The organism is Paenibacillus athensensis, assembly GCF_004514475.2.
GTDB classification, from domain to species: Bacteria; Bacillota; Bacilli; order Paenibacillales; family NBRC-103111; genus Paenibacillus_AL; species Paenibacillus_AL athensensis.
In genome coordinates, this window is record NZ_MYFO02000002.1 from 288,358 (window position 1) to 403,700 (window position 115,343).

A 115,343-nucleotide genomic window follows, 5' to 3' on the forward strand; every position below is an offset into this window, starting at 1 on the left:
CCGAACGGACTCAGTCAAAAAAAGCAAAGCGATAACTTTGGTCAATTGACGGCGGTAGGCCATTACAATAACAGCCCTACGGCAAATTGGAGCGAAGGCTTCGGTTACGACAAATTCGGCAATATTTTGTCCATAAACCGCAATGGCTCAGCCAACAGCTTTACTTATGACGCCTTGAATCGGGTATCATCGGAAACCACGCAAGGAGGTTCCAAATCGTATAGTTATGATTCACTAGGCAATCTGCAGTCTGTGGGCATTGCAGGAACGTCCTATGTGAACACTTACGATAATGCGAACCGGATCTCCGGTTACACGCAACCGGGCAATGTAAGCACGTATTCGTATGATAACCGCGGCAACCGGTTGACCAAGCTGCAATCGGGATTGACGTCAAGCTACAGCTATAATGCCGTCAATGAGCTGAAGACATTCGCTGACAATTCAGGAACGACGGCCAGCTACAGTTATTACGCCGATGGCTCCCGGGCTACCAAAACCGTGAACGGTAACGTAACGCGATTTGTATATTACAACGGACATCCGATTGAAGAGTTGAGCGCAAGCGGAACCACCAAATCGCGCAATATTTGGGGCAACGAGCTGATATACCGCGATAATGCCGGTACGGATGGAAAAACGGGTTACTACTGGTACAATGGTCACGGCGATGTCGTCAAGGTTACCGACGCAAGCGGCAGCACGCTCAATAGCTATGACTACGATATTTGGGGCAACAGCATTGGCAAAAGTGAAACGATGCTCAATCCGTTCCGATATGCCGGACAAATGCAGGACGATGAAACCGGATTGATTTACTTGACGGCACGTTATTACGATCCGGCCAATCAGCGCTTTTTAACCGAGGATGCTTATGCCGGTGATTTAAAAACGCCGCTCAGCTTAAATCAGTTTACGTATGCGTTCAACAACCCGCTAACCAATGGAGACCCGACCGGGCATTATTGCGAAGCCACGGTTAATGGCGTTCATTATTCGCATCCGGGAGCATGCAATGACGGCAAGGACGGAACAGCTCGTGAAAGCGGTCCGGGGTATACGCCTGATTATTTGTATTACACCACGCACCCGGGAAGCTTTAATGCGCCGGTGAAAGTAGAAACGCCTCCGGTTGTTGCAGGCAACCGCAGCTTTACGGTAGACAATGCAACAGGGCTTCAGAAGGACTCGGTGAAGGTCGACCAGACCGCCAAAGTCACCATTACCGTAGCGGGAACAGCCGGAACGAACGTCACGGTCAAAGCAGATGGTAAAGTATCGGTCGAAACGCCGGGCGGCGGCAAGGTTGACGTATCTGTACAAGGAGGCATCGTACAAGCTGCGAAAAGCGGAAGCGTTGTTTACAAACAGGATATTTCACAAGCAGTCGAAGTCAGCAATATCAAAATGGAAAATAAGGTTCATGTCATCAAGCCTACTGCGCGCGCCGACGGTTATGTGACACTGATTACGACCGATACGATCTTCACGATGAATATGAGCAATATCATTGGCGTCGATGCAGCGGAGGTAAAGTTGAAGTTTACGATTACTTCGGAAATTTCGTATAGTAAAGAAGATGCGGACGTAATTGGAGCTTTGTTGCTGTCCAGTGTGGGTGTGGGGATTTTGAAATATGTGCCCAAAATTCCGCTATGGGGGCAGCCGTCGGTTATTTAGCGTACAGCAAACCCATGCATCGGGAAGGATAGGGGAAACGTATGTCGGGTGATATCGGGACTATAGTGTTGTTCGCGCTGCTGGTGTTTGTCAGTCTTTCCTTTTTGCTCTGGGGAGCCAGCGGCGTAATCGCGTACGTCTTTCCTTCATTGACGGTGAGGGCGTATCGCAAGGTGTTTATGCATTATGCGTATGTAACAGCGGCGTTTTATGGCGGTTTTATCGGCTATATGCTGGTTAATGCGTACATGCTGCAAGCTACGTTGTTGGCTGCCGGAGCGCTGCTGCTGTTTCTGTTATCGTTTTATGTTCCGGCTTTTCGGCGGAAATCGCTGTTGACACCGCTGCTATGGGGCGTCTTGTGCATCGTATGGACGTTGATCGAACCGATCCCGGTCAAGTTTCCGTTCCTTTAGCTTGTGCGTGCGCTCGGCTGTGCGGGAGCGAGTGCTGGCGTGCGTGTGAGTCGCGGATGGGGCCGGTCAAGGCGCAAGCCTGTTCCTGATCGGGTGGGCCGATAAATAAGGCATGCAGAGCAAATAACCTTTCTCGGGAAATGCGGCGAATGGCCGAACTTCCGGGAGAGGTTATTTGACGTTGGCGTCTGCAGGTCAAGTTGGCACGCCGCGGCGCTGCTCTTTTTCCATATGGACGGAAAATACCTTTTTCGTTACAGGATTATAGCGGATGGTGACGATCAGCGGAAATTCCTGTTTGTGGCGGCGCACCCAAAAGCGAAACTGCCGCTGGTCAACGCCCGGCGCCACCGGAGCCCGGCCGAGGTACTGGTAGTCAAGCAGCGTGTACAGCTTGCGCGCTTCTTTGAACGCCATGCGGCTCCACATGGCGTAGTCCGGGTCGGGGTCAGCCGCAGGCGCCTTGAAGGCGCCACTGTCATTGTCCCCGCCCGCGGCCCCCCCGCCCGCGCCAGCCGGCGCGGGCCAGCCCCCTGCTGCTGCCTCAGCCGCAGCAGCACAGCACGGCGCAGCCCCGACGCGCTCAGCGAGCGTCTGGGCTGCGCCCACGGCCGCCTCGCTTTGCGTCGGGGCGGCCGCCACTGCCGGCCCCGCGCGTAGCGGGCCGGCCAGCTCCGGCTCCCGCGCTCCCGCAACGGGGGCCGGGAGCCCCCAAGCCGCCGCCAGCAGCACGGCGGCCGCCAATCTCCGATTGAGCCTTGCGTTCAATCGCATACGCTCACCTCCGCCGTTAGCGTGTGCGGAGGACCGGCCCTTTATCCGGCCGTTACAGCCGGAAAATCTTATACATATACGCCAGCGCCGCTTCGCTGCAGACGGCGCTCAGACGCCGGCGGAGCTCGGCCTTCGCTTCAGGCGTCGGCAGATGGCAGGCGTCCAGCCCATGCTTCTCCATCCAATGCCCGGCGGTCAAATAGCAGGCGCTGTTCCAGCCGCTTTTGACGCCGTCGGCGGTCAAGCGGTCGGATATGCCGCCAATGACCAAATCGGCCTTGCTCTGCAGCTCGTTCAGCGCGCGGTCGAAGGCCGCTTTCGAATCCTTGGTCGCCAGTCCCGTCACGGCTCGCAAGCGCCGCGTATCGATGCCTTCTTCGGCTTCCACAGCCCGGTAAATATCGACGGCCGCCTTGGGAAGCTCCCCGTCCTCGTAGCGTTCCTCGACCGAATACGGCTCCTCCAACAAGTTTCGGACCAGCGGAAACCATTCGGCAGCAATCAGCACCGGCTTTTTGGCCAGAAACCGCCCGTAAGCGGCCAAGCCTTCGCCGGCGAGCCGGTCGCGCCACAGCCACGGATCGTCGGAGAGGCCCGTATGCCACTGACCGGGCAGGGTGATCGAATCCATTGACGGGTGGCCGGGAATAAACGAAGAGAACGGCAAGATCCCGATATCCCGGATAAAAGCTGCGGCTTGCTCGTAGGTCGCCGCATGAAAAGCTTCCTGCTTGTGCATGTCCTCACTCTCCTGATCAAAAAAGCGTCGGCGATCACCGCCTGACGCTTGCGCTTTATGGATGTACCTTGTCGATAATACCGCCGCCCAGGCAAACCTCGCCGTCGTAAAATACGACCGATTGTCCAGGGGTCACGGCTTTCTGCGGCTGGTCGAACACGACCTCGCAGCTGCCGTCATCGGCCAGCGTCAGCCGCACGCCCTGATCCGGCTGGCGGTAGCGGAACTTGGCCGTGCAAGCGAACGTGCCGCTTGGCCGCGCCGGCGAAATCCAGTTGACGCCGGTTGCCGTCAAGCCTTGCGAATACATGGCCGGATGCGCGTCGCCCTGAACGACGAGCAGCTCGTTGTTGTCCAGATCCTTGCCGACAACAAACCACGGCTCGCCGCTGCCGGAGCCGCCAATCCCAAGGCCCTGACGCTGGCCTAGCGTATAATACATCAAGCCGTCATGCCGACCCTTGATATCGCCTGTCCGCAAATCGCGCATCACGCCCGGCTGGGCCGGCAAATATTGGCTCAGGAAGGTTTTGAAGTCGCGTTCGCCGATAAAGCAGATGCCAGTGCTATCTTTTTTGCGCGCGGTGGCCAGTCCCGCAGCAGCGGCGATTTCCCGCACTTGAGACTTGGGCAGGTGTCCGATCGGAAACATGGCACGCGAAAGCTGCTCCTGATTGAGCGCGTTCAGGAAATATGTCTGGTCCTTGCCCGGATCGTTGCCGCGCAGCAGCGTGAAGGCATCGCCGCGCCGTTCCACGCGGGCATAATGTCCGGTGGCGAGATAGTCGCCGCCCAAATCGATCACCTTTTGCAGCAGCTCGCCGAATTTGATTTCCCGGTTGCACATCACGTCTGGATTGGGCGTGCGTCCGCTGCGGTATTCGTCGAGAAAATAAGCGAATACCTTGTCGTAATATTGTTTTTCAAAATTCACCGTATAAAAAGGGATGTCCAGCTGATCGCACACCCGGCGCACGTCTTCGGCGTCGTCTTCGGCGGTGCAGTGGCCGAATTCGTCAGTGTCGTCCCAGTTTTTCATGAAAATCCCGATAACCTCGTAGCCCGACTGCTTCAACAGGAGCGCTGCGACCGAAGAGTCGACGCCCCCGGACATGCCCAGCACAACCCGCGTTTTTTTACTCATGCTCTACACGTTTTCCTTTCTCCGGGCCGACAGCCCTAATCTGTCTATCCCCTCATTATACATCCTGCGGCGAGAAAATTAAAATTTATTCATCATAATGACATTGTTTTTCTCCCATAAAACTTGGAGTTGTGATAACATGTATTATGATACACGGATGTTTAGGAATGTTTTGCCCGAAAATGGAAACGCTGTGTACCAGCGCGCAGGACAAGTTCTGCGGCGCAAATGGATCGAACGATGAGGTGTTATTTTGAAAATATCGACAAAAGGCCGTTATGGCTTAACGATTATGATGGAGCTCGCGAACCGGTTCGGCGAAGGGCCGACCTCGCTGAAAAGCATAGCGGAGAAGCATCAGCTCTCCGAGCATTATCTGGAGCAGTTGGTTGCACCCCTGCGCAACGCCGGTTTGGTCAAAAGCATTCGCGGCGCCTATGGCGGTTATATTTTATCGAAATCCCCTGAGCAGATCACTGCAGGGGAAGTCATTCGTGTGCTGGAAGGTCCGATTAGCCCGGTGGATTTTACCGAAGAAGACGACCCGGCCAAACGCGACCTGTGGATTCGCATCCGCGACAGCATTGCCGAGGTGCTGGATTCCACGACGCTTGCTTATCTGATCGCGTTTAAGGATGAAGGCAAGCAGGACAACTATATGTTCTATATTTAACGACAGGTGGCTTATGGACTTCATTTATCTCGATCACGCGGCCACAACTCCGGTGCATCCCGGCGTGTTGGAAGCGATGCTTCCTTACTATACAGAGCTGTTCGGCAATCCGTCGAGCACGCACAGCTTCGGCAGAGCGACGCGCACGGCGCTTAACCGCTTTCGCGATTCGATGGCGGCTTCACTGGGCTGCTCCCCGGCTCAGCTGATTTACACGAGCGGGGGCACGGAAAGCAACAATTTGGCGATTTTCGGCGCGCTGCCGCAGCTTTCCGCACAGCGCCGCCATCTCATAACGACACAAATCGAGCACCATGCCGTGCTGCATCCGTTCGAACGTTTGCAGAGGATGGGCTGGGACGTCACCTACCTGTCAGTAGGTCCGACTGGTCTTATTCAAGCGGCCGAGGTGGAAGCAGCGATACGGCCTGAAACCGCGCTGATCAGCATGATGTATGTCAACAACGAGGTCGGCGGCATCCAGCCGATTGAAGCGGTGGGCGAGCTGGCGCGAAGCCGGGGCATTCTTTTTCATGTCGACGGGGTGCAAGCGCTCGGCAAGCTGCCGCTGTGTCTGGACTCACTGCCGGTCGATTTCATGAGCTTTTCTGCGCACAAGCTATATGGCCCCAAGGGCGTCGGTGCGCTGTATGCCGCGCCCAAGACACGCCTGGTCCCGACGGTGCTCGGCGGCTCGCAAGAGCGCAAGCGCCGGCCCGGAACAGAGAACGTCGCTGCTATCGCCGGCTTTGCCAAAGCGGTTGAAATCGTGCTGCCCGAGGCGCTTGACCGGCTACCGCGTTTCAAGGAGCTGCGCGACCGCTTTCTCGCCGAGCTGAACCGGCTGCTTGGCTCGTCCGGTTTTGTCGTCAACGGCGAGCTGGAAGCTTCCGTTCCGCACATTGTCAATCTGAGCTTTCCCGGCGTCAGTACCGAGACGCTGCTGATGAATCTCGATCTCGCAGGCGTTGCTGCGGCCAGCGGCTCGGCCTGCACCTCCGGTTCGCTGGAGGTCTCGCACGTCCTCAAAGCGATGCAGCTTCCAGAAAATGTGACAGCCTCCGCTGTGCGGTTCAGCTTCGGATTGGGGAACGATAAGGAGCAAATCGACACAGCCGCTCAAAAAATTGCAACCATTGTGTTGCGTCTACGTAGTAGATAGGACCGGGCGGTTCTAGGAGGGTTCCCGTTTTGCGCAAAGCGCGAGAGCTGATTGGTCTGAACGTTTTGACCGTCGAGGACGGCCGGCAAGTAGGCCAAGTGAAGGATGTTTTGCTGGACTCAACCTGGAATTTACAAGGCGTCGTGCTGGAGGCCAAGATGTGGTTTTCCGCCATCCGCTATATTCGCTGGAGCGATATCGTGGCCGCTGGAGACGATGCCGTTACGATAACGAACGATAGCGTCATTCGGGAGTTTGAGGAAGACGCGCAACTGCACGCCTTGCTCGAAGGATCCCGCTGCATCAAGGGGCTGCCGGTCGTTACGGCCGGAGGCTGCAAATTAGGTGTAGTCGAGGACGTTTATTTTGACCCGAACTGGGGTACACAAGTAGTAGGTTATGAACTTTCCGAAGGCTTTCTGTCCGATTTGAAGGACGGGCGCAAATGGCTGCCGATGCCGGCGACGGCAACGAAGGGAGCGGACGCGATTATCGTGCCTGTGCATTGCATTGAGGCCGTGGAGGAGCTCTTCGTATCCAAAGAAGAATAGGGTGAGAAAGATGATGCGTTGTCCAAACTGCAATTCCAAAGACATCGGAAAGATTGGCTCCCACCAGTTTTATTGCTGGGGTTGCTTTATCGAGCTGAGCGTAAACGGCGACAAAATGTCGGTGTATCAAGTGGAAGAAGACGGGACGTTGAGCTCGCTCGACGATTTGTTCTTCGAAGAGGAAATGCCGCATGTCCACATTCACGCAACCTGAGCTGCTGCGGTGCTGACTGGATGAATGGATGCTAATACGGTCGGGACGTGCCGGCCTTCATACGAAGAGACTTGACCCTGCCGCGGAAGGCATCGGGTTTGGTCTCTTTTTGTCATGATCGAGGTTGTGTCGAGGTGGAGAGGCGCGGCATGTACTGCCCGATAGGCGGGCGGCTTGGCGCAATGGCGGATTAATTTGCCCGGGTTGTACATATACTGTTAGAGCGCACAAAGATCGTGGAACCGGGGGGATCGATATTGGACCGATTTTGGAAAAATAAAAGCTTCGCCGCTCTGCTGTATGTGCTGCTGGGACTGCTGGCGATTTATTTGCTGCTGCAAATCAAGCCGCTGCTTGTCGGCGTTTTTCAGTTTTTGAAAGCAGTGCTGACGCCTTTCTTTATCGCAATGATTATTTCTTATATATTGAATCCGGTTGTCAACGTGCTGAATCACCGCAAAGTGCCGCGCACAGTCGCCGTACTGCTGATTTACAGCGTGTTTATTACGTCTGTGGTCGTCGTCATTATGAACGTGACGCCGATGTTCATCCGTCAGCTGGCCGAACTGAACGAGCATATGCCGCAGCTCGCCATGCGCGCCCAGTCGCTGATGGACGGCTTTAACCAGAACCGCTTGCTGCCCGACAGCGTGCGCCTCGGCTTTAACCATTCGCTGGCCAAGCTGGAAAGCGGAGTCGCGATGGCGATTTCCAACTACTTGAATCAGATCGGTTCGACGATCAATACGCTGTTCATTGTGTTTATCGTGCCGTTTCTGGCCTTTTACATGCTCAAGGATTTTCAGCTGATGGAAAAAACCGCGATTGCGATCGTCCCTAAAAACCACCGCCGCAAAACGATCAATCTGCTGCTCGATATCGATTTGGCGCTTGGCAACTATATCCGCGGACAACTGCTCGTCTGCCTGATCGTCGGCGTGCTGGCTTACATCGGGTATTGGCTGATCGGCATGGAGTATCCGCTGCTGCTGGCTGCGGTTGTCGCGGTGTTTAACATTATTCCTTATCTGGGTCCCTTTTTTGGAGCGGCTCCGGCGCTGCTGATGGCTTCGACGATTTCGTTTAAAATGGTGCTGCTCGTGCTGGGCGTCAACTTCGCCGTGCAAATTCTGGAGGGCAACGTCATTTCGCCGCAGGTGGTGGGCCGCTCGTTGCATATGCATCCGCTGTTTATCATTTTTGCGCTGCTGGTCGGTGGCGAGGTGGCGGGGGTGCTCGGCCTGATTCTCGCCGTGCCGTTTTTCGCTGTGATGAAGGTGATTGTCCAGCATATTTTCCTGCATTATGTGCATCGGCCGACGCCGACCTGATGCGCGTCTGCAGATGCCAAAACCCCCTTGCGCCGCGTGGGCGCAAGGGGGTTTTGGCGAGGTTTTTTGAGGATATATCGAGTAAAGCTTGCAAGACTAGAAGCCATTGTAAATGTCCATTTAGCGGGGGGCGCTAAGTGATGACCTTACATGTGTCATTATACAGAGAATGAGAATCATTGTCAATGTGATTTTTGAGAAAAAAGGATCGACTTGCACTGCTCTTGCTCAAAGACTGATCATGCCACCGTGAGAATGATCGGCGCTTTTTTGGTAATGATCAGGGTATGCTCATGCTGTGCGGCAAAGCTGTTGTCAGGTACGCGCATAGTCCAGCCGTCGGGCTGCTCGACGACGTATTGCGCCCCGGTCGACAAAAAGGGCTCAATCGTAATGACCAGACCTTCGGTCAGCACACGCTGATCGTGTTTGTTATAGACAGGCCAAATCTCTTGCGGCGCTTCATGCAGCGATTTGCCGATACCGTGGCTGCACAGGTTCCGGATCACCTGATAACCGCCTTTGGCTGCTTCGCGTTCGATGATTCTTCCGATTTCATTCAATTTGACGCCATGCTTCAGTGAAGCGATGACTGCCATCATCGTGTGACGGGTGTGCTGGCACAAGCGCAATAAAGCCGGATTCACCGGAGGGACAACAAACGAATGTCCCGCATCTGCGAAGTAGCCGTCCAGCTCGGCCGAAACATCGATATTGATCAAATCGCCGGGCCGGATGACGCGATCTCCCGGTATGCCGTGCGCTACGTCATGGTTGATGCTGATACAGGTATGGCCGGGAAACTGGTAGATGGCTTTGGGCGCGGATACAGCGCCGTGTTTTTTCAAGAACCTGCCGCCGATTTCGTCCAGCTCCCGGGTGGTCATTCCGATCCGCGTGCAGCGTTTCATTTCGCGAATCGTTCTGGCCACGATGCTGCCGATTTTTTTCAGCGCTTCGATATCGCTTTGCGATTCTATCGTCATACGAGCTCTCCTTTGGTGGTGATGAGTTGCAATTTGGCTTGTTGCCTGTTTTTTTCTTATTCGATGAAGTCGGGGCTTATTCCTGCGACGGCGGAGAACGGTTGACCGATTCCGCTTGGCTTAGGGCTGCTCGCGGTTGACAGCGGCGCGGCGTATCGCTATAATTTGCCTTAATCAAGATCTGTAAAGCGCCGATGAAACTTTAGTAAGCCTTGCAATCCACCGTCAGAGAGAAAGCTTGTTAGCTGCGCTGCCTGCGCGCTTTCGCTGCGAGAGCTTTCCGGTATCGGGATGGCCGAACGCTGGTTTCGGAGCGCGGGAGAACCCCGCCGGTTGAACCCGTTACTGTTCAGACAAGGAGATTGCTGCTGTATGGAGCAATAACCAGGGTGGTACCGCGATGATTCGTCCCTGTTTCGACAGGGGCGTTTTTTGTTTTTATATCCAATAGCTGATGCTGAAGATGACGATGGAGGTCTGATGTTCAATGAAAGCAAGTGAAATCCGTTCCAAATGGTTGGCGTTTTTCGCCGAAAAGGGCCACAAAATCGAGCCGAGCTCTTCGCTCGTGCCGCATAACGATCCTTCGCTGCTCTGGATCAACGCCGGGATGGCTCCGTTAAAGGCGTATTTCGACGGCCGCATCGTGCCGGACAATCCGCGCATCGCCAACGCGCAGAAATGCATCCGCACCAACGATATCGAGAATGTCGGCAAAACCCGCCGTCATCATACGTTTTTCGAAATGCTCGGCAACTTCTCGATTGGCGACTACTTTAAGGAAGAAGTCATCACCTGGGCGTGGGAGTTTCTGACCGACCCGAAATGGATCGGCTTCGACCCGGAGCGCCTGTCCGTCACGGTGTACCCGGAGGATACGGAAGCGTTTGATTATTGGAATAAAAAAATCGGTCTGCCGGAAGAGCGCATCTACAAGCTGCAGGATAACTTCTGGGACATCGGCGAAGGCCCGTGCGGTCCTTGTACGGAAATTTTTTACGACCGCGGCGACGCTTACGGCGATTTGAACGATCCCGAGTGCTGGCCGGGCGGCGAAAACGAGCGCTTCCTGGAAGTATGGAACCTCGTCTTCTCGCAGTTCAACCATAATAAAGATGGTAGCTATACGCCGCTTCCGAACAAAAATATCGACACTGGCGCCGGTCTGGAGCGCTTTGCGTCGATTCTGCAGAACGTCGATTCCAACTTCGACACCGATCTGTTTATGCCGATTATTGAAAAAACGTGCGAGCTGGCCGGCGTCCAGTATCACGTTCATATGGAAACCGACGTGGCGCTCAAGGTCATTGCCGACCACATCCGCACGGTGGCGTTCTCGGTGGGCGACGGGGTGCTGCCGAGCAATGAAGGCCGCGGCTACGTCATTCGACGCCTGCTGCGCCGCGCGGTTCGCTACGGCAAGGTCATCGGTATGGACAAGCCGTTCCTCTATTTGCTGGTGCCAATTGTCGGCGAGATAATGGGCGTCTACTACCCGGAGGTGGTGGACAAGCGCGAGTTTATCGAGAAGGTGATCCGCACCGAAGAGGAACGTTTCCACGAAACGCTGAGCGACGGTCTGGCGATTCTTGCCGACATGGTCGGCCGGACGATTGGCGCCGGAAGCAGCCAGATCAGCGGACCGGATGCGTTCAAGCTGTATGACACGTATGGCTTCCCGTTCGATTTGACCGAGGACTTTGCCGCAGAGAAGGGCTTGACCGTCGACCGCGCCGGCTTTGACGCCGCGATGCAGGAGCAGCGCGACCGCGCCCGCGAAGCGCGCAAGGATGAAGGAAGCATGAAGGTGCAGGGCGGCCCGCTGGCTGATTTTACGGTTAAAAGCGAATTTGTTGGTTATAATGATTTGGTAGCGAATGCTAATGTGATTGCCATTGTGCATGAAAATCAGTTTGCCGATATTGTTGGCTCAGGCGAGACGTGCCAGGTCGTGCTCGACCGCACGCCGTTCTATGCGGAAAGCGGCGGTCAGGTGAGCGACCACGGCTTCTTGCGCAGCGACAACGTCACCCTGCGAGTGGAGAACGTTGGTAAAGCGCCGCACGGCCAGCATGTGCACAGCGTCGTCGTGGAATCGGGCGTGCTGCGCAAGGGCGATTCGCTGACCGCGATCGTCACGCAGGAGAAGCGCAGCGATACGATCAAAAACCATACGGCAACCCATCTGCTGCACAAAGCGCTCAAAGAGGTGCTCGGCGAGCACGTCAATCAGGCCGGCTCGCTGGTGGAGCCGGAGCGTCTGCGCTTTGACTTCTCGCATTTCGGCGGCATCAGCGCCGAGGAGCTGCAAGACATCGAGCAGCGCGTCAACGCCCAGGTGTGGGCCGACACGGCTGTCGACATCAGCCTCAAGCCGATTGCCGAAGCGAAGTCGCTTGGCGCAATGGCGCTATTCGGCGAGAAATACGGCGATATCGTACGCGTTGTGCGCGTCGGCGACTACAGCCTGGAGCTGTGCGGCGGCTGCCACGTCACGAATACGGGACAAATCGGCCTGTTTAAAATTTTGAGCGAATCCGGCATCGGCTCCGGCATCCGGCGGATTGAAGCGGTCACCGGCCGCCACGCCTACGCGTATCTCGACAGCCAGCTTCAACTGCTGCGCGAAGCGGCCAGCCTGCTCAAGTCGAGCTTGCCCGACGTGCCCAAGCGTCTTGAAGGCACGCTGCAGCAGCTCAAGGAGCTGTCGCGCGAGAACGAGTCGCTGCGCGGCAAGCTGAGCCGCATCGAAGCCGGATCGCTCACCGATCAGGTCAAGGATGTCGGCGGCGTCGCGGTTCTGGCGGCGCAGGTCAACGCAGCCGATATGGATTCGCTGCGCCAGGTGGCCGACGAGATGAAGCTCAAGCTCGGCTCGGCCGTCATCGTGCTGGGCGCGGCCGCCGACGACAAGGTCAACCTTGTGGCAGCCGTCAGCCCGGAGCTGGTCAAGCAAGGCTATCACGCCGGCAAGCTGATCAAGGAAGTGGCGGCGGAATGCGGCGGCAGCGGCGGGGGACGCCCGGATATGGCGCAAGCCGGCGGCAAGGAAATTTCCAAGCTGCCTGCGGCGCTGGCCAAGGTGGAATCGCTGGTCGCGCTGCAAAAAGCATAAATATTTTTGTCCGGGACAGGAATTTCTGCGCAAACAGAGAATATATCACAATATACAACAAATATTTACCTATTTTTTACAGCGGTAGTGGAAAGCGGGGTGCCCGGATATGAGTTCCATGGATAAAACAATGAAATTCAACGTCAAAGCCGAAGAAATCGAAACGTCGCCTAAGGAAGTGCTGCTGGCCGTCTATGACGCGCTTCAGGAGAAAGGCTACAACCCGATTAACCAGATCGTCGGATATCTGCTTTCCGGCGACCCGGCCTATATTCCGCGCCATAACAACGCACGCAGCCTGATTCGCAAACGGGAACGCGACGAGCTGATTGAAGAGCTGGTCCGCTCCTATCTGGGGCAGCACAAGTAAGGGAGAGCAGCAGCCGAAGATGAGATGGATGGGCCTGGATTACGGGGACAAGACGATCGGCGTGGCGCTTAGCGACGAGCTGGGCTTTACGGCGCAAGGGCTGGAGGTCATTCAGCGCGGCAAGCCCGGACGGGACTGGCAGCGGCTGGAGGAGCTTGTCGGGCAATACGGCGTGAGCCTGATCGTTGTAGGCTTGCCGAAAAATATGAACAACACGATTGGTCCTCGCGGAGAGCTGTGCATCGCTTTTGCCGAGGAAGTGAAGCAAAAATTAAACGTGCCTGTACACATGTGGGATGAGCGTCTGACGACGGCGGCGGCGACGCGAACGCTGCTCGAAGCGGACATGAGCCGCAAGAAGCGCAAGGCGGTTGTCGACAAGATGGCCGCTGCGCTCATTCTGCAAGGGTACATGGATGCGAATATGAAGAGGTGAGGATACATGTCCAAAGACGAATTGCGCGAAGAAGAACCGGAAATCATTTATATCCCTGACGATGAAGGAAATGAAGAAGAGTTCGAAGTCATCATGAAATTCGAAGTGGACGGTTCCGACAAGAAGTATATGATGGTCGTGCCGCTGGAAAGCAGCGATGACGAGGACAGCGAAGAGGTGTATGCGTTCCGCTACGAAGAGGACGAGAACGGCGACGATTTGAAGCTGTTCACAATCGAAGACGAGGAAGAGTGGAATATCGTCGAAGAAACGTTCAACACGTTGATGGCTGAATTTGCCGAGGACGAAGAAGCATGAGCGAGACGCAAAACGGCGTATTGCGGAATGCTTTTGGGGATGATATCATTCTGTTTGATGAGCAGAACGAATCTACGGTGTATCGCCTGTTAACCGAATTCGTCCACGGCGGGATCTCTTATGCGGTATTGCAGTCAGAGGCGCTGAAGAAAGAGGACGAAGTAGCCATCTTTCGCATTGTGACCGACCCGGAGGGGCAGCACGAGCTGGAGACGATCGAAGACGACGATGAGTGGGAAACCGTGTCGGAAATCTACGATGAAATGATGTTTCCGGTGAAGGATGACTTGTAGGACTATTCACCCGAGCGGAGCGCATCCGCTCTTTTTTTTGTGTTCACAGGAGGGGAGAATCAGGAACGTGATCGATGACAACGAGCGGGAGACGGATTTTTCGGAAGATGAATACGAGGAGACGGACAAGCCGAAACGCGGACGGCGGATTGCGCTGATCGTCGTTGCCTTGCTGCTGCTGTTGGTAGTCGGCGGCGCGGGCGGCGTGGCGCTGTTTGTCGCCCAGGCGCTACAGCCGGTGGAGCCATCGGCGCAAGAGGTGCGGATTACGATTCCGCAGGGAGCCAGCTCGCTGCAAATCGCCAAGCTGCTGGAGGAGCAGGGGCTGATCCGCAGCGCGACGATTTTTCGGTATTATTTGAAGCTGGAAGGGCAGGGCTCGCGCTTTCAGGCGGGCGAATACAGCATGACGCCGGGCATGACGCTCGATCAGATGATCGGCAAGCTGAACGACGGCGACATCGTCAAGGAAGAAGTCATTCGCGTGACGATTCCCGAGGGCTTTACGGTGCAGCAGATCGCGGACAAGCTGGGCGAGGATACGCCTTGGCGGGCAGAGACGTTTTTACAGGAGGTCGATACGCCGTCGCGGTTTCAAGCAAGCGCGCTCACGGGATTTCCCGAAAGCCAGGACCTCAGGCATAAGCTGGAGGGTTATCTGTTCCCCGAGACGTACGAGTTCAAGAAGGGCGCAAGCGAGCAGGAGTTTATCGAACGCACGCTGCAGGAGCTGGACAAAAAGCTGGGGACGCTCCCCGCGGATTGGCCGGACAAGCTCAAGCAGCGCGGGCTGACGCTGCATCAGCTGCTCACGGTCGCTTCGCTGATCGAACGCGAGGTGGTTGTCGACGAGGAGCGGCCGCTTGTAGCCGGCGTTATTTACAATCGCTTGGCGCAGAAAATGCCCCTGCAGATTGACGCGACGGTGCAGTATTTGTTCGACAAGCCCAAGGAGCGATTGCTGGAGAAGGATTTGCAGATTTCAAGCCCTTATAATACGTATTTGAATCCTGGCCTCCCCCCGGGGCCGATTGCCAGTCCCAGCCTCGCTTCGATTCAAGCGGCGCTGTATCCGGCGGAAACGAAATATTTGTTTTACGTGACCAAAAAAGACGGCTCGCAAGCGCATTTGTTTGCCGAGACGTACGAGCAGCACAAAAAAAATATCGCCGCCAGCAAAAAGATGACGCCGTAAAGCCCGCGGCGGCTCCTACGCTTGGTGGAAATCGATATCCTAAGCAGGGAAGGAACGATTCAGTCATGAGAAAACCGGAATTGCTCATTAATGCGGGCTCCGTTTCCGATATACAAAGATATATAGCTGCTGGAGCCGACGCCGTGCTGGTTGGCGAGCAGCGCTACGGTTTGCGGCTGCCCGGGGACTTGACGCCGGAGGAGCTTGCGCCGGCTGTAGCGTGGGCGCACGGCCGGGGAGCCAAGGTGTATGCGGCGGTGAACCGCATCTTCGACAACGCCTCGCTGCCCGGGCTGGCCGCTTATATCGAACGGCTTGCCGCTATCGGCGTCGACGCGCTCGTATTCGGCGATCCGGCTGTGCTGACCGCGGTACGTCAGCTTGAATCGGCACGCAGACCCAAGCTGCATTGGAATGCGGAAATGACATCAACGAATTATGCGACGGCCAACTATTGGGCCGGACAGGGTGCGGCGCGCGCCGTGCTGGCCCGCGAGCTCAACATGGAGCAAGTGCTGGAATTCAAGCGGAAGGCTAGCGTGGAAGCGGAGGTGCAGGTGCACGGTATAACGAATATTTATCATTCCAGACGCGAGCTGGTGAAAAGCTATCTGGAGCATCAGGGACGCCGTGCAGACGGCGAAGACCGTTCGGCGGATCGCGGACTGTTCCTGATCGAGAAGGAGCGTCAGGACCAGCGGTATCCGATCTTTGAAGACAGCGCCGGCACGCACATAATGAGCTCCGAGGATATTTGCATGCTCGACGCGCTGCCCGAGCTGATCGACGGCGGTGTGGACAGCTTCAAAATCGACGGGCTGCTCAAGTCTGCGCTATACAATGAAACCGCGATACGCAGCTACCGCGCGGCGATTGACGCCTACGCAGCCGATCCGGCGGGTTATGCGTTTGACCCCGAATGGCTGGCGGCGATCGAGCGGCTGCAGGACCCGGAGCGTGAGCTTACCTACGGCTTTTTTTATAAGGAACAGGTCTATTGATTTCTCAATAAAAGGTGTGAAACGGACATGACAACGGCAGTGGAAGCCAAAGCCCGCGGCCGGCGGGTGCGTCTTGACAAGCCGGAGCTGCTCGCGCCTGCGGGCAGTCTGGAGAAGCTCAAGTTCGCGGTGCATTACGGGGCGGATGCGGTTTATATCGGCGGGCAGAAATACGGCCTTCGCTCGAATGCCGATAACTTTACGTTTGAAGAGATGCGCGAAGGCGTCGCCTTTGCGGCGATGTATGGCGCCAAGGTGTTTGTGGCCACGAACATTTACGCGCATAACGAAGACATCGACGGCTTGGAGGCGTATCTGCGCGAGCTGCAGGAAGTCGGCATCGCTGCGATTATTGCTGCCGATCCGGTCATTATGCAAACGGCTCGCCGGGTGGCGCCCAAGCTGGAGGTGCATCTGAGCACGCAGCAGTCGACGATGAACTGGCAGGCGGTGCAATTCTGGAAGGAGCAGGGCATCGAGCGCGTCGTGCTGGCGCGTGAAGCGAGTATGGCGGAGATCGACGAGATCAAGCGGCACGTTGACGTCGAAATCGAAGCGTTCATTCACGGCGCGATGTGCAGCTCCTATTCAGGCCGCTGCGTATTGTCGAATCATTTTACCGACCGGGATTCGAATCGCGGCGGCTGCTCGCAGTCGTGCCGCTGGAAGTACGATTTGTTTGCCAGAGAAGAAACGGCGGTCGGGCCGCTCGCAACCAATCTGCCGCTGTTTGCGGATGAAGACGACCCGTTTACGATGGGCTCGAAAGATTTGAGCATGATCGAATCGATTGCCGACATGATCGAATCGGGCGTTGACAGCTTCAAGATCGAAGGGCGGATGAAGAGCATCCATTACGTCGCGACGGTGGTGAGCGCTTACCGGCAGGCGATCGACGCGTATTTTGCCGACCCGGAAGGCTTTAAGGTGAAGCAGGCGTGGATTGACGATATTCACAAGGCAGCGAATCGGCCGTTGAACAGCGGGTTTTTCTATGATGTTCCCGGACACGAGGATCATATCTACGAGCCGGAGGATAAAGCGGTCGGCTACGATTTTGTCGGACTGGTCGTCGGCTATGAGCCGGATACGGGGTTGGCGCTCATTCAGCAGCGCAATCACTTCAAGCCGGGACAGGAAGTCGAGTTCTTCGGGCCGCAAGGCGCGTCCTTCCGGCAGCTGGTTGAACGTCTGTGGGATGAGACGGGCCAGGAGCTGGACGCAGCGCGCCATCCGCTGCAAATCGTCAAGCTGCGCGTCGACCAGCCGGTAGCGATCTGGGACATGATGCGCAAAAATACGGGAAAAGGCCGGTAATCAGGCAGGATGGGGCCATCGTCCCTGTGTCGGTGCGGGGTGGTGCGAGCCGATCCTCCCCGCCCGTACGGGGCTGCCGAAAATTACCAGCGAAAAAGGTTTTCTTTTTTTCGTAAATTGATTTTAATAAAAAGGAAATATTCGAGTCTATGTCGAATTGAAATGTCAGACGTCCTTGTTGAAAACCTTTACATTTTGTTCCTGTATGTTTTTATGAAGCAACATAGTCTCTAATGGTGGTGAACAGTATGAGAAATGGACTGCAAAAGGTATGGTCATCTGTGTCCAAGCTCGGCAAGTCCTCTTTCAACGCAATTCGCAATATTCGCTGGGGCAAGGCCCTGCAAACGGTCGGCAAGGGAAAGCTCGGAGATCGGATGAAATCGATGCATCTGGGCGAGAAAACGAAGTCGGTCGGTTCGGCTGCTTTCAAGGAGATAAAAAACCTGCACGTACAAAATCCGATCAAGTCCGTCGGGATGAAGCTGTTTATTATCTTTTTTGTCAGTATCCTGTTTTTCGTTTTGACGGTTGGCATGATTTCCTACAATCTTTCGAAAAACGTTATTAAAAACGAGGTTTCCGCGAGCAGCGTTCAGACGATTACCCAAGCGGGGCAAAAGCTGGACTTCCTGTTTGGTACGTATACGGACCTGTCGCTCCAGATGGTGCTGGATAAAGACTTGCAGCAATGGCTGGTCGATTTGGGCAACATCCAGGAAAACACGTACGAATACATCAGCACCGTGCGGCTGATCAACGATAAGCTGACGCGTACGCTGTTCGCTATCAAGGAAGTCAAAGGCGTTCATTTGTACAAAATGGACGGCAATGCCATTCTCGTTACGGGCAATGGCAGCAAGCCGACGAGCAGCATCCTTAACGAAGACTGGTTCCAAAAAATTCTTAAAGCCAGCGGCTTGCCGGAATGGCTGCCGGCCAAACCCAAGGGCTATTCGAACCAAAACAGCACGTTTGCGATCGGGCGCGTCATTAAAGATGCATCCTCAGGCAACGACGAAGGCGTGCTGCTGATTGAAATCAGCGAGGAGTCGCTGATGGATGAGCTGAAGAAAATCGATATCGGCGACGACAGCGACCTGTCGCTGATTACTGCCGATAACCGCACTGTGGCCGCTAGCAAAATCGAAGACGTCGACCAGTCGGCGCACGTGATGCTGAGCCAGGAAGAAATGGATGCGGATAGCGGCTCGTTCATCAATTCGCTTGACCAGCTCGTCGTCCATTACAAGTCTGAGGTAACCGACTGGTATCTCGTGGGAGCGATTCCGGTGAGCACCTTGGTGAAGGAAGCAGCCAGCATCTTCAAGCTGACGCTGATTGTCGCGTTGATTGCCGCTTTAGCGGCCGTCGTGATCGGCTGGCTGGTCGCCCGCATGATCGGACGCCCACTTGTCAATCTGCGCAACCTGATGAGTCAGGGCGCCCAAGGCAAGCTGACGGTTCGCGCCAACTACAAATCGAAGGACGAAATCGGCCAGCTTGGCAACAGCTTTGACACGATGATGGCCAACATTACGGCGCTTGTGCAGCAAACGAGCGAATCGGCGAAGCTCGTGCTCGACACCGCCGAGGAGCTTACGCATTCGTCGAAGATGACGGCAACGGCCGCTCGGGAAATTGCTATCGCAACCGACGAGATTTCTCGCGGCGCTTCGGGACTTGCCACCGAATCGGAGCGCGGCAACGAGCTGACGCAGCATATCGGCTATCAGATGAAAAATGTGATTGCGGCCAACCTCGATATGGGTAACTCGGCTTCCGATGTCCAAAGCTCCAGTGAGCGCGGTACGACCTACATGACCGAGCTGACAGGCAAAACGAACGTGACTGAAGAAATGATCCGCTCGATGGTGGAGAAGGTCGACAAGCTGAAAGACAGCACGCGTTCGATCCGCAAAATTCTCGAAGTGCTCAACAACATGACGAAGCAGACGAATATTTTGTCGCTGAACGCAACGATTGAAGCGGCGCGCGCCGGAGCGGCGGGCAAAGGCTTCATGGTCGTCGCCGACGAGATTCGCAAGCTGGCCGACCAGTCGCGGCAATCGATCGATATCGTGGGACAAATTACCGAGACGATTCAAGTGGAAATCGACGAAACGGTCAAGGTGCTGTCCAATGCGACGCCGATTTTCCAAGAGCAAATTTTGTCGGTGAAGGAAGCGAATACGATTTTCCATCAGGTGACTTCGCATATGACCGGCTTTATTGAGCAGTTGAGCGCGGTCAGCGATTCCATCAGCACGCTGGAGCAATCGCAAATGGTGCTTTCCGACGCCATGACCAACGTCAGCGCCGTAGCCGAGGAGTCGCTGGCGACTTCTGAAGAGGTCGCATCACTCAGCTCCGAGCAGCTCGGCATCAGCGACGCACTGGTGAAGCTGTCCGACAAGCTGTCGCAGCTGTCCACTTCCTTGAAGGAATCGCTGTCGAAATTCGAAGTGGAATAATAACGTAACTATAACGGATGTTCAGTTGAACCAAGGGCTGTCTCCCGCTGCAGAATGCGGCTGCGGGAGGCGGCTTTTTTGCGTCTGGCAGCCGTCTTACGTCCCGGCGCAGCGATCTGAAAGCTGCTCAGGGCGGTTATTGCGGCGTCCGGGCTGGCCCCTTTCAGCCGATAAACGGCATTAGGCGCCTGTTGGCGCTCAGGGTGGTACGGTTGGGTTGGTTTGCCGGTTCAGCCAGTTGCCTATACTGGAGAAAGAAGCGAATCGGCCGTCCGGGCGAACCGGAGGAGCAAGGGGGCGATTGCATGGAGGGAAGCGGGATGAGCGCCAAGCATAAGCAGCGGGTATTCTGGCTGCTGCTGCTGCTGGTGTTAGTTTTGGCCTATTTATCCGGCAAGCTGTTTTGGATTCAGGTAATCAGTGCGGAGCATTACTCCGCTTACAACGTCGATTTGGTCAAAAATTCGGTCGCCCAGCGCCAACAGGCGCTTGTGCTGTCCAGCGGACGCGGCGATATTTACGACAGATCACTGCAGCCGTTCACCGGCCGGACGATTCAGGCGCTGGCGGCGTTTCCGGTACGCGATGGCTACAGCGGCGACAGCGCGCAGCTCGCCGGATTGACTCGCGTCCTGCACACGACGACTGCGCAGTGGCAGACATTTGCTTCCGGCTTGAACGTTGCCAAGCTGTGGGGAGCGGACGGCGGGGAGCCGACAGCGCTCAGCAAGGAGCAGGCGCAGCAGATTGAAGCGCTTGGCTTGCCGAACGCCCGTGTCGTCAGCTACCAGATCCGCTACCCGGCAGATATGGCGGCCCGGCAGGTGATCGGGTTTATCGGGCAAAATCCCGAGCGGGTGCAAGGGTTGTTTGCGTCCGAGCTGGCTGGCGGCAAGCTGACGCTGACGAGCCGGATCGGTGCGGCGGGTCTGGAAAAAACGTTCGAGCCGTGGCTGCGCGGTCAAGGCGCGACTTCCATCTCCTATTTCACCGATGCCGGTAAAAGGCCGCTAGGCGGCCTGGACGCGCGAATCATTCAGCCCGACAATCCGTATTATCCGCTGAAGCTGGTCACCACGCTGGACGCCGATATTCAGCAGCGCATCGAACAGCTGATGGACCGGATGCACATTCGCGAAGGCTCGGCGGTAGTGCTGGACGCGCAGCAGGCCGATGTAATTGCGATGGCCAGCCGGCCGAATTTCAATCCGGCGCAAATCGATCCGTCCGGCGGTGCGTGGGGCAACGAAGCGGTCAAGGCGACGACGCCGGGGTCGATTTTCAAGACAATTGTAGCGGCGGCGGCGCTGGAGGAGGGCGTTGTCGAACCGGACGAAACGTTCGATTGCGAGGGAGCGCTTGGCAAGTACGGCTTTACGTGCTGGAAAAAAGGCGGGCACGGGCCGTTGACGCTGGAACAGGGCTTTGCCGAGTCGTGCAACATCGTTTTTGCCCGCGTGGCGCAACGATTGAGTGCGGAGCAAATCGAAACGTACGCCCGCAAGCTCGGCCTGCTCGCTCCGGTCGGCTGGACAGGCGCAATTGGCGAGCAAGCCGGGCTTAGCATGTGGGACGGCGAAGAGGCCGGACAGCTGTTTGCGGCGAAGACGCCGCGCAGCGACGAGGGCGTGCTCATGCAAACGGCGATCGGGCAACGCGACGTGCTGGTGACGCCGCTGCAGGCCGCGAATATGATCGTCACGCTGCTGCATGGCGGCGAGGCGCTGGAGCCGCGGATCGTGCAGGAGCTGCGCTACCGGACGGATCGCGTCATGCAGCGCTTTCCGACGCAGAAGCTGGTCGCAGGTGCGGGCGCGATATCGGAGGAGACGAGCCGGACGCTGCTGAAATGGATGCAGGAGGTTGTCGAGGACGGGACAGGTCAATCGCTCAAAGGGGCCAAGTGGAAGCTTGCCGGTAAGTCCGGCACGGCGCAAGTAGGCGCGGAAGCGAACCAAACGGTTAATCAATGGTTTATCGGCTATGGCCCCGTTGATGCGCCGCGTTATGCCGTCTCGGTTGTGGTAGCGCATACCGATCCGCAAGCGGCCAATCAGGCGCTGCCGTTATTCAAGGGCATCATGGACATTCTCGCCGGGCAGTAGCGGCAGGATAATCCGGCAGTTTGTTCCCTTGCCGGGCTCGCTGTCCATCTCGATGTCGCCGCCCAGCGCGCGGATAATCCGGTAGGAAACCATCATGCCAAGCCCGGTGCCTTTATGCTTCGTGGAATAAAACGGCGTGCCGAGCTGCTGCAGCTGATCGTACGTCATGCCGACGCCGTTGTCGGCGATTTCCAGCACGACTTTGCTGCCGCGCGTATAGCCAAGCACGCGGAGTACGCCGCCGTCGGGCATCGCTTCGATGCCGTTTTTGGTCAGATTGACGAGGCATTGCAGCATTTTTTCGGCATTGGCTTCGACCCATAGCTCGTTTTCGATGAGGATAGCCAGTTCAACGCCGCACATCGCCGCATAGGGCGAGATCAGGTTGGTGAGCTTTTGCGTCAGCCTGGACACATCGAGCTGCTGCAGCTTCTCGGCTTGCGGCTTGGCAAACGACAAGTAATCGCAAATGATCTGCTGCGCGCGGTCGATTTCTTCCATCACCATGCCGGTATACATGCGCAGCTTCTCTTCCGGCACGCGGCTTTGGCTGATGATCTGCATAAAGCCGCGCGCCACCGTCATCGGATTGCGGATTTCGTGCGCTACCGAGGCGGCGAGCTCGCCGATGACGTGCAGCTTTTCCGAACGGACCAGCTCTTGGCGCATGGCTGCATTATCCCGGATTCGCTCGATCATGCAGGTAATCAACCCCATCGTCATCATGTTCAGCAGGCAATACATGGCTCCATAGGCCCAGAAGGAAGGAGACACGGACAAGCCGCCGACTGTACGATAGATCAGCAGGATGCAGCAGGCAGCCACGGCGCTGACGAGCGCGAGCAGCGTGGGGAACATGATTTTGGGCGCTTTGCGCTTCCAGTTGCTGAGCCAGATAAAGGCCAGAATGAAAGGGACAAGCACGGCTGCAATGCTGACGATCCAGATCGAGTTCGAACCTCCGAGCCAAACGAGATAAAAGACGATGGCACCAGTGACGATCAGGCCGGAGACGAAGCCCCCGTATAAAAAAGCGAGCAAAAGCGGGATGAACCGCAGGTCGAACCCGCTGCAAGCGCCGCCGGCAAAAAACGGATGTGTGATGCAGAACAGTGCCGAGGCGGCGTTGATCGCACCGATCCAGAGCGGCCTCCATCGTCCGCGCTGCGGAGCTGGCGACAGCTCGGAGCGGTCGAGCCAAAAAATATAAGAAATCAAAAACGGTATCGTCAAAACGAGCACGTTGAAGAGGATATTGTCGACGGATTTCAAGGGGTCACTCCCGCTTTTCCAGTTAATCAGCTGCTTTTCTTCCAGTATTCGACAAAAGTATGGGAAAATCCTACTTGTCTTTTCCAATATTTTGTTGAATTAGTCGTTTTTTTGTCGGGAATTGACGGATGAGTTGCAGCAGCCGATCAGCCGCGTTACAATGCTAGGGAAAAGAAGCGGTTGACGAGCGGGAGGAATAGGAACAATGGACCATCGGGCGGAAGAAAACGCGGCGGAACACAAGGGGCTATGGCCGGGCCTGGTGGTGTTCAACCGGATGGACGTCGGCGAGGAAGATGATGTGTTGTACCCGTTTGCACTGGACGAGCTGCTATGCCGCAGGATCGGTTTGGGCGCGCCGCCGATGCTGCATGTGTGGCGGCATCCGCGAGCGTTTGTGATGGGGCTGCGCGACAGCCGATTGCCCAAGGCGCGCGAAGCGGCACGGGAGCTGGAGGAACAGGGCTGGCGGACAGCGGTGCGCAATTCCGGGGGGGCGGCGGTGCCGCTGGACCTTGACGTGATCAACCTGTCGCTGCTGCTGCCCAAATCTGCCGGCGATATGGAGCACCGCAAGGATTTTGAGCAGATGGTAACGCTGCTGCGCGAGACGCTGCGGGCGCTGACTGATCGGGTTGATCAAGGCGAGGTGGCGGGCTCGTTCTGCCCGGGCGAGTTTGATTTAAGCATCGGCGGCCGCAAGTTTTGCGGAATCGCGCAGCGCCGACAGCAGCTGGCCTTATCGGTGCAAGCGTTCGTCATCGTCAACGGCTCGGGCCGCGAGCGGGGCGAGCGCGCCCGCGCATTCTACGAACGCGCGGCGGTTGGCGCTTCGGCAAATTCGTATCCGTTGGTCGAGCCGGCGCGAATGGCCAGCTTGGCCGAATGCCTCGGCGCGGAGCTGACGCCGCACCGCTTCGCAGCTGCGCTGCTGGAGCGCTTGGCCGGGAGCGCGTCGGGGGAAGCCCAAGCGGCGGCTTTGGCCGCGGTTCCGGACGAAGCGGAAATAAGGGCGATGGCGGAGCAGCTGCGCAGCCGTTACGGCTTCAAGGAATAACGCGGCTGCTTCACGCCGCAAGCTTGGCAAGCCAAGCTTAGCGTTGGACAAGCGCTCCTGCGGTCAGCTGCTGCCGCCGGCATGCCGCTTAGACATCGCCGCGGTATGACCGCCGCCCTGTGCGGCTTTTTTACGCCAAAAAATAACGCAGCGCATCCGGCAGCTCCTGCTGCCAAAAGCCCCACAAATGCTTGCCGGGCTTCTCCAGATAGAGAAGCGCGGTTTTTTTGCGTTCGAGCAGCTCGCGGGTCAGTCGGTTTTCCGTAACGAAATCAAAGGTGCCGCGCTCGGTGGTCACGGCGGTTTCATCGAGGCCCACAAGCTGGTACAGCTCCAGCCAGCCCAGATGCTCCTCGCGCTCCAACTGTTCGCGGGTGGCCGGGAACAACGCCCCGGATAAGGATATTACCCGGCAAAATAGGTGACGATAAGCTAAAGCCAGATGCAAGCTTACCGTGCCGCCAAGCGAGTCGCCGGCGACGATGCGTTCCGTCCGTTCGGCCCGTACGGGAAACCGCTCCTCGATATAAGGCACAAGCTCCTCGGCGAAAAAGCGGCAATACGCGGTATGACGGCTGCCCTCCGGCGCATATTCCGCTGTGCGCGTTGCGTTGATGACATCGACGCCGACAACAATAGCCGGCTCCATGTCCTCTTCCAGAATACATCGTGTCAGCGTGGTGGCAATCCGCCCGAAATTGAAAAACTGCTCGCCGTCCTGGCAATAGATGACGGGATAAGACAGCAACTCGTTATAGCCCGGTGGCAAATAGATGCGCAGCGAGCGGGTTTCGCCGAGAAAGCCGGACGCCAGCTCCTCCTTGAGCACGGTCCGTTGATACAAGCGCGAATCGGTCATAAGTTTCAAGCCTCCCGAAAAACGTGTAAATTAAGGCAGGTGTATTATAGCAGTTGTGGAGTGTTTTGCTTAACTGTATTATATATTTTTTGAAACTGTATCATTCGTGTGTGTTGCAAAATATCTTATACAGCAAGGAAAGTCTTGAACATTTCACGAAAACAGGTTTATAATAATACTATAACAGAAATCCGTAGTAGATGGCAGTAAAAACATATATGAGGTGATGCGGGAATGAGTAAGCCACTTGTCAGCCAAGCGAATTATGAAGTGACCACGCAAAAGGTCGAGCCGTTGCAGGTTCTTGCCCCGGACGGGACGATTGTTAATGAAGAAAAAATGCCTAAGCTGAGCGACGACCAGCTCAAGGAATTGATGCGCAGAATGGTGTTCACCCGCGTATGGGATGAGCGGGCCGTCAACCTTGGCCGCCAGGGCCGCCTCGGCTTCTATGCGCCGGTTTCCGGCCAGGAAGCGTCGATGATCGGCAGTGAATTTGCTTTGAATAAAGACGACTTTATTTGCCCGGGCTATCGGGATATGCCGCAAATCGTCTGGCACGGTCTGCCGATGTACCAAGCGTTCCTGTACTCCCGAGGCCACCAGCACGGCGGTCAAATTCCTCCGGACGTGCATGTACTGATGCCGCAAATTATTATCGGCGCGCAGATTTTGCACGCGACCGGCGTTGCAATGGCGTTCAAGAAACGCAATCAGCCGCGCGTAGCGATTACGTATACCGGCGATGGCGGAAGCTCTGAGGGCGATTTCTACGAAGGCATGAACTTCGCGGGAGCGTTCAAGCTGCCAGCGATTTATTTTGTACAAAACAACGGCTACGCGATTACGACGCCTTACGCCAAGCAAACAGCGGCGATGTCGGTTGCGCATAAAGCGCTGGCTGCCGGAATCAAAGGCGTGCAAGTCGACGGCATGGACGTATTGGCCGTTTATCAGGCTGTAGCCGAAGCTGCCGAGCGCGGCCGCAAGGGCGAAGGCGCAACGCTGATCGAGGCGCTGACGTACCGCTACCGTCCGCATTCGATGGCCGACGATACGACGAAATACCGCACGAAGGATGAAGAGGCGGAGTGGGAGCCTAAAGACCCGCTGAAGCGTATGCGCCTGTTCCTGACCAAAAAAGGCCTGTGGAGCGAGGAAGAAGAAGCGCGCGTGAAGGAAGAAGCGAAAGCGACTGTGGCCGAGCACATCAAGAAAGCCGAAGAAACGGAAAAAATGACGGTTGCGGGCCTGATCGATTCGATGTTCGAGAAAACGCCGCAGCATTTGGAAGAGCAAAAGCAAGCGTATAAATAATTGGGGGAGGCACGTACCGTCATGGCACAAATGACAATGATTCAAGCGATAAAAGACGCAATGCGCGTGGAATTGGAAAGAGATCCGAACGTAGTGCTGTTCGGTGAAGACGTAGGCCACGTCGGCGGCGTATTCCGCGCCACAGAAGGCTTGCAAAAGGAATTCGGCGAGGAGCGCGTATTCGATACGCCGCTGGCCGAATCGGCGATCGGCGGCTTGGCCGTCGGCATGGGGATTCAGGGCTTCCGCCCGATTGCGGAAATCCAGTTCGTTGGTTTTATCTATGAAGCGCTGGACCAAATCTGCGTACAAGCTGCGCGGATGCGTTACCGCTCCGGCGGCCGCTACAATGCGCCCATCGTGTTCCGCACGCCGTTTGGCGGGGGTGTGAAAGCAGCCGAGCTGCACACCGACCCGCTGGAAGGGCTGCTCGTGCAAACGCCGGGCATCAAGGTTGTCGTGCCTTCCAACCCGTATGACGCCAAAGGGCTGCTCATTTCGGCGATTCGCGACAACGATCCGGTATTTTTCATGGAGCATTTGAACCTGTACCGCTCGTTCCGCGCCGAAGTGCCGGAAGGCGAATACACCGTTGAGCTGGGCAAGGCGAACGTCGTTCGCGAAGGCTCGGACGTTACGATCATCACCTACGGCGCGATGGTGCACACGTCGCTCAAGGCCGCTGAGGAAATCGAAAAAACGAAGGGCGTCAAGGTTGAGGTCATCGACCTGCGCACACTGCTGCCGCTCGATATCGATACGATTGTCGCTTCGATCAAAAAAACGAACCGCGCCATCATCGTGCAGGAAGCGCAAAAAACATCCGGCGTCGCCGCCGAGGTCATTGCGCAAATCAACGAGAAGGCGATTTTGCATCTGGAAGCGCCCGTGTTACGCGTAGCGCCGCCGGACACGATTTATCCGTTTGCGCAAATCGAAGACGCTTGGCTGCCGAATCCGGCCCGCGTGATCGAAGGCATTAATCAGGTTCTGGAATTTTAAATAGAGAAACGTTCGGATGAAGGAGGTACACGTTCGTGGCATTGTTTGAATATAAATTCCCCGAGCTGGGCGAAGGCATTCACGAAGGCGAGATTGTCAAAATGCTCATTAAACCGGGCGACAGCGTCAATGACGAGACGATTTTGATGGAAGTGCAAAACGATAAAGCGGTGGTCGAGGTGCCTTGCCCGGTCGAGGGCAAGATCGTCGACGTCAAGGTGAAGGACGGCGATATTTGCACCGTGGGCCAATTGGTGGCCACGATTGAAGTCGCCGGCGAATTGCCGTCGACGGCGGATCACGGCCACGGCGCGCCGGCGGAAGCCGCGCCGGCCGTAGCTCCGGCCGCGCCTGCAGCAGCGGCCGCTCCATCCGCAGCAGCGCCTGCGGCGGCTGCGGCACCCGCCGCGCCAAGCGGCAGCGCGGCGCAAGCCGCGCGCGAAGTGCTTGCGACGCCTAGCGTCCGCAAGCTCGCGCGCGAGCAGGGCGTGCCTCTCGCAGAGGTCACGCCAACAGGCAAGCACGGCCGCGTGACGCGGGAGGACGTGCTTGGCTTTACGGCCGGCGGCAGCGCGCAAGCGCCGGCCGAAGCCGCGGCAGCAGCGCCGGAAGCGGCTGCTGCGCCAAGCGCGCCGGCAGCTGCGGCGCCGGTGGTAAGCGGCGGCGAGCGCCCCGAGGAGCGCGTGCCGTTCAAGGGCATCCGCAAGGCGATTGCCAATGCGATGGTCAAATCGGTGTACACGGCTCCGCACGTCACGCTGATGGACGAAATCGACGTATCGGCGCTTGTGGCGCTGCGCGAGCGGACGAAGCCGCTCGCCGAGAAAAAAGGCGTCAAGCTGACGTATCTGCCGTTCATCGTCAAAGCGCTCGTGGCGGCTTGCCGTCAATTCCCGGTGATGAACGCGACAATCGACGAAGAGAAGCAGGAAATCGTCTACAAAAAGTACTATAACATCGGGATTGCGACCGATACTGACAACGGCTTGCTCGTGCCGGTCATCCACGACGCCGACCGCAAAAACGTCTGGAGCATCGCTGCGGCGATTAAAGATCTGGCCGTGCGCGGCCGCGACGGCAAGCTTGCTCCGAATGAAATGAAGGGCGGCACGATTTCGATTACGAACATCGGCTCCGTCGGCGGCATGTTCTTCACGCCGGTCATCAACTTCCCGGAAGTCGCCATTCTCGGCGCAGGCCGGATCACCGAAAAGCCGGTCGTCAAAAACGGTCAGATCGTGCCGGCATCCGTTATGGCGCTTTCGCTCAGCTTTGACCACCGAATCGTGGACGGAGCGACCGCGCAAAACTTCTTGAACTACATCAAGCAGTTGCTTGCCGATCCTGAGCTGCTTGTGTTGGAGGTGTAATAGACATGGTCGTAGGTGACGCATCTTTAGATATTGACGTGCTGGTCATCGGCGCCGGTCCCGGCGGTTACGTGGCGGCAATTCGCGCCGCACAGCTGGGCAAAAGCGTGCTGATCGTAGATAAATCGGAGTGGGGCGGCGTCTGCTTGAACCGCGGCTGTATCCCTTCCAAAGCGCTGATTTCCGCAGCGCATCAATACGAGCATGCGCTCCATTCGGAGAGCATGGGCATTACGGCCGACAACGTAAAGGTCGATTTTGCCAAAGTGCAGGAATGGAAAAACGGCATCGTCAAAAAGCAAACCGGCGGCGTAAGCACGCTGCTCAAAGGCAATAAAATTCAGATGTTCCAAGGCGAGGTCATGTTCATCAACGAGCATGAAGCCCGCGTATTCAACGAACAGGAAGCGCCGCGCTATCGCTTTCAACACTGCATTATCGCAACCGGCTCCCGTCCGATCGAGCTCAAGGCATTCCCGTTTGGCGGCCGGATTATTTCGTCGACCGAAGCGCTTAGTCTGCCGGAAATTCCGAAAAGCATGATCGTGATCGGCGGCGGCTACATCGGTATCGAGCTGGGTCAGACGTATGCCAAATTCGGCACGAAAGTAACGGTGCTGGAAGGCTCGGATACGGTATTGCCAGGATTCGAAAAAGAAATGTCCAAGCTGGTTGCCCGCAACCTGGATAAAGTCGGCGTCGAGGTGCATACCGAAGCGCTGGCCCAAAGCTGCACGAAAACCGACAATGACGTGACGGTGACCTTCACGGTCAAAGGCGAAGAGAAGCAGGTTACGGCCGATTATGTGCTCGTGACCGTCGGCCGCCGCCCGAATACGGACGGCGAGCTGGGTCTGGATCTGATCAACCTCAAGCTGACCGACCGCGGTCTGGTCGAAATCGACGAGCAATGCCGCACAAGCATCCCGCATATTTATGCGATTGGCGATATCGTTGCCGGACCGGCTTTGGCGCACAAGGCTTCCTATGAAGCCAAGGTCGCCGCCGAAGCGATTGCCGGACAGCCGAGCGTGATCGATTACAAAGCGATTCCGGCGGTTGTGTTCTCCGATCCGGAAATTGCCAGCGTCGGCTTGAACGAAACGGAAGCGAAAGCCAAAGGCATCAACGTAGCCATCGGTAAATTCCCGTATGCTGCGAACGGCCGCGCCAATTCGCTGAATGCGTCGCAAGGCTTTGTCAAGCTGGTTGGCGACAAGGACACGGGCCTTTTGCTTGGCGGTCAAGTCGTCGGACCGGAAGCGTCCAACCTGATCGGCGAGCTGACGCTGGCCGTGGAAATGGGCGCAACGCTGGAAGACATCGCGCTGACGATTCATGCGCATCCGACGCTGACGGAAATGGTCATGGACGCCGCAGAAGGCGCGCTCGGTCATCCGATTCATCAGCTCAAGTAATTCATATCGCCAGCGGGTGTACGCCCGCAAGGCATGAAGAAACCCGCAAGCGGTGGCTGTCGCCGCCTTGCGGGTTTTGTTTGTGTGCGAATCTTTGTTGCGGATACGGCAACAGCGCGGGCTGGGCGGGGCAAAAGCAGAAGCCGGAAGCTTTCCGCGCAGCGGCCGGTCTAACTGCCGCCGCAAGGTTCGGCACAGCGCTCCGGAAGTCGCGCGGGCAGCGGGAAAGTCCGGTGCTCCGTCTATTTCTGCGAAAATCGCTGCCGGTACGTCCGCGGCGTGATCCCCTCATATTTGGAAAAACAGGAAGTAAAATACGCCGCTTGGTTAAAGCCGACCTCTTCGGCGACATAGGCGACGGGCAGATCGGTTTGCAGCAGCAGCATTTTGGCTTGCTGGACGCGGTATTGCAGCAAGTATTCCATCGGCGAGCAGCCGAATTCTTTTTGCATGCAGCGGGCAATGTAGACGGGGTGAAAATTCAGCGCTTCGCCGAGGCTGGCCGCGGTAATCGCGTCGCGGTAATGCTGGCGCAGGAACGAGGCCGCCTGATCGGCGACGGCTGTGCCGGGGCGTGTCGTTTGCGCCTCCAGCGACGTGTGCAGCTGCTCCAGCACGTCCTGGAACAGCACCTGCTGCTTCCAGCGCGCCCATCCTTGATGGGAATGCTGCTCCAGCGAGTTGAGCTGCTGCAGCGTTTCGTACATTTTGGACGGCTGAAGCAGCTTGGTGAATTGCGGAATGCGCATCGTAAAATGCTGCTTGCTGAAATTGCAGCTCAGCTCCCCGTTGGCAGGCCCGCGTCCCGCCGGGGGCGGTTCCTCTTCGTGGGCCATTTTCCACGAGCCGGTCGTTTGGAAATGCAACCAATAGGAGCCGGTCGGCACGCGGCAGCCCTCGGTCGGGTAGTGGTGAAGATCGGGGCGCAGCACCAGCGCATGCCCCTCCGTCAGCTCATAGTGGCGATCTTCCTCACCGATGTACATGCAGCCGCTGTCAACGACGAGCAGATCGAATTCGCCGAGCTGGTAACGGTTGGGATGCTTGCGGCCGGTTGCGGCAATACTAAAGCCGCTCAGAATGTAATAAGGCAGCGGAGGCGAGCTGAATTCAATAATCGGTGTCATGGTGAAGCTCCTCCCTGAGATGCGGAAATTGGAATAAGTCGGCTGGACATGCAGGCCGAGGTTGCATTTTTGATAGTTTTGGTTGAAAATATGATACATGCTACCCAGTATAGCATCTATAATGTGAAATAACGAGGACAAATTTAACACGCGTTTACGACGCGAGGAGGACTTACACATGCAATATCGCAAGCTTGGCAGAACCGGATTAAAAGTAAGTGAAATCAGCCTTGGCAGCTGGCTGACCTATGGCAATTCCGTCGCCGAAGAGACGGTTGCCCGCATGACGAAACGGGCGTTTGAGCTCGGCATCAATTTTTTTGATACAGCCAATGTGTATGAGCGCGGCGAAGCGGAAATTTTGCTCGGCAAAGCGCTGACCGCATACAGTCGCGATTCCTATGTGCTGGCAACCAAAGCGTTCTGGCCGATGGGCGAAGGCCCGAACGACCGCGGCTTGTCGCGCAAGCATGTGTTCGAGCAGCTGCATGCCAGCCTGAAGCGGCTGCAGGTTGATTATGTCGATATTTTTTACTGCCACCGCTACGACCCGGAGACGCCGGTCGACGAAACGCTGCGCACGATTGAGGATATGGTGCGGCAGGGCAAGGTGCTGTATGTCGGCGTCAGCGAATGGACCGCAGCGCAAATTCAGGAGGGCTTGCAGGTAGCCGATCGTTATCTGCTGGACCGGATTGTCGTTAACCAGCCGCAATACAGCATGTTCCTGCGCAATATCGAAGCGGAAATTATTCCGGTGAGCGAAAAGAACGGCATTTCGCAGGTCGTGTTCTCGCCGCTGGCGCAAGGCGTGCTGACCGGCAAATACCGCAAGGGCTCGGCGATTCCCGCCGATAGCCGCGCCGCCGACAACAAAGCGAACATGTGGATTCACAACTACTTGACCGACGGGTATCTCGATAAGGTCGAAAAGCTGATCGGCATTGCCGGCGATTTGGGCATTTCCTTGTCCAGTCTGGCGCTCGCTTGGGTGCTGCGCCTGCCGAACATTGCCAGCGCGCTGGTTGGCGCAACGAAAATCGAGCAGCTCGAAGAAAACGTCAAAGCTTCGGGCATCGTGCTTTCCGCCGACGTCGTCGCCGAAATCGAAAAGATTTTGCAGGACTAAGCTCAAGCCGCACGATCACATTGTCCATCCCTTGTACGGTTCCCGGTGCCGCTTGTTGTTCGTAAGACGTTGCGGTCTCCGCATCGGCGTTGTCCGCACGAGGCTCGAAGCCGCCGTCCGGCAACTACAGCGCTCCGGGAGCCGCTGGCACTGCGACATGCGCGCGCACCCAACTTGCAACATCCGCTTGATCCTACCCTAACCGACACGAGGAGCCGATCGATCATGGCAGCATACGAACATTTTCAACTGGCGATTTATTGTACCGCATCGTGCTTGAACAACAGCCTGGAGCAAATCGCGCAGGAGCTTGATTTTTTTGAAAAACATATGAAGCTCTCGAAAGTATATATCGAAAATCATCGCGGCGACGTCAGCTTGTCGCGCGAGCGGCTGCAGGAGCTGAAAAGCTTTTTCGAAGCGCGCGGCATTCGCACGGCCGGGGGCATTACGCCAACGCTGGGGGCCGCGTACCGGCCCGGCTATGAGCGGCTTTTCGGCGGAATTTGCTATACGGAGGAGGCGTCGCGCGCCAAATTCCGCGAAGCGGTGGAGAACGCGGCAGCGGTGTTCGACGAAGTGATTTTCGACGACTTCTTCTTTACGAATTGCGGCTGCGACGACTGTCTGGCGCGCAAGGGTGATCGGTCGTGGGAGGAGTTCCGGCTGGAGCTGATGACCGACGTGTCGGAGAATCTGATCATCAAGCCGGCGCGCGTGATCAATCCCGACTCGCGGATGATTATCAAGTTTCCGAACTGGAACGAGGCGTATCAGGCGACGGGCTATAATACGCAAACGCAGCCGCTGCTGTTCGACGGGATTTATACGGGAACGGAAACGCGCGATCCGGCGACGAGCCAGCAGCACATTCCGCGCTACGCTTCGTATTCGCTGCTGCGCTGGATGGATAACCTGAAGCCTGGCGCCAACGGCGGAGGCTGGTTCGACAATCTGGATTGCACGTACATCGACTACTATCTGGAGCAGGCGTATTTGACCGTGTTCGGCAAAGCGAAGGAGCTGACGCTGTTCTGCTATTCGCTGCTCAAGGATCATGTCTACGTGCCGCCGCTCGGTTTCCAGCTGGACAAGCTGGATGCTTTGGCCGGAGGGCTTGGGACTCCGGTGGGAGCGCTGGTGTATGAGCCGCATCATGCCAAAGGCGAAGACCATCTGTACGATTATCTGGGCATGCTGGGCGTGCCGCTGGAATTGACGCCGCATTTCCCGCAAGCTGCTTCGCCGGGGCCGCTGCTGATTACGGCAAACGCAACGCGCGATGAAGCGATTATCGATAAAATGAAGGCATACTTGCGCGCGGGCGGTCAAATCGTCATGACGTCGGGGTTTGTGGAGCGCATGCAGGGGCGCGGCATAGCGGATTTCACGACGCTGCGGGCTACCGGCCGCAAGCTGGCGGTCAGCCATTTTGCCGTCGATACGGCGATCTGCACGTTCGACCGCTTTGCCCAAGGCGAAGCGATCAGCTTGCCGGTGCTTGATTACGCGACCAACGGCACTTGGCAGTCGGTTGTGGCGCTGGAAGGGCAGAACAACATTCCCGTGCTGATGTATGACAACTATAGCAAGGGCAAAATCTTTACGTTGACCGTTCCCGATAACTACGACGATTTGCGCAAGCTGCCCGAGCTGGTGGTCAACAAGCTGCGCGCGGTGATGACGGGCAAGCTGCTGCCGTATGAGCTGCAGGGTGGCGCCGATGTCGGCTTTTTTACCTATGATAACGAGACGTTTGTGCTGGAATCGTTCCGCACGACGTTGGCCGCCTGGCAGGTGCGCGTGCCTGCAGGCCGCGAGCTGACGCAAATTGCCGGCCGCAGGCAGCTGCGCAAGCTGCACACGCTGGAGGATGGCAGTGCGGTGTATGAGATCAAGCTGCACCCTTCGTCCTGGAGCGCCTTCAAGACGGCTCCGGCGCAGGGATAAGCGCGAAGCAGGCTTTAAGAAGATCGGAACGTCCGTGGGGGCGGTCCGGTCTTTTTTGCGTTTTTTGGCAGGGGGATCGTCATGACCGCCTAGACGCCGCAGGGAACGGGACAAGGCCGCTGATCTGCGCGGGACGCCGGCAGAAGGATTTTGTATAATGATAGGAAAGGACTGGAGGAGGAATGAATCATGAGCAGCACCATCAAGCGACCGCTGGTGATCGGTCACCGCGGGGCAGCGGGTGAAGCGCCGGAAAATACGCTGGCTTCGTTCCGCCTGGCGCTGGCGCAGGGAGCGGACGGGCTGGAGCTGGACGTTCATTTGTCGAATGACGGGGAGATTGTCGTCTGTCACGACGCTACACTGGACCGGACGACAGACGGCTCGGGCCGGATCGGCGAGTTAAGGCTGGAGGAGATTCGCCGCTGCGACGCGGGCGCCTGGTTCCATGAGTCGTTTCGCGGCGAACGGGTGCCGGTGTTGGCCGAGGTGCTGGAGCTGACGCCGCCGGGCGTGCTGCTGAATATCGAGGTCAAAGACGCTGAGGGGAGCGCTGGAGCAATCATCGATCCGCTGCTGGAACGGGTGAACCGGCAGGGGCGGCTGCGCGATGTAGTGTTCTCATCCTTTGATCACAAATGCATGCGCGAGCTGAAGCGGCGGGAGCCCACGGCCCGCATCGGCCTGCTGTATGCCGCCAACCTGGCCGACCATGCCGGCTATGCGGCGTTGCTTGGCGTTGCCGTGCATTCGCTGCATCCGGATTACCGGCTGATCGGCCGCGACGATGTCGCTGCTGCTGTTGCCGCGGGCCTATGCGTCTATCCGTATACGGTCAATCGCATCGAGGCGCTGCGCGACATGATCGCCTGCGGCGTGACGGGCATCATCACCGATTTTCCCGCGCGGCTGGCGGCGCTGCTCGACGGCTAGATCGGATTGGCGCATCCGTCCGGCGGGAGCTGATGGCTGACGTGCGTGCGCTGCGGCACGGTTTGGACAGCCGCTGGACGGCCGGCACCGCGCTGCGGAGTCGAGCGCGGTGCGGCAGGCGGCTTACGGCGCGCCGATGACGGTCAGCGCCGCCGGCACGACCTCCAGCCGCAGCGGCGTTGCGCCGTATTGTTCGCCGTCGGCGTGCACGTACAGCGGCTTGGCAGTCGTCAGCGCCGCGTGCCGGCCGCGGAAGAACCGGACGGCGGGATGCCCGACATGCCGACCCTTATAAACCGCGGCCAGAATCGGCAGCAGCCGCAGGCGGGTACGGCTGCAAATGACCACGACGTCAACTTGGCCGTCGTGTGGCGAAGCGCCGGGGCATATTTGCATCGAGCCGCCGTAGAACGGGATGTTGGCTGCAGCGACCAGCCACATATCGCGCAGCTCGTGACGCTCGCCGTCGATCACCAGCTCGGCGTCGCACGGCTGATAGCCGGCGAAAACGCGCAGCACAGTGATCAGATAAGCCAACGAGCCGAGCTTGAAGCGGTTGAGCAGCTTTTTGTAGCCGGCTTCGTTGGTCAGCTTGGCGACCAGCCCGTCAAAGCCGGCGCCAAAGCTGTTTACGGCGAGACCGCCGCCACCGGCAAGCAGCACGTCCAGCGGACGGGGCTTGCCGACTGTCAGCGCGAGCTCCAGCGCTAGCAGCGGATCGGCCGGCAAGCCGAACGCCTTGGCGAAGTCGTTGCCCGTGCCGGCCGGAATCGCGGCCAGCGCGCAGCCGGTTGCCGCCGTGGCCCCCGCGGTCGCCGCTTCGCCGGCGTGCCGCAGCGCTGCTGCTTCGCCAGCGCCGCCTGCGGTATCGCGGCTGCCGTCGCCTTCGACGTCGGCGTCGCGCACGGCGTCCGCGCGCTGCGCGCCGCCAGCGTGCCGCACCGCTGCGGCGCGCAGATGCCACAGGCCGGCGGCCGCCTCGTGAATCGTGCCGTCGCCGCCGATCACGAGCAGCGTGCCGATGCCGGGCCTGGCAGCCAGCGCTGCGGCCAGACACGCGCCTTCACCGGCGGCTTCCGTACACGCCGCTTCATATGGAACGCCGCGGCGGTCCAATTCGGCGCGCACCTGCGCCCAGATTCGTTCGCCGCGCCCGTTACCGGCGCGCGGGTTGATAACAATGCCAAGCATGCCGCTTCCTCCCTTGCTGTTGCACTTGCTGAATGTGCTACCAGCATAGCGGAATTGCGTCAGCTTGTTAAGCTTTTTTTATAAGATTAGCTTGAAAATTTTTTGTTGACATATTCATCTAATGTGTGATATATTTATATTTATTGATTGAAATGAAATTCATAGCACCGATGTGCCAAGCCTCAGATTGATCTCCTACGGAACGCGTAAGTTGCAAGTGGCAAGCTCCCCTTCTTGTTTTCTTTTTTCCGATGTGACGAATCCCCCGACCCTATGAGGCGCGCACTGCGTGCTGCCGGCAGCACCAACCGCCGGCCGTCAGGCTCAGCAATTCCCACTGGCGCGGTCTTCGGAGCCGCAAGGATGAAAGAGAGGTAGGGCTTTCATTGTTTTGATTGAACCGTAAGCGAAACCAGTAAGACATGGATATCAATACAACTAACAGGGCAACTCGCCAAGTCGTCAAGGACTGCGGGTCGCCCTTTTTGTATGGGCAAATGGCCACGTTGTCTTCAAAACCTATTATTTGCTTGACTTTCTCTACTCCTTCTTTAGTATACTTTGGAAATAAACTACTGCGTGCATGGGAGGCTCCGATCTGTGATTGATGGAAAAATTGAAGCTAAAGAAATACTTCTCAAGGACCTGCTCTCGGCAAAGTTTCTTTTTCAAATTCCGGGATACCAGCGTCCGTTTTCTTGGGAAAAAGATAATTTCGATCAATTGTTTGAGGATATTAAAGAAGCAATGGAATACGCGGAAATCCATAAAAGCGACGAGAATTATTTTCTGGGTAGCATTATTTTGCAGGTACGGGACGAAAAGGCTGATGGCGGGGGCTTGTATGATGTCGTTGACGGACAACAGCGGTTGACCACGCTGACGATTTTACTGGCGGTGTTGCGGGATCTGGTGCAGATCGACATGGCCAAAAAGTTTTTGCAGGATAAAATTTATCAAATGGCTAACGAATATGAAAATATACCTGAGAAGGTCCGGCTTTTAGTCAGAGAAAAGGATCGCGACTTTTTTAAAACTTATATATTGACGCCTGACGGGACACAGCAGGTCCGTTCGCTGGATGTAAAAAGCTTGAGTGAATCGCAGGCTCATATTGTCGAAGCCGTACTGCTGTTCAAACAAAAGTTTGTGGTAAAAGACAGCTTGCAGCATGAATTTGTAGACAAAATGATCAAATTTATTTTTAATAATTGCGTGCTTGTGTACGTCAAAACCGGAAGCTTTACTTCCGCTTACAGGCTGTTCTCTATTCTCAATGATCGCGGCATGCCGCTGACCACGTCCGACCTGCTGAAAAGCTCGAATCTGGGAGCTATTACCGACAATGAAAGAGAGCGTTTCCAGAAAATCTGGGAAGCGGTCGAAGAGGAGTTAGGTCGTGATCAATTCGACGAACTGCTCGGTCATATCCGCACGATTCTGGTAAAAGACAAAGCCAAAAAGTCCATCATCGACGAATATGAGGATATTATTTTTAGAAACAACCCTACATTGAGAGGCAAAGCTTTTATTCGCATGGTCGAGGATATCGCAGAAATTTACAGGGAGCATCTGGTGAACGCCCATATTTCGACTAAGAACGTCAAGCTGCACAATCTCATGTCGTTGATGCGCGATTTCATTTCCAATTCTGACTGGATGCCAGTGTACATCAGCTTTGCGAAGAAATTTACTGCCGAGGGCGATATCTATGCCTTTCTCGTCAAGCTGGAAAAGCTGGTTGTCACTAACTGGCTGCTTGAAATAACGCCGACGGCAAGAATTGTCGAAATGAATCGGATTTTGCAGCTTATCGAAACGGAAAACGATGTTAAGGCGATTCTTTCCCATCATTTGTTTGACACACGAAAATATGCGGGCGATATCAAAGGTGCGCTTGAATCGATCCATTTTTATAAGAAAAAATATTGTAAATATGTGTTGCTTCGCCTGGACATGGCGCTGAGTGAAAATGAGAATATTATGAAATCCTATACTGGCATTATTTCGGTAGAACATATCTTACCTCAAAATCCTTCGGCGGCCTGGACGGCCGATTTCAATGACGACGACCGCAGAGTATGGACGCATCGACTTGGTAATTTGGTTTTGCTGAGCCGCATGAAAAATTCGTCCGCCAACAACCGTTCGTTTGAACATAAGCTCAAAACCTATTTGTCCAAGGGCATGACCGATTTTGCCATTACCAAGGACATTTCCAAATACCAGACGTGGAATACCGTTCATCTGGCGGAGCGGCATTCCGCTTTGTCCAAGTTCCTTTCAGGATTGTGGGTCTAGCGCTTCAAAAAAGCGATTCGCACCCGCGCTGCAGCCAGGCCCGCTGCATGAAAAAACGACCTTGTGTCCAACGAAATGCTGGACAAAGGTCGTTTTTTCATATTTCACGGCTGCTGGTTACGCGCCGGTCGGTGCGCTGCTGGCCGCAGGCTGCGGCGATGCCGCTGGAGCGTCGCCCCGCGACGGACGGGCATGCCCTTTTTGCTCGACGAAGCTTTTCAGCCGGTCGGTCATGCTGTCCTTCAGCTTGCTGATCAGCTGATCCTCGCTGATGCCCTTCTCGGCCGCGATGTCGGCGGGGGATTTGCCGGCTTCAAGCTCCGCTTGCAGCTCCTCCTGCGTCATGCCGAGAATGTCGGGCAGCGCGGAGAATTCGCCGCCTTTGCCGCCCATGCCGCCGAAGCCGCCCGGTCCGCCGTGGCCGCGTTCGCCGCCAAAGCCCGGTCCGCTCTTGCCGTCAGCCGGCCGGGTATTTTCAACAAAGCTTTTCAGTCTGTCGGCCATATCGGCTTTTTGCTTGTCGGCTTGCTCCTGCGTCAGCTTGCCAGCCGTCACGGCTTCGTCGAGCTTGGCCTGCTCGGCTTCGGTCAGCTTTTGCAGCAGCGTGGCTTCATCCCAGCCCTGTTTGTCGGATGCGATTTGCGCCAGTGTTTTGCCTGCGGCCAGCTCGCTCATCAAATCCTTCTGCTCGACGCCAAGCAGGGTGGCCGCCGATTCCAGCGGGCCTGCTCCGCGTTTCATACCGCCCATCCGGTCGCCGCCGCGTCCGCCGCGCTCCTTGAAGCCCTTGCCGTCGCTTGCTCCGTCCTTGCTATGTACAGCCGGTGTGCTTGTTGCGGTGTCGTCGGCAAATGCCCGGTTATGCGCTGCTCCGTAAAGTCCTCCGCCCAACAGCACGGCTGCCGCGATCGTACCTGTCATCACTTTTTTGCTCAGCATTTTCATAATCTCCTTCGCCTCTCTCTATTTAAAGTGGTGTACCGCTTCCTTACAAAACCAAGTATAGACCCCGAACCTGAATTGCACCTTAAACCAGGCTGAGCGTTCGTTGAGAGTTAGCTGAAAATAAGCTGAAAGCGCGGCGGTCCGCTTTCGGCCGGCAGCGAAAAAAACAATAGGAAAAACCTCGTTAATCCTGTAGAATAATGGGTAAAACGAGATGGTACGAATCAGGGAGGTTCATTACGCTTGAACAGCATTTTAACGCGCATGGTTTTGTTTTTTTCGGGCTTGATTCTGATTGCCGGAGCGGTGCTCGGCTTGACGATTTATCGCGCTTCGACGGGACTGGTCGAAAATTCACTCGGGCTGCAGGCGAAGGCGGTTGCTGAACGGGCCGCCAAATTGATCGATCCGGAGGAGTTCGCCAAGCTGAACGCGGAATCGGGGGAAACGCCGTATTATGCCAAGCTGCGCGAGCAGTTGAACGTTATGCGCGAGACGAACGGGATGAAGTTTCTTTACACCCTGGCCAAAACGAGCAAGGATGGCAAGGACGTCTATTATTATGTCGTCGACGGCGCGCCGCAGGATTTCAGCCCGGATGATTTTTCACCGCTGGGCGAGCCGGAAGAGAACGCTTATCCGGGGATGATCAAGGCGTTTGCAAGCGGTCAGGCGCAGATCGGCGAGCTGACGAAGGACGAATACGGCGCGACGGTGACGGCTTATGTTCCGGTGCTGGACAAAGGCGGCAAGCTGATCGGCGTAGTCGGCGGCGATCTCGATTCAACGGCGGTATATGCGCTCATGGAATCGAACCGCACGACGATGCTTTGGGTGGCGCTGCTGATATTTGTGGTCAGCGTGCTGCTGGTGTTTGTGCTGGCACGCTTCCTGGTCCAGCCGCTGCGCAAGCTGACGGCTCAAGTGGCCAAGGTGCGAGCCGGCGATATGACAGTGCGCGTCGGCATGGCGCGCAAGGATGAGATCGGGGCGTTGGCTGCGGCATTCGAGCAGCTGATCGCGGATACGGCCGTATTCATCAAAGCGATTCGCAGCGGCTCCGACCGACTGTCGGGTGCTTCGGCGGGCGTCACCGAGCATGCGCACCATACGACCGAGGCGAGCCATGCGATTGCTGCAAGCATTCGCGAAGCGTCGAGGGGCGCGGATACGCAGGTGATGCGCGCTGCCGATACGACGCGGGCGATGGAGGAGATGACGCTGGGCATGCAGCGGATCGCCGAATACGCCTCGGTCGTAGCGGAGGTGTCTCAGGAGACGACCGACGAGGCGCAGCGCGGCAACGAATCGATTTTGACGGCGGTCAGCCGCATGGAGGCGATTTATGCGTCATCCTCCCAGATGGCGGCAGCGACCAAGCATCTGGAGGGCCGGTCCGGAGAAATCGGTGAAATTACGCTGCTGATGGCGGGCATCGCGTCGCAGACGAACCTGCTGGCGCTGAATGCAGCGATTGAAGCGGCGCGCGCCGGCGAGAACGGACGGGGCTTTGCTGTCGTTGCCGACGAGGTGCGCAAGCTGGCGAATCAGTCGCAGGTATCGTCGCAGCGCATTTCCGAGCTGATTGAAGCGATTCTCGTGCAGACGGCCGAGCTGTCGGCGAGCATGGATGTGAACGCGGGCGAGGTTCAGGCCGGTTTGGGCATCGTCAAGGAGGCGGGAACGGCTTTCGGCTCGATCATGCAGGGACTGGAGCGGATGAACCAGCAGGTGCAGGAGGTTTCGTCGGCTTCGCAGGAAATTTCCGCGGGCTCTGAGGAAGTCGCCGCTTCCGTCGATGAGATGGAGAAAATTTCCCGGCAAGCCGCTCAGCATTTCCAGGGCGTTGCCGCCCGCTCGGAGGCGCAGCTGGCCGATATGGGCGAGGTCAGCGCGTCGGCGGCATCGCTGCGCGAAATGGCAGGAGAATTGAAGCAACTGGTCAGCCGCTTCAAGGTGTAGCTTGCAGCTAAAGCGAGTCGGCCGATCTGGATGGGGAAAACAAACGCAGATAATGAACACGCGAAGCACGCGCGCTGCCGGTAACGTCCGGAGCGCGCGTTTGTTTTGTCTGAGACAACAACAAGACCCCGCAAGAAAACTTGCGAGGATGAATGAGTGCCAATTGGCAGAAATGGAGTTGAATGATTCGTTCAGGCATACCGTGTTGTGTAAACGCAAACAATGACAGTAGCGCCACGTGTAAGCCGAAAAAAAAAGCAGGAGTGGACTGGCAGTTCGCCAAGCGCTTGCTAGCGCGAGGATACCGCTTCGTCGGTCATCAGGCTGAATTGCAGCGTGCCGCTAATTTGCCGGCGGTTGATCTCGTCTCGCAGCTGCATAATAAATTCTGGGTCCAGGTTCATGCCCATCGCCAGTCGCAGGCATTCGATCAGATGCTCGCTGGGAAGAGCGTGCAGGGCACTCGTGGCGGTCGTCATAGGGGCTCACTCTTTCTTTGATAGTATTGGATCATCCATACATTAAGTTTACTAGCATTTTTAGTTAATTTCAGCACATATTCTTTTGCGTTCGAACGCAAAAAATGGCAAAAATGGTCCGGGAAGGGGTGTATTTCCATGCAAAAGTCAAAGATTGGGGCGCAAGAGAGTGAGACAAGCGCCGTTAGCGGCTGCGTGAAGCGCGCAAATCGACGTTTGGGTTTGGCCGGTTTGGCCGCTGGGCCGCTGGGCGGCTGGATGGCGCATTTCCCGGGCCCGGATTTGATTTTGCAAAGGAGTAGAGGATTTTATCCCTAATCAAGCGAATGGTATCCCTAGGATACGGCGTTTGCTCGTCTATATAATAGAAGATAAAGCTGGCCCCCAGAGCGCGCCGGCGCCGGCAGAACGGTCCGGGAGGAGATCAGGCCATGAATTTGAATAAAAAGGTGTTTCTCGGCTTTCTGACGTTCATCATCATTCCGCTGTTTTTGTTAGGGACGGTCGTGTATACCGTATCGATGCATTTGATTGAAAAAAAATACGGCGACCAGACGGAAATTACGCTGCAGGCCATTGGTCGCAACATTCAATATATGTTTAAGGAAGCGAATTATTTCTCCGATTTCTGGATGGTCAAGGACAGCATTCAATCGATTTATCGTACGCTCGACGGGGTGCGGCCGAATGAGGATGATTTGTCCTCCTATGAGCTGAATGCGTTCGATACCGTGCTGCGCAGCACGATTTTGACCTATTCGCCGGTGCAGTCGGTGATGATTTTCAACAATTACGGCAAGGCGTTCAGCGCCGGGCGCTCCGGCTCCTCGGTCATTCCGTGGACGGCGCTGGCCGACAGCTCGGCATCGCAGCAAATTTTTAACCTGAACGGGGTGCCGCTGTGGATCGGTCCCGGCGAGTATCAGGAATTTCCGGGCGACCGCAGCGATTTCTACCAGGCGCGAATTGTTAAGGATTTCTGGACGATGGACAATCGCGGCTATATGCTGCTGCGCTTTCGTTTTCAGGAGCTTGATCCGATTTTCAGCGCATACGGCTCCCAGCAGCAGAATGCCAATCGTTATTTGTTGATCAATAAAAAAGGGCGGGTGCTCTATGACAGCAAAAAAGGGCTGGAGGGCGCGAGCGTGTCGGAGCTGCTGCCGGGCAAGCTCAAGCTGAATGAGCCGAATTACAGCTTCCAGGCCGATTTCGACAAGGAAAAAAGCTTGGTCTCGCTCTATCATTTGAATCTGAATGCGATGGGCATTCAGGATTGGAGCGTGGTGTCGATTACGCCCTGGCAGCATGTAGCCGGAGAGCTGGAGACGATTATGAGCTGGGTGGCGGGCATTACGTTTACTTGCCTGTTTTGCGCGCTTGTGTTCAATCTGGTGTTTGTGCGGCGGATCATTCAGTTTATTTTGCAGGTGGTCTCTTCCATGAAACGGGTGGAGCGCGGCGATTGGTCGACGCGCGTGGAAACGCGAGGCTCGGACGAAACGACGGTGCTGGCGCGCGGCTTCAACAGCCTCGTCGTGCGGGTCGAGGACTTGCTGGAAGAGGTGAAGATGCAGCAGGACCGCAAAAACAAGGCCGAGCTGATGCTGCTGCAGGCGCAGATCAAGCCGCATTTTCTGTTTAACACACTGGAATCGATCAATGCGCTGGCGATTCAGAACGAGGGTCGCAAGGTCAGTCAGATGGTGTACCGGCTCGGCAATCTGCTGCGCATTGGCATCGACGGCAAGGAGGAAATTCCGCTGCGCCAGGAGCTGGAGCATTTGAAAAGCTATCTGGAAATTCAGGCGATCCGTTTTGAGGATCAGTTCGGCTATGAAATCGATATTCCGCGCGAGCTATACGATTGCCGCATCTTGAAGCTGACGCTGCAGCCGCTGGTTGAGAACAGCATCCAGCATGGCTTTGATCCGATCGATTACCGCGGGTTTATTTCCATTCGCGCTGTCGACGAAGGCAGCCGGATCGGCTTGTACGTGACCGATAACGGCGCGGGCATTGCCCAGGAACGGCTGGCCAAGTTCCACTACAAGACCGAGCTGAACACGCCGTTGGACGAAATCCGCGATGCTGCTGAGGAGCGGCGCGGGCTGGGGGTCAACAATGTCGCCGACCGCATCCGCATCCAGTACGGGCGGGCTTACGGCTTGTTTATCTGCAGCGAGGAAGGGCGCGGCACAACGATGAAGGTCATCATTCCAAAATATGAGGGGGACTAAAGGCATGAGGCTGAAAGCGATTCTGGCGGATGACGAAGCGATTATCGTACGCAATTTGCAAGCGGTCATACCTTGGAACGAATTGGGCATCGATGTAGTCGGTACGGCCAAGAACGGCGTCGAGGCGCTGGAGCTGTGCCGCGTGCACGAGCCGGATCTCGTGCTTAGCGACATCCGCATGCCGCAGATGGACGGCATCACGTTCGTCGAGCGGCTGCGCGAATGGAACGAATATTGCGAAATTGTCATGGTCACCGGCTACCAGGACTTTGAATACGCCCGTTCGCTGCTGCGTTTTGGCGTCAGCGATTATGTGCTCAAGCCGATCCATTACGAGGCGCTGGAGCAGTCGATTGCCGGACTGGCCGAAACGATCCGCGAGCGCAAGCGGACGCGGCGCAGCGAAGCTCAGAAGTGGAATCAGGCCTTTCGCGTCGCTTATGAAAAGCTGCTGTTCGATGTGCTGATGGATTATTCGACCGTGCTGCCGAAAACCGTGCTGCCGACCGACGAGCTGGACCTGGAGGGCATGAGCTATATTGTGTGTCTGGTTGACGTCGACGGCTATTCGCAAAAATCGCTGTCCTGGAAGGAGGAGGAGCGCAAGCTTTGGAACTTTGCGGTGCGCAATGTGCTGCAGGAGCAAATTGCCGCCGATTCGCCGCGCTCGGCCGTGCTGCAAATCCGCGAGGGCGAGTGGTGTCTGCTGCTTGAACGCGGGAGCGCAGCGGCTGAGACGGAGAAGGCGGAGGATGCGGAGCCCCTGCGCCGGCTCGCCGCCGAGCTGCAGTCGGCTGTCGAGCGCAACGTCAAGCTGAGCGTCAGTGTCGGCTTCCTGCCGCGGCTCGTCGGACTGCACGAGCTGGCCGGCGCTTACAAGCTGCTGCAGCGCACGGTGCAGCTCGGAGCGGGCGAGCCCAAGGCGGTGCGCTTTGCCAAGGAGCAGCGCGAGCCGTCCGACTCCAACCTGACGGTCTGGCATCTCGTCGAGGAAATGGTCAACGGGCTCAAGGCGTGCAGCAGGCCGCGCACGGAGGAGGCATTGACGCGGCTGCGCGAGCTGTTGGAGAGCCTGCCGGTTGCGTCGTTTGACCGCGCGTTCCAGATGCTGCATTTTCTGATCCTCCATATGCTGCGGGAGATGCGCGAAATGAGCAGTCTCGACGGGCCGGCCGAGGAGCGGATGTGGACCCAACTGGATCAATGCAAAAGCTTGGCCGATTTGCTGCGCGTCATGACGGGGCTGATGGAGTATGGCCTGGAAGGCACGAACAAGAAAAAGAACAGTGAGCTGCTGATGGAAGCGGCCAAAACGTACATTCATGCGAACTATGCCGCCGATTTCGGGATCGAAGATATCGCCGATTCGTTAGGTATCAGCTGCAGCTACTTCAGCCTGCTGTTCAAGCAGCATTTCGGCGAGACGTTTGTCGAATACCTGACGCGTCACCGGATGGAGCTGGCCCAGTCGATGCTGCTGCTCAGCGACAAAAGTGTGACGGAGATCGGGAGAGCCGTCGGCTATGCGGAGCGGCGTTATTTTACCAAGGTCTTCCAGAAGTTTACGGGTGAAATCCCTTCGGAATTTCGAGAAAAGCGCAAGCCGGTCTGATCGCCGCGGAGCGGGCCGGGAAGTGAAAGTAGAGGATTTTATCCCCCTTTTATGGAAATGTGTGTCTACTGGGACCGGGCCGCCGACCTTATAATCAAGTTGTAAACAAATACAAAAGGTCATTAGGAGGTCTTGGAAACATGAAAAAAGCAACAGTAATGTCTGCTGCAGTGGTATTGGCATCCTCTGTCATGCTGTCCGCTTGCGGAACTTCGAACACATCGACAGATGGTGCTGCCGGCACTACTGCTCCAGCGGCAACGGCGTCGCCGGCGCCTGCGAAAGCGGAACCCGTTACGCTTAACCTGCGTCACACGCAAGTGAAAGATACGCAGAAGAAGCGTCTGGCCATGCTGCAGGATGTCGTAAAGGCGACCGAAGCGAATGTACCGGGACTGACGATTACGCTGGATGGCGTTGAAGACCAGGTCAACCGCTTTGAAAAGCTGAGAGCCGAAATGGCCGCAGGCAACCCGCCGGAAATTTTCGACCTGTTCGGCGGCACGGATACGAAGGATTATGTGAAAGCTGACCGGCTGATGGATTTGACGCCGATTTTGGAAGAGCTCGGTCTGAAGGATAAATTTTATAGCTTCGAGGAATTTACGGTAGACGGCAAAATTTACGGCATTCCAATGGCCGGTTACGTGGAAGGTCTTTTCTACAACAAAAAAATTCTGGCCGACAACCAGATCGATCCTCCTAAAACGTGGGATGAGCTGATGGCTGCTTCCGAGAAGCTGAAAGCCAAAGGCATCACGCCGTTTGCCATGGCGGCCAAGGACGCTTGGGTCATCAACATGATGATGAATACGATGTGGGTGCGCACGGCTGGCGCGGATTCGGTTGCGGGCTTCCTGAACGGCACGAAAAAATGGACCGATCCGGCAGTCGTCGACGGCTTCTCCAAATTCGAAACGCTGATCAAAAAAGGCTATTTCCAAGAAGGCAGTCTGGGTCTGGCGTATGCCGAGCAGCAAAACAAATTCAGCGCCGGCGGCGCAGCGTTCATGTTCGACGGCAGCTGGGCCAACACGCCGCTGATCGATCCTGAGAAATCCAAGGTCGCTAACGACGTAGGCTTCATCAACTTCCCGACAGTGGGCGGCGCTGGCGACGGCCTGATCAACGGCGGCTGGTCCAACGGCTACGGCTTCTCCAAGCGTATGGATGAGAAGCAGCTCGCAGCGGCGAAAGAGTTCATCAAGCAAATGTATAATGAAACGATGCAAAAAAGACAGCTGATGGAAGAGGGCATGCTCCCGGCCATGAAGCTGCAGGATACAAGCGGCGTGAAGCCGATCATTGCCGAAATCATCAAGGTTTCCTCCGAAGCCAAGGGCACGTTCCCGGCGTTCGATGCCAGCATTCAAACGAAGGTGAGAGAATCGCTGGAGCGCGGTATGCAAGAGCTGATCGGTGGCAGAACGACACCGGACAAATTGACGGCCGAGTTGCAAAAGCAGCAGGAAGCTTCCAATAAAGAAGACGGTCAGAAGTAATCCAGAGGCGAAGCATGTGCGAGCACCATTTCGATCGTGGAATGGTGCTCGACAGCTCTTTACGGGGAGGTAAAGGATCGATGAACAAAACGCTGAAAAACCCGCTCGCCTATGTGCTTTTTACCGTGCCGACGCTCCTGCTGTATTTGATGTTTTTCCTGTATCCGCTGCTGACCTCGCTGCGTTACGGGTTCACGCAATGGAACGGCATTTCGCACGCCCAGTTCAACGGGTTGGACAACTTTGTTACGGCGCTGCATGATAAATATTTTTGGGTTGCGGTCAAAAACAACATTTATTTCATTTTGTTTTCCGTGTTTGTGCAAATTCCGTTTATTTTGGCGCTGGCGCTGCTGATCAGCAGAGTCAAGCGGTTGTCGGGCTTTTACAAGACGACTGTGTTTCTTCCGAGTATTTTATCCACAGCGGTTGTCGGTGTATTGTGGTCCTTCGTGTACCATCCCGAAGCGGGGCTGCTGAACAAGCTGTTGGAAGCGATCGGGCTCAGCTCGTGGAAGCATGTCTGGCTGGCCGACGAAGCGACGGCTTTCCTGTCGGTGCTCGTCACGAACGCCTGGCAGTGGATCGGCTTTTATGTCGTGCTTGTGCTGGCAGCGATCTTTGCGATTCCCAAGGACATTCTGGAAGCGGCCGAAATTGACGGTGCGGTAGGCTGGAAGCAGGCCTGGGCGATTACCGTGCCATTGATTCGTCCCGTGCTTATCGTCATTGTGTTATTATCCATTACAGGCGCAATGAAGGCTCTCGATATCGTGTTCGTTATGACCAACGGCGATCCGTACGGCATTACGGAGGTTATGGCGACTTATATGTATAAAAAAGCGTATCGCATCGGCGAATACGGCTATGCTAACGCGATTGCGATTCTCATCTTTGTATTTACGGTGATTTTGACGCTGATTTTCCGCTTCCTCACCCGCAAATCCGAGGAGGTGCAGTACGGATGAGAAACCCGCTTTGGAGCACTGCGAAGCACTTTGTGCTGCTGTTTTACCTCCTCATTACGCTCTACCCGCTGATCTGGGTGCTGAACTCCTCCTTCAAGCAAAACAAGGAGATCATCGATTCGCCGTGGGGGCTGCCGCACAACTTTACGATCAGCAACTACATCAACGCATGGACGGGCTCCAAGGTCAGCACGTATTTCGTCAACAGCTTGTACATCAGTACGCTTTCGGCGATTGCGACGATTTTGCTGGCAACGGCGACGGCTTATGCGATTACGCGGATGAAGTTTCCGAAGTGGAGCAAGGTGGTTTCGGGCGTGCTGCTGCTGGCGCTGCTGATTCCGGCCGGCTCGCTGCTCGTGCCGCTTTACATTTTGCTGCGGCAGATTCATGCGTATAATACGCCGTTTGCGCTGATATTGCCCTATGTGACCTTTGGCTTGCCGCTTACGGTATTCGTGGTCTCGGCGTTTCTCAAATCGATCCCCGGCGAGCTGGAGGAAGCAGGCGTCATGGACGGCTTGAGCGCGTTCGGGCTGCTGGGCCGGATCGTGCTGCCGCTGACGATGCCGACGCTGGTAACGGTATTCATTCTCAATTTTCTGAGCAATTGGAACGAATTTATCATGGCGAATTTATTTTTGGCCAAAGAAAAGCTCAGGACCTTGCCAGTAGGCATGGTTGCGTTTTATGATCAACTTAATATGAATTACGGCGGCTTGTGCGCAGCGATCATGTTCAGTGTGGTGCCGGTCGTATTGATCTACAGTATTTTGCAAAATCAAATCATCGAGGGCGTCACTGCCGGCAGCGTCAAGGGCTGACGGAGGGACGAAGGCCGGTGCGCTTCTGGCGCGCCGGTCTTTTACAGTCAGGAGGAAAAAACAGATGAACAGCAGCGTGCCGATGACCCTTAGACAAAAGGTAGGCCAGCTTTTTGTGTGCGGGTTCGCAGACCCCGCGCCGACGGAGGAAATCAAAATCCTGATCGAGCAATACGGACTCGGAGGCGTTATCTATTTCCGGCGCAATGTGGAGGATGCGGAGCAGCTGGCCCGTCTTTCGGAGGAGCTGCAAGCGATCAGCAGACAGAGCGGGGGCCAACCGCTCTTTATTGCTGTCGATCAAGAGGGCGGCATGGTGTCGCGGATTGAAAAAGGCGTGACGCTGCTGCCCGGCAATATGGCGCTGGGCGCGGCCGGCAGTGCGGAGGGCGTGCGGAATATTGCCCGGGCAATGGGCGAGGAGCTGCGGCAGATGGGCGTGAATATGAATTTCGCGCCGTGTCTGGACATTAACAACAATCCGCGCAATCCGGTGATTGGCGTGCGCTCCTACGGCGAGACCGCGGAGCTGGTTAGTGAGCTGGGCGTACAGGCGGTGTTGGGGCTGCAGGAAAGCGGCGTGGCAGCGACGGTCAAGCATTTTCCCGGACACGGCGATACGGCGGAGGATTCGCATTACGATCTGCCGTCGCTGCCGCATGGCATGGACCGGCTGACGCAGCTGGAGCTGGTGCCGTTTGCGGCAGCGATTGCCAGCGGCGTCGATGCCGTCATGACGGCGCATGTGGTATTCCCGGCGCTGGAGCCAAGCGGCTTGCCGTCGACGCTCTCGCCTGCGATTCTGACCGGACTGCTGCGCGAGCAGCTCGGCTTCGACGGGCTGATCGTCACCGACTGTCTGGAGATGCAGGCGATTTCCGAAGGCGTCGGCGTCGCCGAAGGCGCGGTGCAGGCGCTGGAGGCGGGGGCTGACATCATTCTGGTCAGCCATCGGTTTCCGCGCCAGCAGGCGGCGCTGGAGGCCGTGGTCGCGGCTGTCGAGAGCGGCCGGCTGACCGAGGCGCGGATCGACGCGTCGCTGGCGCGAGTGCTGGCGTGCAAGCAGCGGCGGGGGATCGGCGCGAGCGTGGTGAGCGGCGCGGGTAGCGATGCGGCGGGCGTGAGTGCGGGTGCAGGTGCGGGAGCGGCGGGCGTGAGTGCGAGCGCGGTGAGCGGCGCGGGTAGCGATGCCGCGGGCGTGAGTGCGGGTGCAGGTGCGGGCGCAGCGGGCGCAGGCATGAGCGCTGGAGCGGGCAGCAGCGCCGGGGCCGCAGGCGTGTCGACGGCGGAGCGCCGGGCGCTGGCGGCGGAGCTCAGCCGCAAGAGCGTGACGCTCGTCAAGGACGACGTCGCGCGGCCGCTGGACCTGCGGGAGCCGACGCTGGTCATTTGGACCGAGGTGCGTTCCGGCACCGAGGTCGATGAAGTCGTCGAGCGCGAAGGCACGCTCGGCGAGCAGCTCACAGCCGCTGGCATGACGGCTGTGCGCGAGGTGTACGTCGGCGCGGCGACGACGGACGAGGATGCGGCGGCGGCGCTGGCCGCTGCCGACGGGGTGAAGCAGGCGGTGGTGGTCACCTACAACGCCGCAGCCTTCCCCGGACAGGCGAAGCTGGTCCGGGAGCTGGCGCAGCAGCCGGGGCTGCGCCTTGTGGTTGCTGCGGGCCGTAATCCTTACGACCTCCTGGAGTTCCCTGAGGTCGCCACGTATTACGCCTGCTACGAAAATCGTCCGCTGGCGATGGCTTCGCTGGCGAATGTGCTGGTCGGCCGCGAGCAGGCGGAAGGACGACTGCCGGTGACGCTATCCGCGCAGTATCCGCGCGGCTGGAGCTTTCAACCGCAGCCGCTCGGCTGACGGTCAGATATTACCAAAAATTCAAATGCGGAATGATTGATTATAAGCATTTCGCCACTGGACGCGGGCGCCGACTATTCGGTAAACTGGGTTAGATTGTGTCAAGCTCAAGCTATCTCAATTTGCAAAGGGGTGCCCTCGTTATATGTCCACAGCTCCAGCATCGTCATCGTCAGACATGCGTTCGTTTTTTGGCAATCGTTTTGTGCAAGCCATTTTGCTGTCGGGTTTGTTCGTGCAGATTGGCATTTGGGTGCGAAATTTTGCCGTGCTGCTGTTCGTTACGGAACAGACGCACAATAATTCGAATGCCGTGTCGCTGATTTATTTTGCCGAATTCGCTCCGATTTTCCTGTTTTCGTTTATTGGAGGCACGTTTGCCGACCGCTGGCGGCCCAAGCGTACAATGGTGTGGTGCGATCTCTTGAGCGCGCTGTCCGTGTTCATGGTGCTGCTTGCGCTCGTGTTCGGCTCGTGGCAGGTGATCTTTTTTGTGACGCTGGTGTCATCCATTTTGTCGCAGTTTTCGCAGCCGTCCGGTATGAAGCTGTTTAAATTGCATGTCCCGGAATCGCAGATGCAGCTCGGCATGTCGATGTACCAGTCGATGATTGCATTGTTTATGATTTTCGGTCCGATTCTCGGCACCTTTGTGTACTATCATTTTGGCATCAATACGGGTATTGCCATTATGGGCGTTTGTTTCGTGCTTTCCGCGGTTGTGCTCGTCTTCCTGCCTCCCGACCGCGAAGGTGAGGAGAAGGAGCCGACGCGTTTTTGGGCCGATATGGGCGAAGGGCTGCGTTACGTGCGATCGAGTAAAATGCTGACCACCTTGGGCGGATGCTTCACTGCCGCCGGTTTGGGCGTCGGTTTGATCACGCCGATGGGCGTATTTATCGTGACCGAGAGCTTCAGCTTGAGCGCGGAGCATCTCAAATGGTTTACGAGCGTGAACGGGGCTGCGATGATTGTCGGCGGAGTGCTGGCGATGGGGCTGGCCAAAAAAATTACGCCGCAGGGAATGCTGACCGTGGGCATGGTGGTCAGTGCGGTTTCCGTGGCGCTTATGGGCAATACCAGTTGGCTGTGGTTGGCGTTGACTGCGCAATTTTTCTCCGGCATCGTGATGCCCGCGATTCAAATTGGCATCAGTACGATGATTCTCGGCAATACGAAGGAAGCGTTCGTCGGCCGGGTGAACGGGATTCTAAATCCGCTGTTTATGGGGACGATGGTGTTCATGATGCTGGCCGCCGGCTGGTTAAAAGACACGTTTTCGCTTGGCGCGGTGTATTGGATGTCCGGCGCACTTTTTTTCATTGGCGTGCTGATCATGCTGCCGATTCTGAAGCTCAAGCCGGAGCTGGAAAAAATCACAGAGCCGTCCGTTTGACCATAACCGTCAAGCCGACGCTGTAAGGTAGGTCGGGGTCAATCAGCTGCGATAAAAGAGAAAACCTTCCCAAGCATGAATCGCTCTCTCCTGCTTAGCACACGTCCAGGCAGAGGGAGGGGCTGTTCAAGCGGGAAGGTTTTTTATTGCAAAAAGCCAAGCTATGGCGCATCGCCTGTAGCAGCAGCCGGACTTATCCGCCGAGCTATCGGCCGGGCTTTTTCGCCAAGCCTACTTGCTAAGTCTATTAGTTAGGTCCATTCGCTAAGCCTAATCGTCAAGTTTACTCGCTAAGTTTATTCGCCAAGAACCACGCGCGTCCGCTCGCGGGCCGAATGCAAGAGGGCGTCGACGACCTTCATGTTCAGCACGGCGTCTGTGGCCGGGAAATGAGGCTGTTTGCGGCCCCATGCCGCATAAGCGATGTCGTCGACCTGCAGGGCGTATTGGTTGACATAAGGTGGGTTCTCCTCGCGCCGTTCGCCTTCCGTCCAGACAATAAAGCCGCTGTTTGCTTTTTCGTCGGCGATGTAGGCAGAAGGCACTTCGATCCGGCCAAGCGTGCCAAGCACCTCCAACGTATTGCGGAACGCAGCCCACATGCCGCAATCCATCGTCATACCGACGCTGCCGTCAAATTCCAGCATGGCCGACACCATCATGTCGACATTGTCATGCTCGGGCGAAAATAACGCGTGCGCCGTAACGGCGACCGGCTCCTGCTCCAGCAGCATTCTCGCCGCGCTGATCGGGTATACGCCGACATCGTACAACGAACCCCCGCCCATGCTGCGGTCAAAGCGCACATTGTCTTTGTCCTTAGCGTTGTTAAAAGTAAACGCGCTGTGAATGCCGCGAACTTCGCCGATTTCTCCGCTGCGGATAATTTCCTTGATCCGCGCATAGCGCGGGTGATGGCGGTACATGAACGCTTCGGCGAGTTGGACGCCCGCTTGCTCGGCAGCAGCAGCCATTTCCTCGGCTTCGGCGGCGTCGAGCGCGAACGGTTTTTCGCAAAGGACGTGCTTGCCCGCTTGAGCCGCTTTGATCGTCCATTCCTTGTGCAGATGATTGGGTAGCGGAATGTAGATGGCGTCAAGCTCGGGATCGGCAATCAGCTCTTCGTAGCTACCGTAAGCTTTGGGAATATCGTGTTTTTGCGCATGTTCCTGCGATTTGGCGAGGCTGCGGCTGGCGATCGCGGCCACGACGCCGGTTTCCGACTGGCGGATGCCGGGAATGACAGCATACATGGCGATGTTGGCGCAGCCGAGGATGCCCCAGCGCAGCTTGTTGCTTGCGTTTGTCATCAGTGAACACTCCTTTGTTTGTCAAGCTTGTATGGCGTTAACGTGTGCATGAAACATGCGACACAGTCACACAGCCGATATACAGTTCTATGTGAAAATAGTACTTCTGAAATCCGCGCTGCGGAGGTAAGCTAACATCGAAAATATCGCGCGACATGCGCTCCTGAGGAGGACCTTTATGGAACGTCGCCGCTTGTCCGAAGTTTGGTTTACGCCGCATCCTGCGCTCCGCGATCATCGTATTCCGGCCGCGCTGGCTGTTGTTTTCACGCTGTTGTGGATGGCGCTGGCGATCAAGCCTTACAACCGCTTCGACTGGATGCTGGAAAATTTGCTGATCTGGCTCACGCTGCTGATCCTGGCGATCGGGTATCGCAAGCTGCCGCTCAGCAACGTTTCGTATGCGCTGCTTGCGCTTTTTTTGCTGCTGCATACGTTCGGGGCTCATTATTCTTATAACGAAACGCCGCTGGACCCTCTGCTGAAAAAGCTGCTCGCCACACCGCGCAATCCATACGACCGGCTGGTTCATTTTGCCTTCGGACTGCTGCTCGCTTGGCCGCTTCGCGAGCTGGCGGTTGGCTTCGCGCGGGTGCGCGGCATGTGGGCCGATGTGGCAGCGGCGATGACGGTTCTGAGCTGTGCGTGCTTGTACGAGCTGATCGAAATGTGGGTCGCGCAGCTGGTCATGCCGGAAATCGGCACGCTGTTTCTCGGTACGCAAGGCGATCCGTGGGATACCCAGCACGATATGGAGATGGCGCTGTACGGGATGCTGCTGACGCTTTGCGCGGCAGCGCTAATCGGCAGGCTGGTCTCGCGCTCGCGCCAGCGTCGCCAGAGCCGTCCGGTCCGCTGACGCTGGCGCGGAGCGCGGCTGGTCGGCCAAGCGGCTTATGCCCGCCTGGCTCCGCGCACGCTTCGCGTCAGAAGGCCCGTTGCTTGTGCCGGGCAGGCAGCGCGGCTGTTATACCGCGACAAAAGCATCCAGCGCAGCGATGTCCTCGGCGCTCAGCTCCACGCGGTAAGCGGCTGCGCTGTTCTGAATGCTGGCGCTGCGGCTCGCTCCCGGAATCGGAATGACGAGTGGCGACAGCTGCAGCAGCCAAGCGAGCGCCACTTGCTGCGGCGAAGCCTCGTGCGCGGCGGCGATACGCGCCAGCACATCGTGCTCGCCGATTTGTCCGGCCTTGCCCATGCCGTTCAGCGGGCTGTAAGGCAGGAAGGCGATATCCAGCTCCTCGCAGCGCTTGAGCACGTCCATCGAAGAACGGTCGAATACGTTCATCCGGTTCTGCACGCTGACGATCTTGGCGATCGAACGGGCCGCTTCCAGTTGAATCACCGAAACGTTGGACAGGCCGATATGCACGATTTTGCCTTCGCGTTGCAAATCGGCGAGCGCGCCAAGCGATTCCGCAAATGGAACCTTCGGATCGGGGCGATGGAACTGGTACAGCGTAATGGCTTCCTGACCCAGCGCCTTCAAGCTCGCTTCGCACGCCGCCCGCAAATAATCGGGGCGTCCGTCTACCTGCCATCCCCCGTTTGGACGAATGTGCCCGCCTTTGGTTGCGATAATCGCTTCGGGACGCCCCTTCAGCGCTTTCGCCAGCAGCCGCTCGTTGTGTCCGACATCGGTATGGTCGAGGCAATAGGAATCCGCGGTATCAAAAAAAGTGATTCCGGCTTCCGCTGCTGCGTGGATCGTCGCCAGCGCATCCGCTTCATCGGGACGTCCGCCTAATGACAGCGGCATGCAGCCCATGCCGATCGCGCTCACATTTTGTCCGCTGGTGCCAAGACGCCGTACAGGCATTTGTGTATGTTGTGCCATTTAAGGGTCACTTCCTTTTGTCCAATAGTCAAACCAAGCTCATTATATCAAGAATAGCTGCCAAAAGATAAGTAGTTAACTGTTTGTCACCTAGTTACCTCCATGTAATGAAGGCACGTTCGGGTGACGGGCTTTTTGCGGCGAAGAAGCTTATAATAAAAAAAGCAACAAGCGGCGTCCGCGAGACCGGCGCATCTACCATACATTAACCAGCGCATCATCAAGCGCAATCACCTATGCCAAAAAAAAGGAGAGCATGCTCATGAAGCCAGAATCAACCTCAACGCTGCGGCTGTACGTCGGAACCTATACGGACCCGGAGCGTCCCCTGGGTATCGGTTTGTGCGAGTTCGACCTGAATGAAGGGCGGCTGCGGCTGACGGAATCGTATCCCGATATTGAAAATCCTTCTTTCCTGACCTTGTCGGCTGATCGTTCGCGGCTGTATGCCGTCAGCGAAACGGAAACCTACGAGGATCAGGAGGGCGGAGCCGTAGCGGCGTTTGCTGTGGAGCCGGCATCGGGCCGCTTGACGCCGCTGGGCATGCGCGCGACGCACGGCGGAGCGCCCTGCCACGTCAGCCTTGACGGCAACGGCCGTCTGCTGATGGTCGCCAATTATATGGGCGGCAGTGTGACGGTGTTTCCGCTTGAGGCTGACGGCAGCCTTGGCGAGCAGGCGCAGCTGCTGCGCCACGAAGGCGCGCTCGGTCCGAACGCCGAGCGCCAGGAAGCGCCGCATGCCCATTCGGCGCTGCCCGACCCGGCCAACCGCTTTGCGTTGGCCGCCGACCTCGGCCTCGACCGGCTGCTCGTGGCCGAAATCGACGGCGCAGCGCGCCGGCTGAAGCCGTGCGGCGCAGCGGCGCTCGCGCCGGGTGACGGTCCGCGCCACTTCGTGTTCAGCGCGGACGGCCGGTTCGTTTACCTTGTCAACGAACTGAGCTGCACCGTCACGGCGCTGGCCTACGACGCGGAAGCGGGCCGCCTTGACGCCGTGCAATCGCTCTCCACGCTGCCCGAGGGGTTCAGCGGGGAGAACACCTGCGCGGACATTCATCTGTCCGCGGACGGGCGCTTCTTGTATGCGTCCAATCGCGGTCATGACAGCATCGCCCTATTTGCTGTCGATGAAGCCGACGGCCGCTTGCGCAGCATCGGCTTTCAGCCGACGCTGGGCCGCACGCCGCGCAATTTTGCGCTGGCGCCAGGCGGCGGCTTCCTGCTCGTGGCCAATCAGGACACGGACAATATCACCGTGTTCCGTGTTGACGCCGCCACCGGCCTGCTGACCGACACAGGTCACGCGCTTGCGCTGCCGCGTCCGGTATGTCTCGTCTTCGCGTAGTGTGCGCGCATCGGCGGATCGGCGCTTGTCGCCGCGTGCAGCGACCGCTTCGACAGGGCCGCCAAGCGCCCGCGAGCGAAGCAGCCGGCGTTGCGTGGGCTAGGTCAACGAGGCGGCGTTGATTAGCCGCGCTGCCCCGTGAGACGTGCGTGTGGCCTGCGAGGCCGTAGCTGTGAGCGGCCGGACCTGGCCCTGCGCGTATCAGCAGCGCCCGCCGCCGAGCCGCCCCGGCCCTGCCGTGATCCCGCGCTCAAGCAAAAAGGACGTTATCCGGCCCAAGCCGGCCAACGTCCTTTTTTGCCTTAATACGCGCCGCGGATGTGCGCGCGCACTTCGCTTTCATACCACGAGCGCAGCCGCAGTCGCTCGTCGGCGGTGAACGACGGCACTGCCGCGGCGCGCAGATTGTCTTCGACCTGCGCGCGGTTCTTGAAGCCGGGGATGACGCAGCTGACGGCTTCCTGATCGAGCAGCCAGCGGAGCGCGGCGCGGGTCATGCTCTCGCGGCCTTCGGCGATCCAGGCGAGCTGGCGGCTCAGCTCCAGCCCCTTGGCAAAGCCGAGTCCGGCGAACGTTTCGCCGACATTGAACTGCTCGCCGTTTTCGTTAAAGCTGCGATGGTCGTCGGCTTCAAAGCGCGTGTCGTCCTTGAATTTGCCCGTCAACAGGCCGCTCGCCAGCGGCAGGCGGACCAGTATGCCGACGCCCTTGGCATAGGCGGCTGGCAGCAGCTGCTCCAGCGGCTTTTGCCGGAACAGGTTGACGATCACCTGCAGGGCGCTGACGCCCGGTTGTTCCAGACAAAACAGTCCTTCCTCGACGGTTTCGACGCTGACGCCGTAGTGGCGGATTTTACCCTCGGCCTTCAGCTTGTCCAGCGCCTGAAACACGTCGCCCTGCTGCAAAATTGCAAACGGCGGGCAGTGCACCTGGTACAAATCGATCGCTTCGCGCTTCAGCCGCTTCAGGCTTGCTTCGCAAAACGCCCGGATTTGCGCTTCCGAATACGTCTGTGGATCATGGATGTCCGCACTGCGGCAAAATTTGGTCGCGATGCGAATCTCGTCCTCGCGACCTGCTGTCGCCTTGGCCAGCAGCTCCTCGCTATGGCCTGCGCCGTAAACGTCGGCCGTATCGAAAAAATTGACGCCCGCGTCCATTGCCGCGTGCAGCGCCTCCAGAGAGTCCGCGTCGCTGACGCTGCCCCAGGAGCCGCCGATGGCCCAGGTGCCAAAGCTGATTTCGCTCACCTGAATGCCGGTATTGCCCAGATTTCTGTAGTTCATCAAAAAGCCTCCTTCAACCGGATACGCGGCTGGCCCAAGCCGGGCCGTGCAGGGCGGCAAGCCCTCGTCCGCGATTGTGAACGCGCGTCCACGCCTGTTACGATCATAAGCGTCCCGACCTGCCGCCGTCAACGTCTCTTAAAATTTTCCTAACAATCTTGGTATAAGCTGAGGGAAAGATTAGCCGTTCATTCGGCCGCCGCGGGGTTCACGATCAAGCCGTCGCGACGGCCGGCGGCAAGAAGCTGGGGGAGCCAATTATGAAAGCATCGGAAAGTGGAGCGGCATTTACTTTGAATTTAACCGGGAGCTTGCCTTCCCGCAGACATAAGACTGCAGCGCTCGTGGTCGGTCTGCTGCTGGCTGCGGTCGTCACTGCTGCGCTGCCGCTGGCGCGCCATGCGGGGACGGCAGTGCCGGCGTTTTTACCGGCGTTTATTGCCGCTGTGTTTTTTGGCGAGATGGTCACGATGTATTTGGTGTACAGTGAATTTCAGGTCAGCCGTTCGCCGTCGCTGCTCGTGCTCGGCTCGGCCTATTTGTATTCCGGACTGATCGTGGTGCCGCACATCCTGACCTTTCCCGGCGTCTTCGCCGAGCAGGGCCTGCTGCATGCCGGGACGCAAAGCGCGACGTGGCTGTGGGTGTTCTGGCATGGGGGGTATCCGGCGCTGATCGGGCTCTACGTGTGGGTCGAGAAACGGTTCGGCGCACGACCCGTCAAGCCCGCGCTGGCCGGCCGGCTGCTGGCGGTTGCGGTCACAGCTACCGTGGCGCTAGTGATAGGACTGACCTTGCTGGCGATATTCGGCGGCGATGCTCTGCCGGCGATTATTCAGAAAAACAATTATCGCATTCTGATCACCTCGGGTGTCGGCCCGGTCGTCTGGGCGCTCAATCTGCTGGCATTTCTGGCCGTTTTCCTGGTTCTGCGCGGCAAAACAATCATCCATGTCTGGTTGATCATCGCGATGCTTGCTTCGCTGCTTGATGTGACGCTGACGCTGTTCTCGGGCAGCCGCTACAGCTTGGGCTGGTATGTGGCGCGGATGAACAGCCTGCTGTCGGCTGGCGTGGTGCTGGCGGTGCTTTTGTACGAGATTCGCAGCTTGTATTATCGGATTGTCCGGCAGGAGCGCATTTTCCGCACCGTGTTTGAATTTGCCGCTGTCGGCATTGCCCGCATCGATTTGCAGCAAAAGCCGTTGGAAGCCAATCAGGCATTTCTGGATATGCTTGGCTATCGGATGAATGAGCTGCAGCAGCGCTCCTTGCCTGAATTTCAGCATGCTGAAGACAGCAGGATCGACCAGCGGCTGCTGGAGGAGCTGATCGCCGGCGAACGCAGCAACGTGCAGATCGAGAAGCGTTATCTTCATAAAAACGGCAGTCTTGTCTGGGCCAATTCGATTGTGTCTCTGGTGCGGGGCGTGAATGACGAGCCGGAATTTTTTATCGGCATGGTTGAGGATATTACCAGACGCAAGGAGTTCGAGCGGCAAATTCATTTTCAGGCGTATCACGATGCGCTGACCGGCTTGCCCAACCGGGCGCTGTTCGGCGAACGGCTGCAAGCGGGCGTGCAAGCCGCGGCGCGCCAAGCCGGGAGTCTGGGTCTGCTGTTCCTCGATCTTGACGGATTCAAGCGAGTCAACGATACACTGGGTCACGATATCGGCGATCTGCTGCTGCAGAGCGTTGCCGAGCGGCTGCGTGCCTGCATCGGACCGGAGGATCTGGCCGCGCGGATGGGCGGCGATGAATTCACCGTGATCGTCGGCGGCGCACCCAAAGAGGCGGACATCCGCCATTTGAGCGAACGGATTCTCGGGGCGCTGGCCGTGCCTTTTACGTTGAACGGACACGAGGCGGCAGTGAGCGCGAGCATCGGCCTCTGCTTGTATCCGCAGCACGGTGAGGATGTGCAGACGCTGATGAAGCATGCCGATCTGGCGATGTACGCGGCCAAGGAGGCGGGAAAAAACCGCGTTGCCGTTTTCTCTAAATAATGGACACGGCCCTGCCGGCCGCTCCGCTTTGCATCGCCGGTCTCCGGCATGACGAGCGGATTTTTTTTCCGCTAACGTTGATAAAAGCTTTGAATCGCACCTATCCGGCGGTCAATACGGATGCTATACTGTTACTATCTTGCCACCCGATGGTTCGTAAGCGATCTCTTGAACGTTGTCACCACGAACCTATTCGCTTCAAGAACAGGAGGATATGTTGGATGAAAGTCGGACCGGAAAGTCTGCTTGAGGACGAGCGCCTCACCGAAAAAAAACCGCTCGCGATCTTGTACGCCATGTACAGGGGGAATTTTTCAAAAATCATTTTGTCGATGCTGTTTTTCATGGTGAAGCATTCGCCGATTTGGGTGCTGCCGATTATTACAGCGCGTTTTATTAACTTTGCCAGCTCGCCGGGCGAGCACCATCTCATGGATTTGTGGCCGGAAATGCTGATCCTGCTCATTATTCTGGTACAGAACATTCCGATGCATTCGCTGTATGTCAGCTACATGAGCAAAGCGATCCGCTACGTCGAGGCCGATCTGCGCAGCACGCTGATCCGCAAGCTGCAGCGGCTGTCGATGAGCTATCACGGCGATTTGAAGGCCGGCAAAATGCAGGCCAAGGTGCTTCGCGACGTCGAAGCGATTGAATTTTTATCCCGTCAGCTCATGGTTTCCGTGCTTCCCGCACTGATTAACGTCATTGTGACCGTCATTATTACGATCAACTACAATGTGCCGGTCAGCTTGTTTTTCATCCTGACGGTTCCCGTGTCGTTCCTGATCGTCGCCGCCTTCCGCCGTAAAATGGGCGTAACCAACCGCGAATTCCGCAAGGAAATCGAAAGCATGTCCGGCAAGGTGTCGGAGATGATGGAGATGATCCCCGTGACCCGGGCGCACGGTCTGGAGAAGGTGGAGATTTCCCGGATCGACCGCACGCTGCAGAATCTGCGCGGCAAGGGCTACAAGCTGGACATTCTGGAGGCGTTTTTCGGTTCCTCGAACTGGGTGACGATTCAGATTTTTCAGGTCGCCTGTCTGATTTTTACCGCAGGTCTGGCGTTCAAGGGGCAAATCCCCGTCGGCTATATCGTGATGTTCCAAGGATTTTTCAGCACGATCATGATGAGCGTCCTGCAAATTCTCAATGTCTATCCGAACATTGCCAAAGGTCTGGAATCGATCTACTCCGTGACGGAAATCGTCTTTTCCAAGGATACCGAGGAATATGTCGGCACGAAAAAGCTGCAGCCGGTTCGCGGCCAGGTGACCTTCGAGGACGTGCATTTCAGTTATCGGAGCTCCGATAAACACGTGTTACGGAATTTTGCTCTGGAGGTGCGGGCAGGCGAATGCATCGCGCTGATCGGGGAATCGGGTGCAGGCAAGTCGACGATTCTCAACCTGATTATCGGCTTCTACAAGCCGACGCAGGGACAAATCCGTATTGACGGCGTGCCGCTGGAGGAGCTGGACATTCAGGAATACCGCAAATCGCTGGCGGTTGTCCTGCAAACGAATATTTTATTCTCGGGCACGATTCGCGAAAATATTACGTACGGCCTGCAGGGCATCACCGACGAAAAGCTGTGGGAGGTCATTGATATGACCAACCTGCGCGATGTGATCGAAGCGCTGCCGAGTGGCGTTGACACGCTGATCGGCGAGCACGGAGGCAAGCTGTCCGGCGGCCAGCGCCAGCGGATTGCAATTGCCCGCGCGCTGATTCGCGACCCGCGTATTATCATTCTGGATGAAGCGACCTCGGCGCTGGATAACAAATCCGAGCATCACGTGCAGACGGCGATGAAGCGGCTGATCGAAGGGCGCACGACGTTCATCGTTGCGCACAGATTGTCGACGATTCGCGACGCTGATCGCATTGTGGTGATGAATCGCGGCCGAATTTCCGAGGTTGGCACGTATGACGAGCTGATGGACAGCCGCGGCGAATTTTATAACCTGAAAGCCATACAGGCTTGATGAACGGCAGCCAATGGACGCGCGTTCCATAGACAGCAGTCGCTGGGGAAAAAGGTTGACATCCCGGCGATTGTTGCTAATATAGAAAATGAACGCGCGTTTACAAAAGTCCACAGGCAGCTGGAGAGACAGGAAGAGGATGGGAACGCTATGAGTCAAGTCAGGCGGATGACGTTGTTTGGCCTTGTATGGCCGCTGATGATTGAGTTGTTCTTGCAGTTTATGATCGGCACGGCCGACACGCTGATGGTCAGCCGAATTTCCGACGATGCGGTGGCCGTTGTCGGGATTTCGAACCAGCTGTTTCAGGCGGTCATCGTGCTGTTTGCGCTGATCAGCGGCGGCGCGGGTATCGTCATTTCGCAAAAGCTTGGCGCAGGCAAGCCCGGCGAAGCCAAGCGGGTGGCCGCGATGGCGTTTTCACTGACGATGGTGCTTGGCGTCCTCGTCAGTCTGGCGATGTTTTTCGGCGCCGATGTGTGCGTGCGTCTGCTCCAGGTTCCGCCCGAGCTGCATGCAATGACCCGCGAATATGTGATGATCGTCGGCAGCGGCACGGTGGTGATGTCTGCGGTGATGACGCTTGGCGGGATTGTGCGCAGCACCGGCAACACGAAGGGGCCGATGCTGGTGGCGCTCGGCATGAACGTCGTGCATATTTTTGGCAACTACGTATTTATTTTCGGCTCGTTCGGCTTGCCCAAGCTTGGCTTGTTCGGCGTATGCCTGTCAACGGTCGGCTCGCGCACGCTGGCGATGCTGGTGCTGTATTTGATTTTCCGCAAATCGTTTGCTTCGCTTATGCAGCTGCGCGATTTCGTCAGGTTCGATTTCCCTCTGTTGAAAGAGGTGCTCAAGGTCGGCTTTCCGATGGCGCTCGGCAGCATGTCGTGGACGGTTTCGCAGGTCGTGATTTTTTCGATGGTGGCGACTATGGGCGCCGAACAATTGGCCGCGCGCACGTATCTCAATACGATGGAGTCGTTTTCGTTTACGGCCGGCTGGGCGTTTGCGATGGCGGTGCAAATTCAGGTTGCGCATCTGTACGGCGCCGGCGAGATGAACAAAGCTTATCGGGCGGCGTTTAACGCGCTTTTATGGGGGCAATTGGTCGTTGTGGGCAATACGGTGCTGCTGTTTGCATTCGGCCGGCACATTCTCGGTACATTTACCGGCAATGCGGATATTATTGCGCTGGGCGTAGGCATTCTGGCTATGGATCTGGTGCTGCAGCCGCTGAAAATGGTCAATATGCCGATCAACAACGCGCTGAATGCGATCGGCGATACGCAATACGTTATGAAGATCAGCATGTTCAGCATGTGGCTGGTAGCGGTAGCCGGCACGTATGTGTTTGGCTTGAAGCTGGGATGGCTGCTGCATGGCGTGTATATCGCGATGATTGCCGATGAAGCGGTGCGCGGCGCGCTCGGGCTGCGCCGATGGATGGCCCGCGGCCGCCTGCCGCGCGAGACGAAAACGGATGCCGGCACCAATCACGGCGCTGCTGCGCAGCTGTAATCATCCATGCTATAATCAATCGAGGAGGAGAAATTTTATGAAATTAACGGGAAAAAGAGCGCTGGTCACTGGGGCCAGCCGCGGTGTAGGTCGGCAAATAGCTTTGGGTCTGGCGGCCGAGGGCTGCAATCTGGTGCTGCACGGCCGCAAAGCCGAGCATCTGGCGGAAACGCTGGAATTGCTCAAGCCTTACGGTGTCGAGGTCGAGGTTACAGCAGCGGAGCTGGCTTCGCCAGAGGAGACGGACCGGCTGATCGCCGACGTTCTCGCCCGGTTTGGCGGCGTCGATATTTTGTATAATAATGCTGCGGTATCGGTGCAGGGCAAAAACATCTGCGAGTTCGGCGAAGACGAATGGAAAGCGCTGTTTCAAGTGAATGTATTCAGCCTGGTGAAGCTTTGCAACGCCTTTGCGCCGGGGATGAGAGAGCGCGGCTACGGACGGATTGTCAATTTGAGCTCGGGCATCAAGGATCAGCCGCAATATGCGCCGTACAGCGTTTCGAAAGCGGCGGTTGATAAATTTACGCAGGATTTGTCGTATGAATTCAAAGATTCGGCCGTACGGGTCAACTTCCTTGATCCGGGCTGGCTGCGCACCGATTTGGGTGGTCCCAACGCCGATAACGAGGTTACGACCGTACTGCCGGGCGCGCTCGCTCCCGTGCTGATCGAAGACGACGGACCGACGGGCCGGCATTATTCCGCGCAGGCTTACCGCAGCTAGATGAACGTTTACACAGAAAGGAACGAAGCCAGCATGACGACTACAGCAAGAGAAGCAAGCAGCAGAATTGGCATCAATCAGGTCGGCTATCGTCCCGAAGATGCGAAAATCGCCGTGTTTGCCGAAGCGGGCGGCCGCTTTGAGGTAGTGGACGCGGCCACGGGCGCTGTGGTCTGGCAAGGGACAACGGATGCCGGGAACGAAGATGCAGCGAGCGGGCAACGCGTATTCCGCGGCGACTTCTCGTCGCTGACGCGTCCGGGGCGCTATCGCGTGACGCTGCCGGAAGCCGGTGCTTCCGCTGCGTTTGACATCGCCGAGCAGCCTTACGGGGAGCTTCAGCGGGCGTTATTTAAAACGTTTTACTACTTCCGCTGCGGCATGGAGCTGGAGCCCAATTTTGCCGAAAAGTGGCCGCATAGCGCCTGTCACCTGACGCCTGCTGTTGTACACGGCGAGGAAAGCCGGCGCATCGACGTCTGCGGCGGATGGCACGATGCCGGCGATTACGGCAAATATACGGCGCCGGGCGCAAAGGCTGTCGCGGATTTGCTGCTGGCGTTCGAGCTGTACCCGCAAGCTTTCGCAATGCCGTTGCCGCTGCCGGAGAGCGACGGCAGCATGCCGGACGTGCTGCACGAATGCCGTTACGAGCTGGAGTTTCTGCTGCGGATGCAGGAAACCGAAAGCGGCGGCGCGTTTCATAAGGTGACGACGCGGGAATTCCCGTCGTTCCAATGCATGCCGGAGGACGATGACGCCGAGCTGGTGCTGTCGCCGATTTCCGCCACCGCCACCGGCTGTCTGGCTGCGATTGGCGCAATGGCTGCGCGCGTCTATCGCCCTTACGATCCGGCATTTGCCGACAAGTGCCTGTCAGCGGCCCGCCGGGCCTATGATTGGCTGCAGCGCAATCCGCATGTGCCGGGCTTTCGCAACCCGTCGGACATTACGACAGGCGAATACGGCGATGCCAACGACCGCGACGAGCGTTATTGGGCTGCGGGAGAGCTTTTTCGGACCACAACGGAAAACGTTTTCCTTAAAGACTTGCGGCAAATGGAAGCCGAGGGCGGCTTTCCGCTGTTTGAGCTGGGCTGGGCGGATGTCGGAGGCTATGGTACGATCGCTTATTTGTTAAGTGAGGCTGCGGATAAGGATGCCGATCTGACCGCGCGGCTGCTGCAAGGCTTGACAAGCGAAGCCGAACGGCTGGCGGCGCGCTGCGTCCAGGACGGCTATCTGATTTCGCTGACGATTGCCGATTACAAGTGGGGCAGCAATATGATCGTCTTCAACAACGCGATGCTGATGCTGCTGGCGCATCGCTTCCGGCCGAATCGTGAGTTGGAGCGCGCTGCGTTGGAGCATGTGCATTATGCGTTGGGCCGCAATCCGCTGGCGCTCAGCTATGTGACCGGCTTTGGCGAGCGCGCGGTGCTGAATCCGCACTACCGTCCGACGATGGGCGACGGGGTGGATGATTTGCCGGTGCCCGGTCAAGTATCGGGCGGACCGAACAGGCATCTGCAGGACGAAATTGCCCAGGAATGGCTGGTCGGCGTTGCGCCTTCCAAGAGCTTCGTCGATCATGAAGGCAGCTATTCGACCAATGAAGTTACGGTCTATTGGAATTCGCCGGCTGTTTTTGTTTTATCGCACTTTTGCTAACTAGAATAAGCGGCGGTTCCAACCGCATTATCGACCTCCTTTGGCTGCAGATCGGCCAAGGAGGTCTTTTTGCAGTAGGCGAAGCGGGAGCGAATTGCGTCAACGGCGAATAGGGCGATAAAATTTTCTTCTCAGCTGGCGCGGAATATTTCGTTGCATTTGCAACCTTTTGCGCGTATGCTGGAAATAGTGGCATGTGCAACTAAATGAACGGATGAAAGGAGATGCGGCTTTGATCGACGCCAAAAATTCGATTCCGCGCTGGGTGTCGCTGCTGTATCGTTCTGGGCAAACGTATATCGGCGAACGGCTGAAGCATCTGGACATCGGTAAGGGACAGCATATTTTTTTGAACGCGCTATACAAGGAAGACGGGCTGAGTCAGGAGGAGCTGTCCGATTATTTGAAGATCGACAAGGGCACAACTGCCAAGGCTTTGAAAAAGCTGGAGCAGATGGGTTATGTGACGCGCGCGACCTGCGAGCATGATAAACGGCGCAACCGCGTGCGGCTGACGCCTAAGGCGCTGGCGATTCAAGGCGAGCTGCGCGCGGTGCTGTCCGATTGGCGCGAGCGGCTGACGGACGGCTTCAGCGAGGAGGAGAAGCACGCTGCGGGGATTCTGCTGGAAAAAATGGGACGCAACGCAGGATTGCTTGCTCCCGGCAAGGCTGCGGCCGGCGACGCGGCGCAGGAGACGCGGCCATGAGCATACGCGACCGGGGGACGGCGTTTGTGAATCAATATTTTCACGCGCTGACGCATCGTAATTTTCGCTATATCTGGTTTGGCCAGTGTGTTTCGCTGGTTGGCACCTGGATGCAAAATATCGGCCAGTCCTGGCTTGTGCTTACGCTGACGGGCTCGCCGCTGCTGCTCGGGCTTGTCGGCGCGTTTCAATTTTTGCCGATCATGCTGTTCTCACTGTTTGCCGGGGTGATTATCGATAAATTTCCCAAGCGCTCGATTTTGCTGGTGACGCAAACGGTTTCGATGCTGCTGGCGTTTATTCTGGCGGCGCTTGTGTTTACACATTCGGTGCGCATCTGGCATATTTTGCTGCTGGCGCTGCTGTTGGGGCTGAATAACACGCTGGATATGCCGACGAGACAGTCGTTTAATGTGGAGATTGTCGGCAAGGAGGATTTGATGAACGCCATCGCGCTCAATTCGACGACGTTTAATCTGGCGCGAATCGTCGGTCCGGCGATCGGGGCGCTGATGATGGCGTATTTGGGCGCGGGCTGGTGTTTTTTGCTCAACGGCCTCAGCTTTATCGCGGTGTTGTATGGCTTGCTTCGCGTACGCGTAGTGTCGTATGTCCGGCCGAAGGCCACAGGCAGCGGGGTGTTCAGAGAGATTCGCAACGGGATCCGCTACCTTGCCGGCGATCGGCGGCTGGCGCAAACGGTGCTGCTGGTCACAGTGGTCGGAACGCTGGCATACAATTTCAACGTGCTGATTCCGGTGTTCACGAGAAATGTTCTGCATCAGGGCGAAGCGACATACGGGACGCTGATGTCCTGTCTCGGGGCCGGTTCGCTGATCGGAGCCCTGGTGATGTCCGTGCGCAGCCGCAGCGGTCCGAAAATCGCTGTTAGCGCCGTCTGCAGCGTGCTTGTGGCGCTTTGTCTGATCGCCAACGGACTTAGCGCTTCGCCGCTTTTGTCCGGGGCGCTGCTGGCGGTGAACGGGCTGTTCAATATTATGTTTGCGACGAACAGCAATTCGTATTTGCAAATGCATACCGCTGATGAGTACCGCGCGCGTGTGATGAGCGTGTATACACTGGTGTTTGCCGGCAGTACGCCGATCGGCAATCTGCTGGCCGGCTATGCCGCCGACCGGTACGGAGCGTCGGGAGCGTATATCGTCTGCGGTGTGCTCTGTCTGGTGCCTTGTATTGCCATTATTTGGATGCTGCGGATCCGCAGCGCGGAAAAAAGGCCGGATGACCGGCAGGAAAACGGTCTGCCGCGGCGAATAACCAATTAATGGTTTGCGAATTTGCTGCATTTCTTCTACAATTGTAAAGTAGATATGAATGCCGGAAACGAGGTACAGGTCGTGTTGAAACTTTTTCAAAAGCTGTTTCATGCATGGAGCCGGTTATCCCGAACGGAGCAAGCGACAAACTCGGGAGCTTCTTACAAGGCGATGGAGATCGAAGTCGTCATCAAGTGTTTTGTCTCGGATTACGAGAAGCCGTTTCGCGTCATTTTCAAGGTGCTGCGGCAGGGGTCTTTTTTTACCAAGCATATTTTTATCCAGCCTGACAACGCCAAATCGCATCATGAGCTGTTCTACAATTATTCGGCGCTGGGCATGAGCCCGGAGGAACTGAAGAAATACGGAGCGACCGATCACGCGGAGTACCGTTTCGCGACGATCGAAGAAGCGCGCAAGGTTAAGGAGACGACGGCGCAATACATTCGTTTCCTGATTCGCGAGCACCAGCAGGAGCAAGTAGCCAAAATTTCATAGGCGGCGTCAACCGCAGCCCGAAAGCCCGTCGGCTCAAGCCGGCGGGTTTTTATTGCGCGTTGGCGGGGCTTGTGCCCCAGAGCGGTCCGGCGGCCGATGCGGCGGCAGTCACCAGGACTAAAGCTTCTGCAGCCGCAAGCAGGTGCAAAAAAACGGAGCCAAGCGCAAGGACCGTGACGTCCCGCAGCTTTCGCTCCGCTTCTGGTGCAGCCTGTTACGGCCGTTGCTTCCTAGTGGTCTTCCCGCTCGCGGACCAGCAGCTCCTTGAGCTGGTGCTGGCGCAGCTTGGTGATGCTGACGCTTTTGGAATCGCCGCCTTCGACCTCGAATTGTACGATGCCGTCGTGTACGGCGCTGACTTTTTGAATATTGGCATAGCAGTCGGTGTTCACTTTAAAAAAGGCGTTCTCGGCAGTGAGCTTGGCGATTTGGTCTGTGGACATGCGCTTCTTCGTGTGATAGTTTTTGCCGTGGAAACTGACAAGCCCGCGTTCTCCGATCCGGAAATAATAAATGTCTTTTTCCAGTACAAAGTCCTGATACGTGTTTTGAAAATCAATCGCAACGTTCATCAGTAATCCCCCTTTTGTTTATTTTGGATGGACGCCTTGAAATGAGAACGCTTTCATTTTACCATAACTCAGCCCGTTAATCAAAGCTTTCTTTCGACGGCGTTTTCTGCGGCGGATGATCGGGTGATGCATGTCATTTCATTTCCTTGGAAATACTGACTTCATTGCTAGAAACAGCCATCAAAGAAGGGGAGATGGTGAGGAACGAATGAAGATGAGCGAGCTATTCGGAAGGATAAGCAAACAGGCCCAGCGGGCGGAATTTGCTTACAGCGAACCCGATCCTGACGGGGTTGGCGAACCCTCGCTGCCGACATCGTTGCACGAAGTAGAAGCACAATTGCACGAGCAGCTGGGCGAAAGTCCCGATATCAAGCAGCGCGTCCTGACCGTCGACCTGCGCTTGAAGCTGCTGGTCGTCTATACGGAGGGACTGTCCAACCCCAAGCATTTGCTGGAGACGCTGGTGGATGCCGAGCTGACCGACGGGCTGAGCGAGCCTGCTCCGTCTGAAGTGCCGGATCGCTTGAAGCAAACGGTCATTGCTGAAGGGCCGGTTGCCGATATCCGTTCGATGATGGGTGCGTGCCGGTTTATTTTAAGCGGCTATACGGTCATTTTCATTGAAGGCTCCCAATTGGCGCTTGCTGTCGGCACAAAGGAGCTGAAGCAGCGGCCGATTGAGGAGCCGATTACCCAATCGGTGGTGCGCGGACCGCGCGAGGGGTTCACGGAATCGCTGCGCGAGAATACGGCGCTGGTGCGCAGGCGGATCAAGGACCCGCGTCTGCGTCTGGAGCAGATGCTGATCGGGAGTCTGACGAGCACGGATGTCGGTATGATGTATATGAAGGAGATCGCCCGAGCGGAAACGGTGGAGGATGTCAGGCGCCAGCTGCAGCAGATCGATATCGAAAGCGTGCTTGAAAGCAGCTATATCGAGGAAATGCTGCAGGTTGACAAGCCGTATTCGCTGTTTCCGACGATTTTCAATACGGAGCGTCCCGATGTGGTCGCGGCTGCTTTGCTGGAGGGCCGGATTGCGATTTTTGTGGAAGGCACGCCGTTCGTACTGCTGGTGCCGGCTTTATTTGTACATTTTTTTCAATCGGGTGAGGATTACTACCAGCGTTTTGATTTCTCAACGTTGATTCGGCTGCTGCGTTTTATGTCGATGCTGCTGACGCTGCTGATGCCGTCGCTGTATATTGCGGTGACGACGTTTCATCAGGAAATGCTGCCGACGACGCTGCTGCTCAGCTTGATGAGCCAGCGGGAGGGCGTACCGTTCCCGGCGTTCATCGAATCGCTCATCATGGAAGTGACGTTCGAAATTTTGCGCGAAGCGGGCGTCCGCATGCCCAAGTCGATTGGCCAGTCGGTTTCGATTGTCGGCACGCTGGTGATCGGGCAGGCGGCGGTGGAGGCCGGACTTGTCTCGGCGGCAATGGTCATTGTCGTTTCGGTGACGGCGATCAGCAATTTTGTGCTGCCGGCGTTCAATATCGGGATTTCGACGCGAATGCTAAGATTTGTTTTTATGGGACTGGCTGCGATATTCGGGCTTTATGGCATCTTTCTTGGCATCATCGTGCTGCTGCTGCACCTCGCGTCGATGGAATCGTTTGGCATTCCGTACATGTCGACATTGGCTTCGTTCCAGCTCGGCGACCAGAAGGATTCGTTGTTCCGGCTGCCGTTATGGTTCAGGCCGGGCCGAAGCGGCGGCTCGGGCCGATCGAAGCGTTAAATCCACAAACGCCGTCAAGGAGGCTGCAATGAAGAACCGTTGGCTGCAAGGCGCTGCCGTTCTGCTGGTCCTGACGCTGGCGTCCGGGTGCTGGAGCAAAAAAGAGCTTAACGAGCTGGCGCTTGTCGTGGCGATGGGCGTGGATAAAGCCGACAACGGCTTTCGTATTTCTGTACAAATTGTCAGTCCCAGTCAGGTAGCCGGCAAAAAATCCTTCGGCAACCGCGCTCCAGTCGTCACTTATACGATGACGGGACCGACGATTCCCGAAGCGCTGCGCCGCTTGTCGCGGGTATCGCCGCGCCGTCTGTATTTGTCGCATGTGCGTATTCTGGTGTTCGGCGAAGAGGTTGCGCGCGCCGGACTGGGCGATGCGCTCGATTTCCTGTCGCGCAATCGCGATATGCGCACTGATTTTTATGTGCTGGTGGCCAAAGCGAGTCAAGCGTCCGAGGTGCTGGATATTTTTACGACGATTGAACCGATCCCGGCTAATAAAATGTTTACGTCTTTGCAGATGACCAGCAAGCTGTGGGGAAGCGGCGAGGCGATCCGGCTCGACGATTTGCTGGAACGGATTACGTCGCCGGGCTATGAGCCGGTCATTACCGGCATTCGGATTGTCGGCGATCCGGAGGGCGGGATGTCGCAGAGAAACGTGAATCGCATCGTGCCCGAAGCTATGGCCAAATTCGAAGGGCTCGGACTCATCAAGAAGGACAAGCTGATTGGCTGGCTGAATGATGAAGAGAGCCGATATGCCAGCTTTATATTGAATCAGGTCAAAACGAGCGCGTTGCATATGCCCTGTTCGAACGGGCGGATATCGCTGGAGGTGATCCGTTCAAGCAGCAGCATTAAATTCACCGGGGTGCGGGACGACAAGCTGAATTATCGGGTGACGATCAAGGTGGAAGCCGATGTCGGCACGATTGAATGCGATCTGGATATGACCAAGACGCAGACGCTGGCGGCCCTGGAGCAGCAGGCAAGAAAGCAATTACAGGCCGATTTTCAGCAAACCATCCGTCATGTGCAAAAGCAATACGGCGTTGATATTTTCGGCTTTGGGCAAGAGCTGCATCAGCGTTCGCCACGTTTGTGGAAGCAATATGAACGGGACTGGGCAAGCGTTTTTGCCCAAGCGGATGCGAGTGTAGAGGTGGAGTTTCACATTCGCCGTATCGGCACGATTGTTCAGCCGATGCAAAAGGAGGTCGTTCAGTAATGAAGTGGATCGTGGTCGGTACGGCGGTTGCGATGGCCGTGGTTGCTTATCTCGATATGCAGGCGCTGCGTGGGCCGCGGATGGTCAAGGAGCGCTGGTTCTTCTGGAGCGTCTGGTCGCTGGCCACTGTCATGGCCGTGCTGGTGGCGCTTGATGTTCGTTTGCCCAACCCGCTTGAAGGCATCGACGCGGTTTTCCAGCCGATCGGTCATGTGGTGGATCACTGGCTCGAATAACCTGAGGAGGAAGCGAATGGGCAAGATGTATTTGACTGCGCGGCAGTTTGCGATTATGACCTTTGCGTTTTTTGTCGGCACCTCGATTCTGATTGCACCGTCAGGGCTGGTAAGCGATGCCAAGCAAAATGCCTGGATGTCTGCGCTGCTTGGCGGCGCTTTCGATCTGGCTTTGGCTGCCATGTACGTGCTGCTGATGAAGCGGACGCGCAGCGGCAGTTTTTTGCAAATGAACGAGGCGTTGCTTGGCAAATGGGGCGGCCGGGTTATGTACGCGCTGTTTTTGATGTTCAGCTTTTTGTTGACTGCTTTGTTGGTTGGCGATCTCGGTTCGTTTTTGACCGCGGAAATCATGCAGGAGACGCCGGTGGAGGCGACGCAAATTTTTTTCCTGCTGTCGGTGACGTTTGCCGCACGACTGGGTATACAGACATTGGCGCGGACTAGCGAGCTGTTGTTTCCGTGTATGCTCCTGTTTCTGATTGTTCTGGTTGTTGCCGTATCACCGCAAATTGATGTGCGCCATCTGTCGCCGCTGATGGAAGGCGGGGTGCGGCCGGTGCTCAAGGGCTCTTATAATTACTTCGGGCTGCAAGAGCTTATAGTGATGATGATGCTATATCCGATGGTTCGCAACAAGGCAAAAGCCGGCCCGGCTTTGTATGCGGGAGTCGTGCTTGGAAGCGGTGTGATGGTTCTGGTGTGCTTGCTCAGCATTACGACGCTTGGCGTCAGTTTAACGGTCAACAACGTGTATCCGACGTATGCGTTTGCCAAAATGATCAATATCGGCAGTTTTTTGCAACGGATCGAAGGCGTGCTGATTGCGATTTGGGTATTTAGCATATTCGTAAAAACCTCGATTTGTTTTATCGTGACCCTGATCGGTTTCCAGGAGCTGTTCCAGCTAAAGAATGACAGTTCGTTCATTCGTTCGTTTGGCGTACTCGTATTCGTTCTTGCGCTGATATCGTATACCAATATCGTTTTTGTGCGCGATTTTATCGGAAGGATCTGGGCGCCTTTTTCGATCTTGTTCCTGATTGTACTGCCGCTCATTCTGCTGGCTGCTTCGCTGCTGCGCCGGAATACGCTGGAGGAGCCGGGTACGGGACGGGGAATGCCTGAGCCAGACAGAGCCTAAGACGAAGCCAGGCAAGCTGCGCATAGGGTGTTTGAGAACGTGTTCAGACGGTTAGATGAAAAGAGAGAGAGAATTTTCGGAATTTCCGGTATCGCTAGGCAGGAATTTACATAATCAATAAAGAAAGGAAAAAGAAGGAGGGATCGTGATGAATCCAATGTTAAACGAACAAGCGCCTTTTGATTTGCGGTTGGATCGCGAGCGCATCCGCCAAATGCTCCCTCGGCCGTATCCTTTTATTTTTATTGATGCCGTACAGGAGCTGCTGCCCTGGGAGAAAATCGTCTGTGTCAAAAACATCGGCAGTGAAGAGTGGGCATTGCCGGGCGAGGAACAAAAGCAGGCTCTGTTTCCCGGCATGCTGCTGATCGAAGCGATGACTCAGGCGTGTACCCTTTTATTTAAAGCCGGTCCATCCGAGCACGTGCTGAGCGGAGCGATGCTGCTGCCGACGCATGTGAACAGCGAATTTATGCAGCCGGTCACTCCCGGAGAGCAGGTTGTGTTTACGTGCGAGGTTGTGCGCATGTTCAGCCGCGCGGCAATGGTTGCTGCCACTGCGGAGGTGGACGGTCAACTGGCGGCCCGCGCCGAGCTGAGCTTTGCGGTCGTGTAGCGGAATCGCGAGCGAAACGCCCGCGGTCAAGGATGCGGCTGCAGGAGCCGCGGCAGATGGACGAGCCGGGAGGTGCGGCATTAGCCCGGCAGTTCGGAACTAGATAGAGAGGGAGTTGAGTGAAGCCCGGGCTGCTTGAATAAGCGGCTGCGGGTTATTTTGTTTAGCATGTCTGTTGCATAAAATGGATGTAATTGTCATATTTCGTTCTTAAATTCATGAGAAAACTCGTTGAAATGTCACTTATCATAACATATAATTCTCATAAGATCAGATTATTTAATTATTATGTTATATAAAGTGACATATAGGCAGCGAGGGGGAAGTACCATGAAAGTAGCCGGCATTTATTTGGCAGCGGTAGCGCCTGAGCAGGACGGACGGCAAGTGGCAGAGCCGTCGCCGGAAGCGGGAGCGGCAGCGATGGAGGAGCTGGGCCGCTGCGGTCTGGAGCCCCTGGTCGCCGTTGTGCGCGCCGACGATTCGCGCCGTTGGCTGCCGCAAAGCTCCGGTGAGCGCAGCTGGCGTCCAGCGACCTGCTTGACCGCTCATTTGGATGTATCCTTCTCCTTACGCTGCGGCTTGAATGCCGTATTATCCGCGCAGCCGGATGCCGTATTCGTCGCTCCCGCGGACTCTCCTGCACTCAGCGCGGCGCTTGCCCAGCGTCTGCTGGCGGCGCTGCGCGAACGTCCGGGTCTCGACTATGCCGCTTGCGGCGGGCACGGAGCGGCCATGCCGCCGGTTGTATTTGCCAAATCGCTGTTTGCCGTTTTGCAGTCGATGCACGGCGATGGCGGCGTCAATGCTATTTTGGCCTCGACAGCTTATAACGGGGTTGTTGTGGAAGCGACGGGCTAGCATCCGTTTGCAAGCCGATCTGAAGGGAGGCGATGTGCGGTCAACGCGCACAAAAAAGCAGGAGTTCCTAGGAACTCCTGCCCGTGTCGCTTGATGCTTATTGAATCGTCAGGTTAAAGCCTTGTTGGATGAAGTACAGGTTTGGATAAGCGATGTTTTGCGTAGTCAGACCATTGAAGGTTGCAGCACCGTTACCTGTGTAGGTGTAGATGGCTGCGCCTTTATGTGCGCCTGCAAAACGGGAAGTCGTTACGCCGTCAAGACCTGTGCCGTTGATCACGGTGTTGTTGAATACGATGCCGGAGAAGCCGCCGCCGTAACCGAACTGGATGGCGTCACGTTGCGAGTTGAGGATCGTGTTGTTCGTGAACGTCACGTTTTTGATCGATTCGTTTGATGCTTCCAGATCGATTGCACCGCGCTCGCCGTTGTAAAGGTCTTGGCTAGTGCCTGTGTTGATCAGGGTATTATCCGAGATCGTGATGCCTGTGTTGCTGCTGAAGTGGTAGCCAGGGAATACCGTGTTCATACGGATACCGGAACCGCCAACCGTGTCAACGATCAGGTTGTTGTTTGCTTTGTGGCCGCTACCGCCGAAGAAAGCGATACCGCCTGCACGCCAGTTGTTTTCGATTGTGTTGAACGAGAAGGTGTTGTTAACGCCCATTACAGCGCCCATTGTAGAATCTGGCCATACGGCCAAACCGTCATCACCGTTGTTACGAATGCTGCTGTTACGAACAGTCGAGTTGCTTGTGCCTTGGCAGAAGTTGATGCCATCAGCCAGGTTGTTGCGGACACGGCTGTTTTCGATCAGCAGGTTTTCAGCATGAATAGCTGGTGTGTGTGCGTAGTCAGCTACCCAGAAGCCGCACTCGAAGTGCTCTACCCAAACGTCATGAACAACGGAGTTATTGCCGAAGTTATCCATGAATGCTTTGTAGATCGCATTTTGGTTGTAACGGGAACGCAGGTTGGAGTTCATGTAGATGTTGCCGAAGTCCAGTTTGCCTTGGACGCGGAAGGAGATACCGCCGCCTGCAGCATTAGGATTCGTGAATTGAATGTTCGTGTACCAGATACCGGCACCTGTGATCGTGATGTTGTTGATCATGTTGGTTGGGGAACCGATGACCCACATGCTGCTCAGATTCCAAGTACCTTCAGGGATGTAGAGCGTTTTGCCGCCAGATACGGCTGCGCTAACAGCGGAGTTGAAGGCTGCCAGGTCGTCGTTGCCGTCGTTGGCAACTGCGCCGTAATCGGTTGGCGATACTGCGTTAGCAGGACGAGCGATCGCATTTGGAACAGCTTCGATTTCCAGGAAGTCGACGCCATATTCGTTACCGTCGCCATTGGCTTTGGTTACGCGGATTTTGTCGCCCGGTTGCAGAGCGTTGTCAAGCTTGAAGTGAACTTCGTCGAAACGGAACAGTGGACGGCCGCCGCCAGGAGCATCGGCTGGTTGGTCACTGTTGAAGTATTGCCAGCTGTAGTAGGAAGTCAGGTTGACGGTTTTCGCTTTCGCGCCGTTGACGTAAACGTCGAGGGAACCGTTCAGACCCATACCGTTGCTGGAGTCTGGCATTGTGAAACGCATGGTTACGCCTTTGCCGCCTTCGCCGTTGCGGATTGTCCACTCGGCATAAGCGCCGTTGGAAGGAAGCGCAATGTAGCTTTGGCCGGAAGCTTCAGAAGCTGTCAGCGATTGATCGAAGTTTGGAGCGGATTTGATGTTAGCAGAGCCGCCAATTGCAGCGTCTTGCGTGTCGTATCGCGTGTAAGGCATTGTAGCGCCGCGGTTGCTGCTCAGGACGCTCAGGTTTTGCGAGAACGTGTTGTTTGTTGTATCGGTTTCTGTTGTTGTATTGTTGGCATTCACAGTCGCCAGAACGGTGTGTGTGCCGGATGTTGCAGTCCAAGCTGCAGTAGCTGTTACGGTTACGCTGGCTCCTGCGGCCAGGGAGGACGTGTTGTTTGCTGTTGCGGATACTTGCGTGCCGTCAACTTTGAAGCTTACAACGCCAGGTGCGCCGGCAGTTGTGCCTTGGTTTTTCACTGTAGCGCTGAAAGTAACTGCGTTGCCAACCATGATGAAGGATGGCGTGTAAGCTACGTTGGTTACGATCAGATCAACGCCCGGCTTAGGAGTCACAGTCAGTGCTGCGCCTGTGCTGTTGTTGCCTTCGTTCGATTCAGCCGTCGTGTTGGCTTTGTCGGCTGTAGCTGTAACGGTGTGGCTGCCCACGCCGGATGCTGTCCATGTACCTGTGTAGGTTCTGGAAGCGCCTACGGCCAGCGAAGCGGTGTCATTGGAAGTTGCGCTTACTTGGTTGCCATCCACGGAGAAGCTCAGGATGCCAGGCGCGCCTGCTGCAGTGCCTTGGTTAGTTACAACTGCTGTAAATGTTGCAGTGCTTCCTGCTTCAACAGAAGTTGGGGAAACAGTCAGGCTCGATACAACCAGATCGGCCATTGGCGTAGGTGTGATGCCAAGGCTTTCCGAGTATTGGTTGTTGCTTTCGTTCGATTCAGCGATGCGGTTAACGTCGTCTACCCATGCAGTCACAGTGTGAGTGCCTGTAGTAGCTGTCCATGTAGCCGAGCCGCTTGGGCCGCCGGTTGCAGTTACTGTCACGGAAGCTCCTGGTGCCAGTGCGGAAGTTGTGTTATCCGACCAGCTTACTTGACCGCCATCCACGCTGAAGCTAACGCCGATGATCGTGCCGGCTGGCGTGGAGTTGGTGCCCACGTTTTTCACTACAGCTTTGAAAGTAACAGCGTTTCCTGTCAGCGGAGAAGCTGGCGAAGTCAGGATGTCTGTAACGATCAGATCAGGCTGGCCGTAAGGTGTAGGAGTCGGCGTGCCGGATGGTGTAGGCGTTGGCGTTGGTGTAGGTGTTGGCGTCGGTGTTGCAGTTGGCGTAGCTGTTGGTGTAGGCGTTGGCGTTGGCGTCGGTGTAGGAGTCGACGTTGTGCCTGTGAACGCTACTTGGAGGTTATCCAGGTTGACGTTGCCGGAATCGGTCGTGTCATATTTGTACGCGATCGTGTTGTTGCCGGCGTTCAGTGTCACGGTTTCCACTTTCGTGGACCACGTATCCCAGTTAGCCAGGTTGGCCAGGGTCGTTTGTTTCACTTTCGTGCCGTTTACGTAGATGCTCAGCGTTTTTGCGCTGCCGCTGGCGTTTCCGAATTTCAGCGTCGCATTGTAGTTGCCTGCTGTCGCTGCGTTGACGGTGAACGTCGTTGTAGCACCTTGTGTCCAGTAGCCGTCTACAAAGCCGCTGCCTGTGTAGCCGGTGTGGTCGGTGTTCACTTTCGCGCCGCCGCTCAGAGCTGCGGATTCAGCTTCGTAAGTGCCCGATGGAGTTGGCGTAGGCGTTGCTGTAGGCGTAGGCGTAGGCGACGAAGTGTTGTACACTTCCAGCTCGGAAATTTGACCTGCAGGCCAGCCTGTGTTTGCTGTAACGTTCACTTTCACATAACGCACGCTTGTTGCTGTGAAGTTGATCGTGACGGTGTTGCCGCTGCCGTCAAATGTGTACGTTGCGGAGTTCACCAGGTTTGTATAAGTGGAGTCGTTTGTGCTGCCTTGTACAGACAACGTTTGGTTACGAGTTCCCCAACCGGCAGGGAGCTTCAGAACGACTTGGTTGACAGTATTAGCGCTTCCAAGGTCAACACGTACCCATTGCGGGAAGGCGTTGTTGACGCTCTCCCAATAAGTGCCTTGGTTACCGTCGGTTACGTTGCCGGAACCGTAAACATCAGCGTGACCGCTTTCAGTAGTTGATTTGCCTGCTGCCAGGTTTGTTGCTGCCATCGAAATGGCGGGAATCAAGGTCAATTGCGTCAGGAACAAGCTCAAAGCAAGAAAACAAAGTGCAAATGGATTCTTCTTCGAAAACAGTTTTTTTCGAGCCATTGTTAAACCTCCAACTTCATAATGGTGGATCAAGATCATCCGCAGATACTAACAGTCCGCGTACTCTTTCAAAACCTCCTTCCAAGCTGAATGCGCTTCCATTGGGATCAGATCGACGTTTTTTCCAACCACCCCTTTGTCGGGACTCGGAACGGAGTGCAGTCAATCATTTGCCAAAATTTACTGCAATCGCTTCCATTTCATTGTAGGCTTCTTAAAGACAGAACTCGATGAAATGTTTTATGTTTTTCATAGCCAATATTACGAACTACGAAAAAAACACATACAAACATCTAGCCGATTCATAGAAATACCAAAAAATGAAAGGGAATCGTCTGAATTCGTAGAATATTTCGGCTGAATTTCGCTGTTTGCCTGCAGGCGGCAGCCGGTTTATTTCGTCCGTACAGGCACGCCTGGGCGCCTGCCTACATACATTGATACTACTTACATCATGGGGGTGGATGGAATGCCGGGCTTGTTTGCTGCGATTGCGCTGGTGATCAAGCAGTTAACGCTGCTGGTCTCTTATGTAAAAAACAATGCGTTTCCTCAGCCTCTGACCGAGGAAGAAGAAGAGCGCCATTTGCGTCAAATGGCCGAAGGCAATGAGCATTCGCGCAATATGCTGATCGAGCACAATTTGCGGCTTGTTGCGCACATCGTCAAGAAATTCGATAATACCGGCCAGGAGCTGGAGGATTTGATTTCCATCGGTACCATCGGCTTGATCAAAGCGATTGAAAGCTTTTCGCCGAATAAAGGCACGAAACTTGCCACCTTTGCTGCACGCTGCATCGAAAATGAAATTCTGATGAACCTGCGGGCACAGAAAAAAACCCGAAAAGACGTTTCGCTGCACGATCCGATCGGGACCGATAAAGAAGGAAACGAAATTACGCTGATTGATATTCTGGGCACCGAAGCTGACGATGTCGTGGAGAAGGTGCAGCTGAAAATTGAGAAAAGCAAAATCTATCGCAACCTGGACATTCTCGACGACCGGGAAAAAGAGGTGGTGGTCGGCCGCTTCGGCCTTGAAACCGGGGGTGAGGAGCGAACGCAGCGGGAAATCGCCAAGGAGCTGGGCATTTCGCGCTCTTATGTGTCGCGGATTGAAAAGAGGGCGCTCATGAAGCTGTATCATGAGTTTTATAAGGCGAAGCGGTAAGCGGGCCGCTCCCAAACAAGCGAATTCCATTTCGATGGGATGACGCTTGTTTTTTTGTTTTCCTGGCAGCGGGTTATGGAACGCGCCATGTTCCACGATTGGGAGCTTTATCCGACGACAAGCTGGAAGTACGGCTTGCTCGCGGATACGACATTTGAGGTCGGCGAGTCGCCGCTGCCTCGTCAACCGTTCGAAGCGGCTTATGCGCTGGTTCGGCTGAAGGCGAGCGGACAGCTTATCCGGGATTGGCGGATGGAGGGCAATAATGCCGGCACGCCGCCGATGCATCCCAGGACGGAAGGGCAGTCGGCGAAGGAATTGGAGCTTTTACCCTACGGCAGCGCCAGATTGCGCATTGGCGAATTCCCGGTCATTGGCAAGCGGCGAACGAGAGAGTAGCTGGTGTCTTCATAGCAAAAGCCCGTTAAAGCATGCCAGCTTTAACGGGCTTTTGCAAATGGACGTTCTTTGTTGCTTGACGTAACGGTCTGCTGCTTGGGCTGTTTGTACAAAGGAAGGACCGCAGTCTGAACCGACGAGTGTCAAGGCAGTTGATTGTACGATTTCTTCGAATCGTCGATCGCTTTTAATTTGTCTACATTGACCTTCGTATAGCCGTAGCCCTTATCGTAACGTCGATCATACGGCTTGGTATGACCATAGTTGGGCGGCGTTTTATCATCGGCGTAATGCGTGTGGACAACGGCAATATCTTCATATTTGGTTTTCAACGCGTCAGGCTCTTCAACCTGAAATTCGGCGCCGCGATTGCCGGGAGCTCCATACTTTTCGGAAAACTCCAATTTCGTAATTTTGCCGGCGTTGATATCCGAAATCAATTCGATAAATGGCTGGATGTACGGTTTGAACTCCTTGGAATCCGACGAAGCGGCCGGATAGAATGAAGCTTTCACATCGCTATACAGCTTATAGGCCAGATATTTCTTCCAAGCCTCTACGGGCAAGGCCGCTGCCGAGGTGATGATTTTGCCAATCGTGTCCCCCGTAAAGGCGATTTGCTCGGAGAGCCACTTGATCAACAAGTCGTCCATATCCAATTGGCAATATTCCAGTGTTTCCTTGTCGCTCCAGTCCGTGACGCCCGGCATCGGCGTTTCTTCATTGATGGCCTTGCGCAGCTCGGCCAGCCAGGCGGTTGGAGCAAGCTGCCATTCGCCGCTCTCCACGATACCTTTAATGAAGCTTTCCTGAATTTCGCTGTCGGTTGCTTTGTGATCCTTCATGACCGCGACGAGGCTGGCGATGCCGGCATCCTTGCCTTGACCGCCTTCTACAAGCGCGGAGGTGTCGTCATCCAGCAAGGTGGCATATTCCTTGAAGATCGGGGTGGCGTCGCCGAGGTCGGACACCTTGGGCCGAACGGGCTCCATATCGCCGTTGCTTTTCTTGCGATAAGACATCAGCATGCGCTGAATCGCAGCACCCCCGTCCGGATTGCGGCTGATTCCCCCGGCTGCGGAAGAATGCGCCGGCTGCGCTGTGGTTTCGGCAGGGATGGCTTCGCGCTCCTGCTCCGGGCCGCTGCCGCCGGTTGACGCCATCTTGCGCTGCAGGGCCGGAGCGTAAGCGCCCGGCGAGCCTGCTCGGACCATGCGGGCAATCGCCTGATTGCCGATTGTCTGGTGCAGGCCGGACAATCCGCCCGGCGCCAGCGGAAAGGGCGTGTGTAAGCCGCTTTGAGCTGCGCCGCCCAGCTCATCCCGCCGCCCCTTGGCCGCTTCCTGCTCCAAAGCCGGCGACGGCGCGCCGCTGCGCCTGATCAGGTGCTCCATCGTTCCCACCTCCTTGTGTGTCCTGTCACTTTCTTTCCATCATACCATAATGGTCCAAGAAAAATAGACAGCAAATAACGCCGAATTGTTGGGCGCTGTTCGTTTGTATGGGCGAGAGTTCGCGGGTCAAGGCTTGAAACGTTCAGGCAAGGAAGCGGAAGCTGGCCGGCCATCCAGCGGTCAAGGGCGCTTCGCCCGCTTATCCTCATAGCTCAGGCACGGCTTGCCCGTGGAGCTGAGTACTTCGGCGCTTGGCAAATGCTTGGTTTTAAAGCCGTAAGCCTTGCAGCCGCGGGGAAATTGCGGATCCCAGGTCACATAGAAATGCTTGCATGACAGACAGTTGATTTTGGCGGTTTCCATTGCTGCTCCTTATGACTTTTGTCCTGTTTTGATTATAGCGGAAAATAAGCGCGTGTTCACGGCATTTTTGGCATTTACAGTGCTGTAAGATTCAGCTAATAATAGAAAGGAATCTTCATTTAATAAGGAAACGGAGTGAAGCGCTTTGACGACTTTAAGATCAGCCAGATTGCCGCTGGGACAACCCCAGGTCATCGGCTATTTGTGCAATGCGTATCCGCTGGCAATTGCCGCCCAAGAGGATAAGTATCTCGACTGGTTTTACAGCAATTTTATTCAACTGATGATGATCAAGGGGTTTCCTAGCGAAGAGCCGTTCTTTACGTTCCATGCTCCGGTTCTGCAGTGGCACCAGTATGTATTGCGTTGTCCGTTCATCACCTATCAAAAGCTGGAGGTAGCCATTGTCGACGGCTATAAGTCGGGCGTGCTCGATTTCATCTGTGACAGCATCGACCGCGGTCGTCACGTGCACGTCCATGCCGACGAGTATTATATTTCGCACAATCGGGCGTACCAGACGTACCATTTTCCGCATGAAATGTTGATCAGCGGCTACGATAGAGAGAAACGCACGCTGACCGTGATGGGCTTCGACCAGCGCATGACGTTTGGTATTTTCGAAATCGATTTCGATGAATTTATTGAGGCGTATCGCGGGTGCAACCGTGATACGATCTGGCACGATCATATTCCGTTTGCTCAATATGTATATTTGCTGGAGTACAACCCGCATTTCGAATATAAATTTGACAAGGAGCTTGTCGTGCAGTCGCTCAAGGAATACCGGACGTCCTCCAATTCGTCGGTGCATTACCGCGCCCAACGCAATCCGGACGAGGACAACTACGGCATGGCCTTCTACGGGCTGATGGAGACCTATTTGCGCCGGCGTGTCGGCGAGCAGGGCGGCTGGATTGATTTGCGGTTCTCGCATGCGTTATGGGAGCATAAGAAAATCATGCTGGATCGCGTCGAGTATATGGATAAGAAAGGATATCATCATACGGGCGAAGCTCTGCAGGAAGCCTGCCGGCTCATTGAGCAGACAGCGCTCGTAGCGCGCAACGCCTGCATCAAGTACAACGTGAAAGCGCGACCTGACGAGCTAGAGCGAATTATCGGGTTATACCGCGAGGTGGCGGCGCTGGAGTCGCAATTTCTGGAAGCTTGGATTACGGAGCTGGAAGGCGGGAATTAACGAAAACAGGGGACAAGCCCCGGGAAAATATTTTGCGCGTATGCATTGAAATCGATTACATTTCCGCTATAATTGGTTATGTTAGAATTTTATGGTGTCCGGCGTTCGGGCGGTACCAAGCAGCTCCAGCTTGCGGCGCTGGCGCAATGCGATACAAATGGAGGCGTAACCGATGAATACGATCAACGACAAGCAAACGAAGCTGCACAGCAGTCTGTTCTTCTCCTTTACCATGACGATTGTCGTGACGATTATCGCGTTATCCGCCATTTTGTATTTTCAGTTCGAGCGCATCGCGCTGCATCAATCGTTCGCCTATACGATGAGCAATCTGGCCCAGACGAGCCGCGAAGCGTCGCTGATGACAGTTACGGCAGGCACATTTGCCAAGCAGATTTATTACGACAAGCACATTCGCAAGCTGTTGAACTTCTCCGAGGTGGAGATTGTCGATACGACGAACGCCCTGACGCAGCTCAATTCGTACAGGGCGACGTCGCCTTTTATCGATTCGATTTACGTGTATAACGCCAAGAAGCGGACCTTTTACATCAGCTCGGATGTAAGCGATTACGCGGTGCAAAGCGAAGCGGAGATTTATGACAAGCAAATCGTCGATATCGTCCGTCATGCCCGCGAGTACCCGACGCTGGCGCCGATCCCCCGCCGCATGCCGGTGGAGAGCCGAACGGCCGTGCAGGAAACCGAACGCGATGTCTATACGTTCCTGCTGTACGACACCTTGCAAAAAGGCAGCAGCGACGATGTGATCGTCGTCAATATTTCGGAAACGCAGATGCACAAAAATATCGACGGGCTGATCACCAGCTCCGACAATAATACGTTTATCGTCGATAACACGGGACAGTTGGTCTCCAATAGCTGGAAATCGGCGATGCTTGCCGACATTTCCGGGAAGCCTTATATGCAAACGATCCTGCAAGCGAAGGAAGCCGGTTATTTCGTCGCGGAGGTGGACGGGGTCCACTCGCTCGTGACGTATACGCTGCCCGATTACCTCGGCTGGCGGTATGTGCGCATCGTGCCCTATGCGACCGTGACCAGTCCGATCAACAGCCTGCGGCTGAAGACGGTGCTGAGCGCGCTGGCGCTGCTGGCAGCGGGACTTGGCGTCTCGTATTTGATTTCGCGGCGGCTGTATGCCAAGGTGCATAACCGGCTGGTCAAGCTGGTGACGCTGGAGGCGGAAAAAAGCGAGCACCTGCTCAAGCAGCGGCAGGAGTTTCTGCGCAGCGTGCTGCTCGGCTGCGAGAAGATCGATCTCGCCCGCATGCAGCAGCAGCTGGACCGGCTCCGCATGCCGCTGCGCGCCGATCGCTCTTGCCGGGTCGTGCTGCTCAAGCTTGACCGCTACGCGCAGTTTGTCGCCGATTACCCGAGCGCCGATCGGCTGTTGCTGAAATACGGCATCGCCAACGTAGCCGAGGAGGTCCTGTCGGCGCATTATTACGAGGGAGCGGCGGTGGAGATGGGCGAGAATCGGCTCGCCCTGCTGCTGAACGGCCGCGACGAGCCGACGGAGGACGGCGAAGGGCCGACGCTGGAGGCGACGCTGCGCGCCATTCAGGAGGCGGTGCGCCGCTACCTGAATCTGTCCGTGTCGGCTATCGTCAGCGCGCCGGGCGCGACGGCGCTGGCGGCAGCGGCGCTGTTCAATCAGACGACGGAAGCGTCGCTGCATAGCCTGTTTCACGGCCCGCAGTGCCTCGTTTCCGCTACGCGGGTGGAGCAGGGCAAGGCGAAGCCGTATGAATACCCGATTCAGAAGGAAAAGCAGCTGATCGAGGAGCTGATGCTTGGCAAGCTCGACGATACGAAGGCGGTTCTGCGCGAGATCATCGGAGAGACCGCCGATTATTCCTACGCTTCCTTCCACTTGGCGCTGTCGCATTTGAGCTTTGCGATCCATAACGCCGTTTCGACGATCAAGCGCAACAGCGACGCCGATTTTGATGTGAATGTCAGCACGCTGCTGGAGCGCATGCACCATCTGGAAACGCTGGAGGAGCTGTATGCCGGCTTCGATGCAATGTTTGACGAGCTGGCCGGTTATTTGAGCGAACGGAAAAACGCCCGTCACGAGGAGCTGGTGCAGCGGATCGTGCAGCTGATTGACAGCTCGTATATGCGGCAGGACCTGTCGCTGGAGAGCATCGCCGACAGCATGCAGATGTCCTCGACCTATATCGGCCGACTGTTCAAAAAGCATACGCTCAAGACGATCCTCAACTACATCATCGAGGTTCGGATGCGCAAAGCGCATGAAATGCTGCTGGAGACCGCCTACACGGTCAACGAAATCGCGGAAAAAACCGGATTTTCCAATACCTCGTATTTCCACAAGGCGTTCAAAAAGTGGAACGGCGTCACGCCGCTGGATTTCCGCAAGAACGCCCGTCCGGACGGCCCGCAGGCGCGCGAGATCGGTTAACCGGCAAGCCGGCGCCAGATCATCCGCCCGCTTCAACCTAACAAACCGCTTCTTCAACGAAGCGGTTTGTTGGCATGTCTCTTAGGAACGACCGATTTGCTCGGCCAAGCCGATCAGGAGTCCTTCCACTCCGCGAATGTAGCAAAGCCGGTACGCATTCTCGTATTGAACGACTTCGCCCACGATCTCGGCACCGTGCTTCTCCAGCCGGGAGAGCAGCTCGTCCAGATTCTCCACCGCGAACATGACGCGCAGATAACCCAGCGCATTGACCGGAGCCGTCCGGTGATCTGCGATCACTTCAGGGGAGAGGAACCGCGAGAGCTCAAGCCGGCTGTGGCCATCCGGGGTCGCCATCATCGCAATCTCCACATGCTGGGAACCAAGTCCAGTCACGCGCCCGGCCCATTCGCCTTCAATCGTCGCCCGCCCTTCGAGCCTCAAGCCGATCTCTTCGAAGAAAGAGATGGCCTTCTCCAGCGACTCAACCACGATACCGACATTATCCATTCTCAATAATTGGTTACTTGCCATAGTTTCGTATCTCCTTATATGTACAAATTGGGTTTAGCCGTTCAGCTTCAGGTTTATATTATCAAGAATTGCGCATATATTCCAAAAAAAACAGGAACAAGCTTCGGTCTGCGGCGCTGACTGCCGCGAACCGGGGCTTTTTTTGCCCGCCCAAAGCCGATTTCGTTCGCAAAATGCCCTTAAATATAGCAAAAACACACTCAAGTCGGAAAAAGACAGTGCCCATTTCGCCCGAATGCTAACTTTGGTTGCGTATTTACAGTTGCCCCATCGTCCTGATTTTCATTACGATAACGGTGCATTCATCAACAGGGCCCAAGGCGCGACCCGCAGCCCGGGAAGGAGAGATCAATGTGAAGGTCGGAGCAAAAAGAGGATTGTGGTATGAGCTGAACAAAAGCAAGGTGCTGTTTCTGATGATCCTGCCGGTTCTGCTCTATTTCCTGATCTTCAACTATATCCCGATGATCGGCATTTACTACGCGTTTACGCGGTTCGATTTTAACGGCGGTTTGTTCGGCAGCCCGTTCGTCGGGTGGGACAATTTCAAATTTTTGTTTCAATCGGGGACGCTGACCCAACTGATCAAAAATACGGTGCTGTACAATATCGCCTTTATTGTGCTCGGCAATGTGCTGCAAATCCTTACAGCCGTGTTCCTCAGCCAAATACCGGGCAAATTGTATAAACGAACGGCGCAGACGGTGATGTTCCTGCCGCATTTTATTTCGTGGGTGCTGGTCGGCGCGTTTTCGTATCAAATGTTCAATTCCGACAACGGCGTCGTCAATACGCTGCTCAAGGAGCTGGCGCATCCAACCTACGATTTCTATTTGCAGCCGGAGCCGTGGAAGTACATCATTATCGGATTTTATATCTGGAAAACGCTCGGCTACGGCGCGGTCATCTATTTGGCGGCGATCATGAGCATCAGTGACGAGTATTACGAAGCGGCGCGTATCGACGGCGCCAACGTGTTTCAGCAAATCCGCCATATCACACTGCCGCTGCTCGTGCCGACGTTCGTGCTGCTGATCCTGTTCAGCCTCGGCGGCATTCTCAAAGGGCAATTCGATTTGTTTTACCAAATCATCGGCGGCAACGGCATGCTGTACAACGCCACGGACATTCTCGACACGTATGTGTTCCGTTCGCTCACGGTCAATTTCGATATCGGCATGGGGACGGCCGCCGGACTGTTCCAGTCGTTCTTCGGCTTCCTGCTTGTGATCGTCGTGAATTTCATCATCAAAAAGACCCGCGAAGATTACGCGCTGTTCTAGGAGGTTTGTGCTGTGAAAATCAAAACTGAAGGCGCCACAATCGTGTTTAATGCGCTTGGTTATACGCTCATTACGCTGTTTGCGCTGTTTTGCCTGCTGCCGTTCTGGCTGATCATCGCCGGCTCGTTCACGTCGGAGGTGACGATTTTGCAGGAAGGGTTCAACCTGTTCCCCAAGGTGTTCAGTCTGGAGGCGTACCGCGTCGTGTTCAGCACCCCCGGACAAATCGAACGCGCTTACGCGGTGACGATTGGCATTACCGCTGTCGGCTCCTTTTTTGGCCTGTTTTTCGTCTCGATGGCCGGGTACGTGCTGGCGCGCAAGGATTTTGTTTACCGCAACGCCGTGTCATTCCTGATTTATTTCACGACGCTGTTCAGCGGCGGACTCATTCCCTGGTACATCATGATCACCAAATATTTGCACATGAAGGACAGCTATTTGGCGCTGATCCTGCCGCTGATGATTGGGGCCTGGAACATCATTTTGATGAAAAATTTCATGAAATCGATTCCCGATTCGATTATTGAATCCGCGCAAATCGACGGGGCCGGCGATTTTCGGATCTATTGGAAGCTGATTCTGCCGCTGTCGACGCCGGGCTTGGCCACAATCGGCCTGTTCATTGCGCTGGCTTACTGGAACGACTGGTTTAACGCCGCCGTGTTCATCAATACGGATACGAAATTCCCGCTGCAATTTCTGCTGTACAAAATATTGGCCAGCGCCGAGGTGCTGCGCTCGCGAATCGTCGGCAGCCTGTCGCTTTCCAATATGGAAGCGCCGACAGAAACGCTGAAGATGGCTGTAGCCGTCATCGTCACCGGCCCGATTGTCTTCCTGTACCCCTTTCTGCAAAAATATTTCGTCAAAGGCTTGACCGTTGGCGCAGTGAAAGGTTAGCACCGGCTTGCCGGCTAATATATAACGATACGAAACATCACTTAGGAGGGTTCTTGATGAAAAGAAAGACAAGCAAGCTACTGACGCTGCTCGCTGCAACCGCGCTGACGGTCACGGCGGTGACCGCGTGCAGCTCCAGCTCGGGTTCGCCCGAGCCGGCGGCGACGAACGGGGCGCAAGCAACGGCTCAAGCCCAAGGGACAACCGGACCAGACACGTCCAAGAAGGTCGAGCTGATCTGGTATCTGGTTGGCGAACCGCATAAGGATACGCAGAAGGTCGTCGAAGAGTGGAATAAAATGCTGCAGCAGGACTTGAATACGACCGTGAAGCTGAACTTTACGACGTGGAACGACTGGGAAACCAAATATAACCTGCTGCTGACGTCCGGCGAGAAAATCGATATGATTTTTGCTTCGTCGTGGGCCGGCTTCTACAAATACGCCAAGCAGGGGGCCTTCCTCGATCTCAAGGACATGCTGCCCAAGGACGCGCCGCTGACGTGGCAGGAGGTGCCTAAGCAGGACTGGAGCGACGTTACGCTGGGCGACAAGATTTATGCCGTGCCGAGCACGTTTGCCGAATATACGCCGAACGGTCTCGTCTACCGCGAGGACTGGCGCAAGAAATTCAATCTGCCGGAAGTCAAGGATCTCGACTCACTGGAGGCGTACATGGACGGGGTGAAAAAGAACCTGCCTGACGTGACGCCAATCAGCGGCAAGGCGATCAACGAAATCAACACGCTGTATCTCGATTACAACGATTTCAAAACGATTGGCGGCGACACGGACGGCGTCATCGTCTCCAGCTCCTACGACAAGCCACGCGACATCATCGCTGCGCCGTTTACGCCGCAATTTGCCGACTGGGTCAAGAAGACGAAAAGCTGGGCCGACAAAGGCTACTGGTCAAAAAATACGCTCTCCTCGAAGCAGGAGGCCGGCGATTTCATTCCGGCGGGCAAGGGCGCGATCTACTGGCGCAACCCGTCTTCGGCCGGCGGCTTCATCAACAACACGAAGCTGAAATATCCGGACATCGAGCTGGCGTATTTCCCGTTCACGCGTTTCCATAATTATGCGATTCCGAACCTGTCGATCAATAACGGTATGGCGATTCCGAAAAGCTCGCAAAACCCCGACCGCTCGCTGATGGTGCTCGACAAGCTGCGCAACGATCCCAAGTATTACAACCTGATGACCTACGGCATCGAAGGTCTCCACTATGATATCGCTTCCGATCCGAAGCATATCGTCGTGCCGGCGAAGGGCCAGGACCCGAAAGTCGTTACGCCGTACGACATCGCAAGCTGGGGCTGGCGGTACGAGCCGAATATGAAAACGACCGAAGGCGGCTGGGACGGCTTCGACAAGCTGACTGCCGAGTTCAAGGCCGAGAGCAAGCCGAATATTTTTGCGCCGATTTATCTCGATTACGATCCGGTGAAAACCGAGCTGGCCGCTGTCCATCAGGTATATGAGCAATACGGGCAGCCGTTGATGCTTGGTCTCGTGCCGGATGTCGACAAAGCGTTGAAGACGTATCAAGACAAGCTGAAGCAGGCCGGCGTCGACAAGCTGCTCGATTATATCAAGCAGCAAGCGACGGCTTATTACGACGAAAAAGGCATTCAATAGCCGTTTCGTGCAGGCTGTAAACCGCGGAGTACGCATCGTACCCGCGGTTTTTCCTTTTTATGGGAATATTCTACGTCATTCTTATATTTTTCGATAGCGTTTGCAAAGTTTCTTATACTTCTGTCGGTTTTTATGTTAAACTTGCATAAAAGTGCAAAACTTATTCATCGATTTGGACAAGTGGAGGGAGCCAGGTGACAACGTTGCAGGATGTGGCGAAAGCCGCGGGTGTATCAAGCAGTACGGTATCCAGGGTATTGAAAGGTAACGCAAAAATCAGTATGGCCACGACGAAAAAGGTGCTTGACGCCGCCAGACGGCTGGAGTACCGCCCCATCATCCTCGCGGACAAGTTTACGGAAGCTCCTACGAAGGTGCTGGGCGTTGTGATGGCCATGCAAATTCAGGACGCTTTTTATTTCCCGATCCTGGAGCGGATTTTTAATACAGCTGACCAGCTCGGCTACGGCGTTTTATCCTATCGCTTGGATACGCGCTACGGCACGCAGTCGAACAGCGATATTCTGAAGGCGATGGAAGGGCGCGTCGACGCAATTATTTTCGTCGGGGTGTTCTCGTTCAACAAAGACGACCTGAAGCCGTTTATCCAGCAAAAATGTCCGATGGTGTCGCTGTTTGGCGTCATTGACGCTCCGGGCATCATCAATTGCACGACCGACAACGTTCAAGCCGCGTACGACGCGACGCAATACTTGATTCGGCTGGGCCACACGCGCATTGCCCATATGCTCATTCATAAAACGTTCGAGCATGCGCTGGAGCGGCTGGAGGGCTACAAGGCGGCGCTGGAGGAGCACGGCATTGCGTACAACCCCGATCTGGTCGCGATCGGCGATTTCTCCTACGAGGGTGCGTATAAGGCGGCGCTGCAATTGATTGAGTCGCAGTCGTTTACGGCGGTATTCTGCTTCAACGACGTGATGGCGGATGCGTTCATCCGCGCGGCGCGCGACCGCGGGCTCAAGGTGCCGGAAGACGTATCGGTGATGGGCTTTGACGATATCGTGTATGAGAATCCGATTTTTTACCCCGCTCCGCTGATGACGACGATGCGGCAGCCGCGCCGCGAGATGGCCGATTTCGCGATCAAAGCGATTATGGACAGCAAGCGCGGGCTGGAAACGTTTGAGAATACCGTGTTCCGGCCGATGCTGATTGAGCGGAATACGACCAAACCGATTAGCTGAACCCTGACGATCCTCTGGCTGCATCAAGCGGCTGGGGGATTTTTTTTGCGCAAAATTATTCACGGATTTAAATTGGTGCAATTATTTGATAAAAAATTGCATGAAATTGTTGTAAAATATCAAAATTCCATATATATTTAAAGAAAGCGCAAGATGAAAACGGTTACTTTGCGTTTTGGTAGATCAGGTACGTTTATTTTTGTGTCATGGGAGGGGTAAATCTTGCAAAACAAAGCTCGATGGGCCACGGAAGGTGGTAAATGGAAATCGTTCAGGCAGCGGACTTCGCGCTGGATGGCCGGTATGCTCGTGCTTGGCTCTGTGCTGGGTGTGCTGCCGGTTCCGTCTGCGGTCGTTAGCGCCGCCGACACGAACATCGCCGTGGGCAAGTCGGTAACAACGTCGTCCAATGAGGGCGGATTGACCGGGGGGCTGGCCGTTGACGGCAATCAGGGTACGCGCTGGTCGTCCGGTTTTACAAGCTCGGAATGGATTACGGTTAATTTGGGCGCATCTTACAATATTTCGCGCGTTGTGCTGAAGTGGGAAGCCGCTTACGGCAAAGGCTACAAAATTCAGACGTCCGCCAACGGGTCAAGCTGGACCGATGCTTATACGGAAACGAACAGCGACGGGGGCACGGACGATTTGACGATCTCGGCGTCCGGTGTCCAATATGTGCGGATGCAAGGCGTGCAAAGAGCGCTTCCGGCTTACGGCTACTCGCTGTGGGAATTCGAGGTGTACGGCTCGGCGCCGACGCCTACTCCGACACCGACGCCGACGGCCACACCGACACCAACACCAGCAGCAACCAACGTGGCGTTGAATAAAACAGCGACAACGACGTCCAATGAAGGCGGCATGACCGGAGCGATGGCCGTCGACGGCAATTTGGGCACACGCTGGTCGTCCGGCTTCTCGGATACGGAATCGATCACGATCAATCTGGGAGCCGCTTACAACATTTCGCGCGTCGTGCTGAAATGGGAAGCGGCCTACGGCAAGTCGTACAAAATCCAGACCTCGGCGAACGGTTCAAGCTGGACAGACAGCTATTCGCAAACCAATAGCGATGGAGGTACGGACGATTTCACCGTGACGGCGTCGAACGTCCAATATGTGCGGATGCAAGGTGTATTGCGCGCGCTGCCTTACGGCTATTCGCTGTATGAATTTGAGGTGTATGGCACGCCGGCGGGCGGAACCCCGACGCCAACAGCAACGCCAACAGCGACGCCGACGCCAACACCAACGGCGACGCCGACAGCAACGCCGACAGCGACGCCAACACCAACGGCAACCCCGACAGCAACGCCGACGCCTCCTCCGGCGACGAACGTGGCCCTGAACAAGACTACGGTCACGTCGTCCAATGAGGGCGGCATGACGGGCAGCATGGCTGTTGACGGCAACCTTGGCACGCGCTGGTCGTCCGGCTTCTCGGATACGGAATCGATCACCGTCAATCTGGGAGCATCCTACAATATTTCGCGCGTCGTGCTGAAGTGGGAAGCGGCGTACGGGAAGTCGTACAAAATCCAGACCTCGGCCAACGGCACAAGCTGGACCGATAATTACTCGCAAACGAACGGCGACGGGGCTACGGACGATTTTGCCGTAACTGCGAGCAATGTGCAGTATGTGCGGATGCAAGGCGTACTGCGGGGACTTCCGCCCTACGGATACTCGTTGTTTGAGTTCGAAGTGTACGGCACGCCCGCGGGCGGAACTCCGACGCCAACCGTGACGCCAACGGAAACGCCAACACCGACACCTACTTTGACCCCAACGCCGACACCGGGCGGGACACCGCTGCCGGGCGACTGGACGATGGTCTGGCACGACGAATTTAACAATTCCACCCTTGACCGCAGCAATTGGACAACCGACATCGGCAACGGCTTTATGGCCGGCGGCAGCTGGGTATCCGGGTGGGGTAACGGCGAGCTGGAGTATTACACGGATCGCACGAGCAATCTGACGACAGAAAACGGCTCGCTCAAGCTCAAAGCCGTCAAAGAAAGTCCGAAATTCACCGATCCCTATGGCTACACGTGGGACTACACCTCGGCGAAAATCAAAAGCCAAGGCTTGTACGCCAAGAAATACGGCAAGTTTGAAATCAAAGCCAAGCTGCCTGCGGGCAAGGGCTTGTGGCCGGCAATCTGGCTGCTGCCGAAAAACGACAAGTACGGCGCATGGGCCGCTTCCGGCGAGCTGGACTTGATGGAAGCCAAGGGCAGCACGCCAAATGCAGTTAGCGGAACGCTCCACTATGGCGGTACCGCGCCGAACAACAAGCATACGGGAGCCGACTACACCTTCCCGGCCGGTCAATCGTTCTCTTCGGACTACCATGTGTACAGTCTGGAGTGGGAGCCGGGTGAAATTCGCTGGTATGTCGACGGCAATCTGTATCAAACGCAAAGCAATTGGTACAGCGAAAACGGCGACTATCCGGCGCCATTTGATCAGGAGTTTTACATCATCCTGAACCTCGCTGTTGGCGGCTGGTTTGACGGCAACCCGGATGCGAGCACGACATTCCCGGCTACAATGGACGTCGATTATGTGCGGGTATATGAACTGACAGGCCGCAGCTACCGCACGCCGGTGCCGCCTGCGCCGATCACGCCGCAAGCGCGTCCGTCCGATGCGCGTCCGGTATTGGCCGATGGCAATGAAATCTACAACAACAACTTTACGCAAACGGTAGCCAACGTACCGAGCATTGCCGGCGTAGCCAATACGGCCTACTGGCAATACTTGCAGCTGCCTGATTTTGGCGGCAGCGGCAGCGTAGCGATTGAAGCGAACGGCGGCAGCAATTTTGCCAAGGTTTCGGTCAGCAATGGCGGCAACGCACCGCATGCAATCCAGCTGATTCAGGAGCTGCCGCTAGTCAAAGGCCATTATTACAAAATGAGCTTTGACGCCAAATCGACCGCGCAGCGCACGATTCAGGTCAAGCTCGGCGGCGGGGCATCGCGCGGTTTTACCGCTTATTCGCCGCAGAAGACGTTTACGCTGGGCAGCGGAACGGAAACGTATGATATTTTGTTCCGGATGGAAGAAAACAGCGACAACAACGCCCGACTGGAGTTCAACCTCGGCCAGAACACGAATCCGGTCTGGATCGGCAAGGTGCGGGTGGAGGAAGTGCAGGCCAATAATGGCTGGACGATGGTTTGGCACGATGAATTCAACAATGGGACCGTCGACCGCAGCAACTGGACGCCGGACATCGGCAACGGCTTTATGGCTGGCAGCGATTGGGTATCCGGGTGGGGTAACGGCGAGCTGGAGTATTACACGGATCGCACGAGCAATCTGACGACAGAAAACGGCTCGCTCAAGCTCAAAGCCGTCAAAGAAAGTCCTAAATTCACTGATCCCTATGGCTATACGTGGGACTACACCTCGGCGAAGATCAAAAGCCAAGGCTTGTACGCCAAGAAATACGGCAAGTTTGAAATCCGCGCCAAGCTGCCTGCGGGCAAGGGCTTATGGCCGGCAATCTGGCTGCTGCCGAAAAACGACAAGTACGGCGCATGGGCCGCTTCCGGCGAGCTGGACTTGATGGAAGCCAAGGGCAGCACGCCAAATGCAGTTAGCGGAACGCTCCACTATGGCGGTACCGCGCCGAACAACAAGCATACGGGAGCCGACTACACCTTCCCGGCCGGTCAGACGTTCTCTTCAGACTACCATGTGTACAGTCTGGAGTGGGAGCCGGGTGAAATTCGCTGGTACGTTGACGGCAATCTGTATCAAACGCAAAGCAATTGGTACAGCGAAAACGGCGACTATCCGGCGCCATTTGATCAGGAGTTTTACATCATCCTGAACCTCGCTGTCGGCGGCTGGTTTGACGGCAACCCGGATGCGAGCACGACATTCCCGCAATCGATGGATGTGGACTATGTGCGCGTATATGAACTGACAGGCCGCAGCTACCGCACGCCGGTGCCGCCTGCGCCGATCACGCCGCAAGCGCGTCCGTCCGATGCGCGTCCGGTATTGGCCGACGGCAATGAAATCTACAACAACAACTTTACACAAACGGCAGCCAACGTACCGAGCATTGCCGGCGTAGCCAACACGGCCTACTGGCAATACCTGCAGCTGCCTGATTTTGGCGGCAGCGGCAGCGTAGCGATTGAAGCAAACGGCGGCAGCAATTTTGCCAAGGTTTCGGTCAGCAATGGCGGCAACGCACCGCATGCAATCCAGCTGATTCAGGAGCTGCCGCTGGTCAAAGGCCATTATTACAAAATGAGCTTTGACGCCAAATCGACCGCGCAGCGCATGATTCAGGTCAAGCTCGGCGGCGGAGCATCGCGCGGGTTTACCGCTTATTCGCCGCAGAAGACGTTTACGCTGAATCCGGCCACCGGCAGCTACGATATTTTGTTCCGGATGGAAGAAAATAGCGACAACAACGCCCGACTGGAGTTCAACCTCGGCCAGAACACGAATCCGGTCTGGATCGGCAAGGTGCGGGTGGAGGAAGTGCAGGCCAATAATGGCTGGACGATGGTCTGGCACGATGAATTCAACAATGGGACCGTCGACCGCAGCAACTGGACGCCGGACATCGGCAACGGCTTTATGGCTGGCAGCGATTGGGTATCCGGGTGGGGCAACGGCGAGCTGGAGTATTACACGGATCGCACGAGCAATCTGACGACAGAAAACGGCTCGCTCAAGCTCAAAGCCGTCAAAGAAAGTCCGAAATTCACCGATCCCTACGGCTATACGTGGGACTACACCTCGGCGAAAATCAAAAGCCAAGGCTTGTATGCCAAGAAATACGGCAAGTTTGAAATCCGCGCCAAGCTGCCTGCGGGCAAGGGCTTATGGCCGGCAATCTGGCTGCTGCCGAAAAACGACAAGTATGGCGCATGGGCCGCTTCCGGCGAGCTGGACTTGATGGAAGCCAAGGGCAGCACGCCAAATGCAGTTAGCGGAACGCTCCACTATGGCGGTACCGCGCCGAACAACAAGCATACGGGAGCCGACTACACCTTCCCGGCCGGTCAGACGTTCTCTTCAGACTACCATGTGTACAGTCTGGAGTGGGAGCCGGGTGAAATTCGCTGGTACGTTGACGGCAATCTGTATCAAACGCAAAGTAACTGGTACAGTGAAAACGGCGACTATCCGGCGCCATTTGATCAGGAGTTTTACATCATCCTGAACCTCGCTGTCGGCGGCTGGTTTGACGGCAACCCGGATGCGAGCACGACATTCCCGGCTACAATGGACGTCGATTATGTGCGGGTATATGAACTGACGGGCCGCAGCTACCGCACGCCGGTGCCGCCTGCGCCGATCACGCCGCAAGCGCGTCCGTCCGATGCGCGTCCGGTATTGGCCGATGGCAATGAAATCTACAACAACAACTTTACGCAAACGATAGCCAACGTACCGAGCATTGCCGGCGTAGCCAACACGGCCTACTGGCAATACCTGCAGCTGCCTGATTTTGGCGGCAGCGGCAGCGTAGCGATTGAAGCGAACGGCGGCAGCAATTTTGCCAAGGTTTCGGTCAGCAATGGCGGCAACGCACCGCATGCAATCCAGCTGATTCAGGAGCTGCCGCTGGTCAAAGGCCATTATTACAAAATGAGCTTTGACGCCAAATCGACCGCGCAGCGCACGATTCAGGTCAAGCTCGGTGGCGGAGCATCGCGCGGGTTTACCGCTTATTCGCCGCAGAAGACGTTTACGCTGAATCCGGCCACCGGCAGCTACGACATTTTGTTCCGGATGGAAGAAAACAGCGACAACAATGCTCGTCTGGAATTTAATCTTGGACAGAATACGAATGCCGTGTGGATTGGCAATGTACGCGTTGAACAATTGAATTAAGAGTGAAATGAGCTTGACGCAGGCGCCGCTTTCCGAGAGGGAGGCGGCGTTTTGGCATGGAGACACGATGTTCAGCTTTGTTGCTTGACGAGGGCAGACAGTCACTATTGCCGGAAGCGCTTGATGTATGCTACATTGAGCTTGCGCGAACCCCAAGCGCACATGAAAATCCCGGGAGGTTCGCGCATTTGCATCCGAAGTCGCGAAAAGCTTGCCCAGCAAGGGATTCAGCAGAAGCCGTTTTTGCTTTTGCGCTGAAAACATCTACTTTTTGCGTTATCGACCACTGCTTGATTTGAGGTTCGCGCAAAAGGACCTGCGAAGCCTTACGGGACAAGGGCTCGCGGGGGATGCTGTCGCTCCCCGTGCGGGAGCGTGGATTGAAACATAAAATTCACGCTCGTTTGCATTCCAGTTAGTCGTCGCTCCCCGTGCGGGAGCGTGGATTGAAACAGTAATAAAAACAGAGAAACGAAAAACTTTCGATGTCGCTCCCCGTGCGGGAGCGTGGATTGAAACGTCATTTATTTGATATAATTAGTTAAAGAGAACGGGTCGCTCCCCGTGGTATGCACGGTTACACCCAGTCGCTCCCCGTGCGGGAGCGTGGATTGAAACAAAAATCATTGATGGAGCGCGAAGGTGTCATGCTGTCGCTCCCCGTGCGGGAGCGTGGATTGAAACGTTGAGACGCTGCCCCCACGCTTCAATCGTTAACCGTCGCTCCCCGTGCGGGAGCGTGGATTGAAACCGTGACGACGGATGCGGACGATATCATGACGATCGCGTCGCTCCCCGTGCGGGAGCGTGGATTGAAACCAGTGGTATGTCAAACCATTCCTTTTCAATGTCACGTCGCTCCCCGTGCGGGAGCGTGGATTGAAACATCCCTCCCTTCCTTTTATTGATTTCCATGTGGAGTCGCTCCCCGTGCGGGAGCGTGGATTGAAACCTCCCCCGTGCGGGGGCTATGGGTCGTGTGCTTTTCGTCGCTCCCCGTGCGGGAGCGTGGATTGAAACATAAACGTTTTACCGCTGATTACGTCCCCGACCCGTCGCTCCCCGTGCGGGAGCGTGGATTGAAACAGCTCGATATTCCCCGTATTCCTCCCCCGTGCGGGGTCGCTCCCCGTGCGGGAGCGTGGATTGAAACTCCCGCAGGCTGCCGGCATCACGGCCGCACCGGGTCGCTCCCCGTGCGGGAGCGTGGATTGAAACCGCTCGATATTCCCCGTATTCCTCCCCCGTGCGGGGGTCGCTCCCCGTGCGGGAGCGTGGATTGAAACCCGGAACAACGACGTGACAAAGTAAATCGTCATGGTCGCTCCCCGTGCGGGAGCGTGGATTGAAACCCCTGCTGGCAGCGTGGTTATCATCGATGAGTCAGGTCGCTCCCCGTGCGGGAGCGTGGATTGAAACCGCGCCTCCATATCGGCGACCTGATCGGGGGCCGTCGCTCCCCGTGCGGGAGCGTGGATTGAAACAATAAAAGGGGGCTATGCCCCCCTCACCGTTACTGTCGCTCCCCGTGCGGGAGCGTGGATTGAAACAAACTGTATGAGTTGGCGGAAGGGATAGGCAACGGTCGCTCCCCGTGCGGGAGCGTGGATTGAAACTCAGCTCGAAGTTTCAATTTATGGCAGGAGGAGCAATGCCGCTCCCCGTGCGGGAGCGTGGATTGAAACCACAAGCCCGGAGGCATCTCGCCGCGGATGGATTCGTCGCTCCCCGTGCGGGAGCGTGGATTGAAACGGAATCCATGTTCCATCAGACACGACGGCAATCGTCGCTCCCCGTGCGGGAGCGTGGATTGAAACTCGTAGGCGTTGTAATACATGGAGTCGTTAAACTGGTCGCTCCCCGTGCGGGAGCGTGGATTGAAACTGCCGACAAATTCGTGGGGACGCTCATAAGCGGCGGAGGTCGCTCCCCGTGCGGGAGCGTGGATTGAAACTCAGTACATCGCGCACGGTCACATGGTTTAGTGGTGACGCTTCCCGCTCAGGAGCGTCAATCGAAACGCAAAAACAAAGAACCGCGCTTCCACTAGCGAAGCGCGGTTCTTTAACAACCACAATCTATAACGGCTTAGGCTCGCCCGCCGGTTTTTCCAGCACAAACAAAATCAAAGCCACAACGCTGCAGGCGGCAGCGCTTAAAAACAGCGCCGACATCGGCAGGCTGTGCGACAAGCCGGTGCTGAGCAGCGGGCCAATCGTGCCGCGAATGCCGAACAGCATCAGGTGCAGCCCAAACACTGACGCTTCGCGTCCCGGCGCGATGCGGAACACATAGGCCATGCAGCCGATATCCCAAGCGGCGTCGGCAAATCCCTGCAGTCCCCCGGCCACAAGCAGCACGGGGAAGCTGTCGAATAAGCCGTAGAGCAGCGGCACGAGCAGAAAGCCGCCGAATGCAAAATACATGGCGTGTTTAGGCGTATACCGATCGATCATCCAGCCCATCAGCCAATAGGCAAACATCAGGAAAAGAAAATAGACCATCCGAATGAAACCGATTTCTACGTTGCTCAGCGCAAGCTGTTGAACTTGTACGATCTGGTACAGCGGGTTTCCGAGCATGTTGCCGAAGCCAGCGAACGTGGTTGCCGCCAGGAAGACGATAAGCGGCTTATTGCCTTTTAGAATGCTGAACTGATCCAGTAGCGACGGCTTGCGGGGCGGACCCGCTAAAGGTTCGATTTCTTTAATTCCATTGAAGGCGAGAATGGACAGCACGCCAGCCAATGCAGCGGCGGCAAGCGGCCCTCCGCTGCCGGCATGGTCGATCCAGCGTCCGCATACATACGAAAGCGGCACCATCAGGAAGCCCATAGCGACCCGCACGTTGCCCATCAGCCGCCCGCGCAGATCGGCCGGATACATCCGTGTGACCAGAGAGGCGTAAGCCGGGGCTTGAATGCCCATCAGCAACTGGAACGCCAGCGCTACGCCGACGAATACCCAAGAAGACGTCCAAATGGCCGGCAGCACGATCAGCAAGCGGCCGATCAGGTTCGGATACAGCATAAACGGTCTCGGCTGCGTTCGTTCAATCCAGTTGGCCCACAGCGGCGAGAACAGCAGTCCGATGGCCGGTGAAGCCGACAACAATCCGACCGCCAGACTTGTCGCTCCGTGATGAATCGCCATCGGAATGTAAAATTGGTTAAAAATAACGTTAAACAAGCTGAACAAAATCGTCGCCGAAAAATCCCATTGAAAATTGCGCCAGGTGCCCCGGCTCATGCGCATGCCCATACGCTGTAAAAAGTCGTTGTCGCTCATTCTGTCCACTCCCGGTTGAAAAACTTCATCTTCCGCTAGAATCCCACGGAACGGCCGGAAAGGCAAACGGCAAATTGACCCATATCGACATCTATACGCACAACGGCCAAGCTGGGCATCTCATAAGCTGGTCTATTCGCAAGGGGATTGCCGATTGGACAGCTTTTCATTAATTCCAATGGGGGATTGCAGATCAGGAATGTTTTATAGTAATCTAAACAAGAAGTGAATGGAAAGGAGGGGAATTGGATGGAAAAAATGGAGATGATGAACATGCAAATGGAAATGATGATGAACATGTGCATGGAGGAAATGATTTGCAAAATGAAGTCGATGAAGATGATGATGGACTGCATGGGCAAAATGGAAATGATGGCCGGTATGGATATGAACGCCATGATGTCCAAGTTCGAAGAATGCGACGAAATGATGACGATGATGATGAGCATGATGCGTGAAATGAAACAAACCGTGTAATAACACGCAGCTCAAGCAAGCGAATTTTCCGGATTCGCGTTTGCAACCAAGCTAACCTGCCAGGGTGGCTTGAACAGGTTTTGGCGGAACAGTCGTCTGTACGCCCGTTCAACAAGCTGACAGAGCAGATCGCTGCATGTCAACAGCTTGTTTCCCCTACAAGCGTTAAATCCCCGCTGCGTAATAATCCTGCGCATTGATTTTTCTGACGATTTCTACACGAATGAGCTTTAATTCCCAGACCTGCTCGCGAATGGTTTCTTTTTCGGCTTGATTTTGAGTGGCACGCATTTGTTCGAACAACTCCAGCATTTTGCGGTTCACGGAATCAAAAAGCTGCCACAACTGCTGTTGCAATAACGATTGAACGTGCTGATCCTTATTTTTGAGCGTGTGCATAATTTCCTGTTGCCAATGCGTATCGCCCAATTGCGCCGCAAAATTGTACAAATCGAGATAGTCGTCGACCCAACCCTGCACGTATTGCTGATATGTTTGCGCCATAAACGCTCCTCCTGTATGCTTATACCTAGTATTATACTAGGAATAATAAGGATTTCAAGTGATTTCTGCCTATTTAACATACAAAATTGCCTTGACAGCCAATATTCAGCTTGTTAAGATGAAACCAAGTTCACTAAAACCGACTTTTTTAGTTGGAATTAAACGAAGTCGACCGTACGAAACGGAGGCGTTCCCGGCAGGGGATGTCTCTTTTTTTATTTGTCCAAAAAGCCGTGGGAGGAGCACGAGACAATGGCAAATCCAATTCTGGAAATAAGCGATTTGAACAAAACGTTCGTATCGAATAAAGGCCGGGTGCAGGCGCTGGAGCACATTGATCTGCAGATTAAGGAGGGAGAGTTCATCACGGTCATTGGCCCAAGCGGCTGCGGCAAAAGCACGCTGCTGAAAATTATCGCCGGGCTGGATTTGCAGTACAGCGGCGACGTTCGGCTGGGCGGCAAGCCGATTGCCGGGCCGGGTATCGAGAAGGGCTTTATTTTTCAGGAACCGCGGTTATTTCCTTGGCTGACCGTGGAAAAAAATATCGCTGCCGACTGGTCGCTACACAGCCCCGAGGTGCGTCGTAAAGTCGACGAACTGATCGAGCTCGTCCGGCTGGAAGGCTTTCAGAAGGCGTATCCGCGCGAGCTGTCCGGAGGAATGGCCCAACGGGTGGCGATTGCCCGGGCCCTGCTGCGCAATCCGCGGGTGCTGCTGCTTGACGAGCCGTTCGGCGCGTTGGATGCGTTCACTCGCACGCATATGCAGGAGGTGCTGATCGATATTTGGCAGCGCAATCGGACGACGATGGTGCTGGTGACGCACGATATCGACGAAGCGATTTATTTGGCCAACCGGGTGGTCATTCTCAAGCCGCGGCCGGGAGCGGTTCGCAAGGTGGTTGGTGTTGATCTGCCATTCCCGCGCAAAAAAACGACGACCTCGTTTCAAGAGCTGCGGCTCAAGGTATTAAGTGAATTTGAAAAAATCGATGAACTGGAGCTGGTGGACAGCTCGGGCATTTGATCTTGAACCGAACCTATGACCGCTCCGAATAAAAAGAGGCTTCCCGTCAATCGGGAGGCCTCTTTGGCAATGCTTTCTTGCCTTGCTGCTTCTATGTCTTGGAAACGATCAAACGGGATGAACTACGCTCTACGGCGTTTTCTCATGTACCAGACTACTTGTTGAACCAAATCACGGACGGAAACGGGGCGAGCTAAAGCGATTGTCATTGTCATGAGCATAACCTCCCTGAGCCAGAAAATGCAAAGCTTGAAGAGTACTACGGAAGCAAACGCGGTTTGGTTTTATTTTTTTTTCAACAGGCGAAAAAAATCATTTCTAAAATTTTTTTCGGAACATAAACTCAAAATATTTCGTGAATTTTTCGGTCAATATGACCTTGACTTCCCACTATCTGCCCGTTAAACTGAGGGAAAGCCGCGAAATATCCAGATTTTAACTAAAATATTTTCGATAAAGTGATTTTATTCGAAAATAAAGGAGGTGGTTTTTCGGTAATTTCGAAAATGCAATCGCTTACAAAAAAGAGGAATGGGAGGCAACACATGAAGAAAATCATATTCACTGCAATGGCCCTGTTGCTTGTGCTTACCCTGCTGCAACCAACGAGTCCCGCTTACGCCTTTTCGGGCGAAGTGAGCGTCGGCGCAGGCAGCTACACGACGGCGCTGCCGCCGGAAACATCAGCTCCGTCCTACTGGGATATTGATCGCGTTCACGGTCAATTGGCATATCCGGTTCCGCAAAGCACAATTTACAAAACAAGCAACGTGACCGGCCCGATCCCGACGAGCGACTGGTGGTCCGATTTGGCCTGGGACCCGTTCTCGGAACGGCAGTATCCGCATCCGCTGGCCTTCTGGCCGAAAACAGGCGGCTTGCAGGTGTATTATCCAGGCAAAAGCATCGGCATCATGGTCGATCGCTTCGGCTGGCAGCGTGACATCCAAGCCAACATCCAAGACAGCAACGCCAAGGATTTCATGCTCGGCCATTCGGCCACTTCTTTCCCTGACGCGAAAGTGGACGGGTACAGCGACTGGATGGTGACGGCATCCTTTGCCAGCGGTTCCAACAGCATGAAGCTGACCTATGGCCACGGCTCGCCTTACGTTTACGGCATTTTCGCCGGTGGCAATCCCAAGCTGACGTTCCCGACTGCGCCGACGGTATTCAGCGGCAATGCCAACAGCGCCGTGCTCGGGATCAAAACGAACGGCAAATATTACGCCCTGTTCGGTCCGACGGGCTCGACCTGGTCGGGGATCGGTACGACGACGCTCGTCAACAACCTGAATGGCAAAAACTATTTCTCACTCGCCCTCTTGCCTGACGGTTTGACCGATGCAACGGCACCTGCTGCGCTGAGCAAATACCAGCAATACGCCTATTCGCACGTGACGAACACGCAGGTGTCGTGGAACTTCGACGAAGCGACCAGCATGGTCACCTCGACGTATAACTTCACCGTTACGCCAAAGGAAACGGGAGCGCCGGCGGCGACCTTGTTCGCCCTGTACCCGCACCAATGGAAAAACAGTGCGACGCCGCTGCTTAACAGCTATACGTATAACAGCATTCGCGGCAAAATGATTGTCGGCGAAGGCTCGTCCTTCTCCATGTCGATCAAATTCAACGGCATTTTGCCGGTGCTGCCGAATAAAGGCACCTACAACGTCAACCAGCTCAAGACGTACCTCCAGCAAGACGGCGCGGAAAACAAATACAGCCCGCTCTACAAGACGGATACGTATTTTGCCGGCAAGGAGCTGAACCGCTGGACGCAGATCGCGGCCATTGCCGATCAGGTCGATCCGACGCTGGCGCCGACGGCCCGCAATAAAGTGAAAACGGCGCTGGAGGATTATCTGAAAGCGAGCAAATCCGACGGCACGCAGGACCCGAACGCATTTTTCGGCTACAACAGCACCTGGGGCACGCTGATCGGCTACCGCGAAGGCTTCTATAGCGCTCCGCTGCTGAGCGACCACCATTTCCATTACGGTTATTTCATCAAAGCGGCCGCAGATATCGCACGCGTCGATAAAACGTGGGCCAGTGACGCGCAATGGGGCGGCATGGTCAAAATGCTGATCCGGGAAATCGCCAACCCGAACCGCAACGATACGATGTTCCCGTTCTTGCGCAATTTTGATCCATATGCGGGCCATTCCTGGGCCAACGGCAAAGGTCACACTGCTGACGGCAACGACCAGGAGTCCGTATCCGAAGCGCTGAACGCGTGGTCGGGCATTATTCAATGGGGTGAAGCGACCGGCGACAAAACGCTGCGAGACCTCGGCATTTATTTGTACACGACGGAAATGACGGCAGGCGACCAATACTGGTTCGATGTGGACAACGAGAACCTGCCCGCCGATTACAATCACTCCGCTGTCTGGATGGTATTCGGCGGCAAAAGCGCCAATGCGACCTGGTGGACGGACAATCCGCGTCTGAAGTTCCCGATTTTGTGGCTGCCGCTTACGGCTTCGTCGCTGTATCTCGGCTACCATCCGGATTATGTCAAGGAGCAATACGACGACATGATGGGGCCAAGCACGACGGAATACATCAACGCTTACGGGCAAGGGCAATACAACAGTGAAGAAAAGTGGGACGATCTGAGCAACATGTACTATGCGCTGTACGATCCTGCTGCCGCGATTGCCAATCTGAACGCCCTTGGCACGAATTTCCCGACGGAAATCGGCAACTCGCATTCGAATACGTACTATTGGGTGCATAACTTGAACGCATTGGGCCGTCCGGACCCGAGTGTGACCGCGAACTACCCGATATATGCCGTATTCAATAAAAACGGCGTTCGCTCTTATTTTGTCTACAATATGAAAAATACGGCTATCACCGTCGATTTCTCCGACGGCCAGCGAGTAACGGCACAGCCGAACAGCTTTAACACCGACAACGGCGTGCACATCATGGATACGATTGCACCGTCTACGCCGACCAACGTCAGCGTGTTGCGCAAATCGTCCAACTACGTCGATCTGACATGGACAGCGTCGACCGATAATCGCGGCGTAGCGGGCTATGAGGTATACCGCAACGGCGTTAAAGTCGGCACGACGTCGACGACTTCGTACCACGACACGGGCCTTTCGGCTACAACGGCTTATAGCTATACGGTCAAAGCCAAAGACCTTGACGGCTTGTTGTCCGGAGCAAGCACCGCTTTGAATGTAACGACGACAGCGGTTGATACGACTGCGCCAAGCGTGCCGACCGGCTTGCTGCAAGCCGCCTCGACAACGACCAGTGTGACGCTGGCCTGGAACGCTGCAGCAGACAACGTGCAAACGACGGACTACGACGTCTATCGCAACGGCACGCTCGTTGGCACGGTGCAGGGCACCTCGTTTACCGACAAGGGCCTGCAAGCAGTTACGGTATATACGTATACGGTGAAGGCGCGCGATGCCGCAGGCAATACATCGGCAGCCAGCGCAGCGCTGCAAGCGCGGACCGATTTGATACAAACCGGGGATTTTACGCAAAAAATTACCGAGCCGACCACCACACAAGCCAAATATTCGGTTGTGTTCGGCGATACGCCTTCAACGGTCATTTTGAACGCCAAAATTAACGGCGGCGGCCAATCCGGCTACATGATGACCAATAATAACGGGACATGGGAATACACTGTTCCCGTACCGGCCAATGCAACGATTGATTATTTCTATACGTACATCATCAACGGCGTAGGCAAGGATTCGCAAAGCTTCAGCTACAAAATGGGACTGTTCTCGCCGCCTCCGGCCGACAGCCAGGCGCCGACAGCGCCAACGGGCTTGACGTCGCCGTCGAAGACGAGCTCGTCGGTGAGCCTGAGCTGGACCGCATCGACCGATAATGTCGGCGTGACGGGCTATGACGTGTACAGCGGCGCAAGCTTGGTCGCATCGACGACCGGAGCGACAAGCGTGACGGTCAGCGGCCTGAGCGCCGGCACCAGCTATACTTTTACAGTCAAAGCGAAGGATGCAGCCGGCAACGTGTCCGCAGCCAGCAGCGGCTTGACGGTCGTCACCGACGCCACAGCCGACACACAAGCGCCAACAGCGCCGACAGGTCTGACGTCGCCGTCGAAGACGAGCACGTCGGTGAGCCTGAGCTGGAGCGCGTCGACCGATAACGTCGGCGTGACGGGCTATGACGTCTACAGCGGCGCAAGCTTGGTCGCATCGACGACCGGAGCGACAAGCGTTACCGTCAGCGGCTTGACTGCGAATACGAGCTATACGTTTACGGTAAAAGCGAAGGACGCCGCAGGCAACGTGTCTGCAGCGAGCAGCGGCTTGACGGTTGTCACCAACGCCTCGGCGGACACGCAAGCGCCAACAGCGCCGACAGGTCTGACGTCGCCGTCGAAAACGAGCACGTCGGTGAGCCTGAGCTGGACGGCATCGACCGATAACGTAGGCGTGACCGGCTACGATGTGTACAGCGGCGCAAGCGTGGTCGCATCGACGACCGGAGCGACAAGCGTGACGGTCAGCGGCCTGAGCGCGGGCACGAGCTACACGTTTACAGTCAAAGCGAAGGACGCAGCCGGCAACGTGTCGGCAGCCAGCAGCGGGTTGACGGTAGTGACCGACAGCGGTCAAACCGGCGGCGCGACCTCCAACGTCTTCTTTGTACGCGACGGTGCGGCTCCGGGAACGCCGGGGGCGCTGAGCAATACCGCCGGTTCGAACGCCGCTACCGATGCGGTGCCGTCTGCGGGCGGGCAAAATCTCGACGTCACCTCTCCGGCAAGCTCGCAGGTGGTCGAGTGGGTATCTCCGGCGATTACCGGAACGTACAACAGCGGCGGCGCTACGGTATACACGCTGTATGTGGATTCGGGCACGAGCGTCGGCAATGCGTTCAAAGCGCAAGTGCAATATGATTTTAACGGCGACGGCACCTATGACCGCACGGAAACCTTTGGTTACAAAGCAACCGATCCGGTTGCCGGCAACGAGTCTTACACGACGCAAGGCGTGCAGGCCAGCGGCGCCGCGTTGACCAACATGACCGGCGGCAAAGTGAAGCTGCGGGTATGGATGGCGCTTGGCAGCGGCTCGACCAATACCGTGCGTACCGATGCCACGTCTGCGCAGGGCTCGCAATCGCAGCTGACGATTCCGTATACCGTTGCTTCCGGACCGGCGGATACACAAGCGCCGACAGCGCCAACAGGCCTGACCTCGCCATCGAAAACGAGCAGCTCGGTCAGCCTGAGCTGGACGGCGTCGACCGATAACGTGGGGGTAACGGGCTATGATGTCTTCAGTGGCAGCACCGTTGTCGCTTCGACCACAGGAGCAACCAGCGCAACCGTTAGCGGCTTGAGCGCGAACACAAGCTACACGTTTACGGTGAAGGCGAAGGACGCGGCCGGTAACGTATCGGCAGCCAGCAGCGCGGTGAGCGTGACGACGAATGCCGGCGATACGCAAGCGCCGACAGCGCCAACGGGTCTTGCAGCTCCATCGAAGACGAGCACATCGGTCAACCTGAGCTGGACGGCGTCGACCGATAACGTGGGCGTAACGGGCTACGATGTGTATAGCGGCAGCACCGTTGTCGCTTCGACTACAGGAGCAACGAGCGCAACCGTTAGCGGGTTGAGCGCCAACACCAGCTACACCTTTACGGTAAAAGCGAAGGATGCGGCGGGCAATGTGTCTGCAGCCAGCAGCGCGCTGAGCGTGACGACCAATCCGCTGGCCGGCGATTTTACCGACACGATTACAAAATTAAGCGCCTCGTCCGCCAAATGGACCTTTACGCCGAACCCATCGGCAACAAGCGTTATTTTGCACTACACAATTGCCGGTCAAGGCCAGCAAAACGTCAACATGAGCGTAAATGGAACCAACTGGGAATATACTGTAACCAGTGGACTTTCCGCAGGCGCGGTCGTCACGTATTCGTATACGTACACGTTATCCGGCCAAGGCGCGAAGGATTCCTCCAACATGAGCTACACCCAGCCTTAATGGCAAAAGCATTCGAACCAGCCGCCTGAGCGCGGCTGGTTTTTTGTATGCGGGAGCAGGCTCCCGGCGGAACTGGCGAAAATCTTTTTCGGCAGCGGACAAGGGTCGAATGGCGCCGGTAACGCGCGCATATATTGGGGGAAAGAAGGGATGATGCTGGATGAAAAGGATCAAATACGATATGGCGGGCTCTTGCGCGGTCACCGTAAACCGGCAGCCGGTCGTGGAAGCGCTGATTGCAGCGGCGCTGACGGCCGATGCCGCGCTGGAGCGCGAAAGGGATCTGTCCCCGGCCAATCCGCTGATTAATGCCGTCTTGTCCCGTTTGGTCGGACTGGCTGGCCTGACCTATACCCCGGCAGAGGAGCGGGCGGTGCTGGCGGACGAGCGCATTCGCCGTCTGCGCGAACGGCTGCTTGGCAAATTAAGCATAGCGGAAGGGGCGCTGGAACACTTTTATGCCGAGCGGCTCGGACGGCAGCCAGCGCTGACGTTGGCTTCGCTGGGCGCGTTTCCGTACTATGCGAACTATGAGGCGCTGCTTGCGCTGGAGCTGCGTCATTTGCAGGAGCTGGAGCTGTTGCCGGGCGGCGGAGCCGGGATGTCGGCGGTTTTTGTCGGGAGCGGGCCGCTGCCGCTCAGCGCGATTTTGCTGCAAGCCGCCACCGGGGTACAGGTTGTTTGCGTGGACAACAACCGCACCGCTTGCGTGGCGGCGCAGCGGCTGCTGGCGCGGCTCGGGCTCGAAGACGCGCTGCCGGTTGTGCACGCCGCCGGCGAAGCGTATGACTACGGCGGGCATGCTCTGGCGCTGGTCGCCAGCCTTGTGGCGGACAAGCGCGCAGTCGCCCGGCAGATCCGCGTAACGCGGCCGGGCGCGGCGTTGGCCGTGCGCAGTGCCGAAGGCGTGCGCACGCTGCTGTATGAGCCCGTAGACGAAGCCGGGCTCGAAGGGCTGGGCTGCCGCAAGCTGGGACAGTCGTCAGGCAACGGCGAGGTGATCAACTCGACGTTGTTTTATCGGCTGTCTCCGTAAGCGGCAGCGGGTCGTTCGGCGCGAGGCGCAGGCCGCGGCGGCGCGTGCCGGAGTGAGCCATGCCGATGGCTGAGCTTGCGCTGGCACGATGGACGTAAGGCGCTGCGTTTGGTCTCGATTCAAGCCGCCGGAACTTGAACGCCTGTAACCTGGATTAGAGTAGACCTGACGGTAAGCAGCGGCGGGCTGTCCAGATTGGGAGATGGCCGTTATAATGGACGTATCAAGTTTGATTTTTGGGATGGAGGGCGGCTATGGTGAATTTTGACCTTCAGGAAGCAATGGAACTGCTGGAGCGGACCCCTCAGGTGCTACGCCTCTGGTTGTCCGGCTTGTCCGCGGGCTGGCTGGCGAGCCGCGAGGGCGAAGGCACGTGGAATCCCGAAGAGGTGGTCGGGCATCTGATCGAAGCGGAAACGACCAACTGGCTGCCCAAGGTGGAGATGATATTGCGTGAAGGAGAAAGCCGCGAGTTCCCGGTTTTTGATCGCTTTGCGCATTTGCCGCATACGGGAGCTACGACTTTGGAACATAAGCTCGATGAATTTCAGCGGGTGCGGCAGGCGAACATCAACAGATTGCAGCAGCTGGTCGATCCGCAGCGGGATCTGGAGCGGACCGGCTTGCATCCGGCATTTGGCGTCGTCAAGCTGCGCGAGCTGCTGTCGACGTGGGTGGTGCACGATTTAACGCATACGTCGCAGATTATGCGGGTCATGGCCGAGCGGTATCGCGAGGACGTAGGCCCTTGGTCCGCTTACTTGAGCATTTTGAAAAAATGAGCTTGCAGCAGCGCTCCGCACACAACCGCTTGCCCCGCTAAGCCGGGGGCGGGTTTGATCGTGTTGGTCTCCGCACGAGTGGACCGAACAGGTGCTTTTTTTCATACAGATGTCAGATTGACAGATCAAGCAGCTAAAGCTCAATCTGCAAAAAAGGAGATGCGACAATGTTTGATTTTGACCGCAAGCTGGAGCCGCCGGGTTCCGGGGGGCTGAAATGGGATTATGCGGCAGCCAAATACGGAGCCCCAGATTTACTGGCGATGTGGGTCGCGGAAATGGATTTTCCCGCTCCGCCCGCAGTGCTGGAAGCGATCCGGCATCGGGCGGAAAGCGGCGTATTCGGATATACGTTCTCCGACAACGCCTATACGTCGGCCATTGTCGACTGGCTGGCACGCCGTCACGGCTGGGCGATCAAGCCTGACTGGCTGGCGCATGCGCCGGGCGTAGTGCCTGCGCTGCATTATTGCGTGCAGGCGTTTACGCAGCCGGGGGATCAGGTGCTGATCCCGACGCCGGTTTATCCGCCGTTCAAGGAGGTCGTGGAGCGTAACGACCGCAGGCTCGTTTGCCATGAGCTGACAGCCGACGAGAACGGCCGCTATCGGATGAATATGGACGAGCTGGAGCGACAGCTGGCGGGAGGCGTCAAGCTGCTGCTGCTGTGCAGTCCGCATAATCCCGTCGGCCGGGTATGGACGCCGGACGAGCTGGAAGCGGTCGGTCGATTAGCGGAAGCTTACGGTGTCATCGTTGCGTCCGATGAAATTCACGCCGATCTCGTCTTCGCGCCGCATACACATACGCCGTTTGCCCGGCTGTCCGAGACGTTGGCAGCCCGTACCGTCGTCTGCATCTCGCCGAGCAAAGCGTTCAACCTTGCCGGCCTGCAGTCGGCCAGCGTCGTCATCGCCGACCGCAAGCTGCGCCTTGCGTATCGGCAGGCCGTCCAGCGCGCTTTCATCGGCGCGCCCAACACGTTCGCGCTCGTCGCAACGACCGCCGCTTACCGCGAAGGCGAGGCGTGGCTGGACGCCTGCCTCGCCTATATTCGCGGAAATATTGCGCTCTTGCGGTCCTGGGTCGACGAGCGCTTCCCGCAGCTGCGCTTCGCCGAACCGGAAGGCACGTATCTCGTATGGCTCGATTGCCGTAAGCTTGGGCTCAGCAATGCCGAGCTGCACGAGTTTTTTGTGCAGCGGGCACGAATCGCCGTCAATTTCGGCGATACGTTTGTAGCCGGCGGAGACGGATTCGTCCGCCTTAATCTGGCGTGTCCGCGCGCCGTGCTCGAAGAAGCGCTGGAGCGGCTGGAGGCGGCGCTTCGCGCGTAGAGGGCCGGCCGTGCGGAGCGCTGCACGCTGAGTGCGCCGATCTGGCGAGCGCTCCCCGGCGCGTCACTCGCTCAGCGCCCCGTCGTCGCCTCCGTTTTTCCGCAAACTCATCGTTTTCCCGCGACCGATCGGCCGTCAGAGCTTTTCGCCCGCCGCAGCCGTCAGTTGGCAATCCGCGGATACAGCAGGCTGGCCAATGTCGCCATCACTGCGCCGGCCAGCACGAGCACGCCCCAATCGAGCGCCAGCGAAGCGCTTTGCGTCGTCAGCAGCAGCCCGCGCAGCGCGTCGACGAGGTAGCTCATCGGGTTGACGGTGGCGACGGCCTTCAGCCAAGCGGGCATAATCGAAATCGGATACAGCGCATTCGACGCAAAAAACAACGGCATCGTAATCACCTGCCCGATCCCCATCATCCGCTCGCGCGTGCGGACAAGCGCCGCAATCGTCATCGACATCCCGGCGAAAAACGCCGCGCCGAGAATCACCGTGACGAACACGCCGATCACTTGCCCCACGCCCCAATCAAGCTTGACGCCAAGCAGCAGCGACAGCAGCAGAATAATGATGCCTTGACTGATCGCGCGCAGCGACGCCGACAGCATCTTGCCGATCATCATCGCCGAGCGGCGGATCGGGGTGGCGAGAAATTTTTGCAGCAGGCCCATATCCTTTTCCCAAATAATCGAAATGCCGTAAAAAATCGAAACAAACGTCACCGATTGCGCCAAAATCCCCGGCGCGAGGAACGACATATAATCCGCTCCACCCGTCGGCACGCCGCGAATGCGGCTGAACGCCTGGCCGAACACGAGCAGCCAGAGCATTGGCTGGATCGCGCGCATGAGCAGCTCGGTCGGATCCTTGCGCAACTTTTTCAGCTCAATGTCGATGATTAGCCAAACGTGCTGCAAATAGAGCAGCGCTTGCGGCGTGCGAATGCGTCTACCCGAGGCGTCTTGCGGTGCGGCGGCTGCGTGCGGCATCCTTCATTCCCCCTTGTTGCGTAGAATCGAAGCTTCCGGCAAAAAAAGCAAAAACGTCGTCCATACTCGCGTCCTCCAGCCCGGTCTGCGCCTTCAGCTCGTCGACGGTGCCCAGCGCGGCCATCCGCCCCTTGCTCATAATCGCCAGACGCGAGCACATCGCGTCCGCTTCGTCCATATAGTGCGTCGTCAGCACGATGCTCATGCCGAATTGCTCGCGCAGCTGCTCGATGTAGGCCCAGACCGCTTTGCGGGCGACGGGATCGAGCCCGACGGTCGGCTCGTCGAGGAACAGCACGTCGGGCCGGTGCAGAATGGCCTGCCCGATCTCCAGCCGTCGGATCATCCCGCCGGAATACGTACTGGCCTTGCGCCCGGCGGCGTCTTCCAGATCGAGCATCGCCAGCACGTCGGCGATCCGCTCGCTGCGCTCCTGGCGGCTGAGGCCGAACAGCTTGCCCATGACCTCCAGATTCTCATAGCCGGTCAACACTCCGTCGACGGAAATCGCCTGCGGCACATAGCCGATCCGCTCGCGGACGCGGGCCGGATGTCTGGCGGCGTCAAAGCCGCCGATACAGATAACGCCGGCGGACGGGCGGAGCAGCGTCGTCATCATTTTAATCGTCGTCGATTTGCCTGCACCGTTGGGGCCGAGCAGGCCAAAGCACTCGCCGGGCGCAACTTCGAAGCTGATGGCGTCGACAGCCTGAAAGCTGCCGAAGCGCTTGCTCAGCGCATTCACAGAAACAACAGGTGCGTTCATGGCGATTCCTCCCTTTTCGGTAAAGCGTCGGAAAGCCGCTGCAGCAGCTCGACGAGCATCAGCCGTTCGCCGGGGCTGAACTGCTCGAAAGGGCCGACCAGCGCTTCCGTCCACGAAGCTTCCGTGCGGCGAATCAGGTCGTGGCCGGCTTCCGTTAGCTCGACCGTTTTGACGCGCGTATCGCGCGGATGCGGGCGGCGAACGGCGTAGCCGGACGCCTCCAGCTTGTCGAGCATTTGCGAGACGGTGCTCTGCCGCACGCCAAGACGGTCGGCGAGTTGGCCGATCGGCAGACCGGGGTGGCGGTACAAGGTGCGCAGCAGCACCCACTGCACGCGGGTAATCGCGCTATTTTCATGGCCGAAGGTGCTGTAGCGCAGGTAGCGGTTCACATTTTGCAAGGCGGTTGCCAATTGGTCAAGCTGGTCACGTTGGTTCATCATCGATTCCTCTTCGCATCAATAAGTAGTGGTGCGGCGGCGGCTGCAAACCGCGCGGAGCTGCTGCTCCATGCTGGAGTCTTTATCGGCAATTATATAGGAAAGCTATATAAGTGGCAATGGTGTTTTACGATTTATTGCTGAAAAAATAGTCTAAATCAATAATCTCTTGTACAATTATATATAGGTTTAAAATATAAAATGCTCGGATCGAAGCAGGTATGCGGCCTGTAGATGGGCTACTGCTGTTGCCCGCTGCCGGATTTTTTTGCAGAAAAAGCATTGACGGCGCAAGCCAGCGATGGTACATTTAAAACCAAGTAATTTTATATGAATTATCAAGTATCGACCGGATCACCGGAGACACTGTAGATGACTTTAGCGGGGAAGCGTTGAGACGCGGCCTTGTTGAAGACGGCAGTGTCTTTTTTGTTGGTTCGGGCTGCGGCACGCACGGTTCGTCCGGACGAACAGGCGTCAGGCGTCAAGCGGCGCCATCTATCCAATAGACAGATGAAGGGGTTAGAAAACATGAGACGAGAGATCAACAAGCCAATGAGAGTTTCGATGATCAAAAGCAATGCCGCGCTGCTGATTGCGCTGACGGCGCTACTGCTGACGGCTTTGACCGGCTGCGCCAGTCAGACGTCGGCACCGGCAGGCAACGAAAGCGGTCAAGCAACCGCTACTGCCCAATCCGCTGAAGACAAAGACGCCAAAACCGACCAGAAGGTCGGCACA

89 protein-coding genes and 1 CRISPR repeat array (2 of these 90 only partly in view) are annotated in these 115,343 nt (G+C 56.5%); of the genes, 66 read left to right on the forward strand and 23 right to left on the reverse strand.

All coding sequences use genetic code 11. The features are described 5' to 3' along the window. Positions 1 to 1,680, forward strand: the final stretch of a protein-coding gene (locus B5M42_RS05320) for a S8 family serine peptidase (RefSeq protein WP_134753328.1). The gene continues 5,052 nt to the left of window position 1, outside the view; 1,680 of the gene's 6,732 nt are visible here — the last part of the coding sequence; its start codon lies beyond the left edge, outside the window; its stop codon occupies positions 1,678 to 1,680. A gap of 41 nt (positions 1,681 to 1,721) precedes the next feature. After that, the gene (locus B5M42_RS05325) at positions 1,722 to 2,096 is read left to right on the forward strand and encodes a hypothetical protein (protein ID WP_134753326.1); all 375 of its coding nucleotides are present in this window, start codon (positions 1,722 to 1,724) and stop codon (positions 2,094 to 2,096) included. Positions 2,097 to 2,291: 195 nt separating this feature from the next. Here B5M42_RS05325 and B5M42_RS05330 read toward each other — a convergent pair whose 3' ends face one another. From B5M42_RS05330 to mnmA, 3 genes are read right to left on the reverse strand one after another with little or no spacing between them, the layout of a single operon-like run. Then, a complete protein-coding gene (locus B5M42_RS05330; RefSeq protein ID WP_134753324.1) occupies positions 2,292 to 2,870 on the reverse strand; it encodes a DUF3889 domain-containing protein in 579 nt (192 codons plus the stop codon). 52 nt (positions 2,871 to 2,922) lie between these two features. Next, complete coding sequence (locus B5M42_RS05335; RefSeq protein ID WP_134753322.1) at positions 2,923 to 3,609, reverse strand: AlkZ-related protein; 687 nt, start codon at positions 3,607 to 3,609, stop codon at positions 2,923 to 2,925. A gap of 55 nt (positions 3,610 to 3,664) precedes the next feature. Continuing rightward, positions 3,665 to 4,753 carry a tRNA 2-thiouridine(34) synthase MnmA gene (gene mnmA / locus B5M42_RS05340; protein ID WP_134753320.1) on the reverse strand — a complete coding sequence of 363 codons (1,089 nt, stop codon included), beginning with the start codon at positions 4,751 to 4,753 and terminating at the stop codon, positions 3,665 to 3,667. A gap of 253 nt (positions 4,754 to 5,006) precedes the next feature. Between mnmA and cymR the strand changes: the two genes are divergently transcribed. The 5 genes from cymR (at position 5,007) to B5M42_RS05365 (ending at position 8,684) form a co-directional block, all read left to right on the forward strand. Beyond that, on the forward strand, positions 5,007 to 5,426 hold the full coding sequence (cymR, locus tag B5M42_RS05345) for a cysteine metabolism transcriptional regulator CymR (protein ID WP_134753318.1): 420 nt from the start codon (positions 5,007 to 5,009) through the stop codon (positions 5,424 to 5,426). A gap of 13 nt (positions 5,427 to 5,439) precedes the next feature. After that, entirely contained in the window at positions 5,440 to 6,588 is a 1,149-nt protein-coding gene (locus B5M42_RS05350) for a cysteine desulfurase family protein (RefSeq protein ID WP_134753316.1), read from the forward strand. 29 nt (positions 6,589 to 6,617) lie between these two features. Next, on the forward strand, positions 6,618 to 7,139 hold the full coding sequence (locus B5M42_RS05355; protein WP_134753314.1) for a PRC-barrel domain-containing protein: 522 nt from the start codon (positions 6,618 to 6,620) through the stop codon (positions 7,137 to 7,139). Positions 7,140 to 7,149: 10 nt separating this feature from the next. Then, positions 7,150 to 7,353: a hypothetical protein gene (locus tag B5M42_RS05360; RefSeq protein ID WP_134753312.1), complete on the forward strand. Its 204-nt coding sequence runs from the start codon at positions 7,150 to 7,152 to the stop codon at positions 7,351 to 7,353. 257 nt (positions 7,354 to 7,610) lie between these two features. After that, entirely contained in the window at positions 7,611 to 8,684 is a 1,074-nt protein-coding gene (locus B5M42_RS05365) for an AI-2E family transporter (protein ID WP_134753310.1), read from the forward strand. A gap of 239 nt (positions 8,685 to 8,923) precedes the next feature. Here B5M42_RS05365 and map read toward each other — a convergent pair whose 3' ends face one another. Next, a complete protein-coding gene (gene map / locus B5M42_RS05370; RefSeq protein WP_134753308.1) occupies positions 8,924 to 9,670 on the reverse strand; it encodes a type I methionyl aminopeptidase in 747 nt (248 codons plus the stop codon). A 487-nt stretch (positions 9,671 to 10,157) separates the two neighbouring features. Here map and alaS point away from each other — a divergent pair, with 487 nt between their 5' ends. The 10 genes from alaS to B5M42_RS05420 all read left to right on the forward strand — a co-directional run bounded on the left by alaS (position 10,158) and on the right by B5M42_RS05420 (position 22,294). After that, entirely contained in the window at positions 10,158 to 12,785 is a 2,628-nt protein-coding gene (alaS, locus tag B5M42_RS05375; RefSeq protein ID WP_134753306.1) for an alanine--tRNA ligase, read from the forward strand. A 109-nt stretch (positions 12,786 to 12,894) separates the two neighbouring features. Further along, positions 12,895 to 13,155: an IreB family regulatory phosphoprotein gene (locus B5M42_RS05380; RefSeq protein ID WP_134753304.1), complete on the forward strand. Its 261-nt coding sequence runs from the start codon at positions 12,895 to 12,897 to the stop codon at positions 13,153 to 13,155. Positions 13,156 to 13,174: 19 nt separating this feature from the next. Next, on the forward strand, positions 13,175 to 13,591 hold the full coding sequence (gene ruvX / locus B5M42_RS05385) for a Holliday junction resolvase RuvX (protein ID WP_134753302.1): 417 nt from the start codon (positions 13,175 to 13,177) through the stop codon (positions 13,589 to 13,591). A 6-nt stretch (positions 13,592 to 13,597) separates the two neighbouring features. After that, on the forward strand, positions 13,598 to 13,909 hold the full coding sequence (locus B5M42_RS05390) for a DUF1292 domain-containing protein (protein ID WP_134753300.1): 312 nt from the start codon (positions 13,598 to 13,600) through the stop codon (positions 13,907 to 13,909). Continuing rightward, positions 13,906 to 14,202, forward strand: a complete 297-nt coding sequence (locus B5M42_RS05395) for a DUF1292 domain-containing protein (RefSeq protein WP_134753298.1) — start codon at positions 13,906 to 13,908, stop codon at positions 14,200 to 14,202. Before B5M42_RS05390 ends, B5M42_RS05395 begins: the two co-directional genes overlap by 4 nt. 67 nt (positions 14,203 to 14,269) lie before the next feature. Then, complete coding sequence (mltG, locus tag B5M42_RS05400; RefSeq protein ID WP_407946110.1) at positions 14,270 to 15,397, forward strand: endolytic transglycosylase MltG; 1,128 nt, start codon at positions 14,270 to 14,272, stop codon at positions 15,395 to 15,397. Positions 15,398 to 15,462: 65 nt separating this feature from the next. Further along, the gene (locus B5M42_RS05405) at positions 15,463 to 16,398 is read left to right on the forward strand and encodes a peptidase U32 family protein (RefSeq protein WP_134753294.1); all 936 of its coding nucleotides are present in this window, start codon (positions 15,463 to 15,465) and stop codon (positions 16,396 to 16,398) included. A 27-nt stretch (positions 16,399 to 16,425) separates the two neighbouring features. Then, positions 16,426 to 17,715 carry a peptidase U32 family protein gene (locus B5M42_RS05410; RefSeq protein ID WP_134753292.1) on the forward strand — a complete coding sequence of 430 codons (1,290 nt, stop codon included), beginning with the start codon at positions 16,426 to 16,428 and terminating at the stop codon, positions 17,713 to 17,715. A 248-nt stretch (positions 17,716 to 17,963) separates the two neighbouring features. After that, the gene (locus B5M42_RS05415; protein ID WP_230632694.1) at positions 17,964 to 20,189 is read left to right on the forward strand and encodes a methyl-accepting chemotaxis protein; all 2,226 of its coding nucleotides are present in this window, start codon (positions 17,964 to 17,966) and stop codon (positions 20,187 to 20,189) included. Between the two features lie 320 nt (positions 20,190 to 20,509). Further along, positions 20,510 to 22,294 carry a peptidoglycan D,D-transpeptidase FtsI family protein gene (locus tag B5M42_RS05420; RefSeq protein ID WP_230632696.1) on the forward strand — a complete coding sequence of 595 codons (1,785 nt, stop codon included), beginning with the start codon at positions 20,510 to 20,512 and terminating at the stop codon, positions 22,292 to 22,294. Here the strand turns inward: B5M42_RS05420 and B5M42_RS05425 are convergent. Beyond that, on the reverse strand, positions 22,256 to 23,566 hold the full coding sequence (locus tag B5M42_RS05425) for an ATP-binding protein (RefSeq protein WP_134753288.1): 1,311 nt from the start codon (positions 23,564 to 23,566) through the stop codon (positions 22,256 to 22,258). The two genes, B5M42_RS05420 and B5M42_RS05425, sit on opposite strands and share 39 nt — an antisense overlap. Positions 23,567 to 23,771: 205 nt before the next feature. On the opposite strand from B5M42_RS05425, the gene B5M42_RS05430 reads away from it, so the two are divergent. After that, complete coding sequence (locus B5M42_RS05430; RefSeq protein WP_134753286.1) at positions 23,772 to 24,623, forward strand: lipoate--protein ligase family protein; 852 nt, start codon at positions 23,772 to 23,774, stop codon at positions 24,621 to 24,623. A 130-nt stretch (positions 24,624 to 24,753) separates the two neighbouring features. Here the strand turns inward: B5M42_RS05430 and B5M42_RS05435 are convergent, their stop codons facing one another. Further along, positions 24,754 to 25,482, reverse strand: coding sequence for an alpha/beta hydrolase (locus tag B5M42_RS05435; RefSeq protein WP_134753284.1), 729 nt, complete (start codon positions 25,480 to 25,482; stop codon positions 24,754 to 24,756). Positions 25,483 to 25,716: 234 nt separating this feature from the next. Between B5M42_RS05435 and pdhA the strand changes: the two genes are divergently transcribed. Genes pdhA through lpdA form a run of 4 tightly spaced genes read left to right on the forward strand, consistent with a single transcriptional unit; the run spans position 25,717 to position 30,589 of the window. After that, the gene (gene pdhA, locus B5M42_RS05440) at positions 25,717 to 26,799 is read left to right on the forward strand and encodes a pyruvate dehydrogenase (acetyl-transferring) E1 component subunit alpha (protein WP_134753282.1); all 1,083 of its coding nucleotides are present in this window, start codon (positions 25,717 to 25,719) and stop codon (positions 26,797 to 26,799) included. A gap of 21 nt (positions 26,800 to 26,820) precedes the next feature. Next, a complete protein-coding gene (locus B5M42_RS05445) occupies positions 26,821 to 27,801 on the forward strand; it encodes an alpha-ketoacid dehydrogenase subunit beta (protein ID WP_134753280.1) in 981 nt (326 codons plus the stop codon). 35 nt (positions 27,802 to 27,836) lie between these two features. Next, positions 27,837 to 29,171, forward strand: a complete 1,335-nt coding sequence (locus B5M42_RS05450; protein WP_134753278.1) for a dihydrolipoamide acetyltransferase family protein — start codon at positions 27,837 to 27,839, stop codon at positions 29,169 to 29,171. 5 nt (positions 29,172 to 29,176) lie between these two features. Further along, complete coding sequence (gene lpdA / locus B5M42_RS05455) at positions 29,177 to 30,589, forward strand: dihydrolipoyl dehydrogenase (RefSeq protein ID WP_134753276.1); 1,413 nt, start codon at positions 29,177 to 29,179, stop codon at positions 30,587 to 30,589. A 242-nt stretch (positions 30,590 to 30,831) separates the two neighbouring features. Here the strand turns inward: lpdA and B5M42_RS05460 are convergent, their stop codons facing one another. Next, on the reverse strand, positions 30,832 to 31,716 hold the full coding sequence (locus B5M42_RS05460) for a helix-turn-helix transcriptional regulator (RefSeq protein WP_230632698.1): 885 nt from the start codon (positions 31,714 to 31,716) through the stop codon (positions 30,832 to 30,834). 178 nt (positions 31,717 to 31,894) lie between these two features. Here B5M42_RS05460 and B5M42_RS05465 point away from each other — a divergent pair, with 178 nt between their 5' ends. The 3 genes from B5M42_RS05465 (at position 31,895) to B5M42_RS05475 (ending at position 35,728) form a co-directional block, all read left to right on the forward strand. Further along, positions 31,895 to 32,845: an aldo/keto reductase family protein gene (locus B5M42_RS05465; RefSeq protein WP_134753272.1), complete on the forward strand. Its 951-nt coding sequence runs from the start codon at positions 31,895 to 31,897 to the stop codon at positions 32,843 to 32,845. Between the two features lie 225 nt (positions 32,846 to 33,070). Further along, positions 33,071 to 34,795: a permease gene (locus tag B5M42_RS05470; protein ID WP_230632700.1), complete on the forward strand. Its 1,725-nt coding sequence runs from the start codon at positions 33,071 to 33,073 to the stop codon at positions 34,793 to 34,795. Positions 34,796 to 34,984: 189 nt separating this feature from the next. Beyond that, on the forward strand, positions 34,985 to 35,728 hold the full coding sequence (locus B5M42_RS05475; RefSeq protein WP_134753270.1) for a glycerophosphodiester phosphodiesterase: 744 nt from the start codon (positions 34,985 to 34,987) through the stop codon (positions 35,726 to 35,728). 123 nt (positions 35,729 to 35,851) lie between these two features. On the opposite strand, the gene B5M42_RS05480 is transcribed toward B5M42_RS05475, so the two are convergent. After that, on the reverse strand, positions 35,852 to 36,919 hold the full coding sequence (locus tag B5M42_RS05480; RefSeq protein WP_134753268.1) for a diacylglycerol/lipid kinase family protein: 1,068 nt from the start codon (positions 36,917 to 36,919) through the stop codon (positions 35,852 to 35,854). Positions 36,920 to 37,519: 600 nt separating this feature from the next. Here B5M42_RS05480 and B5M42_RS05485 point away from each other — a divergent pair. Beyond that, positions 37,520 to 39,220 (forward strand): DUF262 domain-containing protein, encoded by a 1,701-nt coding sequence (locus tag B5M42_RS05485; RefSeq protein ID WP_167689952.1) that lies wholly within the window; start codon positions 37,520 to 37,522, stop codon positions 39,218 to 39,220. A gap of 117 nt (positions 39,221 to 39,337) precedes the next feature. On the opposite strand, the gene B5M42_RS05490 is transcribed toward B5M42_RS05485, so the two are convergent. Beyond that, a complete protein-coding gene (locus B5M42_RS05490; protein WP_134753264.1) occupies positions 39,338 to 40,159 on the reverse strand; it encodes a hypothetical protein in 822 nt (273 codons plus the stop codon). Positions 40,160 to 40,408: 249 nt separating this feature from the next. Between B5M42_RS05490 and B5M42_RS05495 the strand changes: the two genes are divergently transcribed. After that, positions 40,409 to 42,127, forward strand: a complete 1,719-nt coding sequence (locus B5M42_RS05495) for a methyl-accepting chemotaxis protein (protein WP_134753262.1) — start codon at positions 40,409 to 40,411, stop codon at positions 42,125 to 42,127. Positions 42,128 to 42,417: 290 nt separating this feature from the next. Here B5M42_RS05495 and sda read toward each other — a convergent pair whose 3' ends face one another. Continuing rightward, positions 42,418 to 42,606 carry a sporulation histidine kinase inhibitor Sda gene (gene sda, locus B5M42_RS05500; protein ID WP_134753260.1) on the reverse strand — a complete coding sequence of 63 codons (189 nt, stop codon included), beginning with the start codon at positions 42,604 to 42,606 and terminating at the stop codon, positions 42,418 to 42,420. A gap of 431 nt (positions 42,607 to 43,037) precedes the next feature. Here sda and B5M42_RS05505 point away from each other — a divergent pair, with 431 nt between their 5' ends. The 7 genes from B5M42_RS05505 to B5M42_RS05535 all read left to right on the forward strand — a co-directional run bounded on the left by B5M42_RS05505 (position 43,038) and on the right by B5M42_RS05535 (position 53,006). Next, a complete protein-coding gene (locus B5M42_RS05505) occupies positions 43,038 to 44,846 on the forward strand; it encodes a cache domain-containing sensor histidine kinase (protein ID WP_134753258.1) in 1,809 nt (602 codons plus the stop codon). A gap of 4 nt (positions 44,847 to 44,850) precedes the next feature. Continuing rightward, positions 44,851 to 46,458 carry a response regulator gene (locus B5M42_RS05510; RefSeq protein ID WP_167689950.1) on the forward strand — a complete coding sequence of 536 codons (1,608 nt, stop codon included), beginning with the start codon at positions 44,851 to 44,853 and terminating at the stop codon, positions 46,456 to 46,458. Between the two features lie 140 nt (positions 46,459 to 46,598). Then, positions 46,599 to 47,960, forward strand: a complete 1,362-nt coding sequence (locus B5M42_RS05515; RefSeq protein WP_134753254.1) for an extracellular solute-binding protein — start codon at positions 46,599 to 46,601, stop codon at positions 47,958 to 47,960. Between the two features lie 80 nt (positions 47,961 to 48,040). After that, positions 48,041 to 48,928, forward strand: a complete 888-nt coding sequence (locus B5M42_RS05520; RefSeq protein WP_134753252.1) for a carbohydrate ABC transporter permease — start codon at positions 48,041 to 48,043, stop codon at positions 48,926 to 48,928. After that, complete coding sequence (locus B5M42_RS05525) at positions 48,925 to 49,752, forward strand: carbohydrate ABC transporter permease (protein ID WP_134753250.1); 828 nt, start codon at positions 48,925 to 48,927, stop codon at positions 49,750 to 49,752. Before B5M42_RS05520 ends, B5M42_RS05525 begins: the two co-directional genes overlap by 4 nt. Positions 49,753 to 49,816: 64 nt before the next feature. Then, the gene (nagZ, locus tag B5M42_RS05530; RefSeq protein WP_134753248.1) at positions 49,817 to 51,610 is read left to right on the forward strand and encodes a beta-N-acetylhexosaminidase; all 1,794 of its coding nucleotides are present in this window, start codon (positions 49,817 to 49,819) and stop codon (positions 51,608 to 51,610) included. A 145-nt stretch (positions 51,611 to 51,755) separates the two neighbouring features. After that, entirely contained in the window at positions 51,756 to 53,006 is a 1,251-nt protein-coding gene (locus B5M42_RS05535; RefSeq protein ID WP_134753246.1) for an MFS transporter, read from the forward strand. A 296-nt stretch (positions 53,007 to 53,302) separates the two neighbouring features. On the opposite strand, the gene B5M42_RS05540 is transcribed toward B5M42_RS05535, so the two are convergent. Further along, a complete protein-coding gene (locus B5M42_RS05540; protein ID WP_134753244.1) occupies positions 53,303 to 54,316 on the reverse strand; it encodes a Gfo/Idh/MocA family protein in 1,014 nt (337 codons plus the stop codon). A 178-nt stretch (positions 54,317 to 54,494) separates the two neighbouring features. Here B5M42_RS05540 and B5M42_RS05545 point away from each other — a divergent pair, with 178 nt between their 5' ends. Beyond that, positions 54,495 to 55,175: a DUF2238 domain-containing protein gene (locus B5M42_RS05545; RefSeq protein ID WP_134753242.1), complete on the forward strand. Its 681-nt coding sequence runs from the start codon at positions 54,495 to 54,497 to the stop codon at positions 55,173 to 55,175. 108 nt (positions 55,176 to 55,283) lie between these two features. Here B5M42_RS05545 and B5M42_RS05550 read toward each other — a convergent pair whose 3' ends face one another. Further along, entirely contained in the window at positions 55,284 to 56,153 is an 870-nt protein-coding gene (locus B5M42_RS05550; protein ID WP_230632702.1) for an aldo/keto reductase, read from the reverse strand. Between the two features lie 262 nt (positions 56,154 to 56,415). Between B5M42_RS05550 and B5M42_RS05555 the strand changes: the two genes are divergently transcribed. Then, positions 56,416 to 57,501: a lactonase family protein gene (locus B5M42_RS05555; RefSeq protein WP_167689948.1), complete on the forward strand. Its 1,086-nt coding sequence runs from the start codon at positions 56,416 to 56,418 to the stop codon at positions 57,499 to 57,501. A 302-nt stretch (positions 57,502 to 57,803) separates the two neighbouring features. Here B5M42_RS05555 and B5M42_RS05560 read toward each other — a convergent pair whose 3' ends face one another. Beyond that, positions 57,804 to 58,787, reverse strand: coding sequence for an aldo/keto reductase (locus tag B5M42_RS05560; protein ID WP_134753238.1), 984 nt, complete (start codon positions 58,785 to 58,787; stop codon positions 57,804 to 57,806). A 260-nt stretch (positions 58,788 to 59,047) separates the two neighbouring features. On the opposite strand from B5M42_RS05560, the gene B5M42_RS05565 reads away from it, so the two are divergent. From B5M42_RS05565 to B5M42_RS05600, 8 genes are all read left to right on the forward strand, one after another. After that, positions 59,048 to 60,796 (forward strand): MASE4 domain-containing protein, encoded by a 1,749-nt coding sequence (locus B5M42_RS05565; protein ID WP_134753236.1) that lies wholly within the window; start codon positions 59,048 to 59,050, stop codon positions 60,794 to 60,796. A gap of 221 nt (positions 60,797 to 61,017) precedes the next feature. Continuing rightward, positions 61,018 to 62,787: an ABC transporter ATP-binding protein gene (locus B5M42_RS05570; protein WP_134753235.1), complete on the forward strand. Its 1,770-nt coding sequence runs from the start codon at positions 61,018 to 61,020 to the stop codon at positions 62,785 to 62,787. 150 nt (positions 62,788 to 62,937) lie between these two features. After that, positions 62,938 to 64,308, forward strand: a complete 1,371-nt coding sequence (locus tag B5M42_RS05575) for an MATE family efflux transporter (RefSeq protein ID WP_134753233.1) — start codon at positions 62,938 to 62,940, stop codon at positions 64,306 to 64,308. Positions 64,309 to 64,345: 37 nt separating this feature from the next. Continuing rightward, positions 64,346 to 65,035 (forward strand): SDR family NAD(P)-dependent oxidoreductase, encoded by a 690-nt coding sequence (locus B5M42_RS05580; RefSeq protein ID WP_134753231.1) that lies wholly within the window; start codon positions 64,346 to 64,348, stop codon positions 65,033 to 65,035. Between the two features lie 33 nt (positions 65,036 to 65,068). Next, positions 65,069 to 66,706 carry a glycoside hydrolase family 9 protein gene (locus B5M42_RS05585; RefSeq protein WP_134753229.1) on the forward strand — a complete coding sequence of 546 codons (1,638 nt, stop codon included), beginning with the start codon at positions 65,069 to 65,071 and terminating at the stop codon, positions 66,704 to 66,706. Positions 66,707 to 66,938: 232 nt separating this feature from the next. Further along, positions 66,939 to 67,415, forward strand: coding sequence for a MarR family winged helix-turn-helix transcriptional regulator (locus B5M42_RS05590; protein ID WP_167689946.1), 477 nt, complete (start codon positions 66,939 to 66,941; stop codon positions 67,413 to 67,415). Then, positions 67,412 to 68,701: an MFS transporter gene (locus tag B5M42_RS05595; protein WP_134753225.1), complete on the forward strand. Its 1,290-nt coding sequence runs from the start codon at positions 67,412 to 67,414 to the stop codon at positions 68,699 to 68,701. The genes B5M42_RS05590 and B5M42_RS05595 overlap by 4 nt, the downstream gene beginning before the upstream one ends. Before the next feature lie 72 nt (positions 68,702 to 68,773). After that, positions 68,774 to 69,190, forward strand: coding sequence for a hypothetical protein (locus B5M42_RS05600; protein WP_134753223.1), 417 nt, complete (start codon positions 68,774 to 68,776; stop codon positions 69,188 to 69,190). Between the two features lie 230 nt (positions 69,191 to 69,420). Here B5M42_RS05600 and B5M42_RS05605 read toward each other — a convergent pair whose 3' ends face one another. Continuing rightward, entirely contained in the window at positions 69,421 to 69,762 is a 342-nt protein-coding gene (locus tag B5M42_RS05605; RefSeq protein WP_134753221.1) for a LytTR family transcriptional regulator DNA-binding domain-containing protein, read from the reverse strand. 214 nt (positions 69,763 to 69,976) lie between these two features. On the opposite strand from B5M42_RS05605, the gene B5M42_RS05610 reads away from it, so the two are divergent. The 6 genes from B5M42_RS05610 (at position 69,977) to B5M42_RS05635 (ending at position 75,597) form a co-directional block, all read left to right on the forward strand. Then, on the forward strand, positions 69,977 to 71,512 hold the full coding sequence (locus tag B5M42_RS05610; RefSeq protein ID WP_134753217.1) for a spore germination protein: 1,536 nt from the start codon (positions 69,977 to 69,979) through the stop codon (positions 71,510 to 71,512). A 28-nt stretch (positions 71,513 to 71,540) separates the two neighbouring features. Further along, positions 71,541 to 72,740, forward strand: a complete 1,200-nt coding sequence (locus tag B5M42_RS05615) for a Ger(x)C family spore germination protein (protein WP_134753215.1) — start codon at positions 71,541 to 71,543, stop codon at positions 72,738 to 72,740. Further along, positions 72,740 to 72,976 (forward strand): hypothetical protein, encoded by a 237-nt coding sequence (locus B5M42_RS05620; protein ID WP_134753213.1) that lies wholly within the window; start codon positions 72,740 to 72,742, stop codon positions 72,974 to 72,976. Before B5M42_RS05615 ends, B5M42_RS05620 begins: the two co-directional genes overlap by 1 nt. Positions 72,977 to 72,992: 16 nt before the next feature. After that, the gene (locus B5M42_RS05625) at positions 72,993 to 74,120 is read left to right on the forward strand and encodes a GerAB/ArcD/ProY family transporter (protein ID WP_167689944.1); all 1,128 of its coding nucleotides are present in this window, start codon (positions 72,993 to 72,995) and stop codon (positions 74,118 to 74,120) included. Between the two features lie 148 nt (positions 74,121 to 74,268). Then, entirely contained in the window at positions 74,269 to 74,736 is a 468-nt protein-coding gene (locus tag B5M42_RS05630; RefSeq protein ID WP_134753209.1) for a 3-hydroxyacyl-ACP dehydratase FabZ family protein, read from the forward strand. 330 nt (positions 74,737 to 75,066) lie between these two features. After that, positions 75,067 to 75,597 (forward strand): NTP transferase domain-containing protein, encoded by a 531-nt coding sequence (locus B5M42_RS05635; protein WP_167689942.1) that lies wholly within the window; start codon positions 75,067 to 75,069, stop codon positions 75,595 to 75,597. Between the two features lie 97 nt (positions 75,598 to 75,694). On the opposite strand, the gene B5M42_RS05640 is transcribed toward B5M42_RS05635, so the two are convergent. After that, positions 75,695 to 79,525, reverse strand: coding sequence for a CARDB domain-containing protein (locus tag B5M42_RS05640; protein WP_230632704.1), 3,831 nt, complete (start codon positions 79,523 to 79,525; stop codon positions 75,695 to 75,697). Positions 79,526 to 79,994: 469 nt separating this feature from the next. Between B5M42_RS05640 and sigK the strand changes: the two genes are divergently transcribed. Together sigK and B5M42_RS05650 are read left to right on the forward strand one after the other, a co-directional pair. After that, entirely contained in the window at positions 79,995 to 80,696 is a 702-nt protein-coding gene (gene sigK, locus B5M42_RS05645) for an RNA polymerase sporulation sigma factor SigK (RefSeq protein ID WP_134757560.1), read from the forward strand. Positions 80,697 to 80,771: 75 nt separating this feature from the next. Next, positions 80,772 to 81,095: a hypothetical protein gene (locus B5M42_RS05650; RefSeq protein WP_134757562.1), complete on the forward strand. Its 324-nt coding sequence runs from the start codon at positions 80,772 to 80,774 to the stop codon at positions 81,093 to 81,095. Between the two features lie 143 nt (positions 81,096 to 81,238). Here B5M42_RS05650 and B5M42_RS05655 read toward each other — a convergent pair whose 3' ends face one another. Next, the gene (locus B5M42_RS05655; protein ID WP_134757564.1) at positions 81,239 to 82,489 is read right to left on the reverse strand and encodes a hypothetical protein; all 1,251 of its coding nucleotides are present in this window, start codon (positions 82,487 to 82,489) and stop codon (positions 81,239 to 81,241) included. A gap of 180 nt (positions 82,490 to 82,669) precedes the next feature. Then, positions 82,670 to 82,852: a uracil-DNA glycosylase gene (locus B5M42_RS05660; protein WP_134757566.1), complete on the reverse strand. Its 183-nt coding sequence runs from the start codon at positions 82,850 to 82,852 to the stop codon at positions 82,670 to 82,672. A gap of 145 nt (positions 82,853 to 82,997) precedes the next feature. Between B5M42_RS05660 and B5M42_RS05665 the strand changes: the two genes are divergently transcribed. Then, positions 82,998 to 84,053: a cysteine peptidase family C39 domain-containing protein gene (locus B5M42_RS05665; protein WP_134757568.1), complete on the forward strand. Its 1,056-nt coding sequence runs from the start codon at positions 82,998 to 83,000 to the stop codon at positions 84,051 to 84,053. Positions 84,054 to 84,225: 172 nt separating this feature from the next. Then, the gene (locus tag B5M42_RS05670) at positions 84,226 to 86,505 is read left to right on the forward strand and encodes a helix-turn-helix domain-containing protein (protein WP_134757570.1); all 2,280 of its coding nucleotides are present in this window, start codon (positions 84,226 to 84,228) and stop codon (positions 86,503 to 86,505) included. 81 nt (positions 86,506 to 86,586) lie between these two features. Here B5M42_RS05670 and B5M42_RS05675 read toward each other — a convergent pair whose 3' ends face one another. After that, a complete protein-coding gene (locus B5M42_RS05675) occupies positions 86,587 to 87,039 on the reverse strand; it encodes a VOC family protein (RefSeq protein WP_134757572.1) in 453 nt (150 codons plus the stop codon). A 416-nt stretch (positions 87,040 to 87,455) separates the two neighbouring features. On the opposite strand from B5M42_RS05675, the gene B5M42_RS05680 reads away from it, so the two are divergent. The 5 genes from B5M42_RS05680 to B5M42_RS05700 all read left to right on the forward strand — a co-directional run bounded on the left by B5M42_RS05680 (position 87,456) and on the right by B5M42_RS05700 (position 97,950). Further along, entirely contained in the window at positions 87,456 to 88,322 is an 867-nt protein-coding gene (locus tag B5M42_RS05680; RefSeq protein ID WP_134757582.1) for an ABC transporter permease, read from the forward strand. A 12-nt stretch (positions 88,323 to 88,334) separates the two neighbouring features. Next, entirely contained in the window at positions 88,335 to 89,225 is an 891-nt protein-coding gene (locus tag B5M42_RS05685) for a carbohydrate ABC transporter permease (RefSeq protein ID WP_134757574.1), read from the forward strand. Positions 89,226 to 89,281: 56 nt separating this feature from the next. Then, positions 89,282 to 90,865, forward strand: a complete 1,584-nt coding sequence (locus B5M42_RS05690) for an extracellular solute-binding protein (protein WP_134757576.1) — start codon at positions 89,282 to 89,284, stop codon at positions 90,863 to 90,865. 194 nt (positions 90,866 to 91,059) lie between these two features. After that, positions 91,060 to 92,073, forward strand: a complete 1,014-nt coding sequence (locus B5M42_RS05695; RefSeq protein ID WP_134757578.1) for a LacI family DNA-binding transcriptional regulator — start codon at positions 91,060 to 91,062, stop codon at positions 92,071 to 92,073. Positions 92,074 to 92,295: 222 nt separating this feature from the next. Next, positions 92,296 to 97,950, forward strand: coding sequence for a galactose-binding domain-containing protein (locus tag B5M42_RS05700; RefSeq protein ID WP_230632706.1), 5,655 nt, complete (start codon positions 92,296 to 92,298; stop codon positions 97,948 to 97,950). A 355-nt stretch (positions 97,951 to 98,305) separates the two neighbouring features. Next, positions 98,306 to 99,904: direct repeats of the CRISPR family, unit length 32 nt; unit sequence GTCGCTCCCCGTGCGGGAGCGTGGATTGAAAC. 124 nt (positions 99,905 to 100,028) lie between these two features. On the opposite strand, the gene B5M42_RS05705 is transcribed toward B5M42_RS05700, so the two are convergent. Continuing rightward, a complete protein-coding gene (locus B5M42_RS05705; RefSeq protein WP_134751902.1) occupies positions 100,029 to 101,237 on the reverse strand; it encodes an MFS transporter in 1,209 nt (402 codons plus the stop codon). A gap of 264 nt (positions 101,238 to 101,501) precedes the next feature. On the opposite strand from B5M42_RS05705, the gene B5M42_RS05710 reads away from it, so the two are divergent. Next, on the forward strand, positions 101,502 to 101,714 hold the full coding sequence (locus B5M42_RS05710) for a hypothetical protein (protein WP_134752163.1): 213 nt from the start codon (positions 101,502 to 101,504) through the stop codon (positions 101,712 to 101,714). Positions 101,715 to 101,879: 165 nt separating this feature from the next. On the opposite strand, the gene B5M42_RS05715 is transcribed toward B5M42_RS05710, so the two are convergent. Further along, positions 101,880 to 102,218: a hypothetical protein gene (locus B5M42_RS05715; protein ID WP_134751904.1), complete on the reverse strand. Its 339-nt coding sequence runs from the start codon at positions 102,216 to 102,218 to the stop codon at positions 101,880 to 101,882. A gap of 252 nt (positions 102,219 to 102,470) precedes the next feature. Here B5M42_RS05715 and B5M42_RS05720 point away from each other — a divergent pair, with 252 nt between their 5' ends. The 5 genes from B5M42_RS05720 (at position 102,471) to B5M42_RS05740 (ending at position 112,410) form a co-directional block, all read left to right on the forward strand. Then, a complete protein-coding gene (locus tag B5M42_RS05720) occupies positions 102,471 to 103,247 on the forward strand; it encodes an ABC transporter ATP-binding protein (RefSeq protein ID WP_134751906.1) in 777 nt (258 codons plus the stop codon). 545 nt (positions 103,248 to 103,792) lie between these two features. Further along, positions 103,793 to 109,255 (forward strand): fibronectin type III domain-containing protein, encoded by a 5,463-nt coding sequence (locus tag B5M42_RS05725; protein WP_230632711.1) that lies wholly within the window; start codon positions 103,793 to 103,795, stop codon positions 109,253 to 109,255. A 160-nt stretch (positions 109,256 to 109,415) separates the two neighbouring features. Beyond that, the gene (locus B5M42_RS05730) at positions 109,416 to 110,291 is read left to right on the forward strand and encodes a nicotianamine synthase family protein (RefSeq protein WP_134751908.1); all 876 of its coding nucleotides are present in this window, start codon (positions 109,416 to 109,418) and stop codon (positions 110,289 to 110,291) included. Positions 110,292 to 110,548: 257 nt separating this feature from the next. Further along, positions 110,549 to 111,073: a DinB family protein gene (locus tag B5M42_RS05735; protein ID WP_134752167.1), complete on the forward strand. Its 525-nt coding sequence runs from the start codon at positions 110,549 to 110,551 to the stop codon at positions 111,071 to 111,073. A gap of 167 nt (positions 111,074 to 111,240) precedes the next feature. After that, on the forward strand, positions 111,241 to 112,410 hold the full coding sequence (locus B5M42_RS05740) for a MalY/PatB family protein (RefSeq protein ID WP_134751910.1): 1,170 nt from the start codon (positions 111,241 to 111,243) through the stop codon (positions 112,408 to 112,410). A gap of 161 nt (positions 112,411 to 112,571) precedes the next feature. Here B5M42_RS05740 and B5M42_RS05745 read toward each other — a convergent pair whose 3' ends face one another. Genes B5M42_RS05745 through B5M42_RS05755 form a run of 3 tightly spaced genes read right to left on the reverse strand, consistent with a single transcriptional unit; the run spans position 112,572 to position 114,605 of the window. Continuing rightward, a complete protein-coding gene (locus B5M42_RS05745; RefSeq protein WP_134751911.1) occupies positions 112,572 to 113,396 on the reverse strand; it encodes an ABC transporter permease in 825 nt (274 codons plus the stop codon). Continuing rightward, positions 113,356 to 114,162 carry an ABC transporter ATP-binding protein gene (locus B5M42_RS05750; protein WP_134751913.1) on the reverse strand — a complete coding sequence of 269 codons (807 nt, stop codon included), beginning with the start codon at positions 114,160 to 114,162 and terminating at the stop codon, positions 113,356 to 113,358. Before B5M42_RS05750 ends, B5M42_RS05745 begins: the two co-directional genes overlap by 41 nt. Then, the gene (locus B5M42_RS05755; protein WP_230632713.1) at positions 114,159 to 114,605 is read right to left on the reverse strand and encodes a MarR family winged helix-turn-helix transcriptional regulator; all 447 of its coding nucleotides are present in this window, start codon (positions 114,603 to 114,605) and stop codon (positions 114,159 to 114,161) included. The genes B5M42_RS05750 and B5M42_RS05755 overlap by 4 nt, the downstream gene beginning before the upstream one ends. Positions 114,606 to 115,133: 528 nt before the next feature. On the opposite strand from B5M42_RS05755, the gene B5M42_RS05760 reads away from it, so the two are divergent. Next, positions 115,134 to 115,343: the start of a sulfonate ABC transporter substrate-binding protein gene (locus B5M42_RS05760; RefSeq protein ID WP_134751915.1), read on the forward strand. The gene runs 870 nt beyond the window's last position; the window shows 210 of its 1,080 coding nt (coding positions 1-210); the start codon lies at positions 115,134 to 115,136; its stop codon lies beyond the right edge, outside the window.

What these genes read in the sequence shown, in the direction of transcription:
- B5M42_RS05325 (WP_134753326.1), top strand. Translation starts at nt 1,722, where the DNA reads ATGTCGGGTGATATCGGGACTATAGTGTTGTTCGCGCTGCTGGTGTTT.
- B5M42_RS05330 (WP_134753324.1), bottom strand. Translation starts at nt 2,870, where the DNA reads ATGCGATTGAACGCAAGGCTCAATCGGAGATTGGCGGCCGCCGTGCTG.
- B5M42_RS05335 (WP_134753322.1), bottom strand. Translation starts at nt 3,609, where the DNA reads ATGCACAAGCAGGAAGCTTTTCATGCGGCGACCTACGAGCAAGCCGCA.
- mnmA (WP_134753320.1), bottom strand. Translation starts at nt 4,753, where the DNA reads ATGAGTAAAAAAACGCGGGTTGTGCTGGGCATGTCCGGGGGCGTCGAC.
- B5M42_RS05350 (WP_134753316.1), top strand. Translation starts at nt 5,440, where the DNA reads ATGGACTTCATTTATCTCGATCACGCGGCCACAACTCCGGTGCATCCC.
- B5M42_RS05360 (WP_134753312.1), top strand. Translation starts at nt 7,150, where the DNA reads ATGATGCGTTGTCCAAACTGCAATTCCAAAGACATCGGAAAGATTGGC.
- map (WP_134753308.1), bottom strand. Translation starts at nt 9,670, where the DNA reads ATGACGATAGAATCGCAAAGCGATATCGAAGCGCTGAAAAAAATCGGC.
- alaS (WP_134753306.1), top strand. Translation starts at nt 10,158, where the DNA reads ATGAAAGCAAGTGAAATCCGTTCCAAATGGTTGGCGTTTTTCGCCGAA.
- B5M42_RS05380 (WP_134753304.1), top strand. Translation starts at nt 12,895, where the DNA reads ATGAGTTCCATGGATAAAACAATGAAATTCAACGTCAAAGCCGAAGAA.
- ruvX (WP_134753302.1), top strand. Translation starts at nt 13,175, where the DNA reads ATGAGATGGATGGGCCTGGATTACGGGGACAAGACGATCGGCGTGGCG.
- B5M42_RS05390 (WP_134753300.1), top strand. Translation starts at nt 13,598, where the DNA reads ATGTCCAAAGACGAATTGCGCGAAGAAGAACCGGAAATCATTTATATC.
- B5M42_RS05395 (WP_134753298.1), top strand. Translation starts at nt 13,906, where the DNA reads ATGAGCGAGACGCAAAACGGCGTATTGCGGAATGCTTTTGGGGATGAT.
- B5M42_RS05405 (WP_134753294.1), top strand. Translation starts at nt 15,463, where the DNA reads ATGAGAAAACCGGAATTGCTCATTAATGCGGGCTCCGTTTCCGATATA.
- B5M42_RS05410 (WP_134753292.1), top strand. Translation starts at nt 16,426, where the DNA reads ATGACAACGGCAGTGGAAGCCAAAGCCCGCGGCCGGCGGGTGCGTCTT.
- B5M42_RS05415 (WP_230632694.1), top strand. Translation starts at nt 17,964, where the DNA reads ATGAGAAATGGACTGCAAAAGGTATGGTCATCTGTGTCCAAGCTCGGC.
- B5M42_RS05420 (WP_230632696.1), top strand. Translation starts at nt 20,510, where the DNA reads ATGAGCGCCAAGCATAAGCAGCGGGTATTCTGGCTGCTGCTGCTGCTG.
- B5M42_RS05430 (WP_134753286.1), top strand. Translation starts at nt 23,772, where the DNA reads ATGGACCATCGGGCGGAAGAAAACGCGGCGGAACACAAGGGGCTATGG.
- B5M42_RS05435 (WP_134753284.1), bottom strand. Translation starts at nt 25,482, where the DNA reads ATGACCGATTCGCGCTTGTATCAACGGACCGTGCTCAAGGAGGAGCTG.
- pdhA (WP_134753282.1), top strand. Translation starts at nt 25,717, where the DNA reads ATGAGTAAGCCACTTGTCAGCCAAGCGAATTATGAAGTGACCACGCAA.
- B5M42_RS05445 (WP_134753280.1), top strand. Translation starts at nt 26,821, where the DNA reads ATGGCACAAATGACAATGATTCAAGCGATAAAAGACGCAATGCGCGTG.
- lpdA (WP_134753276.1), top strand. Translation starts at nt 29,177, where the DNA reads ATGGTCGTAGGTGACGCATCTTTAGATATTGACGTGCTGGTCATCGGC.
- B5M42_RS05460 (WP_230632698.1), bottom strand. Translation starts at nt 31,716, where the DNA reads ATGACACCGATTATTGAATTCAGCTCGCCTCCGCTGCCTTATTACATT.
- B5M42_RS05465 (WP_134753272.1), top strand. Translation starts at nt 31,895, where the DNA reads ATGCAATATCGCAAGCTTGGCAGAACCGGATTAAAAGTAAGTGAAATC.
- B5M42_RS05470 (WP_230632700.1), top strand. Translation starts at nt 33,071, where the DNA reads ATGGCAGCATACGAACATTTTCAACTGGCGATTTATTGTACCGCATCG.
- B5M42_RS05475 (WP_134753270.1), top strand. Translation starts at nt 34,985, where the DNA reads ATGAGCAGCACCATCAAGCGACCGCTGGTGATCGGTCACCGCGGGGCA.
- B5M42_RS05480 (WP_134753268.1), bottom strand. Translation starts at nt 36,919, where the DNA reads ATGCTTGGCATTGTTATCAACCCGCGCGCCGGTAACGGGCGCGGCGAA.
- B5M42_RS05490 (WP_134753264.1), bottom strand. Translation starts at nt 40,159, where the DNA reads ATGCTGAGCAAAAAAGTGATGACAGGTACGATCGCGGCAGCCGTGCTG.
- sda (WP_134753260.1), bottom strand. Translation starts at nt 42,606, where the DNA reads ATGACGACCGCCACGAGTGCCCTGCACGCTCTTCCCAGCGAGCATCTG.
- B5M42_RS05505 (WP_134753258.1), top strand. Translation starts at nt 43,038, where the DNA reads ATGAATTTGAATAAAAAGGTGTTTCTCGGCTTTCTGACGTTCATCATC.
- B5M42_RS05510 (WP_167689950.1), top strand. Translation starts at nt 44,851, where the DNA reads ATGAGGCTGAAAGCGATTCTGGCGGATGACGAAGCGATTATCGTACGC.
- B5M42_RS05515 (WP_134753254.1), top strand. Translation starts at nt 46,599, where the DNA reads ATGAAAAAAGCAACAGTAATGTCTGCTGCAGTGGTATTGGCATCCTCT.
- B5M42_RS05520 (WP_134753252.1), top strand. Translation starts at nt 48,041, where the DNA reads ATGAACAAAACGCTGAAAAACCCGCTCGCCTATGTGCTTTTTACCGTG.
- B5M42_RS05525 (WP_134753250.1), top strand. Translation starts at nt 48,925, where the DNA reads ATGAGAAACCCGCTTTGGAGCACTGCGAAGCACTTTGTGCTGCTGTTT.
- nagZ (WP_134753248.1), top strand. Translation starts at nt 49,817, where the DNA reads ATGAACAGCAGCGTGCCGATGACCCTTAGACAAAAGGTAGGCCAGCTT.
- B5M42_RS05535 (WP_134753246.1), top strand. Translation starts at nt 51,756, where the DNA reads ATGTCCACAGCTCCAGCATCGTCATCGTCAGACATGCGTTCGTTTTTT.
- B5M42_RS05540 (WP_134753244.1), bottom strand. Translation starts at nt 54,316, where the DNA reads ATGACAAACGCAAGCAACAAGCTGCGCTGGGGCATCCTCGGCTGCGCC.
- B5M42_RS05545 (WP_134753242.1), top strand. Translation starts at nt 54,495, where the DNA reads ATGGAACGTCGCCGCTTGTCCGAAGTTTGGTTTACGCCGCATCCTGCG.
- B5M42_RS05550 (WP_230632702.1), bottom strand. Translation starts at nt 56,153, where the DNA reads ATGGCACAACATACACAAATGCCTGTACGGCGTCTTGGCACCAGCGGA.
- B5M42_RS05555 (WP_167689948.1), top strand. Translation starts at nt 56,416, where the DNA reads ATGAAGCCAGAATCAACCTCAACGCTGCGGCTGTACGTCGGAACCTAT.
- B5M42_RS05560 (WP_134753238.1), bottom strand. Translation starts at nt 58,787, where the DNA reads ATGAACTACAGAAATCTGGGCAATACCGGCATTCAGGTGAGCGAAATC.
- B5M42_RS05565 (WP_134753236.1), top strand. Translation starts at nt 59,048, where the DNA reads ATGAAAGCATCGGAAAGTGGAGCGGCATTTACTTTGAATTTAACCGGG.
- B5M42_RS05570 (WP_134753235.1), top strand. Translation starts at nt 61,018, where the DNA reads ATGAAAGTCGGACCGGAAAGTCTGCTTGAGGACGAGCGCCTCACCGAA.
- B5M42_RS05575 (WP_134753233.1), top strand. Translation starts at nt 62,938, where the DNA reads ATGAGTCAAGTCAGGCGGATGACGTTGTTTGGCCTTGTATGGCCGCTG.
- B5M42_RS05580 (WP_134753231.1), top strand. Translation starts at nt 64,346, where the DNA reads ATGAAATTAACGGGAAAAAGAGCGCTGGTCACTGGGGCCAGCCGCGGT.
- B5M42_RS05585 (WP_134753229.1), top strand. Translation starts at nt 65,069, where the DNA reads ATGACGACTACAGCAAGAGAAGCAAGCAGCAGAATTGGCATCAATCAG.
- B5M42_RS05595 (WP_134753225.1), top strand. Translation starts at nt 67,412, where the DNA reads ATGAGCATACGCGACCGGGGGACGGCGTTTGTGAATCAATATTTTCAC.
- B5M42_RS05605 (WP_134753221.1), bottom strand. Translation starts at nt 69,762, where the DNA reads ATGAACGTTGCGATTGATTTTCAAAACACGTATCAGGACTTTGTACTG.
- B5M42_RS05610 (WP_134753217.1), top strand. Translation starts at nt 69,977, where the DNA reads ATGAGCGAGCTATTCGGAAGGATAAGCAAACAGGCCCAGCGGGCGGAA.
- B5M42_RS05615 (WP_134753215.1), top strand. Translation starts at nt 71,541, where the DNA reads ATGAAGAACCGTTGGCTGCAAGGCGCTGCCGTTCTGCTGGTCCTGACG.
- B5M42_RS05620 (WP_134753213.1), top strand. Translation starts at nt 72,740, where the DNA reads ATGAAGTGGATCGTGGTCGGTACGGCGGTTGCGATGGCCGTGGTTGCT.
- B5M42_RS05625 (WP_167689944.1), top strand. Translation starts at nt 72,993, where the DNA reads ATGGGCAAGATGTATTTGACTGCGCGGCAGTTTGCGATTATGACCTTT.
- B5M42_RS05630 (WP_134753209.1), top strand. Translation starts at nt 74,269, where the DNA reads ATGAATCCAATGTTAAACGAACAAGCGCCTTTTGATTTGCGGTTGGAT.
- B5M42_RS05635 (WP_167689942.1), top strand. Translation starts at nt 75,067, where the DNA reads ATGAAAGTAGCCGGCATTTATTTGGCAGCGGTAGCGCCTGAGCAGGAC.
- B5M42_RS05640 (WP_230632704.1), bottom strand. Translation starts at nt 79,525, where the DNA reads ATGGCTCGAAAAAAACTGTTTTCGAAGAAGAATCCATTTGCACTTTGT.
- sigK (WP_134757560.1), top strand. Translation starts at nt 79,995, where the DNA reads ATGCCGGGCTTGTTTGCTGCGATTGCGCTGGTGATCAAGCAGTTAACG.
- B5M42_RS05650 (WP_134757562.1), top strand. Translation starts at nt 80,772, where the DNA reads ATGGAACGCGCCATGTTCCACGATTGGGAGCTTTATCCGACGACAAGC.
- B5M42_RS05655 (WP_134757564.1), bottom strand. Translation starts at nt 82,489, where the DNA reads ATGGAGCACCTGATCAGGCGCAGCGGCGCGCCGTCGCCGGCTTTGGAG.
- B5M42_RS05660 (WP_134757566.1), bottom strand. Translation starts at nt 82,852, where the DNA reads ATGGAAACCGCCAAAATCAACTGTCTGTCATGCAAGCATTTCTATGTG.
- B5M42_RS05670 (WP_134757570.1), top strand. Translation starts at nt 84,226, where the DNA reads ATGAATACGATCAACGACAAGCAAACGAAGCTGCACAGCAGTCTGTTC.
- B5M42_RS05675 (WP_134757572.1), bottom strand. Translation starts at nt 87,039, where the DNA reads ATGGCAAGTAACCAATTATTGAGAATGGATAATGTCGGTATCGTGGTT.
- B5M42_RS05680 (WP_134757582.1), top strand. Translation starts at nt 87,456, where the DNA reads ATGATCCTGCCGGTTCTGCTCTATTTCCTGATCTTCAACTATATCCCG.
- B5M42_RS05690 (WP_134757576.1), top strand. Translation starts at nt 89,282, where the DNA reads ATGAAAAGAAAGACAAGCAAGCTACTGACGCTGCTCGCTGCAACCGCG.
- B5M42_RS05705 (WP_134751902.1), bottom strand. Translation starts at nt 101,237, where the DNA reads ATGAGCGACAACGACTTTTTACAGCGTATGGGCATGCGCATGAGCCGG.
- B5M42_RS05710 (WP_134752163.1), top strand. Translation starts at nt 101,502, where the DNA reads ATGATGAACATGCAAATGGAAATGATGATGAACATGTGCATGGAGGAA.
- B5M42_RS05715 (WP_134751904.1), bottom strand. Translation starts at nt 102,218, where the DNA reads ATGGCGCAAACATATCAGCAATACGTGCAGGGTTGGGTCGACGACTAT.
- B5M42_RS05720 (WP_134751906.1), top strand. Translation starts at nt 102,471, where the DNA reads ATGGCAAATCCAATTCTGGAAATAAGCGATTTGAACAAAACGTTCGTA.
- B5M42_RS05725 (WP_230632711.1), top strand. Translation starts at nt 103,793, where the DNA reads ATGAAGAAAATCATATTCACTGCAATGGCCCTGTTGCTTGTGCTTACC.
- B5M42_RS05730 (WP_134751908.1), top strand. Translation starts at nt 109,416, where the DNA reads ATGAAAAGGATCAAATACGATATGGCGGGCTCTTGCGCGGTCACCGTA.
- B5M42_RS05740 (WP_134751910.1), top strand. Translation starts at nt 111,241, where the DNA reads ATGTTTGATTTTGACCGCAAGCTGGAGCCGCCGGGTTCCGGGGGGCTG.
- B5M42_RS05745 (WP_134751911.1), bottom strand. Translation starts at nt 113,396, where the DNA reads ATGCCGCACGCAGCCGCCGCACCGCAAGACGCCTCGGGTAGACGCATT.
- B5M42_RS05750 (WP_134751913.1), bottom strand. Translation starts at nt 114,162, where the DNA reads ATGAACGCACCTGTTGTTTCTGTGAATGCGCTGAGCAAGCGCTTCGGC.
- B5M42_RS05755 (WP_230632713.1), bottom strand. Translation starts at nt 114,605, where the DNA reads ATGATGAACCAACGTGACCAGCTTGACCAATTGGCAACCGCCTTGCAA.